The sequence below is a fragment of the Flavobacterium sp. PS2 genome (assembly GCF_046250155.1).
In the GTDB taxonomy this organism is placed as follows: Bacteria; Bacteroidota; Bacteroidia; order Flavobacteriales; family Flavobacteriaceae; genus Flavobacterium.
In genome coordinates this window covers 3,863,990-3,979,332 of record NZ_CP176426.1, presented here as the reverse complement: position 1 = coordinate 3,979,332, position 115,343 = coordinate 3,863,990, and the positions used below count along the sequence as shown (strand labels likewise).

Annotated in this window: 97 protein-coding genes, 2 tRNA genes and 1 other RNA gene (1 of these 100 cut by a window edge); 29 read left to right on the top strand and 71 right to left on the bottom strand. The window is 31.5% G+C overall.

Annotation, left to right across the window (positions count from 1 at the left end; genetic code table 11):
- The first annotated feature begins 890 nt into the window (after window positions 1-890).
- The 3 genes from ACJ6WR_RS17560 (at window position 891) to ACJ6WR_RS17550 (ending at window position 6,091) form a co-directional block, all read left to right on the top strand.
- A complete protein-coding gene (locus ACJ6WR_RS17560) occupies window positions 891-2,261 on the top strand; it encodes a heme-binding protein (RefSeq protein WP_409415974.1) in 1,371 nt (456 codons plus the stop codon).
- A gap of 79 nt (window positions 2,262-2,340) precedes the next feature.
- Complete coding sequence (locus ACJ6WR_RS17555) at window positions 2,341-4,059, top strand: alpha-keto acid decarboxylase family protein (RefSeq protein WP_409415973.1); 1,719 nt, start codon at window positions 2,341-2,343, stop codon at window positions 4,057-4,059.
- A 46-nt stretch (window positions 4,060-4,105) separates the two neighbouring features.
- Window positions 4,106-6,091: an FAD-dependent oxidoreductase gene (locus ACJ6WR_RS17550; protein ID WP_409415972.1), complete on the top strand. Its 1,986-nt coding sequence runs from the start codon at window positions 4,106-4,108 to the stop codon at window positions 6,089-6,091.
- A 384-nt stretch (window positions 6,092-6,475) separates the two neighbouring features.
- Here the strand turns inward: ACJ6WR_RS17550 and ACJ6WR_RS17545 are convergent.
- Window positions 6,476-6,563: transfer RNA gene (locus tag ACJ6WR_RS17545), tRNA-Ser, on the bottom strand.
- A gap of 290 nt (window positions 6,564-6,853) precedes the next feature.
- On the opposite strand from ACJ6WR_RS17545, the gene ACJ6WR_RS17540 reads away from it, so the two are divergent.
- Both ACJ6WR_RS17540 and ACJ6WR_RS17535 read left to right on the top strand, forming a co-directional pair.
- Window positions 6,854-7,132, top strand: coding sequence for a transposase (locus ACJ6WR_RS17540; RefSeq protein WP_409415971.1), 279 nt, complete (start codon window positions 6,854-6,856; stop codon window positions 7,130-7,132).
- A 214-nt stretch (window positions 7,133-7,346) separates the two neighbouring features.
- On the top strand, window positions 7,347-8,177 hold the full coding sequence (locus ACJ6WR_RS17535) for an ISL3 family transposase (RefSeq protein ID WP_409415970.1): 831 nt from the start codon (window positions 7,347-7,349) through the stop codon (window positions 8,175-8,177).
- A 113-nt stretch (window positions 8,178-8,290) separates the two neighbouring features.
- Here the strand turns inward: ACJ6WR_RS17535 and ACJ6WR_RS17530 are convergent.
- The 17 genes from ACJ6WR_RS17530 to ACJ6WR_RS17450 all read right to left on the bottom strand — a co-directional run bounded on the left by ACJ6WR_RS17530 (window position 8,291) and on the right by ACJ6WR_RS17450 (window position 23,932).
- A tRNA-Ser gene (locus ACJ6WR_RS17530) sits at window positions 8,291-8,378 on the bottom strand.
- A gap of 160 nt (window positions 8,379-8,538) precedes the next feature.
- Complete coding sequence (locus ACJ6WR_RS17525; protein WP_039113884.1) at window positions 8,539-8,928, bottom strand: acyl-CoA thioesterase; 390 nt, start codon at window positions 8,926-8,928, stop codon at window positions 8,539-8,541.
- Window positions 8,929-8,933: 5 nt separating this feature from the next.
- Complete coding sequence (gene ribB / locus ACJ6WR_RS17520) at window positions 8,934-10,067, bottom strand: 3,4-dihydroxy-2-butanone-4-phosphate synthase (protein ID WP_035624622.1); 1,134 nt, start codon at window positions 10,065-10,067, stop codon at window positions 8,934-8,936.
- Between the two features lie 2 nt (window positions 10,068-10,069).
- Window positions 10,070-11,521, bottom strand: a complete 1,452-nt coding sequence (locus ACJ6WR_RS17515; RefSeq protein ID WP_039119651.1) for an LptF/LptG family permease — start codon at window positions 11,519-11,521, stop codon at window positions 10,070-10,072.
- Between the two features lie 7 nt (window positions 11,522-11,528).
- Window positions 11,529-12,218, bottom strand: coding sequence for a LolA family protein (locus tag ACJ6WR_RS17510; RefSeq protein ID WP_409415969.1), 690 nt, complete (start codon window positions 12,216-12,218; stop codon window positions 11,529-11,531).
- Window positions 12,219-12,221: 3 nt separating this feature from the next.
- Window positions 12,222-14,672, bottom strand: coding sequence for a DNA translocase FtsK (locus ACJ6WR_RS17505; RefSeq protein ID WP_039113881.1), 2,451 nt, complete (start codon window positions 14,670-14,672; stop codon window positions 12,222-12,224).
- Window positions 14,673-14,694: 22 nt separating this feature from the next.
- Entirely contained in the window at window positions 14,695-15,075 is a 381-nt protein-coding gene (locus ACJ6WR_RS17500; RefSeq protein WP_039113880.1) for a diacylglycerol kinase, read from the bottom strand.
- A 10-nt stretch (window positions 15,076-15,085) separates the two neighbouring features.
- Window positions 15,086-15,583, bottom strand: a complete 498-nt coding sequence (gene tpx / locus ACJ6WR_RS17495; RefSeq protein ID WP_039113879.1) for a thiol peroxidase — start codon at window positions 15,581-15,583, stop codon at window positions 15,086-15,088.
- A 576-nt stretch (window positions 15,584-16,159) separates the two neighbouring features.
- Complete coding sequence (locus tag ACJ6WR_RS17490) at window positions 16,160-16,417, bottom strand: DUF6952 family protein (RefSeq protein ID WP_035621165.1); 258 nt, start codon at window positions 16,415-16,417, stop codon at window positions 16,160-16,162.
- A gap of 121 nt (window positions 16,418-16,538) precedes the next feature.
- The gene (locus ACJ6WR_RS17485; protein WP_086893709.1) at window positions 16,539-16,847 is read right to left on the bottom strand and encodes a co-chaperone YbbN; all 309 of its coding nucleotides are present in this window, start codon (window positions 16,845-16,847) and stop codon (window positions 16,539-16,541) included.
- A gap of 171 nt (window positions 16,848-17,018) precedes the next feature.
- Window positions 17,019-17,657 carry a peroxiredoxin gene (locus tag ACJ6WR_RS17480; RefSeq protein WP_039113877.1) on the bottom strand — a complete coding sequence of 213 codons (639 nt, stop codon included), beginning with the start codon at window positions 17,655-17,657 and terminating at the stop codon, window positions 17,019-17,021.
- 135 nt (window positions 17,658-17,792) lie between these two features.
- Window positions 17,793-19,403: a glycoside hydrolase family 3 protein gene (locus tag ACJ6WR_RS17475; RefSeq protein ID WP_409415968.1), complete on the bottom strand. Its 1,611-nt coding sequence runs from the start codon at window positions 19,401-19,403 to the stop codon at window positions 17,793-17,795.
- Window positions 19,403-19,855 (bottom strand): GNAT family N-acetyltransferase, encoded by a 453-nt coding sequence (locus ACJ6WR_RS17470; RefSeq protein ID WP_039113875.1) that lies wholly within the window; start codon window positions 19,853-19,855, stop codon window positions 19,403-19,405. Before ACJ6WR_RS17470 ends, ACJ6WR_RS17475 begins: the two co-directional genes overlap by 1 nt.
- A 28-nt stretch (window positions 19,856-19,883) precedes the next feature.
- Window positions 19,884-20,225 carry a hypothetical protein gene (locus ACJ6WR_RS17465; RefSeq protein ID WP_409415967.1) on the bottom strand — a complete coding sequence of 114 codons (342 nt, stop codon included), beginning with the start codon at window positions 20,223-20,225 and terminating at the stop codon, window positions 19,884-19,886.
- Between the two features lie 23 nt (window positions 20,226-20,248).
- Window positions 20,249-21,784, bottom strand: coding sequence for an MFS transporter (locus ACJ6WR_RS17460; RefSeq protein ID WP_409415966.1), 1,536 nt, complete (start codon window positions 21,782-21,784; stop codon window positions 20,249-20,251).
- The gene (locus ACJ6WR_RS17455; protein ID WP_409415965.1) at window positions 21,768-23,342 is read right to left on the bottom strand and encodes a glycoside hydrolase family 10 protein; all 1,575 of its coding nucleotides are present in this window, start codon (window positions 23,340-23,342) and stop codon (window positions 21,768-21,770) included. Before ACJ6WR_RS17455 ends, ACJ6WR_RS17460 begins: the two co-directional genes overlap by 17 nt.
- 185 nt (window positions 23,343-23,527) lie before the next feature.
- Window positions 23,528-23,932 (bottom strand): GNAT family N-acetyltransferase, encoded by a 405-nt coding sequence (locus ACJ6WR_RS17450; RefSeq protein ID WP_409415964.1) that lies wholly within the window; start codon window positions 23,930-23,932, stop codon window positions 23,528-23,530.
- 302 nt (window positions 23,933-24,234) lie between these two features.
- Here ACJ6WR_RS17450 and ACJ6WR_RS17445 point away from each other — a divergent pair, with 302 nt between their 5' ends.
- The 4 genes from ACJ6WR_RS17445 (at window position 24,235) to ACJ6WR_RS17430 (ending at window position 26,302) form a co-directional block, all read left to right on the top strand.
- Entirely contained in the window at window positions 24,235-24,795 is a 561-nt protein-coding gene (locus ACJ6WR_RS17445; RefSeq protein WP_409415963.1) for a hypothetical protein, read from the top strand.
- Between the two features lie 174 nt (window positions 24,796-24,969).
- Entirely contained in the window at window positions 24,970-25,302 is a 333-nt protein-coding gene (locus tag ACJ6WR_RS17440; protein WP_086893714.1) for a YegP family protein, read from the top strand.
- Window positions 25,303-25,610: 308 nt separating this feature from the next.
- A complete protein-coding gene (locus tag ACJ6WR_RS17435; RefSeq protein WP_035621148.1) occupies window positions 25,611-25,802 on the top strand; it encodes a cold-shock protein in 192 nt (63 codons plus the stop codon).
- A gap of 299 nt (window positions 25,803-26,101) precedes the next feature.
- A complete protein-coding gene (locus ACJ6WR_RS17430) occupies window positions 26,102-26,302 on the top strand; it encodes a dodecin family protein (RefSeq protein ID WP_039113868.1) in 201 nt (66 codons plus the stop codon).
- A gap of 159 nt (window positions 26,303-26,461) precedes the next feature.
- Here the strand turns inward: ACJ6WR_RS17430 and ACJ6WR_RS17425 are convergent, their stop codons facing one another.
- From ACJ6WR_RS17425 to ACJ6WR_RS17410, 4 genes are all read right to left on the bottom strand, one after another.
- Entirely contained in the window at window positions 26,462-26,614 is a 153-nt protein-coding gene (locus ACJ6WR_RS17425) for a hypothetical protein (protein ID WP_409415962.1), read from the bottom strand.
- A gap of 228 nt (window positions 26,615-26,842) precedes the next feature.
- Complete coding sequence (locus ACJ6WR_RS17420; RefSeq protein WP_409415961.1) at window positions 26,843-28,549, bottom strand: helix-turn-helix domain-containing protein; 1,707 nt, start codon at window positions 28,547-28,549, stop codon at window positions 26,843-26,845.
- Complete coding sequence (locus tag ACJ6WR_RS17415; protein WP_409415960.1) at window positions 28,546-29,412, bottom strand: thiopeptide-type bacteriocin biosynthesis protein; 867 nt, start codon at window positions 29,410-29,412, stop codon at window positions 28,546-28,548. Before ACJ6WR_RS17415 ends, ACJ6WR_RS17420 begins: the two co-directional genes overlap by 4 nt.
- A 6-nt stretch (window positions 29,413-29,418) precedes the next feature.
- On the bottom strand, window positions 29,419-31,647 hold the full coding sequence (locus ACJ6WR_RS17410; RefSeq protein WP_409415959.1) for a lantibiotic dehydratase family protein: 2,229 nt from the start codon (window positions 31,645-31,647) through the stop codon (window positions 29,419-29,421).
- Between the two features lie 286 nt (window positions 31,648-31,933).
- Between ACJ6WR_RS17410 and ACJ6WR_RS17405 the strand changes: the two genes are divergently transcribed.
- From ACJ6WR_RS17405 to ACJ6WR_RS17380, 6 genes are all read left to right on the top strand, one after another.
- Window positions 31,934-34,330, top strand: a complete 2,397-nt coding sequence (locus ACJ6WR_RS17405) for a TonB-dependent receptor domain-containing protein (RefSeq protein ID WP_409415958.1) — start codon at window positions 31,934-31,936, stop codon at window positions 34,328-34,330.
- Window positions 34,331-34,475: 145 nt separating this feature from the next.
- Window positions 34,476-34,655 (top strand): hypothetical protein, encoded by a 180-nt coding sequence (locus ACJ6WR_RS17400; RefSeq protein ID WP_035621134.1) that lies wholly within the window; start codon window positions 34,476-34,478, stop codon window positions 34,653-34,655.
- Between the two features lie 55 nt (window positions 34,656-34,710).
- The gene (locus tag ACJ6WR_RS17395; protein WP_086893720.1) at window positions 34,711-36,063 is read left to right on the top strand and encodes a radical SAM/SPASM domain-containing protein; all 1,353 of its coding nucleotides are present in this window, start codon (window positions 34,711-34,713) and stop codon (window positions 36,061-36,063) included.
- 1 nt (window position 36,064) lies between these two features.
- Complete coding sequence (locus ACJ6WR_RS17390) at window positions 36,065-37,057, top strand: hypothetical protein (RefSeq protein ID WP_409415957.1); 993 nt, start codon at window positions 36,065-36,067, stop codon at window positions 37,055-37,057.
- Entirely contained in the window at window positions 37,054-39,249 is a 2,196-nt protein-coding gene (locus ACJ6WR_RS17385; protein ID WP_409415956.1) for a peptidase domain-containing ABC transporter, read from the top strand. The genes ACJ6WR_RS17390 and ACJ6WR_RS17385 overlap by 4 nt, the downstream gene beginning before the upstream one ends.
- 267 nt (window positions 39,250-39,516) lie before the next feature.
- Window positions 39,517-40,524: a hypothetical protein gene (locus ACJ6WR_RS17380; protein ID WP_409415955.1), complete on the top strand. Its 1,008-nt coding sequence runs from the start codon at window positions 39,517-39,519 to the stop codon at window positions 40,522-40,524.
- Between the two features lie 294 nt (window positions 40,525-40,818).
- Here the strand turns inward: ACJ6WR_RS17380 and ACJ6WR_RS17375 are convergent, their stop codons facing one another.
- The 25 genes from ACJ6WR_RS17375 to ACJ6WR_RS17255 all read right to left on the bottom strand — a co-directional run bounded on the left by ACJ6WR_RS17375 (window position 40,819) and on the right by ACJ6WR_RS17255 (window position 59,294).
- Entirely contained in the window at window positions 40,819-41,226 is a 408-nt protein-coding gene (locus ACJ6WR_RS17375) for a hypothetical protein (RefSeq protein WP_039115934.1), read from the bottom strand.
- A gap of 182 nt (window positions 41,227-41,408) precedes the next feature.
- On the bottom strand, window positions 41,409-41,879 hold the full coding sequence (locus ACJ6WR_RS17370; RefSeq protein WP_039115935.1) for a phage holin family protein: 471 nt from the start codon (window positions 41,877-41,879) through the stop codon (window positions 41,409-41,411).
- Between the two features lie 17 nt (window positions 41,880-41,896).
- Window positions 41,897-42,364, bottom strand: coding sequence for a hypothetical protein (locus tag ACJ6WR_RS17365; protein ID WP_409415954.1), 468 nt, complete (start codon window positions 42,362-42,364; stop codon window positions 41,897-41,899).
- A gap of 104 nt (window positions 42,365-42,468) precedes the next feature.
- Complete coding sequence (locus ACJ6WR_RS17360) at window positions 42,469-44,781, bottom strand: fibronectin type III domain-containing protein (protein ID WP_409415953.1); 2,313 nt, start codon at window positions 44,779-44,781, stop codon at window positions 42,469-42,471.
- 80 nt (window positions 44,782-44,861) lie between these two features.
- The gene (locus ACJ6WR_RS17355; RefSeq protein ID WP_409415952.1) at window positions 44,862-45,488 is read right to left on the bottom strand and encodes a hypothetical protein; all 627 of its coding nucleotides are present in this window, start codon (window positions 45,486-45,488) and stop codon (window positions 44,862-44,864) included.
- A 15-nt stretch (window positions 45,489-45,503) separates the two neighbouring features.
- Window positions 45,504-46,580 carry a hypothetical protein gene (locus ACJ6WR_RS17350; protein WP_409415951.1) on the bottom strand — a complete coding sequence of 359 codons (1,077 nt, stop codon included), beginning with the start codon at window positions 46,578-46,580 and terminating at the stop codon, window positions 45,504-45,506.
- 192 nt (window positions 46,581-46,772) lie between these two features.
- Window positions 46,773-47,075 carry a hypothetical protein gene (locus ACJ6WR_RS17345; protein ID WP_039115939.1) on the bottom strand — a complete coding sequence of 101 codons (303 nt, stop codon included), beginning with the start codon at window positions 47,073-47,075 and terminating at the stop codon, window positions 46,773-46,775.
- Window positions 47,062-47,349, bottom strand: a complete 288-nt coding sequence (locus ACJ6WR_RS17340) for a hypothetical protein (protein WP_039115940.1) — start codon at window positions 47,347-47,349, stop codon at window positions 47,062-47,064. The genes ACJ6WR_RS17345 and ACJ6WR_RS17340 overlap by 14 nt, the downstream gene beginning before the upstream one ends.
- Window positions 47,350-47,583: 234 nt before the next feature.
- Window positions 47,584-47,916, bottom strand: coding sequence for a hypothetical protein (locus tag ACJ6WR_RS17335; protein ID WP_039115942.1), 333 nt, complete (start codon window positions 47,914-47,916; stop codon window positions 47,584-47,586).
- 4 nt (window positions 47,917-47,920) lie between these two features.
- Complete coding sequence (locus tag ACJ6WR_RS17330) at window positions 47,921-48,391, bottom strand: hypothetical protein (RefSeq protein WP_409415950.1); 471 nt, start codon at window positions 48,389-48,391, stop codon at window positions 47,921-47,923.
- Between the two features lie 4 nt (window positions 48,392-48,395).
- Window positions 48,396-48,878 (bottom strand): M15 family metallopeptidase, encoded by a 483-nt coding sequence (locus ACJ6WR_RS17325; RefSeq protein ID WP_039115946.1) that lies wholly within the window; start codon window positions 48,876-48,878, stop codon window positions 48,396-48,398.
- A 388-nt stretch (window positions 48,879-49,266) separates the two neighbouring features.
- Window positions 49,267-49,881: a hypothetical protein gene (locus ACJ6WR_RS17320; RefSeq protein WP_409415949.1), complete on the bottom strand. Its 615-nt coding sequence runs from the start codon at window positions 49,879-49,881 to the stop codon at window positions 49,267-49,269.
- 64 nt (window positions 49,882-49,945) lie between these two features.
- Window positions 49,946-50,560 carry a hypothetical protein gene (locus tag ACJ6WR_RS17315; protein ID WP_409415948.1) on the bottom strand — a complete coding sequence of 205 codons (615 nt, stop codon included), beginning with the start codon at window positions 50,558-50,560 and terminating at the stop codon, window positions 49,946-49,948.
- 16 nt (window positions 50,561-50,576) lie between these two features.
- Window positions 50,577-50,942 carry a hypothetical protein gene (locus ACJ6WR_RS17310; RefSeq protein WP_039117092.1) on the bottom strand — a complete coding sequence of 122 codons (366 nt, stop codon included), beginning with the start codon at window positions 50,940-50,942 and terminating at the stop codon, window positions 50,577-50,579.
- Window positions 50,943-50,988: 46 nt separating this feature from the next.
- A complete protein-coding gene (locus ACJ6WR_RS17305) occupies window positions 50,989-51,510 on the bottom strand; it encodes a hypothetical protein (RefSeq protein ID WP_039117091.1) in 522 nt (173 codons plus the stop codon).
- A gap of 18 nt (window positions 51,511-51,528) precedes the next feature.
- Window positions 51,529-51,999, bottom strand: coding sequence for a hypothetical protein (locus ACJ6WR_RS17300; protein ID WP_039117090.1), 471 nt, complete (start codon window positions 51,997-51,999; stop codon window positions 51,529-51,531).
- A gap of 36 nt (window positions 52,000-52,035) precedes the next feature.
- Window positions 52,036-52,305 (bottom strand): hypothetical protein, encoded by a 270-nt coding sequence (locus ACJ6WR_RS17295; protein ID WP_039117089.1) that lies wholly within the window; start codon window positions 52,303-52,305, stop codon window positions 52,036-52,038.
- 50 nt (window positions 52,306-52,355) lie between these two features.
- Window positions 52,356-52,859 (bottom strand): hypothetical protein, encoded by a 504-nt coding sequence (locus ACJ6WR_RS17290; protein WP_409415947.1) that lies wholly within the window; start codon window positions 52,857-52,859, stop codon window positions 52,356-52,358.
- 33 nt (window positions 52,860-52,892) lie between these two features.
- On the bottom strand, window positions 52,893-53,411 hold the full coding sequence (locus ACJ6WR_RS17285) for a hypothetical protein (RefSeq protein WP_039117087.1): 519 nt from the start codon (window positions 53,409-53,411) through the stop codon (window positions 52,893-52,895).
- 2 nt (window positions 53,412-53,413) lie between these two features.
- Entirely contained in the window at window positions 53,414-55,432 is a 2,019-nt protein-coding gene (locus tag ACJ6WR_RS17280; RefSeq protein ID WP_409415946.1) for a hypothetical protein, read from the bottom strand.
- Between the two features lie 36 nt (window positions 55,433-55,468).
- Window positions 55,469-55,813, bottom strand: a complete 345-nt coding sequence (locus tag ACJ6WR_RS17275) for a hypothetical protein (RefSeq protein WP_409415945.1) — start codon at window positions 55,811-55,813, stop codon at window positions 55,469-55,471.
- A gap of 421 nt (window positions 55,814-56,234) precedes the next feature.
- Window positions 56,235-56,660 (bottom strand): hypothetical protein, encoded by a 426-nt coding sequence (locus ACJ6WR_RS17270; RefSeq protein ID WP_035684757.1) that lies wholly within the window; start codon window positions 56,658-56,660, stop codon window positions 56,235-56,237.
- Window positions 56,661-56,800: 140 nt separating this feature from the next.
- A complete protein-coding gene (locus tag ACJ6WR_RS17265; protein WP_409415944.1) occupies window positions 56,801-58,132 on the bottom strand; it encodes a DUF2586 domain-containing protein in 1,332 nt (443 codons plus the stop codon).
- 294 nt (window positions 58,133-58,426) lie between these two features.
- Window positions 58,427-58,606, bottom strand: a complete 180-nt coding sequence (locus ACJ6WR_RS17260) for a hypothetical protein (protein ID WP_039117084.1) — start codon at window positions 58,604-58,606, stop codon at window positions 58,427-58,429.
- A 112-nt stretch (window positions 58,607-58,718) separates the two neighbouring features.
- Entirely contained in the window at window positions 58,719-59,294 is a 576-nt protein-coding gene (locus ACJ6WR_RS17255) for a hypothetical protein (protein WP_409415943.1), read from the bottom strand.
- A 283-nt stretch (window positions 59,295-59,577) separates the two neighbouring features.
- Here ACJ6WR_RS17255 and ACJ6WR_RS17250 point away from each other — a divergent pair, with 283 nt between their 5' ends.
- Window positions 59,578-60,378 carry a S24 family peptidase gene (locus ACJ6WR_RS17250; RefSeq protein WP_409415942.1) on the top strand — a complete coding sequence of 267 codons (801 nt, stop codon included), beginning with the start codon at window positions 59,578-59,580 and terminating at the stop codon, window positions 60,376-60,378.
- 111 nt (window positions 60,379-60,489) lie between these two features.
- Here the strand turns inward: ACJ6WR_RS17250 and ACJ6WR_RS17245 are convergent, their stop codons facing one another.
- From ACJ6WR_RS17245 to ACJ6WR_RS17195, 11 genes are all read right to left on the bottom strand, one after another.
- Window positions 60,490-60,738: a hypothetical protein gene (locus ACJ6WR_RS17245; RefSeq protein ID WP_039115967.1), complete on the bottom strand. Its 249-nt coding sequence runs from the start codon at window positions 60,736-60,738 to the stop codon at window positions 60,490-60,492.
- Window positions 60,739-60,742: 4 nt separating this feature from the next.
- Window positions 60,743-61,588, bottom strand: a complete 846-nt coding sequence (locus tag ACJ6WR_RS17240) for a hypothetical protein (RefSeq protein WP_409415941.1) — start codon at window positions 61,586-61,588, stop codon at window positions 60,743-60,745.
- Between the two features lie 14 nt (window positions 61,589-61,602).
- Window positions 61,603-62,907 (bottom strand): hypothetical protein, encoded by a 1,305-nt coding sequence (locus ACJ6WR_RS17235; RefSeq protein WP_039117081.1) that lies wholly within the window; start codon window positions 62,905-62,907, stop codon window positions 61,603-61,605.
- Window positions 62,900-63,457, bottom strand: coding sequence for a DUF6046 domain-containing protein (locus tag ACJ6WR_RS17230; RefSeq protein WP_409415940.1), 558 nt, complete (start codon window positions 63,455-63,457; stop codon window positions 62,900-62,902). Before ACJ6WR_RS17230 ends, ACJ6WR_RS17235 begins: the two co-directional genes overlap by 8 nt.
- A 19-nt stretch (window positions 63,458-63,476) precedes the next feature.
- The gene (locus ACJ6WR_RS17225) at window positions 63,477-63,947 is read right to left on the bottom strand and encodes a hypothetical protein (RefSeq protein ID WP_039117080.1); all 471 of its coding nucleotides are present in this window, start codon (window positions 63,945-63,947) and stop codon (window positions 63,477-63,479) included.
- A gap of 64 nt (window positions 63,948-64,011) precedes the next feature.
- Entirely contained in the window at window positions 64,012-64,206 is a 195-nt protein-coding gene (locus tag ACJ6WR_RS17220) for a hypothetical protein (RefSeq protein WP_039115973.1), read from the bottom strand.
- A 414-nt stretch (window positions 64,207-64,620) separates the two neighbouring features.
- On the bottom strand, window positions 64,621-66,312 hold the full coding sequence (locus tag ACJ6WR_RS17215; RefSeq protein ID WP_409415939.1) for a BspA family leucine-rich repeat surface protein: 1,692 nt from the start codon (window positions 66,310-66,312) through the stop codon (window positions 64,621-64,623).
- A gap of 11 nt (window positions 66,313-66,323) precedes the next feature.
- A complete protein-coding gene (locus ACJ6WR_RS17210; RefSeq protein WP_409415938.1) occupies window positions 66,324-67,187 on the bottom strand; it encodes a hypothetical protein in 864 nt (287 codons plus the stop codon).
- A 543-nt stretch (window positions 67,188-67,730) separates the two neighbouring features.
- Window positions 67,731-69,944 (bottom strand): BspA family leucine-rich repeat surface protein, encoded by a 2,214-nt coding sequence (locus tag ACJ6WR_RS17205; RefSeq protein ID WP_409415937.1) that lies wholly within the window; start codon window positions 69,942-69,944, stop codon window positions 67,731-67,733.
- The gene (locus tag ACJ6WR_RS17200) at window positions 69,944-70,912 is read right to left on the bottom strand and encodes a hypothetical protein (protein ID WP_409415936.1); all 969 of its coding nucleotides are present in this window, start codon (window positions 70,910-70,912) and stop codon (window positions 69,944-69,946) included. Before ACJ6WR_RS17200 ends, ACJ6WR_RS17205 begins: the two co-directional genes overlap by 1 nt.
- 708 nt (window positions 70,913-71,620) lie before the next feature.
- Window positions 71,621-73,159, bottom strand: a complete 1,539-nt coding sequence (locus ACJ6WR_RS17195; protein WP_409415935.1) for a hypothetical protein — start codon at window positions 73,157-73,159, stop codon at window positions 71,621-71,623.
- A 461-nt stretch (window positions 73,160-73,620) separates the two neighbouring features.
- Here ACJ6WR_RS17195 and ACJ6WR_RS17190 point away from each other — a divergent pair, with 461 nt between their 5' ends.
- From ACJ6WR_RS17190 to ACJ6WR_RS17165, 6 genes are all read left to right on the top strand, one after another.
- Window positions 73,621-77,790 (top strand): hypothetical protein, encoded by a 4,170-nt coding sequence (locus ACJ6WR_RS17190; RefSeq protein WP_409415934.1) that lies wholly within the window; start codon window positions 73,621-73,623, stop codon window positions 77,788-77,790.
- Window positions 77,771-78,784, top strand: coding sequence for a hypothetical protein (locus ACJ6WR_RS17185; RefSeq protein WP_409415933.1), 1,014 nt, complete (start codon window positions 77,771-77,773; stop codon window positions 78,782-78,784). Before ACJ6WR_RS17190 ends, ACJ6WR_RS17185 begins: the two co-directional genes overlap by 20 nt.
- Window positions 78,785-79,159: 375 nt before the next feature.
- Window positions 79,160-80,773 carry a tetratricopeptide repeat protein gene (locus ACJ6WR_RS17180; protein ID WP_409415932.1) on the top strand — a complete coding sequence of 538 codons (1,614 nt, stop codon included), beginning with the start codon at window positions 79,160-79,162 and terminating at the stop codon, window positions 80,771-80,773.
- Window positions 80,774-81,294: 521 nt separating this feature from the next.
- Window positions 81,295-87,330, top strand: a complete 6,036-nt coding sequence (locus ACJ6WR_RS17175) for a M4 family metallopeptidase (protein WP_409415931.1) — start codon at window positions 81,295-81,297, stop codon at window positions 87,328-87,330.
- Between the two features lie 64 nt (window positions 87,331-87,394).
- Window positions 87,395-88,036 (top strand): porin family protein, encoded by a 642-nt coding sequence (locus ACJ6WR_RS17170; protein ID WP_409415930.1) that lies wholly within the window; start codon window positions 87,395-87,397, stop codon window positions 88,034-88,036.
- A gap of 299 nt (window positions 88,037-88,335) precedes the next feature.
- Entirely contained in the window at window positions 88,336-89,319 is a 984-nt protein-coding gene (locus ACJ6WR_RS17165) for a hypothetical protein (RefSeq protein WP_039115982.1), read from the top strand.
- A 663-nt stretch (window positions 89,320-89,982) separates the two neighbouring features.
- On the opposite strand, the gene ACJ6WR_RS17160 is transcribed toward ACJ6WR_RS17165, so the two are convergent.
- The 7 genes from ACJ6WR_RS17160 to ACJ6WR_RS17130 all read right to left on the bottom strand — a co-directional run bounded on the left by ACJ6WR_RS17160 (window position 89,983) and on the right by ACJ6WR_RS17130 (window position 100,983).
- Window positions 89,983-90,432 (bottom strand): hypothetical protein, encoded by a 450-nt coding sequence (locus ACJ6WR_RS17160; RefSeq protein WP_409415929.1) that lies wholly within the window; start codon window positions 90,430-90,432, stop codon window positions 89,983-89,985.
- Between the two features lie 187 nt (window positions 90,433-90,619).
- Complete coding sequence (locus ACJ6WR_RS17155) at window positions 90,620-92,659, bottom strand: UvrD-helicase domain-containing protein (protein WP_409415928.1); 2,040 nt, start codon at window positions 92,657-92,659, stop codon at window positions 90,620-90,622.
- A gap of 4 nt (window positions 92,660-92,663) precedes the next feature.
- On the bottom strand, window positions 92,664-94,706 hold the full coding sequence (locus ACJ6WR_RS17150) for an ATP-dependent nuclease (RefSeq protein ID WP_409415927.1): 2,043 nt from the start codon (window positions 94,704-94,706) through the stop codon (window positions 92,664-92,666).
- 148 nt (window positions 94,707-94,854) lie between these two features.
- Window positions 94,855-96,486, bottom strand: coding sequence for a carbamoyltransferase C-terminal domain-containing protein (locus ACJ6WR_RS17145; protein ID WP_409415926.1), 1,632 nt, complete (start codon window positions 96,484-96,486; stop codon window positions 94,855-94,857).
- Between the two features lie 39 nt (window positions 96,487-96,525).
- Window positions 96,526-98,712 (bottom strand): family 16 glycosylhydrolase, encoded by a 2,187-nt coding sequence (locus ACJ6WR_RS17140; protein ID WP_409415925.1) that lies wholly within the window; start codon window positions 98,710-98,712, stop codon window positions 96,526-96,528.
- Window positions 98,712-99,572 carry a glycosyltransferase family 32 protein gene (locus tag ACJ6WR_RS17135; protein WP_409415924.1) on the bottom strand — a complete coding sequence of 287 codons (861 nt, stop codon included), beginning with the start codon at window positions 99,570-99,572 and terminating at the stop codon, window positions 98,712-98,714. Before ACJ6WR_RS17135 ends, ACJ6WR_RS17140 begins: the two co-directional genes overlap by 1 nt.
- A 292-nt stretch (window positions 99,573-99,864) precedes the next feature.
- Window positions 99,865-100,983 carry a DUF4238 domain-containing protein gene (locus ACJ6WR_RS17130; protein ID WP_409415923.1) on the bottom strand — a complete coding sequence of 373 codons (1,119 nt, stop codon included), beginning with the start codon at window positions 100,981-100,983 and terminating at the stop codon, window positions 99,865-99,867.
- A gap of 284 nt (window positions 100,984-101,267) precedes the next feature.
- Here ACJ6WR_RS17130 and ACJ6WR_RS17125 point away from each other — a divergent pair, with 284 nt between their 5' ends.
- The 3 genes from ACJ6WR_RS17125 (at window position 101,268) to ACJ6WR_RS17115 (ending at window position 102,908) form a co-directional block, all read left to right on the top strand.
- Complete coding sequence (locus ACJ6WR_RS17125) at window positions 101,268-102,242, top strand: recombinase family protein (protein WP_409415922.1); 975 nt, start codon at window positions 101,268-101,270, stop codon at window positions 102,240-102,242.
- A gap of 70 nt (window positions 102,243-102,312) precedes the next feature.
- Entirely contained in the window at window positions 102,313-102,747 is a 435-nt protein-coding gene (locus ACJ6WR_RS17120) for a hypothetical protein (RefSeq protein ID WP_409415921.1), read from the top strand.
- Window positions 102,744-102,908 (top strand): PTS sugar transporter subunit IIBC, encoded by a 165-nt coding sequence (locus ACJ6WR_RS17115; RefSeq protein WP_409415920.1) that lies wholly within the window; start codon window positions 102,744-102,746, stop codon window positions 102,906-102,908. Before ACJ6WR_RS17120 ends, ACJ6WR_RS17115 begins: the two co-directional genes overlap by 4 nt.
- A gap of 187 nt (window positions 102,909-103,095) precedes the next feature.
- On the opposite strand, the gene ssrA is transcribed toward ACJ6WR_RS17115, so the two are convergent.
- Together ssrA and ACJ6WR_RS17105 are read right to left on the bottom strand one after the other, a co-directional pair.
- Window positions 103,096-103,492: a transfer-messenger RNA gene (gene ssrA, locus ACJ6WR_RS17110) on the bottom strand.
- Between the two features lie 117 nt (window positions 103,493-103,609).
- Window positions 103,610-104,806, bottom strand: a complete 1,197-nt coding sequence (locus ACJ6WR_RS17105; protein ID WP_409415919.1) for a serine hydrolase domain-containing protein — start codon at window positions 104,804-104,806, stop codon at window positions 103,610-103,612.
- Between the two features lie 246 nt (window positions 104,807-105,052).
- On the opposite strand from ACJ6WR_RS17105, the gene ACJ6WR_RS17100 reads away from it, so the two are divergent.
- Window positions 105,053-106,255 (top strand): NAD(P)-dependent oxidoreductase, encoded by a 1,203-nt coding sequence (locus tag ACJ6WR_RS17100; RefSeq protein ID WP_409415918.1) that lies wholly within the window; start codon window positions 105,053-105,055, stop codon window positions 106,253-106,255.
- Window positions 106,256-106,637: 382 nt separating this feature from the next.
- Here ACJ6WR_RS17100 and fumC read toward each other — a convergent pair whose 3' ends face one another.
- Window positions 106,638-108,035: a class II fumarate hydratase gene (gene fumC, locus ACJ6WR_RS17095; protein WP_409415917.1), complete on the bottom strand. Its 1,398-nt coding sequence runs from the start codon at window positions 108,033-108,035 to the stop codon at window positions 106,638-106,640.
- 310 nt (window positions 108,036-108,345) lie between these two features.
- Here fumC and ACJ6WR_RS17090 point away from each other — a divergent pair, with 310 nt between their 5' ends.
- Entirely contained in the window at window positions 108,346-108,510 is a 165-nt protein-coding gene (locus ACJ6WR_RS17090; protein WP_035621077.1) for a hypothetical protein, read from the top strand.
- A 70-nt stretch (window positions 108,511-108,580) separates the two neighbouring features.
- Here the strand turns inward: ACJ6WR_RS17090 and ACJ6WR_RS17085 are convergent, their stop codons facing one another.
- A complete protein-coding gene (locus tag ACJ6WR_RS17085; RefSeq protein ID WP_409415916.1) occupies window positions 108,581-111,031 on the bottom strand; it encodes a TonB-dependent receptor domain-containing protein in 2,451 nt (816 codons plus the stop codon).
- A gap of 87 nt (window positions 111,032-111,118) precedes the next feature.
- Window positions 111,119-111,469, bottom strand: a complete 351-nt coding sequence (arsC, locus tag ACJ6WR_RS17080; protein ID WP_409415915.1) for an arsenate reductase (glutaredoxin) — start codon at window positions 111,467-111,469, stop codon at window positions 111,119-111,121.
- A gap of 110 nt (window positions 111,470-111,579) precedes the next feature.
- Here arsC and ACJ6WR_RS17075 point away from each other — a divergent pair, with 110 nt between their 5' ends.
- Window positions 111,580-112,524, top strand: a complete 945-nt coding sequence (locus ACJ6WR_RS17075) for a CPBP family intramembrane glutamic endopeptidase (RefSeq protein ID WP_409415914.1) — start codon at window positions 111,580-111,582, stop codon at window positions 112,522-112,524.
- Between the two features lie 10 nt (window positions 112,525-112,534).
- Window positions 112,535-113,584: an AMP-binding protein gene (locus ACJ6WR_RS17070; RefSeq protein ID WP_409415913.1), complete on the top strand. Its 1,050-nt coding sequence runs from the start codon at window positions 112,535-112,537 to the stop codon at window positions 113,582-113,584.
- Between the two features lie 154 nt (window positions 113,585-113,738).
- Here ACJ6WR_RS17070 and ACJ6WR_RS17065 read toward each other — a convergent pair whose 3' ends face one another.
- Window positions 113,739-115,343: the 3' portion of a multicopper oxidase domain-containing protein gene (locus ACJ6WR_RS17065; RefSeq protein WP_039115991.1), read on the bottom strand. It continues 648 nt past the right edge of the window; the window shows 1,605 of its 2,253 coding nt (coding positions 649-2,253); its start codon lies beyond the right edge, outside the window; it ends in the stop codon at window positions 113,739-113,741.

Genomic DNA, 115,343 nt, shown 5'->3' with positions numbered 1-115,343 from the left:
TGAATAATATATTTCGTAAAGTTCAACTTTTGCACCTGATCCTTTTTGCTCTTAGTCATAAAAACAAGAAAAACCATAAAAGTTAAACCCCGAAACTTTCGTTTCGGGGTTTAACTTTTATGGAGAAAGACTCTAAAGTCTTTATTCTTAATCCTAGAAAAAATAAGAATTACAAAATATAATTTAGGCGAAGATTACTTCATTTTCAGCTTCATAAATCATCATAGGATAAAAAATTGTTTAGCAATTTCTAATACAAGAATCAACTCACCTATCCAATCACTGCTAAACTTAAAACTACATTTTATTATTTAAAACTTCGAAACTATTCTACTTCACATTGAGGACATATCCTAAATGTACATTTAAGATTTTAATAATAAATTAATACACAACAAACACATTTCAAAAAGAAACAGGTAATTATACTTATTGTAATGTGCAGCATTTCTTCTAATTTCAAACACACTATAAACGACTCAAATACAGTATTTTAAAATTCAAAATCATCTATTTTAAGCAGAGACGGTAAAAATAATTCTAAAGGTAGACTAAGTAAAATTTATGTTCTAAAATTTAAAAAGTAATCTCCTGCTGTTATTTCGGTTTCCCATGGATAAAAATTCGGCATTCATACCATTTTTTTCTTTTAAACTATTGTGTACTAGTAACTTTATTATGAAATAAACCCCAACTGGATTTATTCTCAAAATATGTTTTTTTTTAATTAATACTTCATAAGTATCAGCCTCACTGTTTTCTCGTAGCTATAAAGTTATGCGTGTTATACTATATCAATAAGAAATAAAAAGTGGAATTCAGAAACCACTTTAATAAACGAGGCGTAACCTGAAAAGCCATATGAGTAGGGAACAAAAAAATAAAAAAAAATGGAAAATTCAATCGACTTAGAACAAAAAACATGCCCTTATCAAGCTCAAAATGCTCTACAAGCACAACAAGCAAGTACAGTAGCGTTAATTCCAGACATTACAACGCCACTTGTATCAACAACTAATCAGCCACCAGTTGTGGGGCCTATTAATCTCGGACTTTTAAATAATCTTATTGGTACCTGGAACAGCCCTACCGGAGATGCTGCAACGGGCTATAATGTTATGCCCTTGCCTCAGACAGATGCTCCAAATGGATACATTACTAAAAACTTCCCTTATTTTGAAGAAATTACATTTACGCCTATAGCAGGTGGAGCACCAAATCGCGCGGGAAATTTTACACAAACAAGTGGAGTGTTATTTTATGAACAACGAGTATACATTGCAAACAATGCCCAGCCAACTGGAAGCCAGCCAATTGAAAATACTTTGATTCATGCCGAAAATGGCACTTGGTTATATCATTTTATACAACAACAAATGGAAGGACCTTATGGTCCTGGCAAAGTTCAAAACCCTTCAATTCCTGCACAAGATCCAAAAGTTCAGTATAACAAACAAATTTCGGTACCTCATGGAGTTTCCGTTTTAATGGTAGGAGGTCCAGTTGTTACCGGAACAGGAAATCCGGCTTTCCCAACCGCAAATAGAACTCAATTACCGTTTACAGATCCCAATATTATTGACCCATCAACCTATTTAACGAACCAATTAAAATCATTGAACGACAAAGGCATCACAGTTGTTAGCTATTCTAGCATTAATGTTAGCTCAAATGAAATATTAGGAGGCGGAATAAATAATATCCATTTTGAGGCTTCTTTTGGGAAAGTAGTTTCAATGGATACTACCTGGTATATTGAAACGTTGAGTAACGGAACTGTTCAATTACAATACATTCAAAATATTATTTTACAGTTTGAGATTAATGGTTATCCAAAACAGTTTTCACATATTGATGCTAACACTTTACAACTTGTGGAAACGTATGTACAGGTCGATGCAAAATTACCATGGCAAAATACAGGAATTACTGTACAACCTGGGAAACCAATAAGTATAAATTACGATTCAGGCCTATGGACTGCTGATCCTGCTACAAACAATGGTAATTTATATGACGCAAATGGATACTCAGGTTATAAGATAGATCTTCCATTCTATCCACTTCAAGGTGTAAATATGGGATCGCTTATAGGTCAAGTTGGTACAAATCCTCCATTCTTGATAGGAAACGGCCCTGTTACAACTCCTGCAGGACAAACTGGACTATTAAGTTTATGTATTGACGATGATTTAAATGCTAAAGGTGGGGCTGGATTAGCCGATAACGTTGGTAGTTTACAGGTACGCATAAAAGTTTAAAATACTAAAAAAGGCACTTTAAAATGAAGTATTTATAACCCAAAGATAAATACGTCTCCAAATCTACAATATCAGAAAAATGAAACCTACAAAAGAATTTACAGTGGCAGATTATCTGCTCACGCGTCTCAAGCAATTAAATGTTACCGAAGTTTTCCAAATCCCAGGCGATTATGTAAAACACTTTACGCAGGCCTTAGAAGACTTTGAAGGTATTAAAACCATTGGAGCTTCAAACGAATTAGATGCTTCTTATGCAGCAGATGCTTATGCTCGTACCCGAGGTTTAGCCGCAGTTTCCTTACAATATGGAGTAAGTACTTATAGTGCATTAAACGCTATTGCCGGAGCTTATGTAGAGCGTAGCCCAGTTATTGTAATTAGTGCTACTCCCGGAGCAGATGCCCGGCAAATAGGCAGTATGTACAACGTACTTTATCATCATTCTACAGGTAATCTCAATGCCGATCAGGAAATTTACGAAAGAGTAACTGTTGCAGCCGAGACTCTAAGCAGTTCTGTAAATGCTCCCGAAAGAATCGATAAATTAATCATTGCAGCACTTACACACCAGCGACCAGTGTACATAGCATGTTTTAAAGAAGTTTGGGGCGAACCTTGCCCCAAACCTTCGAATAAAAAACTAACACCGCTGATAATAAAAAGTGAAGTAGCAGCACTTAACAATGCTGTTTCTCAAGCTTGGAGTCAAATTAGTCAAGCAAAATCTCCTCTTATTCTTGCAGGTGTAGAAATCTTACGACACGATTTATCAAATCAATTAGAAGAACTTATTAAAGAAAGTGGCATGTTGTACACTACAACTTCACTAGGAAAAACAGTTCTGGATGAGAAAGGAGATAAATTTATAGGAACATATTCTGATCAAGCTTCAATACCCGAAGTTATCAAACTGGTTGAAGCTTCTGATTGTATTCTATCACTAGGAACTATCATTACCGATGATTATTTATGGTTGGTCGAAAATAAATTTTCGGATATGATTCAGGCAACCACTCAAGAAATGAGAGTTGGTTATTTTACGTATACTAATGTAAGCCTAAAAGACTTTATCGAAGCATTAATAGAACGTTTTAAAAAAGCCGCAACATATCCTTTAAAAACTGTGGCACCAGCTCAACCAAAATTCCCAGAACCCTGGATATCCAATTCAGATCCTAAATACGATAAAACACCCGAAGTAATAACGTTTAACCGTTTTTTTGAACATACGGTATCTTTCTTAAAAAAGAACAAAATGTTAGACGATATTGTTATGACTTTTGGTGTAAGTACCTCTATGTATGTGGCAACTAATATCTACGGATTATCTAAGAATGCATATATTTCTTCGGCTGCTTGGCAATGTATTGGTTTTGAAACCGGTGCTGCATCTGGTGCGCAACTTGGGAGTGGCAAACAAGCCTGGACTGTAGCTGGCGATGGTGGTTTTATGACGGTAGCACAATCACTTTCGACTCTTGTAAAATACAATATCAACTCAATACTCTTTGTAATGAGTAACGGAGTATATGCCATAGAGCAAGTATATGTAAATATAGATGCATTTAAAGCAGGACCATCTCATAAGTTTGATGCATTTGATATTCTTCCAAAATGGGATTATCAGGCACTTGCCAAAGCATTTGGTGCAAACAGCTACCGAGCCGAAACAGTTACTGAACTAAACGAAGTACTACTTAATCTCAAAAAGAAAACTCACCTCCCAACCTTAGTCGAAATTGTAATTCCTCAAAAAGATCTGGCACAGCAAATGGCAAGATTGGGTAATGAATAAAAGCAATCACAAAACAACCGAATAAAAATTTTAAAAACATATAATCATGAGTACAAAAACATATTCAATTTTTGGAGCTGGTGCAGCTGGACTCTATACCGCTTGGAGATTACTTGACGGAACTTCCAAAAACAAAAAAAACGAAAAATTACTTGTCAAAGGGGATATATTAGAACTCTATGACTGGGGGAAATACGATTTTTCTAAAAAAAATCCTGGAACCAGAGAACCAGGTGCACGTGTTTGTACATGGCACTATAAAGACAATAAAGATAATTCGTACTTAGAATTGGGTGGTATGAGATATTTGTATTGGGACGGAACCCCTAAGGGACCAGGACATCGTTTAGTAACTAAAGCCATAGAAAAACTAGATTTAAAGAAAGATTCAATTCCTTTTAATGAATCTGCAGATCCACTAATGTCTTTGCGTTCTAAAAACATGTATATATCAGATGTTACTTCTAACCAGCCAGCTCCTTATGCTGCAAACAATTACGGTGAAGATGCTCCACCAGATGATGGATTTACAGCCATACAATCTGTAGCTATTACTCAAGATTCTGGACCAGTTACCCGAAGAGAGTGGTGCAAATTTTATGAAGATGGAAAAATTAATATTGAAATGCCTGAAAGTTCTATCTTCAAAAAAGGAGATTTGCTAAAAGAAATTGGGTACTGGAATCTCGGTTATGATATGCTTGGACAAGAAGGATTCAGCTATTTATCTGACGGTAATGGCTATAGTTCAAACGTAGTAAACAGCAATAGTGCACAGTCCTTTAATGTCAATGACGAGTTTACTCCAGGAACAGAATACAAAACTTTAATAAAAGGATATTCGAGCTTATTTGATTCCTTATTTGAAGAAGTCGAAAAACTAGCAAAACAAAAAGGGATTACTCTCAATTATTATCCAAATACGCGATTGCGTTCTATTTTACATACCAAGTCAGGAATACATTTTACAACAGCAAAACGTGAATCTCCTGATAAACTTGCAGAAAGTAAAAAATGTGATGCTGCATTTCTTGCAATGCCAAGAGCTGCCATAGAATTAGTAGCTGAAGCAACTAGATATTCCGATGCAGAAGGTTTAGATGTATTAAATCACGAAAAAGTTCAGTTGTATTTAGAATCTGTAATCATGGAACCTTCATACAAAATAGGTATGTTTTTTAAGACTCCGTGGTGGAGAAAAACTACAGACGGAGGTCCTACTTATCCTGCCAAACTAACAAGTTACTTTCTAACACTGGAGGGAATAGCTAAATTAAAAAAAGAGAATTTCCCTGCTGAATATCTAAATAAAATAAATAATCCAGCTATTATAGGTATTCCGTTTAACGATAAAGCCAGTTTTATTGCTGCTGTAGAAAATGCAATCCAAGAGCGCCTAACTTTTAAACAAGAAAGCCAAATTTTAACTGTAGCCGAATTAGATACCATTGGGCCAAGTATTACTGATATGCCTATCCGACAAGTAGTTTATTTTGGTGATAATGCCAGAAATGAAAAAGGAGATAAAGTATATGGTATTCTTGCCAGTTATGATGATATCCAATATTCAACATTCTGGAAAGCTTTAGAACTCGGTCCAAAAGCAACACGTAAAATTCCAGAATCCAGAGATTGCCAACCACTCGAAGGACCGAGAAAGGCCACACCTGTAATGGTAAAAATGCTTCGTTCACAATTGGCGGCATTACATTTTGGACCGCAGACAGATTATTCAGCTGTACCAGAACCTTTAGAAACTAAGTATATGGACTGGTCGCTCCCTCCTTTTAATGCGGGTTACCATGCCTATAAATCACATTATAATTTAGGTGATGTGCAAAGAAAAATTAGAAAACCATCACAACTTGTTCCAAAAACAGATTGCGATATTTTTATAGTTGGTGAAACGTACTCAAATGATCAGGCTTGGGTAGAAGGTGCTTTTTGTACAGCCGAATCTGTTCTTAATGATTTTTTCGGCATTGAACCAATTATAGATGAAAAATACTATCCATTTATTTCTCCAGAATAACACTCTAAAAACTGTAACTATGTACGAAAGCCCAAAAACTTTTTACACTTACAAATGAGCTGACAAAAGAGAACCTCAAAGAGGTAATACAACACCAAATTTAATGGGTTGAAAAAGATAGTTCTTTTTCAACCCATTAAATATAGTTACTATGAATAATTTTTTATAGTTGCAGAAAATGGACAAAAAAGTCAAAATACCATTACAAGATTTCCAACAATGGATGTAACAACTTCTGTCTGATCCATACGAACAAACAGGAATCAAGCCTAGTAGTTTACTTTCTAATGCATCAAATAAATCATGTCTGACAAGACAAAGAGTAGAAATAAGAAAAGTCATAAAAGCAAAAAACCCGAAACTTTCGTTTCGGGTTTTAAATACTGGCGGAGAAAGAGGGATTCGAACCCCCGGACCTGTTACAGTCAACAGTTTTCAAGACTGCCGCATTCGACCGCTCTGCCATTTCTCCAGTATGTCGCTTTCATTTCCTGATTGCGAGTGCAAATATAAGACGCTTTTTTGATTATAACTAATCGAATTTCCAAATACAATAAAATTAAATCGTTTGCTAGAATTTAAGCTACCTAAAAATCATGTGAAGTAGTAAAAGTTTATCAATCTAAAAGCAATAAGTTCAACATCAAATTTATGTTTAAAAGACTAAGAGACTGCTATTTTACTTATCTATTCTGGATCAAGAACAAAACCTGGGGAGGAATGTCAAAATAAAATAAGAACTTTGTAATCTAAGAATTTGAGATGACTCCTATAGACCTTTTAAAATTTATGCTGCCTGATTTTTTAGTAGAACACTTTGAAATAGTTTCTAGCACTAACACAGAAGAAGTACTACACCTTTATTTCGAAGAGAGCGCCAAGCCTCCACAAGAGTTTGATATGTTTGAATTACTATCAAAGGGTTTTCAAGATGAGATTACTATTCAGGATTTTCCATTAAGAGGCAAATATGTGTATTTACATATCAAAAGACGCCGCTGGACCAATAAAACCAATGGAGAAATTATAAAAAGAGATTAGGCATTAGTAGCCAAAGGAACTCGCATGACGCAGGAGTTTGCAGCTTTTTTAAAAGAAATTAATCGATAAAAGTGCTACCGATTGTCATACTATTGGAGGCTTCTTCGGAGTCAATGGAAAAAAACTTCAAAGACAATATAAAAAACATCTAAGCTCTTTTAGTACATGGACTCCGCGCGAACATGCGCACCAGTGGATTGTTTACCCCGAAAATATGGGTACTCATTTATCCATTGATGAAGTAGCTTTGTCTCAGGGTGAACTCTATACTATTGTGACCAACAAGAAATTCAAAGGCAAAAAAGGCTGCTTAGTGGCTATTGTTGCAGGAACCAAAGCTGATCAGGTCATAGAACACCTCTGTAAAATTGATTACAAAAAAAGATCTTGTGTAAAAGAAATAACACTTGATATGGCTAATTCCATGAAGTTAATATCAAAGAGAGCCTTTCCAAAAGCCATACAAGTAACCGATAGGTTCCATGTTCAAAAATTGGCATTGGAAGCATTACAAGAAATCAGAATCAAACATCGATGGGAAGCTATGGATTTTGAAAATCAATTAACATTACAGGCAAAAAAAGAAAATAAAAGATATATCTCACAGCTTTTATCAAACGGAGATTCTGTAAAACAGCTATTAGCCAGAAGCAGATACCTACTTTATAAATCTCGCGAAAAATGGACAAAGAGCCAAAAAGAAAGAGCTCAAATGCTCTTTGATCTATATCCAGATATAAAAACAGCCTATAATCTAAATCAACAACTTCGAGGGATTTACAATAATCACAACGATAAACATATTGCTATGACCAAACTAGCACATTGGTATAGAAATGTAGAGGAGTCAGGTTTTAAAAACTTCAATATTCTGCTCAATACTATAACTTTTAACTACCAATCAATCTTAAACTATTTTGATAATAGAAGTACCAATGCTTCTGCCGAATCTTTTAATGCAAAAATAAAAGCATTTAGAAGCCAATTTAGAGGTGTAAGAAATATTGATTTCTTCTTGTTCAGATTATCTAATCTTTTTGCTTAATCCCCAACTTTTGCATCTGATCCCTTAATCCCTAACTTTTGAACAAGATTCAAGAAAACTAGAAAAGTCATAAAAACAAAAAACCCGAAACTTTCGTTTCGGGTTTTAAATACTGGCGGAGAAAGAGGGATTCGAACCCCCGGACCTGTTACAGTCAACAGTTTTCAAGACTGCCGCATTCGACCGCTCTGCCATTTCTCCAGTATGTCGCTTTCATTTCCTGATTGCGAGTGCAAATATAAGACGCTTTTTCGGTTCTCAAAACTTTTTTAGAGCTTTTTTGACGATTATTTTAAATTAATTTTCAACTACCTAATTATCAGTATTTCTCTTTTAAAATAATTTTGCGCTAATTTGCAAATTAGTCCATAATCGGGATCGGTTTTTTATTTTCATCAACCGCAACAAACGAAAAAGTACCTGAAACTACCGTCTCGCGAAGTTCAGAGTACATTTGTTCCATGAAAATATCTACATGAATTTTACAACTTGTTCTCCCAACACTATCAACTTTTGCAACTAATTCAATTAATGTTCCAGCCGGAATTGCTTTTTTAAAGTCAATTTGTCCAGTTGAAATCGTTACCACTTTCTTTCGGCTGAATCTGGTAGCACAAATAAAAGCAACTTCATCCATAAGATGAAGTGCAGTTCCCCCAAATAAAGTATCATAATGATTCGTTGTACTCGGAAAAACAGCTTTAAATATACGTGTCTCAGATTTTACAATTCTTTCTTCAAATGTGTCCATATACTTTAATAGCTTACGTATTCTGTTATTTCAAGTCCGTAACCTATCATACCAACACGTTTAGTTTGTTCTGTATTTGATACTAATCTAATTTTAGAGATATCAATATCATGTAAGATCTGTGCTCCTATTCCGTAGTCTTTACTATCAATGATTACTTTTGGAGCTTTCATCACTCCTTGAGATTGTAATGTCTTAAGCTCAGCAATACGGTTTAATAAATTTACAGCTTGCATATCCTGATTAATAAACAATACTGCACCTTTACCGTTCTCATTAATAACCTTAAACATATCATCCAATTGTTGTTCTGGATTATTAGTTAAAGTACCTAATAAATCATTATTTACCTGAGATGAATTAATTCTGGTAAGGATAGATTCACCCAAACTCCAAGTTCCTTTTGTTAAAGCAATATGAATTTGTTTATTTGTTGTTTGCTCATAAGCTCTTAAACGGAAAGTTCCGAAACGAGTCTCTATATCAAAATCTTCTTTTTTTACAATCAAACTATCGTGTTGCATTCTATATGCTACCAAATCTTCGATAGAAACCAATTTTAAATTGAATTTTTTAGCAACTTCTACAAGTTGAGGTAAACGAGACATAGTTCCGTCCTCATTTAAAATTTCGCAAATTACACCCGCTGGTTTAAACCCTGCTAGTCTTGCAAAATCGATAGCTGCTTCAGTATGTCCTGTTCTTCTTAATACACCACCTTGTTTAGCTACCAAAGGAAAAATATGTCCTGGTCTTGCCAATTCATATGGTTTTGTATTAGGATCTGTTAATGCAAATACAGTCAGAGATCTATCGGCAGCAGAAATTCCTGTAGTAACTCCATTTCCTTTTAAATCAACCGAAACTGTAAAAGCAGTTTCCATATGATCTGTATTATTGGTAACCATTGGTTTTAAATCCAACTCTTTGCAACGACTTTCTGTTAATGGCGCGCAAATTAATCCACGTCCGTGTGTTGCCATGAAATTAATCATTTCTGGTGTTACCTTTTCGGCTGCAGCAAGAAAATCACCTTCATTTTCGCGATCTTCATCATCTACTACAATGATTACTTCACCTTGACGAATAGCTTCAATAGCTTCTTCAATGGTGTTGAGTTGTATTTTATTTGTTGACATAATTAGGTTTTGTTTTGAGAAGGAATAAACTTCTCAGAGAGTTTTTTAAATAACTTGTTCAATGGAGCCAAAATAGTATCCATATTAATTAAACCAATATCGTTTGTAGCACGATAAGTTAACAAAACGGCTAATGGTGTAAGTATGAAAGTAGACATCCATGCTCCCATAAAAGGAGTTAATCCGTCTTCTTGTGAAATTCTTTTTCCAAAAGTATTGATAAAGTGAAAAGTAATAAATATCAAAACTGCAAAAACTATTGGTAATCCAAGTCCTCCTTTTCGGATAATTGCCCCGAGTGGTGCACCAATAAAAAACATTAAAAAACAAGCAAAAGCAATCACGAATTTCTCGTAAAGCGCCGTAAGATGACGGTTAATATTTCGTTGTTTTTCTTTTAATTCATTTTTTGTAGCGTCAATAGAATACATTGCGCTTGTAAGATTGCTACTTGCCACTTTAAGTATTTCCGACTTTTTATCATTGGCATAGAGTGATAAAATATCGTTTGGCAAAGGTTTTTTCTTTTTATCTAATTTAGCTGTTGGTATACCTTTGGCAATACCCACTTTTTGATTGATGTTTTCTGAGAAAGAAAGTATTTCGGTATCTAAATTTTTACTTAATGAATCCAGCGTATAACGCAATTCACTAGCATTTAGCATTCCGTTTGTATTACCTATTTCCTGACTATCATCTACTTTATTTAATTCGGACAAATCGATGTTGATGATTTGCTTTTTAAATTTCCCTTTTATAAAAGGCATTTTACTTCTGTCTTCGTATTTCTTAGGCGTTACATCTTGGTAATAGTAACCATCATTAAGAACTAACTGAAGAATACTAGATTTATCATTACTTATTAATTCGCCAGTTTTAGATTTAATAACGGTTTTATTTTCACCACTATTATTTGCTTTTTCATGAATGGTTACTCCTGTAAGCTTATTTCCGTTTTCGCCTGATTTTTTATTTACCTTAATATTATAAAAACCAACATCGCTAAATTGTCCTTCGGCTATAGCCATTGCAGGCTTAGCTTGCGCGATGCTTTTTCTAAAATTAATAAATTTATATTCAGCGTAAGGAATTACATTGTTTGCAAAGAAGAAGGCAACAATACTTAAAAAACAGATAAACACTATTAAACCTCTCATAGCTCGCTGTAGCGAAATACCCGAAGCTTTCATTGCTGCAAACTCATAGTTTTCAGCCAGATTTCCGAATGTCATAATCGAAGCTAGTAAAACCGATAATGGCAATACCAACGGGATAATTCGAGGCATCGAAAACAATAAGAATTTAACAACTAAAATTAAATCCAAATCTTTACCCGCCAACTCGGCTATAAATAGCCAAACGGTTTGAAGAATGAATATAAAGAATAGAATTACAAATACAGTAGTAAATGTAAGAAGGAAAGTTTTTAGTAAGTATTTGTCTAGTATTTTCAACCCGTAATTAGTCTAGTTTATTGATGTAGTAATTTGGATATTTACTTTGCGCAAAGGTAAACTGATTTTTTGATAATGGCTGATTGGTTTTAAAAGAATTAACGGTTAAAGTAGTTTTTGTTCCGTTTTTACCCATTTCGATTAAATTATAAATATGCTTTGTTTGCACATCAATCCCCAAAAGAATCTCTTTACGCTGGTCTTTAGCGCTTGTTGGATTTAATTTTATGTATTGAATTTTTCTTCCTTTTACGTTCTGAACAATATCCATTGCATACTTATAACCAGAATTAAAAAAAGTCAACATTTTTGAAGGCGTAATCGCATTATCATCTTTTTCGTTAACTTTAGAAATCGTAATTTCCTCGTCTTCAGGAACAATTGTATATGTTTTTTGTCCGTCGAATATTTTGGTAACACCCATAAAATTCAATACAAACTGATTTCCTTTTATAGTTACATTTCCTTTGCTATCCTGATTAATGTTTTCTTTGGCATTATTCAGAGTATATTTAAAATCGATTACGATATTATCGTAGCTTTTTACTTTTGCAGTTACCTGATCCAATAATTCTTTGGCTTTTTTATCTTGGGCCTGAACAGAAAAAGTGACAAGGAATAAAAAAACAATTTGAAAAACCTTTTTCGCAAGGCCGTTTACATTATTTTTTTTGAAGTTTTGAATCGTTGATTTCATGATTTAATTGTTTTGTTCATTGTTAAAAAATTGATCAAGAGAACTTAAATCTAAAATATTTACACTTCTGGCTTTACTACCTTCAAATGGACCTACAATTCCTGCTGCTTCTAATTGATCTATCAATCGACCTGCACGGTTGTAACCCAGCTTTAATTTTCTTTGTAATAATGAGGCCGAACCTTGTTGGGCATTCACAATTATCTCGGCAGCCTCTCTAAATAAAGTATCTCTTTCAGAAATATCCATATCAAGATTAATGCCAGTTTCTTCTCCTACAAACTCTGGAAGCAAATAAGCAGTAGAATATGCTTTCTGTGAACCAATAAAATCAGTAATTTTTTCAACCTCTGGTGTATCGATAAAGGCGCATTGTACACGAACAACATCGTTTCCGTTGGTATATAATAAATCTCCACGTCCTATTAACTGATCTGCTCCTTGCGTATCTAAAATAGTTCGCGAGTCGATTTTTGAGGTAACTCTAAAGGCTATTCTCGCAGGGAAATTGGCTTTTATCAAACCTGTAATTACGTTAACCGATGGTCTTTGTGTCGCGATTATTAAGTGTATACCAATAGCACGAGCCAATTGCGCTAAACGAGCAATAGGAACCTCAACTTCTTTTCCTGCTGTCATAATTAAATCGGCAAACTCATCAACTACCAAAATAATATAAGGTAAGAATCTATGTCCTGCTTCTGGATTTAATTTTCTAGCTTTAAATTTATCATTGTATTCTTTGATATTTCTAACCATTGCATCTTTTAATAAAGAATAACGGTTATCCATTTCAACACAAAGTGAATTTAATGTATTTACAACTTTTGCATTATCAGTAATAATTGCATCTTCGGTATCTGGAAGTTTAGCCAGATAATGTCTTTCGATTTTATTAAATAATGTTAACTCTACTTTTTTAGGATCCACCAAAACAAATTTCACTTCGGCTGGGTGTTTCTTATATAATAATGAAGTAAGAACTGCATTTAATCCAACCGATTTTCCTTGTCCCGTAGCTCCTGCCATCAATAAGTGAGGCATCTTGGCTAAATCGACAACAAATGTTTCGTTAGAAATTGTTTTACCCAAAGCAATTGGCAATTCCATTTCGGCTTCTTGAAATTTAGCCGAACCAATAACGCTTTTCATCGAAACCATCGTTGGGTTTTTATTAGGAACTTCTATACCAATTGTTCCTTTTCCTGGAATTGGAGCAATAATACGAATTCCTAATGCCGATAATGACAATGCAATATCGTCTTCCAGACTTTTAATTTTCGAAATTCTGATTCCAGCTTCTGGTACAATCTCATACAATGTTACCGATGGACCTACTGTGGCTTTAATCTGTGCAATTTCGATTTTATAGTTTCGAAGTGTATCTACAATTCTATTTTTATTTTCTTCTAATTCTTCCTGATTGATTGTAATTCCTCCAGTAGAATATTCTTTTAATAAATCGATTGTAGGGAATTTATAATTAGATAAATCCAAAGTAGGATCAAACAAACCAAAATCGGCAACTAAACGTGATGCCAAATTTTCTTCGATTATATCTTCTTCCGGAGCTTGTTCTATTACAAAAGATTCATCGTGCGAAGCAACAACCTCAGGTGCTTTAGACGCAACATCCATTTTGATTGGCTTTATAACCGGATCCAAATTTATCTCAGATGAATGAGCAATCGTTGGTTTTAAAGCTTCTTTATTAATTTCGAATTGAGAATCTGGAGTTTTTAAATGGATATTATCTAACTCTTCATTTTCATCAATCGCAAATTCTTCTAAATTATAAGCACCTTTATCTGTATTTAATGAAGATGATGAATTTAAACCTGAACGAAGTTCTTTTTTGGTATTATCAAAAAAGGCTTGAATCTTATCTGGTGATATTTTTATTTTGAAGATTAAATAAATAATCAATCCAAAAAGCAAACTTAACAAAGTTCCTGTTTTACCTATATAATCTTGTAAAAACAAATTAAGCTCATACCCTATCGTTCCGCCTAGCTCTGGTGCCGATGTAGCAAAAAAACCAAACAATACCGATATTATAATAATGACAAATAAATCCCAAAACCAGATGTTTTTAAGTTTTCTTAGCGAAAGCTCCAAAATCAGAAACATTCCTGTTAAGAAAAATAAACGAACAAATATAAAAGAGGCTAATCCGAATCCTTGGTAAACCAATAAATCGGCTAAATAAGCCCCGAATTTTCCGAGCCAGTTTTGCACAGGTTCGCTTCGATCAGTAAGTGCTGTTAATGCGCTCTGATCTGATTGTCCGTAGATATAAAAGGAAATAAAAGCAACTAATAATGCAACGGAAAATAATACCAAAAGGCATCCCAAGACAATTTTTTGTTGCTTGGTCATTTTCTTAGACGTAACTGTCTCAGATTTGGATTTATTTTTATTGTCTACAGTTTCTTTTTTTGTTGTTTTTGCCATTCTTATTTTGGGTGCTAACCGCTTAAATATTTTGTATATATGGTATATATATTGTTAATCCGATTGCTATTGCTGTCATTGCTGCAAAAAACACTGCGCCTGCAGCAATATCTTTAATAAAACCTATTCTTTCGTGATAATTAGGATGAATAAAATCGGCTACTTTTTCTACAGCGGTATTCAATCCTTCCACGCTTAATACTAAACCGATGGCTAATATTTGAAAAAGCCATTCGGTATTTGTAATATGAAAATAAAATCCAGCAATTGTCATTATGATTCCTAATGAAAATTGCACCATTACGCTATGCTCTGTGCTTATAAGCTTTGCAGCTCCTTTATAAGCATAGGTAACGCTTTTTAATCTTCCTTTAAAAAAAGAATTATCTTTTTTAAATTCCATTCTTTGGATTTTATAGTGCAGCTAATGCAGCTTCGTAATTAGGCTCATTTGCAATTTCTGCAACTTGTTCTGTATGTGTAACTTTTCCGTTTTCATCAACAACAATAATCGCTCTTGAGTGTAAACCTGTTAATGGTCCGTCAACGATTTCTAATCCGTTTGCTTTACCAAAAGCTCCTTCTTGAAAATCTGACAAATTAACTACATTCTCTAATCCTTCTGCACCACAAAAACGTTTTTGAGCAAATGGTAAATCTCTAGAAATGCATAAAACTGTAGTGTTCTCAAGATTACTTGCATTCTCATTAAACTTTCTAACTGAAGTTGCACAAGTTCCTGTATCGATACTTGGGAAAATATTTAAAACTAATTTTTTACCAGCAAAATTGCTCAATGAAGCAACCGAAAGGTCATTTTGTACTAATTTAAAATCAGCTAGTTGTGAACCTACTTTTGGTAATTCTCCTGATGTATGAATTGGATTTCCTCCTAATGTTATTGATGCCATGTTGTTTGTTTTTTTATGAGGTTCAAAAGTAAGGATTAAAATTTGAATCTAAAAGAATTTGTTATCGGTTTAGGGATTGTTTCCTAGTGTGCGTTTGTCGTTGTATACATAACCTTTGTCAAAGTTTTTTCACTTTGACAAAGGCTGAATCAAAACTTTGCGTCATTTTGATTGTGGTAGACGCACTGCGGTGCGCCTCTACAGTTGCGATATCATTACTAATTTTATTTAATAGTATATACTCTATTTCTCTTTCTTCTATCTTCTATCTTCTATCCTCTTTCTTCTATTCTCTTTCTTCTATTCTCTTTCTTCTATTCTCTTTCTTCTATTCTCTTTCTTCTATTCTCTTTCTTCTATTCTCTTTTCTCCGCGAGAGGGATGGTCGCTGGCTACCGAAGTAGCGCAAACAGCCCGACAGCATTAAGGAAAGGGGCGTATATAGATTTTGCTTGGTTTGCCCCTTTTTTTAATGGTGGCTCGCCCAAAGCTTGATTATAGGCAATAAAAAAACGCACCCCGTTAAGAATGCGTTTTTAATAATAATTATTTTTTTTAACCTTTTAAGCCTAATAATTATTTATCGATTGATCCTAAAACACGTTTCATAAACGTATTTAATGCTTCTTTTTTATCAGTTCCCTGAACTACCATTTTATGCACTTCTAATGCTCCGTACATATTAGAAATCAATTCGCCGATTACATCTAATTCTTCATCTTTTAATGATGGAATTTCGGTCATTGCCTCCAAAACTTCAATAGTTTCGATGATATAATCCTGATCGTTTTCTTCTATAAACTGCGTTAATTGTTTTATTACTGGTAATTTCATTTTTTTATTGTTTAAAGTTTAAGGTTTTAAAAAGTTTAAGGTTCAAAGTTTGCGAGTAAAAATTGCTCGATGAAGTTTAACTGTTAAGTTCGTCAACTTTAAACATTAAACTAAAAAAACTTTAAAGAATCTCGTTTACTAACTCGATTAATACTTCTTGTTTGTTGGTTTGTGTTTCGTTTACCAATTTACCATTTACGAATGTTGCAAATGTTGGTAAGTTACTCACATTAGCTAATTTTCTTGATTCTGGTGAATTTTCGGCATCTACTAATACAAAAGTTAAGCCTTCGTTTTCTGTAGCTAATTTTTTGAATTTTGGTTTCATTATGCGGCAATTTCCACACCAAGAAGCCGAATATTGCACGACAACTTTCTCATTTTTAGCAACTAAATCTGCTAAAGTATCTTCATTTAATTCGATTAACATTTCTTTTGTTTTTTAAAGGTTCAAAGTCGCAAAGGTTCTAAGGCACTAAGTTTTAGATCTTAGAACCTTGTGACTTTTTATTTTGAGATTGTAATTTATTAAGATTCTATTGTGTTCGAGTTTAAATCTTAGAGACTTTGCAACTCTGAACCTGCAGAACCTTAAAAAAAATTAGTTTGCGCTTAAATACTCAGCTGTACTTAATCTATCTGCGCTCATTGCTTCTTTACCAGCTTCCCAGTTTGCAGGACAAACTTCTCCTTTTTCCTGGATATGTGTGTAAGCATCTACCATACGTAAGTACTCGTTTACGTTACGACCTAATGGCATATCGTTAACACTTTCGTGGAAAATTTTTCCTGTTTCATCAATTAGGTAAGTAGCTCTGTAAGTTACGTTTGAACCTTCGATGATAACTGAATCTGTTTCTTCGCTGTATTCTGTAGAATCAATATCTAAAATTCCTAAAATGTTAGATAAGTTACGGTTTGTATCAGCTAAGATTGGGTAAGTTACCCCTTCAATTCCACCATTATTTTTTGGAGTGTTTAACCAAGCAAAGTGTACTTCGTTTGTATCACATGAAGCTCCGATTACGATTGTATTTCTTTTTTCAAATTCTGGTAATGCAGCTTGAAAAGCGTGTAATTCTGTTGGACATACAAAAGTAAAATCTTTTGGGTACCAAAACAAAAGTACTTTTTTGTTCTTGTTTACTGCTTCTTCAAAAATATTGATTTTTAAATTATCTCCCATTTCTGAGATGGCATCAATTGCAATACTTGGGAATTTTTTTCCTACTAAAGACATATCTTTCGTTTTTAAGTTAATTATTTATTTGATGCAAAAGTAATGTATAAACCCATCCGGAAGCAATAGGATGTGATTATAAAAATTTATCCATTAATAAACTTTAGCTATGATAGAAAAATGTGTTTTTATAATTTATTGAAGTTCAATATTTACCGGTAATTTCCCTATACAATTAGAATTTTCTAAAAGTTGAATTCCTGCATTTTTTTGAAACGTAATAAAATCCTGATATACTTCGATAAGTCCTAAAGCTTGTTTTGCATTAGGAATTAATGATAAAACATACGGATTTCCGAAAACGTAAAGTATACATTTTTTAGTTTTTAATAATTTCCCTAAAAGTTCTAAAACCGATTCTTCGATATCGAAATTGTTAAGTGGTTTTGCTTTTGGTACAAATAACGAAATGATAATTGTATCGAATGGTCCTAAATCCTGTTCTACTGAAGAAATTGTAGTATTACCTACTTCGATTGCAAATTCAGGACTCGCTAATTGTGTATTTAATGTTTTAAAGAAATCATTGTCTACGCTTTTGTATAAGCTTAATTTGGCAAGTGTATTATTTGCATGTGCTTTAAAAACAGTTTCGGTAGTAGAATTATCTATAATTTTTGTGATACTGTTTTGTGCTATTTTTTCGTTTAATAAAGCTGTTTTTTCAAAATCTAAAATTCCTGAACCTGCTTCTGCCTCATTAAGGATTCCTGCTTTTTCTTTGCATTTCCAGATTCTATTAAAACTTTCTTCGATACGTTCTGGCGAAGCATTTTCTAGAATTGCCTGAATTCCTTCGGGTACATTTTCGGCAAAACACAACACATCGTTTCCTGCATTAAATGCCTCCCACTCTAGTTGTCCTTTTACATCATATAATTTTGATACGCTGTGCATATTTAATGCATCCGAAATCACTAATCCGTCATAACCTAATTGTTCTCGTAATAAGGTTTCGATAATAGGTTTTGATAATGTTGCTGAGGTATCTTTTCCTGAGTTTAAAGCTGGAACTGCAAGATGTCCTATCATAATAGAATCGACATTATGCTCGATTCCTTTTATAAATGGATATAATTCGTTTTCTAGTAATTCGTCTAATGTTTCTTTTAGAACTGGCAATCCTAAGTGAGAATCTACATTGGTGTTTCCGTGTCCGGGGAAATGTTTTAAACAACCTAAAACTCCAACATCTGACATTCCTCTTAGATATTCTAAAGCAAAATGGGAAACTTTTTCTTTGTTCTCTCCAAATGAACGATACCCTATAACTGGATTATCTGGATTATTATTTATATCTGCCAATGGTGATAAATTATACTGAATCCCTACCGATTTAAGGTCTTGCCCTATTTGTTTTCCTACTTCGTAAACCAAATCTGATTTGCTCTCTGGCAAAGCTCCAAGGGTAATTGCATAAGGATATTGTGGTGTTTTTTCTACACGCATTGCTAATCCCCACTCGGCATCGATACTTATTAAAAGTGGTGTTGGAGCACATTTCTGGAAACGCTCTATTCTCTCTTTTAACTGTTTGTAACTATCATCGTTAAAAACGATTTTTTTATTGCCTTCGTAATTTGTTGCAGCACTGGCTCGACTATGAAAAAAAGTCAATCCGCCGATATTATATTCTTGTATTAATCGTTCAGTTTCCTGAATATTTTCTTCGGTATCATTTATAAAAACTGCAGGAAAGAAAAACTGTCCTACTTTTTGTTGCAATGTTTGTGGTATTTTGCTCATTAGTTAATTGTTTTTTTCATGCATACACTATTATCCATAACATCATATGGAGGATAATTTGGTATTATTGAATATTCTGCTTTTTTGTATAGCGATATCGCCTCTGGTTGGTTTATGCCAGTTTCTAATATGGTTTGTTTGTATTCTATTTCGGAAGCCCAAAGTTCTAATTCGGCTAGAATTCTATATGCGATTCCTTTTTTGCGATAATCAGGATGCACAAACATTCTCTTAATCTCGACAGTTTGATCGTCATATCTCCTAAAAGCGCCACAACCTGCGGCCACTCCATCTTCATAATACACAACTACATGTTTTATTTTATCTGTTTTATTAAACTGATTATAAAAATCGTGGTCATCTCCATCCCTAATTTTTAAATCCTGATCTAGTAAATAAACCAGATTTGTAAAATCGATATTGTCTGATGTTGTTCTTTTTAATGTAATCATGATGATAAAAAACTATAAAATTCCTGTTTTATTTAAGCTTCTTTTTCTTCTGTTTTTCAAGTAGTGCTTTGGTTTGCAATGCTTTTTCTAGTCTATTTTTAAACCTAAAAAGTTTTGGCATTCCTTCAATTCTATCTTCGAGCGTAATTTCTTCGTAAATTAGAATGGCTTTTTCTAACACTCGAATTTCATTATCTACATCATTCTGATTTTTATAAATAGTTGCCAATCTATCATAAGAGTGATTTCCTCTAAAACCTTCATTACTATTTTCTTCGTATAACGCAATTGCTTTTTCAATCTCTCCTGCTTTTTCAAATTCAATTGCTTTCAGGTTACGTTCAACCTGTATGTTTTCATTGATTTCCATGGGCGTTATATTCTAATTAAATCTTATTCTATCTTCTTACCAAAGTCTTTTGGAAAGAATAAAAATCGGGAAAGTATTACTCCCGGAATTGTTGCCAAAAATACCCATATAAAGAAATTTCCGTATCCTAAATATTCCTGAATATATCCGCTTACCATTCCTGGTAACATCATTCCTAGTGCCATAAATCCTGTTGCAATAGCATAATGTGACGTTTTTGATTCTCCTTCGGCAACATAAATTAAATACATCATAAAGGCTGCAAATCCGAAACCGTAACCAAACTGTTCTACAATTACAACAGCATAGATATAATAAATAGAGGATGGATGAAAATAAGCCAATAATATAAAACCAATAATAGGTAAATGCATTGTTAGGATCATAGGAAGCATCCATTTAGTAAGTCCATGCCTTGAGATAGCAATTCCGCCTAAAACCCCACCAAGCATTAATGCAATTAATCCGAAGGTTCCGTAGATTAAACCAATATCTTCGGTATCTAATCCCATTCCGCCTTTTTCAATTGTTTTATTGCTTCCTTTGCTAGCTACTAATTGATTTACAAAATCTATCCTGGGCTTATTTAAGCTTTTATATTCTTTAGCATCTTTATTTTCTACTTCTTGTAATAGATTTTTCGAATTTCTTTTCTCAACCTGAATTGGTAATTTCGAATACACTAATTTTAATTCATCATCAGATAATTTTTCTCCTGTCTTAATTTTTGAATTATAAATTGCTAAAGCTTTACCCTGACTTTCATCTGAACTTGTTTCGACTAATTCATATTTTATTGGATCTACTAAAAATGGCGTTAGCATTTTCATTAATTGAGATTCTCCTAATCTAAACAATAGGATAAAAGCTAATGCTAGTACAATTTGTTTTTTTCTGAAGAAACTTGCAAAAACGGAAGCAAAACTTTGATCTGCAATTTCTTTAGCAGTTCCTGCTGCATTAGTTTCTGTTCTTGGTGTCGAGAAATAATTGTATGTCGTTATAAATGTCATTAATAAACCAACAAAAATCATTGTATATGACCATGCTTTGCGATTATCTCCGTATTTGTGCTCCAAATAACCAGCTAAAAGCACAATTAATCCGTTTCCTGCCAACATCGAAAGTCTGTAGAATGTGCTTCGGATTCCGAGAAAAAAAGATTGTTGCTCTTTGGGTAAAACCAATAAATAAAACCCATCGCTCGCAATATCATTAGATGCCGAGGCAAAAGCCGCAACCCAAAATATGGCTAAGGTTAATATGAAGAAATTATTTAGCGGAATGGTGAATCCGACAATTAAAAACGCAATCGATATAATTAATTGCATCGATAAAAACCACTTTCTTTTGGTTCCGTTCAACTCTATAAACGGGCTCCATAATGGCTTAATTACCCAAGGCAGGTATAATAAACTGGTATAAACACCAATATCTTCATTTGTAATCCCTAAGTTTTTGTACATAAGTACCGAAACCGAAATAATTACCGCATAAGGCAATCCAGATGCAAAATTCAAGAATGGAATCCAAAACCAAGGTTTATTTTCTGTTTTCATCTGTTATTTCAGCTACGTTTATTTTAAATCCTTTTTTTAAATCTATAATAGTTGGAGTACTTTCGTTTGCATAATAATCGATAAATGTGATTGCGCAAGCTTTGTACTTTTTCATTGTTCGCTCTGAAAGAACAAAATAAATAGCTCCATCAATTTCATGAACTGTCAATTTATCTATAATTTGTGTAGCGTCATTTATATCAAGTTTTGCTTCACTCTCGGCACCATAAACTACCATGTAACGTACTTTGGTATTCTGCGGATAGGTAACTTTAAATGAGTAATTAACACTATCTTTTGTAAACTCGCTTACTGTAGGAACATCAGCTACTACCTTTCTAAGATTAGGAACTGCAAGCGGAATCGCAGGATATTTATATTGATTCTCTGCCAAAAGGCGTACTACATCCTGGTTTTTATTTATAAGCAGTTTAGCACTAAAATAAGCACTTCCGGTTACGTTACTAAAACTTCTGGCATAATCAACCTGATTAGGAATTTCTGTTGCAAGATTCCAACTTTTATCACTATCGGCTCTAATTTTATACGGACTATGCCCGATATAAATAGCAACATTATTAGAGTTTTCTGACCACCACTTTACTAGTTTAGAATAATTAGCTCTCGGATTATTCATACTCCAATACAGTTGAGGTATTATGTAATCAATCCATTTGTTATCCATCCATAAAACAGGATCTGCATATAAATCATCATAATTAGATGTCGATTGTGTATCTGAACCTTTTGGATCTTTAGATTTATTACGCCAAACCCCAAAAGGGCTAATCCCAAATTGTACCCAAGGTTTGCAAGTTTTTATCGTAGTCGAAATAGTATGAACAAAGCTGCTCACATTAGCTCTACGCCAATCGGCTAGACTAACACCATTCCCATATTTTTTATAAGAAGCTGTATCATTAAATTGTTTTCCAGGAACTGCATAAGGATAGAAATAATCATCAAAATGTATTGCATCAATATCATAATTCTCTACAACTTCTTCTACAATCGTAGTTAAATGCTTCTGAACTTCGGGCAAGGCAGGATCATAATATATTCTTCCTCCATATTCTATCATCCATTCTGGATGCTTGATTATATCATGATTTGGGCTTAAGCTATCTTTTTTTAAGTCGAATGCAGCTCTGTATGGGTTCATCCAAGCATGAAACTCAAATCCTCTTGCATGTGCTTGTTCAATCATCCAAGCCAAAACATCATAATTTGGTTTTGGTTCCTGTCCTTCTTTTCCTGTCAAGTAACGCGACCAAGGTGCTAACTCTGAAGGATAAAAAGCATCTCCAACACTTCGTATCTGTACAATTACAGCATTAAAATTTAATTTTTTATAAGTATCCAGAATTTCGAGATAATCAGCTTTTTGTTTTTCTCCACCATCTATTTTACTTTTAGGCCAGTCAATATTAACAACAGTTGCAATCCAGACTCCTCTAAATTCGTTTTTAGGATGCTGTTCTTTTTTCTGAGCGGTTACACTCCACCCTGAAAATATAAAAAATAAAAAAAATAATATTACGTGCTGATTTTTATGCATTTCAATCTTAATTTATACAGAAACCAAAAATAGTTTTTTTAGTGAAGTTTACAGGATAATTTATTAATAAAAATTTATAACTTACAGAAATGTAAGCATTAATAAACCTAAACAGAATCTACATTTAATTAAACAACTATATATGAACCAAATATAATTGTTTTAGTTAAGAGTTAAATCTGATTTTATAGTCGTACTTCCATTATGGTAAACTCCTGCCCTGACTTAAAAAAGGTTATCTGAGTATCTATTAATCCAAATTTCTCGTAAAAAGACTTTTTGTTTACTCTCGCATTACACCAAACCCGTTTTATATCATTAGTTTTAGCACGTTGCAAAATATATTCCAAAAGCTTTGTTGCATAACCTTGCCCTTGTTCTTCTGTTAATGTTGCTAGTTTCCTAAATTGCATTTCCTCATTATCCTCAAAACAAGAAACGATAGCAACGAGTTCAGATTCATTATATAACCCAAAATGTACGCCTAAATCGTCTTCCTTTAATTGTACAAATTCAAAAGGCATATCGGGCCACATCACTTTATGCCTGATTCCCCAAGTTTCTGAAGCCTGAATTTCCTTGATTATCATAATTACTTTTCTTTAACTTGGACAAGAACCCAAATTTAGAATTTATTATTACAAGTGAATCTGGTTTGACTCACAAAGCTTTTATAATTTTTTACAGAATTCACCTATATTAAACTTCTAACATATATGCACTTTTACTTCATAAATCATATTAATAAAAAACACATCCTACTATATTTCAAACAAATACAAAACACTTTCTTAAAAAAATCATAAAAAATAAATAAGATATATCTTTCGATTTCAGTTTATAATATTTAATTTTAATGTCTAAATAATAATTACACTAACAATTCACACGTATGAAAAAGTTCTTTTTAATCACGCTATTATGTATCAGTGCAAACAGTTTTGCCCAATTAATACAATTTGGCCCTATAGTTTCTTCTAACATAACTTCTATCCTAACAGATGATTATAGCTCCGATAGTTCAGGAACTTCGGTAGGTTTTGGAGGATTTGCCAGAGTAAATGTATTAATGCTTTATGGACAAGCTGAATTTGGATATGCACAATCAAAATTTACTGTTTCTGAAACAGGAATTGCCGATACCGATTATAAACTATCAGGAACCGAAGCTACTCTTATTGTAGGTTTTAAAATTGTTCCTCTAGGAAAACTAGGAAACGTAAGGATTTTTGGTGGTTACAACTGGAAAAATTATTCTAATATAGATATGAGTAATGATCTAAACTATATCGACATTGTTAAGAACAACAATAGTTTCCTTGGCGGAGTTGGTATCGATTTATGGAAATTCACGCTAGATTACAGATATTTAGCAGGAGTTACAGATATTGATGCATCTGGTTTAAAAGCAAAAACAGCTGTTTCAAATATCAGCTTGGGATTCAAATTCTAAAAAAAATAACCTTATCATATAAACGAGAACTTAACTTTAAAATTAGGTTCTCGTTTTTTTTTACCCTTTCACAAAAAAATTAAATCTTTTACTGTTTCCCATAATCTCTGGAATAATTTTCTTTTGTATTTTTATAAAATAAAACAACTATTTTTAACCTTAAACCATACTATAATGGGAAAATTTGTAATCACGAAAAGAACTAACGGAGAGTTCCAATTTAATTTAAAAGCTGGTAACGGACAAACAATTCTTGCAAGCGAAGGATATTCGGCAAAAGCAGGCTGTTTAAATGGCATCGAATCAGTAAAAACCAATTCACAAGACGATTCAAAATTTGCCAGAGAAACAGCTAAAAATGGTAAACCTTATTTCAACCTAAAGGCAACCAATGGTCAAATCATTGGAACAAGCGAAATGTACGAAAGCGTGGCTGCAAGAGATAACGGAATCGAATCGGTAAAAACCAATGCACCATCTGCAACTACAGATGATCAAACTAGTTAAAAATAGTTTAAACATATCTTTTAAAATATTAAAACCACTCTTACCGGGTGGTTTTATTTTTAGAACCTCCCGAAGTGTTGGGACTACCTCTACGCTATATCTTTCTGTTTTGGCAAGAAAAAGGATGCGACTATGATCTAGGCTAGAGCTTTCGCTTCTGTTAAAAAAATAGTCCAAAAAACTCAATATCAGTCTTAATCCTTAACTAAACGTTAAAATATATAAAATTCTTTTTTAAAATAAAAACTAACTATCAGTTAGTTAAATAATTTTTTAGAGTACATTTACTAATAAAATTAATATAAATTATGAAAACAGGAGTAGTAAAATTTTACAATGAAGCAAAAGGATTTGGATTCATTACAGAAGAAGGTACAGGACAAGACATTTTTGTACATGCATCAGGCTTAAAAGAACAAATTAGAGAAAGTGACTCTGTTCAATTCGAAGTAGTTGACGGAAAAAAAGGTAAAAACGCAGTTGAGGTTACAGTAGCTTAATACTCACATCAATTACGATTACCTATTGGTTTAAATATGAAGATAAAAGAATAATATTCGATATACTCTCAATAATAAAACCCGACACATTACTCACAACAGTTTAAGAAACAAAAAAATCCTGTAAACATAGTTTACAGGATTTTTTTTGTGGAATTAATTTCATCATTCTAACACTCAACAAAAATAACGATCATAACCAATTGAAAATCTTTACTTTAAATACAAATAAAATATTTTTAGAACTAAATTTCAAAAGAAAAGAGGTAAATTTATTCTCCTTAAAAAAAATAGAAATTATGAAAGTATTAAAAGTAATCGAAGTTCTTTCTAGTTCAGACACTAGTTGGGAAGATGCAACTCAGAAAGCAGTTAGCAAAGCATCCAAATCTTTAAAAAACATTCGTTCTGCATATGTTCAAGAACAGAGCGTAACAGTATCAGATGGAAAAGTCACTGAGTTTAGAGTAAATCTAAAAATAACATTCGAACTCGAATAGTGCAAATGAATTATTAACACAAAACAATTGAATTAAAGTGCCAACTAAAAACAAAAAAATCCTGTAAATTGTGTTTACAGGATTTTTTATTGGAATTAACAATCAGGCTTCTATAATAATTTCATTTTTAATATTTAGGCATATTATTATTTAACGATATTATCCATGTTGGCCTGAATTCGTTGGAGGCGTAATTTTTATTTTTTCCTCGTCGGTATCACCTCCAATAATTGCTTTCATATTCTTAAATTCTGCTACTTTAAATTTATCCAAGGATAATTTCTTAACCGTTTTAACTTCTTGCTTTTTCATAGTTTTTAGTATAAGTTTTTTTATTTTAAGTGAATATACTATCTCCTGTAATCAGTTAAAAACTCTTGTAGTCTGAATTTATAAATTTCGCCCATAAATTTCAACAATCTACATACTACAATATATAAGATATTTACCCAAAAGCGCATTATTTATAGTAGTTTGAGAAATCTATAAGATTAAAATAGTTTGTCAACACTTTTAAATATATAAAAGCAATTTTACTAATTATTGCTCTCCATTTTTTATAAAATAAGATGGCTGATATCCTGTTTTCTTAAAAAAGGCTTTTGAAAAAGATTCTGAATTACTAAAACCTACCTCCTCTGCGATAGCTTTTATCGAATAATTTCTAAACTTTTTATCCTCTCTTAATCTTGTAATAGTATCTTCTATTCTTAAATCATTAATGTATTGACTGAAGTTTTTATTTTTGTATTGATTAATTGTTTTGGATAAGTAAGTACTATTGGTTTCTAGTCTTTTTGCAAAATCTGCCAGATTTATGTTTGGTTCTAAATAACCTTTATTTTTTTCGAATTCTGCGATTTTTTCCAAAATTTCATCTGCTTTCTCTTTTGGCAAAACAATTGTTTTTTGGGCATTCTCATTTGGCTCAATAACGATATCTGAAACAGGCTTTTCTATTTCGTTACTTTTATTTTCTGTATTATGTATATCGAGTAATTCATTTACTCTTTTTTCATAAAGTTGTTTTTCTTTTTTTGTTTTTAATAAATAAAAAAGAGAAAATCCAAGTCCTATAAGAACGATGAAACCAATACCAATGTAAATTCTTTTTTCCTGATTTATTTTTAAAATTACTTTTTCCTTTTGTAATAATAAATGAGGCGTATCATAATTTTTGTTTATCTGCTCTCCTAAAATAATATCATTTTTGCTTATATAAGAATCTATCTCTAGCAAACGGTTTAAATAATATAACTGCTTTTCATTATTTTGTAATTTCTTATATATTTCAATTAATTGGATACAATTATTGCGTAGATCTGCTGTGTTTAAACCACTCTTAACTAATATGGAATCTGCTGTTTCGAAATCATTTATAGCTTTATCTATGTCTTTTTCATTTTCCAAATTGTTTTTACCTCTGTAATAATAACTAATTGCTAAATTCAATTTATCACTGGTTGGAGTTAGCATTATAATAGCTTTGTCTAATAAAATAGTACTCTCCTGAAATTGCTTTTTGTAACTATAACAAATTCCTTCATACATTATCAAATATTTATAAAATCGATTATCCGACTTTATTTGTTTCTGCAAATCTTTAATGTAATATAGTGCGGTATCTATTTTTTTTAAACGAATATAAATATCTGCTAAAACCCAGGTTGTATATACATAATCGATAGAATGTATGTTCTTAGATTTAAAATGATTATAATTTCTTATTATAAGTGGTAAGGCTTCTTCTGATTTTCCAAGTTCAATTTTAATTAATGCGATTTGCTGATTAACCAATAAATTTTGTTCAATATTTCCTTTCTGTAAAGAATATTTTTCTGCTTCCAGGATATTAGCCAATGAAGACTTTAAATCCATTTTTTTCATCAAAAAATTACTCTTCAATATATATCCTTTAGCAGGATAATTAAAATCATTACTGTTCTTAGTTAATGCAATGATAGTATCAGCGTATTGTAATGCAGCTGTATCATTAGCAGTAGTCATTGCTGCCATATACAATCCATTAGCCCGGATTATTTTATCTCTTTGTAGTTTAGATTTTTTATAATACACATTAGCGTAAAGGGCTTTCGTATTTTTATCTATAAAATAATTCTCAAAACGTTCATCCAATTCTTTAAAAGATATATTCTTGAGTGAATCTGGAATAACAAAAGTTTCTTCCTTTTGAGAGAAAAGCGCAGTTGTAAATAATAGTAAAATAATTAATATAGAATTCTTCATATTCTGGCTGCTATATTTTTATAATATCTGTTCATAAAATCATAACACAGCATTTCATAATGTCTTTGTTTTGATCTAAAAATACGATTGATATTCATATGGATAAGTGATGAAATAAAATCTTCTAAACTAGTTGACGATTTCATACTTATTATTTCTTTTATTACCTCGATTTCTTTTTGGGTTATTTTCACTAAGTCAATTAGTCCTTCTAAGTAAACGGGCTCTTGTTTTTCTTGTAAATATAATATGATTTCATTTCTGTAAGTTCGATACAAAAAATCTAACTTCTTATTATTTTCTTTCTCAATGTGTTGTTCGCTCTTATAATCTTCTTGCATAGTCTTCACAAAACTAATTCGATTATTTATTGGAATATTAAAACATTCTAATAAATCATTAATCATTTGTAATGAAGCAAATATCCTAGCGATTTCATCTTCCTGAGGTGTGGTATTAGTGATTAAATTTACTGTTTTTTCGCTGTGATAATAAAATAATTTTTCAACAAGTTCTATAGTTGATTCACCGTAACGCTCAATCTCTCTTTTATAAGTTGCCGTTACAATATCGCTCACTAAATCTTTTTTGATTAATTCACTAAAATGCGTCTGCATTAACTTTATTATTACTTGAATATTATCTAGGTTCCCTATTTGAAAACGCAATCTTAAATGATTATTAGGATCATTATATCGTATAAAAAACCACTGAACGATAAGTCCTTTTTGAACCAATTCATCAACAATTGGCAAGATACTTTCAGCTAAAATAAGGTCTGCCGAATAATGTCCACAATAAATTTTATAGTATAGCCATTCTTCTCCCAGAATAAAACTTCTCTTTACTTTTTGCGTATGCATCGTTACTTAGGTTTTATTTTTTATACCAACAATAAATTGATTTGCATAGCTGCCCATTTCCCCCTTAACTACTTTGCCAGAAGGGAATAAAAATTCTTCTAAAATAAATTGCGTTTTATTTTTAACTGTTTCAACTAACATTTCAATACAAGTATCATTTTCAAGATTGATTACTAATGTATTGTCTCCATCGATTAATGACAGATATTGAAACCCTTTTATATTCATAGAAAGAATAGCTGAACGAACTAAATCTGGAGTGGAATTTGTTTTATCATTCACTATTTTAAAAAAATCCGGACATCTGTTTTTATTAAAGATCCATTTAGCTTTAGAGATAATACAATTCCCAACCGTTACTCTTGGCAAGTAATCAAAAAACTTCTCGAATTTATTATTAAATCCTATTACTGATTTACAATTTTCAAATTGCATGTCGCATAAAAATTGATAGATGGGTAATGCCTTATACGAATAATTATGGGCATTGGTTAGTCTTGTAATCACTTCTTTGTTATGTTTTTCACTCCACAAAATCAATCTGCCTTTTTTTACAAATACCATTAAATCCTCAATATTTATTTGATTTGAGAGTTGTACGTTTGATTGACCTAAATACGGTATTTCGTAGGTTCTAAAACTTGGTCTTCTTAATATATTTCCAGTTCTTGATTCTGGCAAATGAATTATTTCTGCGATGATTTTATTAGCAAAACTTTCAGATTCAAATTGTGTGATTTCATTTGCCAAACTATTTACGCCTTCATTTCCATAACAAAATCGGGCTAATAAATTTGCTGCACTAGAACCGCCTATACTCTGGATTACAATCCACTCTTTACCTGCCTCTTCAACGATTTCAAAAACAGATGAAAATGTATTTGGCATGTTTTCAGTCGAGAAATCTTCATTTTTAAAATCAGAATACTCTAAAGCAATACTAGTTTTACCGTTCTGTAAGGCATTTTGCAATTTATTGTAGATGATTTTGTCTACTTTATTCAAACTTATTTGATGATTCTCGCTATTTGTTTTTTGTTTTATTTCTATACAATCTAATAGTGGAGTCGAATCAGAATTATTATTTTGTAAATATCCTATTCCCGTTTCTATGTCTAATGCCTTAACCAACGGAATCATTTCATATTCATACCTTTCGATAAAAGCTTTTTTAAAATTTTCTAATGGTGTGTTTTTGGGTCTTTCTGAAATTTTATTCAAAAATTTTATAGCATTATATAATTCAGATGTATATTTTTTTTCTAGTTCAAATCCTTTAGACTCGAGAAATAAATCGGCTTGAAATAAATACTTTTTATCAAAAGAGATTTTTGTTTTGGATAGGCTTTCTTCTATGTCTGTATAATAAGATATATCGTTTCCTAATTTTGTGTCAATATCCTGTAATTGCTTCTCTACTTCATTAATCAAAGTTTCAAATTTAATTGCAGCTTCACTTTCTTTTTTGGCTCCGCTTATTAAATCATTAACAGAAGTGTTTCCTGTAAGTTTAGGTTCTAATTCTGAAACCAAAATCTGATTAGAAATTAATTCTTCAATAAATTCTAAAGCTTCATTTTTGGTGATATCTTCAATCATTAAGTAGTCAGCCAACTCCTCTTTAGATATTCCGTTACTGGCTTTTTGTACAATTAAATCCAGATAATCCGTTCGCTTTAATGCTTCAAGAGAATACTTGCGGTTATTATTTTCTAATGTATATTCTACATATCTGTAAAAATCCCCTAATTGATAAAGCGTGCTATTTGGATAAAAAAGCAATTGATCCTGAATAGTCAAATCTGCGGCTAATTTGCTATATAAATTAGCAACAAATTGCATATCTAAACGTGTCTTTCGATAAAAACAATTTTCCTTATCTACAGAATTACTATCGACACTTATTTTTGTTACGTCGCCAATATTCCCAGAACCACATGCAGCAAAAAGCCCAAATGGTGTACATCGAGTAGACATTCGAATAAGATATTTTAGTACAGAAAGTTTAATTTTTTCACTTTTATAAATAGCATAATCTTCTTGCTTGCACCATTTTTGGATTTCCGAATATAATTCGGGCGATGCGAAATATAGTGCTTCGTTTATCTGAGAATCTTTTACTAATTCTTTTATAACATCAGGTTCAATTGAAAGTTCTTTTGTAAGATTTTTATAAAAATCAATTGAATAAGCTGGCGTACGTATTATTAAAGAAGAAAAAAAGGAAAAATTCATCTGCAATTTTGATATATCAACAATAAAGTAAGAATATTAATAATTAAAATACCGAAATTAAGCATTTATTTTAGACCATCCTCTCATTTTATATTAAAACCTGATTAATATACGCAATAAAACACTTTTAAAACACCCTTTAAAATCAAGCAATTACATTTTTTTATTCCAAAAATTTATAAATCCAGACACGATATTTATAAATGTCGACTACCATAGTTTGCATCTAATAAGTTGTTCATCTAGTTTTGATTACAGAAAATCACAAAAAACAGGATCTAACTTTATGTTTAGAATTACAAGAATACTAATTGCCGCAATCCTGTTTTATAGTCCTTCTTTGTTAGCACAAGTAAAAATAAAGGGGAAAGTGGTAGATATTAAAAATAATCCCATTGAGTTTGCTGAAGTTTTATTGATAGATAATGATTCAACCGCAATAAAAAGCGAAATGACCAATAGTAATGGTGATTTTATACTACTTACAGAAGTTGGTAATTATTTATTACAAATAAAACAAATGGGTACCGTTTTATGGAAAAAGAAGGTAAACATTATAGACAATATCGATTTTAAATCTATTCAGGTAATTGAGAAAGAAGAGAAACTTAGTGAAGTAGTCGTAAAGACCCAAAAAAAGATTATGGTTCGAAAAGTAGACAGATTAGTTTTCAATGTCGAAAATTCTATCTCGGCGATAGGAGGCGATGCTATTGATGCCTTAAAAGTTACTCCTGGAATAAGAGTACAAAACAACTCTATTGCAATGATTGGCAAAAGTGGTATGGCTGTAATGATTGATGATAGGTTAATACAACTTTCTGGAGAGGATTTGATTAATTTTTTAAAATCGATTCCTTCAGATAATATAAAAAGCATTGAGGTTATTTCTACACCACCAGCAAAATATGATGCTCAAGGAAATAGTGGGATTTTAAATATTAAGTTAAAAAAAGTATTAAAAGACAGTTGGAACACAACATTGCGCAGTACATATCTACAACAAACGTATCCGACGGGTAGCCTTGGCGGAAATTTTTCATACAAAAAAAACAAACTGAATTTGTTATTTGATATTAATTATAGAAAAGGAAGTGCATTAGACAAAGAGGATTTAACCTTTTTTTACCCAACAGAGACCTGGAATTCTATAAATAAAAACAAACCTTCTTTTACTTTTTTTAATGCTTCGTTGAATTTAAATTATAAACTCACAAAGAAAACAGATATAGGAGTACAATATTTAGGTGGCCTTGGAAAATTAAAAAAACAGAACTCTAATATTACAACTATCAATGAATCTGTTTCTAATAACTATCTCTATGATATTAATACTATAGGAGATGATACTAAGAAAAACAATAATAGCTCAATAAATATTTACTCAACAACTCTTATTGACACTTTAGGAAAAAAATTCTCGATAGATCTGGATTACTTTAATTTTAAAGAAGATAAAGATAAAAACTTTAATTCGTACAATAATAATCCTTCGCAAAGCTCTTCTCTTATTGGTAATAACCTAAGCAATCAAGATATTAGTAATTATTCGGCTAAAATTGATTTTGATATGCCTTATGGATTTGCTGATTTATCTTTTGGTGGTAAAGTTAGTTTTACGAATAATAATAGTGATGCCTCCTTTTTTAATTTAACCTCTGGTGATGCAATTTTAGATCCATCCCAAAATAACATATTTAATTATAAAGAGAATACTCAGGCTTTATACGCTTTAGCAAGTAAGAAACTAGGCAAAAAATGGGAATCTAAATTTGGTCTACGAATGGAAGCGACCCAAACTATTGGTACTTCTGAAATACTAAACCAGACTAATAAAAACAACTATATCAAATTTTTCCCGAGTGCTTACCTCTCCTATCAACTTAATGAAAAAAACACTTTTAATTTAAGCTATAGCAGAAGAGTTGGAAGACCATCTTATTGGGAAATGAATCCTTTTAGATGGTATGACAATTCAAACCTATTTTCAGAAGGAAATCCATTTCTTCAGCCTTCTTTTACAAATAATTTTCAGATATCACATTCCTATAATAATATCTTAAATAGTACTATTTACGTATCAAAAGTAGAAAATGGTTTCGGACAACTATCTACTTTTGAAGTAATAGATGGGCAGAAAATTCAAAAATTCTTAAGACTTAATTATTACGATCAGACCGATTTAGGACTTGATATATCACTAACATATAATTTTACTAGCTGGTGGAACTATTTCGCCGATTTAACGGTGTACTACAGCGAAACCAATACTAAGTCTATTTACGTTCAGCCTAAATTTTCTGGCTGGGGTGCCAACTTTACAAACACCAATACATTCACTTTAAATAAAAATAAAACTTTTTTTGCAGAGATAAGCTACTTCTATTTCTACCCTACTCTCTCCGGAATATACACCATTAGTGATTATTCTTCTTTTGATTTTGGGATTAAAATATTGTCGCTTAATAAAAAATTGCAAATTTCAGCCAATGTCTATGATGTATTTAGCAGCAATAGACCTCAATATACATATGTGACAAATGGAATCAAACAAATTTCTAAGAACTATTATGATGAAAGATATCTTAGAATATCGTTAAAATACAGTTTTGGGAATAGTGATATCTCTGTTAAAAGTCGTGATTTAGGAAATCAGGATGAAAAAAGCAGAGCAGGAAAATAATAATTGATTTAATTCTCCTAGTATTTTTTCAATGGCCAATGAAAAGAGAAAGGAAGCTTAAATATCCCCGCTTGCAAGCAAATTAATTAACCATTTAAGAGAATCGTTCTCTTGAATTATTTAACAATTGAAAAACATTAATAAAATGAAAAATTCAAATTTAAAAAATAAGCTTTCAGGTTTAACTACAACTAAATCTTTTGAAATCATCGAATTAAACGATTCTTTAAGAAAAATTATTGGTGGTGCAGTTCCAGCAAACAATGGGTCAGGATGCAACGGATCAGGATGCAATCCAAAAGTAGAAATACTAGTCCGTAAATAATTTCTTAATTAGGGGATAGGCACTGCTTATCCCCTAAAATTAAATTCAACTTATCATGAAATATAAATTATCCTATTATACTATCATTACGGATCCAATTCCTAATACAGATGTTTGTGTTGTTTTCGGAACAAAAACTGCAAAAGCTTATAATCTTGACCAAAAAATTATTGCCCTTTTAAAAGAAGAGGACTTTGATCAGATTCCTTTAGATATAATTAATAATTTAATTATCGCTGAGATCATAGTCCCAAAAGATTTAAATGAGTTAAGCGAATTTTGTGAGAAAGCTAAATTAGATGCTACAGCAGAAGATGGTTATCTACATGTTACCGTAATGAGTTCTGGAAATTGCCAGTTAGGCTGTTCTTATTGTGGACAAGTCCATTCTAAGAAAAAATTGGAAGACGATACTGTCGAGTTGATAGAAAAGAGATTAACACATTTATTTAGCAGTAAACCCTTTTCTGAATTCCGCATAAGTTGGTTCGGAGGAGAGCCACTAATGGCGTTAAATAAAATGAGACTGGTTAATACTTTTGCCAAAAAGATTTCAAAGAGCAATGATGCTATTTATAGATCTCATATTGTTACTAATGGACTCTCTCTTAAAAGTAATATCTATGAAGAATTAGCTCATGAATTTAATTGTACATCTATAGAAATCACATTAGATGGTGTAAAAGAGTTTCATGATACCAGAAGAGATACAAAAGCAAAAGAACCTACGTTTGACCTCATATTCAATAACATTTTATCCATTACAAGTTTAAAGGACTACCCTATTAATGGATGTTATATAAAAATAAGATGCAACGTAGACGACACTAATAAAGAAGGTGTAATTCCTTTAATAGAATTATTAGCAGAAAATAATCTACAAGACAAAGTTATTTTCTATACAGCTCCTGTATATAGCTGGGGTAATGATGCGCATTTAACAAATACTAAAGAAGAATATGCGATTAATGAAATCGATTATTTGTTAAAACTTCATGAAGTAGGATTTGAAATTAACTCCATTCCACAAACAAAAGATGTAGTATGTTCGGCAGTTACACCTAATTATGAATTAATAGATCCTAACGGAAAAATCTTCAATTGTACCGAAATTCCGTTGGTACCTATGTACGGAGATGAATACTTAATCGGAGATTTAAAAACCAGTTTTACCGAGGTTAAAGAATACGCCGAAAGACCTTATACAAAATGGTATGATGAAATTCAGGATAAAAGCAATGGCTATTGGTGTACATCATGCAAAATTTTGCCTTTATGTGGAGGACGATGCCCAAAATCATGGAAAGATGGAATTCCTCCATGCCCAAGTATGAAATTAAACATTGAAGACAGACTAATGCTGGCAAACTATTTAATTCAAGAAGATAATATTACTCAAATAGCATAAAATGAGAAAAGATGACATCTCCTTATCATTATCAGACATTGTAAATTCTGATTTTGTAAATGATAATCAATCAGAAGCCATAAGTTTTGATGATTTATTTACCTCTTTTGTTTTTAATCAGTTTGAGTTAACTGAAAGAATGGACATTCAATTAATATGGAGTTATTATTCTAAAGCATTAAATGAGTGTAAGCAAAACAGGTTAACAAAAGCAGATTATTTCTATACAAAAGGTTTAGAAGCATTAAATAATTCTGATTTAAATGAAAGAGCAAAACTATATTTAAATGTATATATATACCCTAATCTGGCATTTAGAGTATATAAAGACAAAAACTATGAAAAAGCTTTAGAGTTATTGCTTTTGGCAATTCAGAACATCGAAATTATTGAAAAAGAATATCCAGATATTTATGCTGCCAAAATTCAGCAAATCCATAATGTTATTAGGTTATTTTTAAGAGCGAATAAAAGCAGCGATTATATCGATTTAAACATTGCTATAATAGAACATATTCTTCTGGAAGTAGAACCAATAAAGAATAAATATAACTTAAAAAATTCGATATTAAATCAGACAAAACTTCAATATAAAGAAGAAATGTTAATGCAGATTTTTACTGAATTTTTGGTGACACAAATGACTACAGATACGCAATCATTTGATTTTGAATTTTTCTGTAAATCATTAAATGAAAAAAAACATAATACAGAAAATAAATATCTAAACGATTGGCTCGCTTTAGTATGCCTAATTAACGATAATTCTCAAGACATTGCTTTGCTACTAAAAGATGTTTTAAAGAAAGACTATAAATATGCTTTTTTTAAAATATATGTTTTAAATGCGCTTCAAAATAAAAGTTTCTTGTACTTACAATCTGAAGATTCAATACAGAATGTAAAAGTATTGACAGCTATTTTTACAAACCAAATTCATGATAAAAATATTCTAGAAAAAATTCAAAAAGCATCCAAAATAAACATTAAATGATTTTTATACCCCAACAAGATCAAATGGATTGTGGCCCCGCTTGTTTATGTATGGTCGCAAGTGCTTATAAAAAAAAATATTCTTTACGATACCTAAGAGAACATTCTTTTATCACACGTGAAGGAATTTCTTTATTGGGGGTCAAAGAAGCTGCAACCAAAATAGGTTTTGAGACTCTTACGGCTAAACTAACCATTGAAAAGCTTAATGGAATGCCTATGCCTTGCATTCTTCATTGGAATAAAAATCACTTTGTGGTTCTTAATAAAATAAAAACGAATCTATTTACAAAAAAAAAGTCTTACAAAATTGCTGATCCAGGTCATGGTTTTGTTGCACTAAACGAAGAAAAGTTTAAAAAATCATGGTTATCTGATGGCGATTGTGGAATTGGAGTATTCCTAGAACCTACTGAATCTTTCTATAAATTAACTCCTCCAAAAGAAGAAAAGTTAAATATTAAATACATTTATAACTACTTAAAACCATACAAAAAACAATTAGCTTTTCTTTTTGTTATGTTACTAATAGGCAGTGCCCTAACTTTAGTTTTTCCGTTTTTAACACAAAGTCTAATTGATAATGGAGTAAGTAAGAAAAACTTAAACATAATAAGTCTTATTCTTTTAGCGCAACTCGGCTTATTTTTTGGATCTATAACTATAGAAATAATTCGTAATTGGTTGATGCTTTTTATAGGAACAAAAATAAGTATTCGCATTATATCTGATTTTTTAAAAAAATTATTACAGTTACCTATTAAGTTCTTTGACACTAAAATGACTGGAGATTTTAATCAACGAATACAGGATAATGAACGTATAGAAAACTTTTTGACTTCTCAAAGTCTAGTTACTTTTTTTTCGATGATTACCTTTTCCGTGTTTTTTGGAGTACTTTGGTATTATGATGTTACCATCTTAGTGGTTTATCTTATTTTGACTGTAGTATCTATTAGTTGGTCATTCTATTGGCTCAAAAAACGAAAAATATTAGACTATTTTCATTTCCAGCAACGAAGCCAAAACCAGGAATCTATTCTGGAAATCATCAATGGAGTAACTGAAATGAAATTAAACCAGTTTGAAGATTTCAAACGCAACGAATGGGAAGAAATTCAAAAGAAATTATTTAAAATTAATACCCGAATATTAAAATTAGATCAAATTCAGTTATCTGGTTTTGAATTTCTAAATCAATTCAAAAATATTTTAGTCACTTTTTTAGCTGCATCATTTGTAGTTAAAGGACAAATGACATTAGGACAACTTTTGAGTGTATCCTATATCGTAGGGCAAATGAATAGTCCGATAAACCAGCTTGTTAGTTTTTTCCGTTCTTTTCAGGATGCACGATTAAGTTTAGAACGACTAAACGAGGTACAAAACCATCCAACAGAAGAAGGAGAAAATAATAATTTTTTAAAAATAAGAGATATTAGTAATTGTTTTCCTTTAGGGATCAAAGGTCAAAATTTAAGTTTTCAATATGAAGGCCCCAAATCTCCATATGTACTAAAAAATATTGATTTTAGTATCCCCGAAGGAAAAATTACTGCCATTGTTGGTGCAAGTGGTAGTGGAAAAACCACTTTATTAAAATTATTATTAAAATTCTACGAACCTACACATGGTGAATTATTGTTTAATGCTAAAAATATTATCGATATTTCTTCCCGAAGTTTACGTGAAAATTGTGGCGTAGTCATGCAAGACGGTTTTATTTTCTCAGATACTATCGAAAGAAACATAGCCACTGGAGATGAAAATATTGATAAACAAAAATTAAAAAGAGCAGCTAAAATTGCAAATATTGAAAGTTTTATCGAGACATTACCTCTTGGATATAATACAAAAATTGGAGCATCAGGAAATGGGCTTTCAGGTGGCCAGAAACAGCGTTTATTAATTGCACGGGCAATTTATAAAAATCCGCATTATATCTTTTTTGATGAAGCAACATCTGCACTTGATGCTGAAAATGAAAAAATTATTCATGATAATCTACAAGAATTTTTTAAAGGAAAAACAGTCGTCATTATCGCGCATCGCTTGAGCACGGTAAAAAATGCTGACAATATCATAGTACTTAAAAATGGTGAAATTGTAGAACAAGGAAATCATTCTGAATTGGTTTACAACAAAGCTGACTATTTTAAATTAGTTAAAAACCAATTGGAATTAGGAAATTAAACGTTTTAGTAATGAATTGACGAACAAGAAATTTTACCTATTTATTTTTTGATTAAAATACTTTTAAATGCTTACTTTTAGAAAATATAATAAAAAATCCTGTAAATAATCTTTACAGGATTTTTTTTAGAGTCTGGTTAATTACAATTGTACTGCTTATTTCCCTATTAATGTTCTCTCTCAGGCACAATAAATTATTAAATAACACATTTAATGTCAATATTATCTAATCATTTAAAAAGGAGGATAAAATTATATTTAATTATTATGAATAGTATTATTTATAGACTTACGATTTTTAGTTTATTTATTTTTTTTGGATGTAAAAACGATTCAAAGATAAAAGAGAATAGTAATGATTTCAATATTAAAAGTATAAAATTGATTACTGTTAAAGATACTTTATTTCTCAAAGATGATAATGAGCAGTTTGGAGAAGAATGGAGAGATTATGTAAAGGATAAAGAAAAATATAATCAAATATTCGTAAATAACAAGAAATTTGATAAAGAGACTGAACAACGATTTAAGAAATCTCATTTCCTAACTAAAGAATCGATTGAGTACTTAATTATTAAGCGAAGAATCAATTTGCATTCAGATTTCAATACATTAATTGTTACTACCCCAGAAACTTTTATATTATTAAATTATAATTCAAAAGACGAACTAATAGACTTTCTAGATTTATCAAAATTCAATCAACAAATCTGTCAATGTACATCCAAAGTGTATATAGACAAAAAGGGAGTTATTCACTGCCAAATAGAGTCAGGAAAACCTTTTCATCCTTATGTTAATTATAAGGTTAATGATAAAGGGAAATTTGAAATTGTCGATCAGTTTACCCCTCCTAATGAAGAAAAAATGTCATCTACAGATAGACTCGAATATATTATTAAAAAAACAACTCCAGTCAGTGGCAATGTAAATTTAAAATCATACTTAGAATCAGATGAGTTTACTTCTTCAAACACTACATTTATTGATGAAAAGGATGTGGAAAATATCTTATTTTCTAAAAGCCATTCAAGCAATGTGTACAAATTGTTTCATGACTCAATTGGAGAATATACTGATGATGATAAAGGCATAAATGTTTTAGGAAAAATAGTCAATACTGATAAAACATTGCTTATTTGTAATATAAGTGGAGCAGACCAAATTGGTATTATATTTATACTAAACAAAAATCACGAAATTACAGATTATAAAATTTTTAGTAGTGATCATCCGTCTGCTGATGAAAGTATATCTGGTTTGGTAAAAGAATAAAACACTACTTGATTATTTTTAAAGAAAAACATAGTTCAAAAATGTTACCACCAAATATTATGTTTCCAAGAAATTCTGAAAAGATCACATTTAAATATTATAACTTTAGAAAAACTAAAAAATCCTGTAAATAATCTTTACAGGATTTTTTTGTGGAATTCACTTGCAATCAAAACTCTTTTTTACTTTCAGAGAAATTTCATTAAAGTATTACAACTATTTCAATTCTATAAAACACCAATTTGTTAAACATTTTCTTAAGGCTGAATGCAATTTTTATTCATGATTTCTTTATCAATTTGTTTTTCTAAAAATTACCAAACCTTTATCTACCTCATCGGATTCTACAAACGAACTGTTTTCCTGATCAAATTGGATGGCAAAATCTGTTTGATAATCCAGAATTTCAAATTGCGATCCATCTCCAGAAAGAATTATACCCAAATACTCTTCTAAGATATTTACCTCTTTATCACAAATCAATTCATTACTAGTCAAGAACAGATCGTAACTTTTTAGTTCCCCATTCCTTTCTGCACTGAACGTCACTCTATAAATTTCTGCATCAAATAATCCCGAAGAAACTTCTTTATTTACAATATAAAAAGAATTACTTAAATCTATTATATTCTTTATTTTTTTTATCCTAAATACCCGTCTTAATGAATAAGGCTCCTCTTTAATTACTGTTTTTAATTTCATTGGTCATGTTATTCTTTGAAATTTTGAAAATATACAAACAGCATAATCTGCATCATTGATTGTAAATAATATGCGAAAATTTAATCTTTCTTTCTCCTTTATAAATCAAATTAATAAGAGATAGTATAGAAGTTGTTTAGTTATCTATACTATCTCTTTTATTTAATTGGATATTAATCGATTTATTTTTCTATATGATATTTTGGATCGATTGTAATCAAAACTCTTTTAAAGAGTTCTATCAAACGATTTCTTATTGACTTCAGAATCAAAGTCATTGCGTCAAAGTTTTCTACTTCTTTTTTTGTCTTTATAGCAATAATATTGCTAATTATCGAAATCCCATCACTAACAATCAGTAAATCCATTACTATGGTTACAAACCATTTAAAGTTGTAATTAAGTCCTTTACTCATTAATGCTAAAGCTGTTGGTATTAACAATACGGCTAACTTGGAAACAAATCCTAAAGCTAATTTTTTAAAACTAAACGGGTTATTTAATACTATGGTTTTGATAATGCCTAAAAAAGTATCCATTACCATTAAGTAAAACAACACTTTAACAATTTCTATATCCATTTCTAGGTAAATAAAAATCCCATAAAGTAATAGTTTTATTTCGTTTGAATATTCTGAAATTTTATGCATCATCGGTTTTTCTATTTTTTTTAATCTTCTACTATAGATTTTTGAGCATGATTAAAATCAATTACTCCTAATAAGTTGGTAAACCTTTTTCCGAAAATTGATAATGTATTATCTCTTTCATTTTCTCCTAAATTATCGCTTATGGTTTCCTGAACGATACCAAATTTATTTGTAGAGGAAGCGATAATAAAGTTATCGTTTAATAATGCCCCAGCTACCATATTTCCGCTAATGTCGATACTCAAACTAAGTCTTCTTAAATAGCTTAAAAAACCATTCCATTTTATAACGGCATACATAAAACATATAGGATAAACACCTAAAGAACAAATCAATGCAAATAAAAAAAGGATCCATTCAGTATAATGTTTTTTTGAGATAAGTAAGGTTGGTAGTAATAAGGTTGCTATTGGCATCATTGTTAGTATTGTAATTAAAAGCCACAGCAATGCTGAAGCTGTAAAAATAAATTTCACAATTTTATTCATGTATAATCTTTTTTAGTTTAATTATTCTTTTAACAAATAATCTTTTGGGGCATAAAGTATGAAGCCCCAAAAAATTATTACATATTGTTATTTTTTATTCTCCTTTAATTCCCTGGAGCATTTGGATCCTTTGGATCTATTGGTTTACTGTTGTGAACAACAATTCCCGAAATAACATAATTATCCACATTCTCAACATCTAATAATGCAACTTCTAGAGGTTCTTCTTTAAATAAGATTGATTCGATAGCTTTTGTCTTTCCAGTTTTATCAACCAATAGCATACTTTGAATTACATTTTTCGCACATACATATTGAACATTTTCTCCATCTTGAGAAACTAATAATGGATGTTGCCCAGTAACTTTAATCACTGTATCTGCTGTTATGATTTCGTAGTAATTTGGCTGTACACTTGTTTGTTTACTTACTACTGTTACTTCTGCTTTGGCAGCTTCATTTAATTTACCATTCCATAGCATGTAATCTCCTTCAGACTCATCAATTTCGTTCGGGAAAGAAAATCCTTGAAGTTTGTCTCCAACTACAATATTCTTTAATTTCTTTGCTTGTCCAGATGCCATTGTTACCAAAGATTCTACATCAAAACATGAATATTCTCCTTCTGTGGTTACTGAAACTTCAGGAGTAAAGTCAGATTTTTTTCCTGCAGTATCTATAGCTCTTACTTTAAAAAAATATGTTGTTTTTGCTCTACCAAGAACACTACGAGTGGTAGTGTCACCAGCATTTGTATGTGACGCAGTTTGTCCATAAGTTTCACCAGATTCTCTTTTAAATATCTCGTAGTAACTAACATTACCTGTTGAACTATTCCAACTAAGATTCATTAGATGCAAGTCTGTAACGTAGCAACTTAAGCCTGTTGGCGGAGCTATAACGATTACAGTTGTAGTTGTGGTTGCACTTACAGTTTTACTGACACCCAATTGTTTTCCAGCTGCATCTTGTGCTACAACATAAAAACTGTAAAATGTTCCTGCAGCCAATCCGGTAACATCATAGGAAAGAACATTCCCTACTGAGAATGGTAAAGCACCATTTATAGACACCAGATAATTAGCTACAGCTACGCTATCCGTAGATGCTGTCCAACTTAAAGTTACAGTTGTATTACCGATGTTCGATACCTCTAAATTTGTTGGGTTTGTTACTGCAGTTGTTCCTGTATATTCTATGAAATGAACTACTCTGTAGGGATTAAGAATATTTATAGCTTTAATAACATTACCTTTATTTACCACATCTAAATATTTTTTATCAAACTCGTAATCTACATTAGTAGCATTAACATATGAAGCATCACCCCCGCTGTTATCATCTGAAGAAGTTGGTAACGTTACATCAAGTGCAGGAATATTTTCTTTCTGCAATATTTTTTCTTTGTCACCACCAATTCCTAACAGTGTATTAAATGCTTGATCATTTATATCCAAACCTACTGGCATTCTTCCTCTTAACGGCACATATTCTTCCCATCCTTTCGGAAATGGTGCAGTTTTCCCCCAAATAGCAATCATTCCGATAGGTACTGTTGTTGCAGGTTGTTCTTCTAACTTTACGATACGATCAACAAGTGACTTGATTAATGTATTGTTCTTAATAACCTGATTTGAATCATCTAATACCAACAAAGAACTAGTAGAATCTGATGTATTTAAATTCTCTAAATATACTTTCCCTCCTATATTTGTATTCTGCCAATCTGAACCATAATTTAAAGAAAGATTAGTATTACTATTCACTATTGCTCTACCTAAAGTTGATCCCAATCTAAAATCTGCAACCCTTACATTGGCTGTAGCGCTTTCTTTTATGTCTAATTTTGATAATTTGTAAGAGCCCAAATCAAGGTCCCCTTTCATTGCCTTTGATCCATCAAGCGGAAGATAGGTTTGGTTGATTAAATCAATATCAGTTTCTATTGCCTGAAGATCTTTTACGGTTTTGAAATCTTTTAATTCATAATAATATACTGCTAATGCATCAGTGATTGGAGAAGGTACAGGACGATTTGCATAATCTTCCGGACTAATGTATTGGGCTTTATAATCAAAATAGGCATTTTGTACTACCCCTGTTCCGTATGTTAAACTTGTACCTGTTCTGGTAGTTTTTAAAAATCCAGTTGGAGTACCTTTTCCAATAGGATATAAAATTCCTTCCAGTATTTTCGCACCTGTTTCATCTTTAGGATCTTTTTCTTCTTGATGAATAATAGCCCAACCTTTCTTGTCGATCGTTGCAGGGGCTACGATATAGTTTTTATTGGTCTTGATGCTTAAATGTCCTTTTAAGGCTTCGAATAACTCATGTCTGTAAGCGGTTTGAAGTCTTTCTAAAGTTTCTTGCTCCAGAGGAAATCCTCCTGAATGACTAAAATTTACTTGTTTCATTTTTATGTTTTTAAATGTCTATTATTTTTACTATTTTTTTTGAGATAAGAATACCTCTATTTTATATTTCAACTTTTAGTTTAATCTTTTACTGAATAAGAATAGGTCCCGTAACTTTTACCCGCCAGTTTATAAAAATTGAGTAGATTGTGGTATTCCATATTGGCTACGTTAATAGCATCCGTTTGTACAGATTGATCTTTGGCTGGCTGAACTGTTATAGTATTATTTGCTATTAAACTTTCGGGTATAAACACTCTAAAATTGGCGTAATTTATTTGGGTATAATCCTTACGATGAGCGAGGTAAACAGGTTTATTGTTTCTTTTTTTATATTCATCATGTGTATATACTTTTAATTGCGGAATCATTAAAGTACCATCCGGTTCGTAGTATTCTTTGTGAAGATATACATACTGTATAGTGGGCTTAACCGATTCGTCTATATAAATTAATTCTTCTAATCGTTTTTCTTCTATGCTTAAATTAGGATTGTAATTTTTAGTTGGATTATAAGTTTCATTCAGTACTTTTTCCAGATAAATGACCTGTCCTGTATGCTGCATTTTATACAGCGTTTCTTCATAAATGGTATGAAGAGGCGTCAACAAAACATTAAGCCAATCAACATGAGTTTTTTTCCTAAGAATTGGAGGAATAAGCCATAACAGCAACTTTTCCCATTTTAAAACGGTGTATTTATTCATTGTATATATATTAGACTATTGTTTATCTCGGTAAAATGTGTAAGGGATGTAGTTTACCTCAACCTGAAGTGTATCCATGTCAAAATAACCTGCGTTTGGAATAAAATATTCAATCTTGGTTGCATCCTTAAAAATAGGATCTACTTTATCGTTAGGATTTTTTGCCCAAGCAGTTTCAACTTTACTTAGTATTGGAATTTTAACTCCTTGTGCTTTCTGAATAGCATCTACCAGGTATGTTTTTACAAAAGCTCCATTAAACTCAATATTTTTTAAATGATTTTTAATGGCATCTAAAACTGGAAACACCGTATTATTATTTAAGATTAATGATCCGTTTCTTGAATCGAATTTATAATTATCCAATTCGTATTGTTCTTCTGGTGTTAAAGGTTTGTTTGAAATTTTTGATTGGTAATATTCAATATCTTTTGGGTTGATAAAAATGCTCAAAGGATCGATGTAAACATTCAAACTTAATTTCAGGTTATCTCCTTGGTCAGAAGTGATATGCACTTGATTTCCTGCATCTTTAATTTTTGCGATGTATTCTTTAAAAGCAAAAAGTTCATTAGGAACGTCGATTCTCGAGATTTTATCCTCTTTTACAGTGGCAACTTTTATAAAAACAACTCCAACTTTATTGTGGAAATAATCAGAGAAAATTTCTTCTATTTCTTCTATTTCTTCTATTTTTTTATTTCGTTTAAGGACAGTTTCTAGATCAATTTCGCTTACTGCACAATGCTTTATAATTTTTGAATCTTCAATTTGTTTTTCATCTAGATTTGTGGTGTCAAATTGATAAGAGCCATCTTTCCAGATCAGCGACATTTCGTTACTCGAATCTGGATCTAATGGTGCGCCATAATGAAAATTCAAAGCCTGTTCTCGATACCAGTTTAACGTATGAGGCCTCGATATAAGGGCATTTTTTTCGACTATTTTTTCGTGTATCCAGATAGCTGTAGCCACTATATTGATCCAAAGTTTCCAAATCGCAGCTTTTGATTCTGTTAAGCCGTTTAGGGAGGCTTGTTTCTTTTTCTCCTCCAGAATTTCGTTCTGAATTTCAGCAATTGTACGTGCCATATTTTAATTTTTAGTATAGATTAGCCTGTAAGACATGTGTATATGCTTATAGAAAATTGTTTATGTTTTTTTGTAAATACTACAGAGAAGTAGTTTTCTTTTAGAGATTTCTAAAAGGAGAAATTGAAATGTATCATTATTCTAGCATCCTGAGATTTTTAGATAATAATAATAATAGCTTAGTACTATTTATTAATAAATGATAAAATCATCTTCAATTATCATATAATCAATTCCGGAGAAGTCATCCAGTAAATACTGTTCTTCATCTGAAATAGAAGTTGCAGGCTTTAAGTTTCTGGAATTGTAGTATTCAACAATATCCTTTTTAAAGGCTTCACGGCCTATTTTTAAATCTTCGTAAACAGAAATATCATCTGTAATATTAAATTTTTCATTGTCTTCTAAAATATCAAATACTTTTTCTATACTTCCATATTCTTGCAAAGAGATGTCAAAAATGTTTTGGTTTTCTTGTGGTTTAATAGTTCCCATCGATTTTAATGTTTTGTAAATCGTTAACATCTAATGTTTTTACATTAAAGTTGTCATACGATAATTGTTTATCTATTTCGTTTTCTAATCTTAGTCTGGATGTTGCATCTGGACTATTCATGTATTTTTTTATTCCTACTCCAAGAATAGGAAACTCTTTATAACTTCCTTTCTGGCTTAATAATAGATGCTCTATATTTTGCTGATCTGCATCTTTAATAGCAAAATCTCCATTTGTAATTAACAAGTCTTCATCTATGATAAAATCTTTCATATGTTGTTATTATTTGTTCTTTTATTAATTAATTTCTTCTTTTGAATTTGCGCGCCATACTCAAAAGATGATGTCTTATTTGATACTGTAAAAATACGCTATGCTTTGCCTTTAACCAAGATTTTAAAGGTTGGGAATCAGTAGTTTCAGTAAGTTAAAATTCAATAACAAAAACCTAATTATCAATAACTTAAACCCATTACATAATTATTTTACAAGTTAAAAATAACCTTTTTATGCGCCTGGAATAATCATATCGATAATCACTTTAAAAATTACTTTTATAATATTATTTTTAAGAGTATTCAGTTTTATTTTTGATATTCCAGTAGTTTGAAGCGCCTGTAATGTCATTAAATCCAGTTGACTTTTTAGCAGCCATTCTAATTCTTCTTCGGTTAAATCTCCAGTAGAGAAAAGAATCATCCAACGTTCTAGTTTTTCCTTTGATATTACTAAAAATGCGTTTAAATCTTTCTCTAATTCCGATTTGTAGTCTTTGTAACTTTTTGTTATAATAGTTTTTAGTTTGCTTTTTAACTCTTCTATTAATTGATCGTTATTCATAACTTTAGGTATTACTGTTAATTAAATATAAAAGTGCATCCTTTGATTCTTTGTCTTTTTTAATTTCATATTGAATGAGTAAATCCAAAGCATCTAAAACCTGTTTTCTAGACTCCTGTATAAAAACTGGAGATAAAATCCCTTTCGTTTCCCAACGTTTGAAGAATCCTGCCAAAAGATTTTTTTCTTTATCATTTAAAGCCTTCCACATCGCAAATGTGATTTCGTTATTGGGCTTGATTTTTTCATATTCAGTCAATTTTTCGATGTTCAGGAATAAAGCTTCAACTTCTAATTTCTGATTAGTATAAGGAGAAATCGCTTTATCCATTAATCTGGAAGTTTCATCTTTTATCTCAATCGCTTTTCGATAAGAATAAGGGTCGAATTGGGCCGTTTTAGTTGATGTGCATGAGATAATTGCAAAAGAAATAGCAATTAGAAAAATTAGATGTTTTAATTTCAAATGTTTCATCTGTTTATTTGTATAAGATTACATAGTTTTTTCTGTCACGTTTTAGTTTACTGAGTACTTTCCAGTCGCTATATCCTTTTTTATCAAAGTGCGGAAGATCTTTAAAGGTTTTCCAATCTCCCCCCCAGTTCCAATTGTATTTCTTGAAAATTTTCACACATTCCTGCCAGTCCGAGATTCGGTCATCATCCCAGTCTTTTGCAGTATCCCACGAAGCCGTTTTACCGTCTATAATGAGGCAAATGTCTACCGCAAAGCCATAATTGTGAATAGATTGACCTCCTTTGGCATTTGTTACTTTTTTTCCAGGTTTCGTTCTGCCAAAAGCATAAAGATCTTCTTGTTCCTGAAAAGTTCTGAGACTTTGTGTAACGCGCACTTTAGCTCGTTTGGTTAATGCCATATCACATTCCTCAATGATTTTAGTAACTTCTTCCCTAACCGAAGGATGCAGTAAATCAATGTGTTTTTTTGTTGTTTGATCCATATTTGTATTTATTAAAGATTTCAAATTTTAAGCATAAAAAGCCTTTCTAATTGTTTGAAGACAATCAGAGTTTGTAGTATTTGATAAGATTATTGGTGTTGTAAATTTATTTAAGACTAAAACAATTGCTTAAGTAAATCCTGAAAATGTTGTTTTTTTGTGATTGCAATCTTGATGGAATAAGTGCTTTTAATTATACTGTAAAAATACGCCTAAATAGCGTGTTATAAAAATAATATCAAATTGTAAATCAGTAGTTTCAGTATAGAATATTATACTTTTAATGGTTTTATTTTTATAGACAAAAATTAAAATTAAAGAAAAAAATCCCGTTTTTCTAATTAAGAAAAACGGGATTGCAATGAAAAGAAAATATTTTAAGAATCAATTACCAAATCATAACATACAATATCACTTTGTCTTCATTTATATTCAATTTTATGCTGTTTTTAGTAATTTCTAACGAAGCTATTGTACTGTCTTTTACTTCATAAAGTAATACCTCATCTTTTTCAGTTTTGGTATATTCTTTGCCTTCTAAAGCTTTGTCGATGACGTGAATTGGAACCTCTTGATTAAACTCCAGGAAAAGATTTTGCATATAATATTCACTCTTCCAATATTTCTCAATAATTTCCTCATCCGAATATTGTTCACTATGATATTGGGAAATCATACCAATAACTTCTGTTCTGGAAAAATTATAAGAGTCATATTTTGTTTCTGTAATAATTCTTCCTTTTTTATTAGTGTAAGATTGTAAAACCTGATCTTTTGAATCTAAGGAAATAATAGATTCAAATTTATCTCTAGCATATTTATCTTTATATATATATATCATTAGATATACCAATTCTTCAAGAGAGCAGGTTTTAGCATAATCTTCAAAATGTCTTTCATCCCAATCAACCTTATCGTAATATAGTTCTTTTCTATTCAGATAATTTTCTTCTGTATGTTCTAGATTAAAATATAAAAAATCTAGTTTTGGTAAGTTGGTCATAGTTCTTTTAGATGATGTAAAGGGAATTAGAAATCTGATTAAGTGCAACAAACTTTAAAACCAACTACCAAATTGCTACATATAAGATCACTTTGTCTTCATTTATATTTAGTTTGATACTGGTTTTAGCAACTTCTAGCGAAGCAATAGGGCTATCTTTTACTTCGTAAAGCAATACATTATCTTTTTCTACTTTTGTATATTCTTTTCCTTCTAAAGCTTTGTCGATGATATGAATTGGAACTTCTTCGTTGAATTCTAAAAAAAGATTTTGCATATATGATTCACCTCGCCAATATTTTTCTATACTTTCTTCATCTGAATATTCTTCTTCGTGATGTTCAGTACTCATTGCGATGACGTCTTCTCTTAAGAATTTATAATGGGAAAATTTATTTTCACTTATTGTTCTTTTATTTTTACTGATAAAAGAAAGTAAATTTTCTTGCTTAGAGTCTAATGAAATCGCAAAATGAAATACACTTCTTGGATATTTATCTTTATAGATATAAATCATTAAATAAACCAATTCTTCTAAAGAACATCTCCTGATATAATCATCAAAATGATTTTCATCCCAATCAAATTTGTCATAATATAGCTGCGTATTTGTTAGATAATTTTCTTCTGTACGATCAAGATTAAAATATAAAAAATCTAATTTTGGTAAATTGTTCATTGTTGTTTTGTATTCATTAGTCTGCTGGGCGGTTTTTAGAAATAAAATCTTTGAATGCTTCCATAAAATCAATGAATTCTTCAAAAGTCCAGCTAAAGTTTTCTTCTTCCTGTGAGGTTCTCCAATCAAAAAAATAAACATATTCTTTATCGATAGAAATAGTTAATTCATTTCCAGGCACGACATAGTCATATATCTCTTTCCCTGTTAAGCTTTTAGATGCATCAATAATCATTTGAGCCTCTTCTATTGTCCAACCTTCCCAATTTATATATGAAAGTGCAAAAATATCGTTATCTAATGATTCTCCATCAACTCCCAATTCATAATATATCTCTCCATTTTCTAAAAGGAAATCATTTTTTTTAAAATTATATTTCATAATTATCGTTTTAATGGATAAGCGTTGGTAATGTTTCCAAATTTATTTATACAACTCCCAATTCCATTTCTCCAATAGAGCTATACCAAAAATCTGTATTAACGTCATCTTTATCTATAGCCATTAATCTGTTTTTTAATTCCAGAGCATATTTTTCATGATGTAAATGGTATGCTCCTAATTTTCGAGGTATTTTTACTTCCTTTCTAAAGCGTGTGTAAGTGTAAATATATTCAAGATATGTTTTTAAATTTTTATTAATAGTATAAGTTCTTATCCCTTCTCGATAATGTGTCCTTCCTATTATTTTTTGAGTTTTAATGTCAATGCATAAGCCAAAAAGTTCATTTATAAAAGTGTTTTTAGTACCAATTTTTAAATACCTTTCATCTAATAATTCAACATTTCCAAAAAACTCATAATCTCCACCGAAAGTATTATGATTAGGCAATCCAATCTTGTATAAAATATCTGCAGTTTCTTTTGATAAAGATTGGTTAATGATATCATTGTTTGCGAATAGTACTAAGCTATTTGAAAAATATTCTTGAATTTCTGTTAAGTTCATTATTTGTATGGAAAAGTTTTAATATTTGAACTCTACTTTATAATCCCCATCATTCCATTCTTTTTCCAGCATTTTTATCATGATATCAACAACATGAATCATATCATCTGTGTATAGAGAACCCGTCCATTCTACCTGTGTTTGTGGCCAGTCTTTTATTTCTTGCATCTTATTGAGCTTTTCAGGAAATAATTTTTCGCCTTCTTCCTGGATTAACTTTTTTGCTAATTCAAAAACTTCAATTATTTTAGATTCTCTTTCAGGTATAAAAGCTAAATAATCATCAAATAGCACAAACATAACTCTTTGTTGATGTCCTTTCATGATTTCGTCAAAATCCTCATAAATACCTAAATACCACTCAGGTTTATTTTGTAACCCAATTTGTTCAAATGCCTTTACATTAAATGCACTGATGATTTCAAACTCATATTCTCCAATCTGGAATCCTTTCTTTTTTTCGTAACTTATATAGGTTGTACTTGGCATATTATTATAATTGATTAAAAAATGATTTCAAATCTATCAATAAGAACCGTCAACCTCTATATATCCTGATTTTTTGTGTATGTAAAGTAATTCCAATGTTTCGGCGTCAAAATATGCAAAACAGTACATTCCTTCGAATAGTGAAATAATTTCACCATTTTTATCATATTCTATTTTGTCTTCAGTTTTAAATGAGACTCCATAAACTTCTTTATTAGTTTTGTCTCTTAGAGTAACTACTTCTTTATCATCACAATCCAAACCAATATCTTTATCGTACGAGATAACATTTGTTTTTTTATCCAATTTTTTAAGTTCTCAATTACTTATTCTTTTGTATTCATACTTCTATTTTTTTATAGATTTAACAAAAGCTTTTTTTCAATTGTATCACCCTTTTTATTTTTTGTGTAGATATAAGAATCTTTTCTTTTAAAGAATTCAATATCGAATTTATTTTTTATTTCTTTTAAAACTAAAGTGTCATGATTCTTTTTTGATAAAATAATTTCGCCTTTGACTTTTGAAATTGGATTATAATATAAATTATTTATAAGAATAGAATCCCCTTTTATTTTCCATAGAAGTGGTTTAAAAAAACCTGTATTTTCACAAATTCTCGTTTCTTCTTTTGTGTTTTTTTGATATTCAAACTGATAAAAATCTCCGTTATTTCTAAAAACATATGTATGTCTTGTTGTTGGAGGAAGATCAGTCTTTTTATAAACATTATAACATAAATAAGTATTATTTTCCCGAAAAGATAAAATAGTATTTTTATTATTTTGACAAGATATTAATAAAAGCAAAAAAAACGTTGTCCATTTAATCTTCGAGTTTTTTATCTTTAATTTTATCATAATATTTTGTCTATTTTTGAGATAAGATCATAATTAATCTAATAAGATTTTTTCTCTAAGATAAATCGGAGTTTGAACTAAAACTTCATTTAAACTTTGTGCAGAAATTTTAAAGTTTAATATTTCTTTAGGATTGATTGTTTCCCAAACTTTCCAGTACCATACATCATCTTTTACATACCCTATAAAAACCCATAAATTAAAAAACCTGCTATCAAAAGGAATCATAACATCATTAAATTTTTTATCTAATAATTCAATTTTCGGATCTTCCATTTCCTCAATTGTTTTACTATTGAAGTATTTATTCCATTTTTTAATTATTTCACTGTCAGTAAATTGCCAAAAATAGTCGTCTTTATATACTTCCTGGTCATTATCAATTGCTATTTTAAAACATTCAAAATCTACACATAAAAAGCTTAGATTTTCTTCTTCATTATATTCAAAATCATAATCGTTTATAATGAATGATATTTTTGAAAACCATCTATCGGAAACGTTACTGTCTATCGATATAAAAATTTCTTTTTTAGTTCCTATTTCTTTCATGTTTATTTTTTCTTAATAAAATCTTTATAAAATTCATCTAATCTTTTCCTAGTTGCATTATCTACAGTAACTCCCCTAGAACCATTTTCACTACCAGCCCAATGTGTATATCCATTATTGTCAACTTGAAATTGATGAATTTTTCCTTTTTCATCTATACTATACCATTTCTTTGGTATTCCTTGCTGACTTTCCTTGTTTGTTAGGCCTGGAATTGCTCTTTTGTATAAAGCTTCAGCATTTTCAGGAATTATTTCAGTTTTTGAGCCTCCGCCTCTAAAATTGGGAGATTTTAAATCATGATGACCAGGATTTTCATACTTAGGTTTTGGCCCATTATAATATCCCTTATTATGTTTTAAATCATTTTCAAAAGTACTTGTTTTATCTTCATCTTTTTTACCTTCACTCGAAAAATGACTATCTACTGTTTTAGTTGGACTAGCGGTAAGTGTAATCGCATATATATTATCTCTCTTGTGTATACTATCCCACTTAATTTTTAATTTTGGGTACAGTTTACCGGATAATTTTAGTGTAGTCATTAATTGACCTATGCTATATCCTTTTACATCCATGATTTCAGCAGTGGCTCTTGCCTGGACAAGCAAAGCTGATCGCATCCAGTTTTTACTATCATCTAGATCATGTATATAATCTCCTTTTTCAAAAAGTTTTTTTGGTAATTTGGATAGTAATTTCTCTTTTATCTCATGGGTGAATTTTTCTATTTTCATTAAAATTTTACCTAGCTTTCCTAATTTTGAAGCTAATTTTGCAAACGTTGCACCGCCACCAGTAAATATTCCTATTATAACTTCTAGTAAAATAGTTCCCAATAAAAGCCCTATTACTCTGCCTTTTTCATAAGGAGATGAAGAAAACCAATTGTCGATTACTTTTTTTACACTATCTCCTATACTGCCCAAAAAGGAGTATAAAATGTTTTTTAGCTCTGACCAACTAGAATTAGCTAATTTGATGATGGCTTGATACATTTCTTTCAATTTATCAAGAAATTTGCCTGATAATAAATCTCTAATTGTATCTATTATACTTTCAATATATTCTATAATTCCTACCAAAGTATCATATATACCTCTCAGAATACCTTCTATTACCCCTACAATTAATCCACCAACTCCTGCCAATATTTCTGCAATAATATCACCAGTTTTTATAGCGGTATTCATAAATTCGGAGCGAGAACTTAAAGTACCTATTTGACGTTGTAATTGTATATATTGTTCATTAGGAATACGCACAATGCGATTAGCTGATAATTGCAATTGGCTGTAGGTTAGCCTTGCTTTATGAAAATCAGGATCATGAGTTCCTTTAATTGCTAATTCAAATGAATTACCCGTTTTAAGGGCTTCATTCTTTAGAATAATACCATGGGCATGATTACTTTTGGTGTTAAGCAAATAAAAAGCTTCTGCCAAAGTTCTTCGGTCATTTCCTGTTTCTATCTTATAATTTTTATAAAAAACATTGGCAATATTAGTTTCAAAATTATAATCTGACTTTACGTAAAGAAAAGCACGGGTATATTTGTCTAAATAATTGTTATGTGGAATTAAAACAATGTTATGTGTTTCAATATAGCCATATTTTTGATCAGCAGTTTTGATTTTATACCATCCTTTGTTAGTTAAATCTTGATGTATTACTACGACCTCACTTACTACTTTGTAAACTTTACCAAATATGCCTTTTTTGCTTAAATACGATGCGTCATATGGAGAGGGTGTTGCATGTAAACGAATACCATTTTCTGCGATTACAAATCCTCTTTTGTTAATTTGTTTTGCAATTGTTTTAGGTTTTGTTGTTTTTTTGAAAGAAGTTTTTTGCTCGTTTGTACTTTCATATTGTGAAACAATGAATTTCTCCATTCCATCACCATTCTTATCATCTTCAATTTGCTGACGCCAAATACCAAGCATGATTTGCCTGAACCTTGCCATTTCAGATGCACTGGTATCTTTAAGTTCTATAGTATGGTTTTTAGTAATCATTAGGGTAGTTTTTAGAGAAGAGCAAAAAAGATTTGGTTATAGTATTTCTACTTTAACAGGTTTTGGCTGAATATGATCTGAAAATGCTGTGGTGATATTAAGACGTAAATCGTCTTCTTGTTCTATTTTTCCGTCGCCACCCAGATAGCAGTTTTTGAACAACACTTCTAGCGCTTTAAATTCGTCCATTTTTGAGGCTTGCAACACAGCAGAACGTATGCTGATATCTGGTTTTTTGAAGTAAGCAAACAACGTAGTTTCGTCATCATCAGCAATGGTGAGTTTAACTACTTTTTTATGCTTGTATTTCCATTGGTTTAATTGTGCCTGAGTAATGTTTCCATCAAGAATATCGGCCGTTTTTGAATTTGTTATTTCCATTTTGAAATGTTTTTATGATAGGGTAAATTGATGTCTTATTTGGCGGTGTCTTTTGCTGTTATTCAACTGTATTCGCAATACATAATACTCCCGGACACAGGTATAAATGTCATTTTTAGTTATACTAACTGATTGACTTTTTTCTATCGTTTATAGAAATTGAATTATCTAAGTGCATTTAAAAGAAGAGACTGCCTGAGTTATTTTTTTGAAGTTAAATAAGACTCTAGGCAGCCTCCTGAAGTAGATTTCCTGCTTAAAACGGACTAACAAAGAGCAAATAGAAATAATATGCAGACAAAAATTATGTTCGTTGAACTTCTTTTTTGTGTAACGCAATAAATAATGGTTATCTCTTTTTAGTCGGTTTTATAGACAGAAAATAGGGTATTATGGTTTTAGTAGTAGTAATTTATGTAGATTAATTCCACTCAACGTGAGAACAGATCAAGTCAAAAGAAACCGCGATTTTGGTATCTCCTTGGCTAATTCCTCTACTGTTTGAGTTAAATTCGCAGTTTCTTACCGTGTGTGTAATTACTTCATTACTGTCGTCCAGGTAACTAACAATGATGCTAAAAGGATTGATATCCTGCAATCTTTGTCCTTTTGGCAAAGCGGCTAAAATAGCTTCTACCTCGTAGTTGTATAAAGTGATCGAAGCTTTTGCCTCATACTTCCCTCTACCCCTGTGCACTGGCATATCTCCAGCTCCGTAATGGTTTTCTTTAGATACTGAGTCGCTATAGTTTACAGCTGTAATTCCGGTAACGATGTTACCTGCAATACTTACTTCAATTGATGACCAGCTGTGTTGTTGTCCGTTAATTAATGGTAATTTATTCATATGTAGCTTTGTTTATTTTTTAATGATCTTTTTAACGATCTGGAACTATCACCTTATTCATTTGCATTTACAGTAAATGAATAAGTGCGATATAATTGGTGAATTTTTATGTTTTTTTGAATTATATTAAATTCAGTAAATTATGCTTTGTCGATTCCAAAAGGATTTTTAAATCCTAAATCGACCATAATTTTGCGGGCAGTTCCAATTGGAGTAATTTCAGCTTTTACTTTTAATTCTGAAGTTGCCAAAATATTTTGTTTTGGATCTACATAAACATCAAAAGCTGATACTTCTTGGTTAGCAACCATTCCTTCTAAAGCACTTCTGCACAAACCTTCAAAGTTTTTAGAAACTGATTGAGGCAATTTACCATCAATATCTACTAAAACCGGAGAAGCTAATTTTGGCAATAAAGCAGTACGCAATAAACGAGTTGCTTTGTTAATAGTACGGTTGTTCTCAACATAAGCAAAATCTGAAGTCCCTTTAGTACAAGTATGACTATCGTTAAAATAAACACCTGGCAAACCAGTATGTGTTTTTACAAAAATGTATCTTTTTTCGTTTAAGTCTCTTAAATCTCCCAAAGTCTTGATTTCTTGCCCCCCAACAAAGCCTGCTTTTGCAAAACCTTCGCCAGTAAGATTGAATTTTTCAATCCAAGCAATATTTTCAGATACTTTTGCTTTAGAAATTGCGCCTAATGCTAAACCAACTGCGGCGGTATTTTTGTACGAATATTTGAAAATGAATTCAAGAATAACTCCATTTTCTTTTTTCAAGCCCTCATCGTTTTTGACGTTATAAACATCTGGGAAGCCCTCTGCTGGGACTAATTTTTCTTTAGAAGCTAAAGTATAAAGTACATCATCTGCCAGTGTAGTGCTTTTTTGATATAACTTTTGTTCAAACGCTTTTTCAGCGTCCATAGCTACAACTACTGATACGTTTTCTGCGTTTAATTCAATTAAAGAAGTAGCTAATTTAGCCTCAAAACCTTTTCCTTCCAGAATAACTTCAAAAGGCATAAAATTTGTATAAGCAAGTTCTGTTTCTGTTTTTGCTTTTAAAACAGCAGCTTGTGTTTGTGCGAATGATGTAGATCCCGAATAAATAATCGCCATTTGACGAATGTTTCCGTTTGCTTTTTCCTGCATCCCCATTGCTTTTCCTGCAATAACCTCATAAGAAGCGGCATCAGTTTTCATAATGTACAAGTCCCCAGAAGGATTCATTCTGAAAAATTGTTGGATTTGATAATAAGCTGATTGTCCATTTACATCATAATCAGCTGTAATTCCTAATGCTTCAGCATCTTCTAATGAAGCCAGACGCTCTATTTTGTCTAATGCTAATTTTGCAGTTGAAGCTCCATCAAAAAGTAATCCTGAAACCATATCTTGTTCTGGATTTCTTCTTCCTAATCCGCCAGATAGTTTGTTAATCACTACATCGTTTAATGTACTCATAATATAAAATGTTAATTGTTTAAAAAATTGTTTTTGTTCAAAAAAAGGCAAAAGAATGGCTGACACAAGTTGTTAAACCTGTAATTATCAACGATTTATTTTAAAATGGTATTTGTAATTTAGAATCCAAAAAATAAGATTGCTCTTTTTTGGACAGTTTGTAAAAACTGGTCTTTTAATTGGATTTTACTCTTGGCCAAGAGATAAATTTACTTTTGCTAGCGAGTACAAATTTAAGGCTCAAGGTTGTTTTTTCCAATTTTTAAGATCATCAAAACCAGTAGTTTCAGTGGTTTAAGCTCTGGCCTCTGTCGCGAGTCCTTCATTTATAATAGTATAAATGGTACGTTCTGTCAGGAACAAAGTATCAGAAAGTTCAGATACAACAACTTTCATTTGTTTAGCTTGATTTCTATTTAGGTAGTTGATTACAAAATCTCTCCTTTTATCTAATAGTGTTCTGCTTCTCTTCATATTTTAGGTTTAAATAGTATGGGTTAATTATTATTTAGATTTGTATCCTATTGTAATTTTATCTCATATAATTATTTGTGAATATCACCTGTTAAATTATAGACCGTTCAAATTAAGAGCTGGTTTTTAAATCAATATCTCCCTTAACCTGATTTGGGTTTATCCCTATTATTCCAGTAGTTAAGTTATACCCCAGCTCTTCTAATTCTTCATTACTTAATCCATTATTGAAAAGAATATATTTCTTCTTTAAAATATTTTCTATTAATGTAGTTTTATAGGTTAGCTCCCAAATGAAATAATCGTTCTTATCCCAATAAACTTCTTGATTATTACATTGCTTTTCTTTTATCTTAAAGGTTGAATTGGTATCTATAAAGGCATTGTTATTACTTGTAGATAATATAGCCTTGTCTATGCGATGTGCAATTTCGAATGCTTCTTCATAGCTTGTAGAAGAAATAGTTCCAACTGGCAGTACGACGTAAAGGCAAAATGATACATCTGCTTTGTAATTTTTTTCAGAGGATGTCTCCCAAGAAATAGTATCGTATTTAAACATTACTATCGGTGCTGTAATCGTAGTTTTAAAAACAGCATCACTGTAAAGATGTACTGCTGGCGCATTAGAAATGAACTCTTTTTCGATAGCGCTTTTTTTCTCGTTATAAAATTCTTTTAAAATCATATGGTGGATTGTTTGTTTGACAAATATACAACATATGTTTTAAAATATCCAACATATTGCCATAAAAAAAGCAGTGATTTCAGTAATATGATTTATTTTTTTTTCTATACATTAGAGTATTACAAGAATAAAAACACCATAATCACCTTTAAAATTAGAAGTTACACAAAAAATTTATATCAGAATGCTATTATTTATTATATATTTTTTAGCTTTGCAACATATAGTGGAATACCTTGCAAACAGCAAAACATATTACACAAACAATAAATGCAATTACAACATGGAAATACATACTAAAATAAAACGTATTATAGATGAGATGAAGTTAAACAATAACTCATTTGCTAAATTAATAGGTGTAACCAGCACAACAATAGATAGTATCACTATTGGAAGATTGCAATCTGATGGACAGAGAAAAAGAACAAAGCCAGGTTTTGATTTACTACAAAGTATAATTACACATTGCAATGTGAATCCGGAATATTTCTTTGGAGATAGTGATGCCATTTTTGTTAATAAAACGAACAATGAAGTTGGTTTAAATTTACCAAAGATTATAACAGTAAACGAAGATGGAGAAGAAAACATCAATTTTGTGGGAGTAAAAGCACGTGCAGGTTATTTAGATGGCTATTCTGATCCGGAATACATGGAAAGCCTTCCTTCATTTAGTATGCCAATGCTAAAAAACGGAACTTATAGATGTTTTGAAATAAAAGGAAATTCGATGTCAACAACCATACATGACGGAGATTATCTCTTTGGCAAATATGTCGATAATTTTGATGATATTCTTGATGGAAGAATTTATGTTATTATCAGTAAGAATGATGGAGTGGTTGTAAAAAGGGTTTTAAACCGAATTAGAGAAAGCGGAAAATTAATCCTGAAGTCTGACAACAGAGATGGAAATTATCCAATGTATTCTATTTATGCCGAGGATATTCTCGAGGTTTGGTACGCGAGTATGTATGCTTCTAAGCAAATGCCCGATCCAATTAATATTTATGAAAAGATTCATGATCTTGAAAGTAAATTCTACGAAATGGAAGAGGCTTTGAGAAAGAAACTGAATTAGATATTTTTGTGATTTTTTAGAATTTCAATTGAAACTAAGTTGTACTTTTCAAATATTAAACTGCCTCTTGCGATATTTCGCAAGAGGCAGTTTAAATTTAGTTTGAATTTGTTATGAAATCTTTCCAGTCCCGGTTCCGGTTTGCGCTGATGCAGAGCCAGTCGTAGTTACTGTGGTGTTTACAGTTCCTGATTTGACAAATGTGTCAATTGCAGTTGCTAATTTTTCTGCTGTTTTTTCTCTCGCAATTTTTGATTGATTTGCATTATCATCTCCGTTGCTTACATCGACCGATATTTGTGTGCTTTTGTCTAATGCTTCTAAGATTGCTGCTTGTAATGCTGATATTTGTAATGCCATTTTTTTAAATTTTTAGTAAATTTTGTAAATTAGATTTTATTGTAAGTAGACTCCCTACATTCGGACCAACTCCTTGTACAACTACAATTTTTGAGACTTCTGTAATGAGGCTTTCTAATTCGGTTAATAAATTTTTTGTCCCGGCATCAATTTTAAATTTATCATCCATTTCAAAAATCAAATCACCTTTTTTAAATGAAGTTTTTACATCAGAAATTATTGCTTCAAACCCGTTTTTGATGGTTACTTTGACTTCTTTATCTTTTAAATTGAAAATTGTATTTCCTTCATTAATGCTGATATTTTGTTCTTTAATATTAAAGCTGTTTTTCGAAATTTCTGTACCATTTTCATCGTAAAAAGTGGTACTAATGTTCGAGCCTTCTTTACCGTTAAATTCTAGTTGAGCGATATTTTTATATGTAGGTACTGAAGTTGTCGAAGAATCATTACCTTCTTTTTCTTTAAATAAAACCTGGAATTTATCTACATCAATATCAATTTCCAAATAATGATTCTCGTCATTTTTAAAGCGAATAAAAGTACGTTCGACCTCCGAAAACTGCGAAATAAACGCGCGAGTTTCTACTCCGCCAATAATGGTAGCCAAAACCCAGCTGTCTTTTTTAGGAATCGTAATAATTCCTTGTTCTACATCCAGGATTGAAGCTTTCAAGCGTACATTTTTAAGAATCGCGCCATCGGCCCTCATTATGTTTACGGTATAAGCATCTTCCGGATTATGAAGCGATTCTGTTTCTTTGTTTATTTCGATGACTTTTGCCGCAAAAGTTTCAATAATTTGATTTTTATTGGCAACATCTTTTATTAGATCTGTTATGTTTCCCATTTTAGTTTTTTTTTTTAGATTGCTTCTACTCTACGTCCTATATAAATCCTTTGTCTGTAACCGTTTTCGCCAAAACTTCGCTCTACTTTCTCGACTTGAAAAGTTCCATTTTTTTCTTTGTCTTTTGCGTTTTCAAGAATTACTTTATCTGTAGGTCGTACAAACGGCTCACCAAAAGTGAGAAAAGAACCTTCAAATCCGCTTGGTTTAGATTCCATTGCTCTTAAAGCAGCATATTGATACAACTCTGAAGCTATTTGTGTCGTTGCTTTTTTAAAAGCTGTTGGATCTTTTGGTAAATCATCGGAATCACTATGCAGAACATGGTTTTTTATTAATTGCCCATTTGGATCGCCCAATTCAATATAAATTGGCGTGTTTGAGTTCTTAAAGTATTTTTCTACTCGAGTTCGCGTGTTTTTTGTAGATTCATTAACTACAACCAATTTATCTTCAATAATATTATACCGAAATCTAAAACGTGCTTTTCCTGAAAAACTTCCGGAAATTGATTTCCCTACTTTGTCCAACTGAGAACTTAAAAGGCTAAGTCCCTCATTGATTAACTTTTTCACAAGTGTGCCTGCTAATGGACTTTTAATGAAATTACGAGTGATAAAACCACCCAATTCAGTAGCAGTATGTTGCTGCGGATTATTGGTAATTGTAAGTACAGGACCCGTTTCTTCGGTTTTAAAATAAGTATAAATCCCTTTGTCTTTTAACATATCAAAAACCTGCGCCAGACTTTGGTTTCTGTTAACCATTATATTTCCTAATTCTTCGTCAAGAGCATTTACTTTAAAAGGCAATTTTAGTTCTTTGATTCTTTTTTCGAAAAAAGTTTTAGGATTAAATTTTTCAACATTTGTAGTTGGATTTGTAGCAACAATATTTAACGTATCATTCTTACTTTGAACATCGTCGTCTTTTACCGCTTTTACTTTTTTAAAAGCATACATCGTGTCTTCACAAGATATAGTAGCAGTTGTTATATCCGATTGAACTCCTGTGATATAACCTCTAAAAGCTGGTTTATAATTGCCATCATATCCTAATAATATTTCGATATAATTTTCAAGTTTAAAAAAGTCGTGAATTGTTTTTTCTTCACCATTGGCATTTGCAAATAAGTTTTGGTCGAAACCTTTAGTATCTGTATATACTTTTTTTGGCATTACAAGGGTTGCCGTATCTGTTAGGGATTTGTATGAACTGTTTATATCGACATTTTTGACATAAGTAAATTCATAATATTTAGGAGTTGGAATAAGTCTTATTGTTTCGTAAACTTTAATTCTCGCATTTAGTTTAAGCATTGTCTCTAATTATTAGTTCTACGGTTTCATCTGACGTGGCGCTGGCAGTAAATTTTTGAATATTTTTTGTTCCAGAAATAGAAGGAATTGAATACGAATCTATCACAAGTTCATAAATACCAAATCGGTTTAAAATTGCATGTGTTACTCTTAAAGAATAAGGCGCATTTAGAAATTGCTTCAATAAAAAAAGCTTTTCTTTTGGATATTCATCTCCCGTTTCATTAGCGATTAATCCTTCAATAGAAATACTAAAATCACCATTTGTAATATGTTCTTTGATAGTTGAATCTCTTCCTTCGATTCCTTCTTTCTTGATAACTTTTGAACGATTTAGATTTACAGTAACAGCATCTATTCGCAAACTTGGTAAATTAAGATCACTTTTTACCAAGGGTTCAAAAACTAAAGGAGCAAAAACTCTTAGATTAAATTCTCCCCCTGTTTTATCTATAATAAAATCTTTCGATTCTGATTCGTTATAGTTAATGCCAGCGTATTCAATATCCTTGGTATCTAAAATTTCGTTTATATTAAAATTGAATTTCATAATGATTTATTTTTTGTTTTTAATTTGAAAATGTTTTAGCAAAAGCTGTTATAAGTGTATTTTCCTGTCTTGTTTCGTTATGTTTTTGCAACCAAAGAGCTTCTTCTAGTAATTTGTAAAACTCATCTATTGGTAATTGATATGGATCTATCTGAAAAGCATATCGAATAAGTGCAGCCGATTTCTTGAATTCATCCTTTTGCGGTGTTCCATCTATAGTAAATTCACTATCTTTTTTTATTATTGTTACAATAGAATTTCCTGCAGAGAGCATGAATTCGTCATCATAATTCTCTTTATCCAGGACACACTCTTTAAATAAAAACAGAATTGCTTCGTGGGGATTACCCTTATATTTATTTTGATAGTTTAAAAAAGTAGTAAATGATGGTTTTTTGCAATAGGTCGTTGTTAATTGATCATCTGAGGTAAGCTTTAACACTGTACCGTATTTTTCTTTTAGTCTTTGAATGGAAGTTTCGTCTTGCATTTTATGGTTTTAGAGATTTTGTTTTTTTGTGATGTAGGAGTAGCTTAAAAAAGTATTATGACTTTTAAATATTACTGTCTCTACTTTCTTTTTTTAAGGCCTCAGTCAGACTTTCATTTTTTTCAGATACTGATGAGGGCATAATATTAAAACTCTCTATAAAAATATTTCCCTCTTTTGCTTGTCCCAAAGGATTTTTAAAATTACTCATGTCTGGTGTTTTAGGAATTTCTCCTAAGTCTTTTGGTATATAATCCATGATTAGTCTATTGTTTAATTGTTAATGTAATTGTTGAAAGTATGGTGTGCAGTTGAGGTCTCTATTCAGTAAAAAAACCTAAAAATAAAGGGAATTGTTTTGCCTGTTAGGCATTCTAATATTCGTTATTAGAGCATGTAAAAATACAGTAGAAGAGGGTGAAAAACGAATAATTGAAAGGGTAGTTTCTGTAGTTTCAGTAGAATGTAAGTAGAGTTAATTGGTTGTTTTATATAACGAAACATTTTTTTTATTCATGGTTTGCTATAAGGTAAAAAACACCCAAAATCATTATGAAATTTGTGTTTTCCTAATGCTTTTGAGTGTTTTTACAATCTATATGAAAATTTAGTTTTGAATTACGGAGGTTTTTTTATTTCCGATTCTTGAAATCTATTTTAACTTTTGATTATTCTAAATACCACCATCTGCTATTATCCAATTATTGGGAGCGTTTTGTAAAATTGTTTTTCCCGCTGTTCCTGCTGCTGTATGTTTTATAGTTCCAAAAGTTATACTAATATTAGGCTTAACGGGTCTTGAACTCCAGCCATTATAAATTGAATCTAAATTAGTAGCAGAGTAATTTTCTGCTGTTTTTGCTTGCATGAAACTAGAAAAATTCAAAACTTTAGAAATGTTCCACGCTCCAATATCTTGATTAAAAACTAATGCATCTTGAAACATTTGTTGCATTACAGTTACATTTGATGTATTCCAGCCATTTAAAGGCTGGTTAAATGCTAGTGTAAATCTAAACATACTTTGCATGTCCGTAACATTGGAAACGTTCCAGCTACCAATTGGTTGATTAAATGCCCTTGCATTAAAGAACATAAGCGCCATACTAACAGCACTTGAAGTAACCCAGTTGTTAATATCGGGACTTCCTCCATTGTTGAAAACCAAAGAATTTACAAACATTTGAGTAAAGTTTGAAACTTTGGAAACATTCCAACCGCCAATATTTTGATTAAAGTTATTTGTGTCTGCAAACGTAAAAGCCATTGACGTTACATTCAAAGTATTCCAGTTGTTTAAAGGCTGATTGAATGCCGTTGCTTTACTAAACATCTGTTGCATATTCGTAACTTTGGAAACATTCCACGAATTAATGTTTTGATTAAATACAGTTGCACCAGAAAACATTTGTTGCATGTTTTCACAACTTGAAGGATGCCAGTTATTTATATCTGAGCTTCCACCGTTATTGAAAGCGACTGCATTATTAAACATTTGTTGCATTGTTGTAATATTTTTAGTATCCCATGCTCCAATGTTTTGATTAAAAGCCGTACTATTAAAAAACATATTTTGCGTATTTCTTAAATTTGATGTGTTCCAATTTCCTATTGGTTGATTGAAAGAGATATTGAAAGAAAACATACTATTCATGTCGGTTACCTTCGAAACATTCCAAGAAGAAATATTTTGATTAAATGGACATCCTGAGAGCATAGAGACCATAGTTACAGCAAGTGAAGTATTCCAACTTCCAATTGGTTGGTTAAAAGAAGATGTGTTAAACATATAAGAAAAATCCGTAACTTTTGACACATCCCATGCTCCTATATTTGAATTAAAAGCAGTTTCCCTAAAAATTGCACTCATGTTTGTAATGCTTGATGTGATCCACTCATTTACTTTACCTATACTTGATAAACTAGAGCATCCTCTAAATGCTTGACTCATAAAAAAAGTCCCTGTTAAATTTAGAGCATCTGAAACGTTAGTTAATGTTAAATTAGCACATCCAAAGAAATAATTTCCCTGATTTGTACCTAACTTTAAATCACCCCATGAAGCTATAGAGAGAATTTTTAATCTATCTCCAGCATTATTGAACTGCCACCCTTCACACTTACCCTTAATTTTAATAGTGTAGTTTCCGAATGTAGTATAATTGTGCAAAACCTGTGATTGATTCCATTGAGTAATTATATTACTTGAACCATCTCCCCAATCAACATTAAAATCATATACTCCCGAAGCTATTAGGGGGAGCTTTATTTGATTAGCTGAACTTGAACCGGTAGAAATATTATCAGTTTTCCAAGTAGAAATAAATGGTTTAAATTTATCTCTTCCAAATACTGTATGTTGCAAAAGACTTCCCATTATACACCTAATAATAAAATACTGTTAGTACTACCTCTTTTTGTGAGTGTGAAAATCTGTTTTTCAGTTGTTGCCGATGGAGTGCCAAAAAGCCATATATTAGGTGTCGTAATTACCCAATTAATAGTTACGCCTGGTAAAGTTATACCGTTAAAAATATAACTATCAATCAATGATGCAGGAATAGTAATAGTGCAACTAGCCGTAAATATCACAGTTTTTCCTTGCCATGATGCTTGCGCAGGTTGGCTGGTTCCTACTTCAATTTGGTTAACAATATCCTGCTTACCTGAAATATCTACAGTAGGAATAGATTGCCAAGTTTTATTATAATCATAATATTGTCCAGTCTCCCCCCCTGTTATTAACGGTTCTTTTCCCGAAATAATAGTTGTTAAAGAGTCTATCAAAACCTTCAACGTTTTACCCATTTCGGCAGTTAAGGCTTTCGTAGTTCCTCCTGTTATTAAATCATTTACTAAAATAGTACTCAATGAAACCTGCACAGCTTTAATAGCATCAGCAATTTTTTGGAGAGTATCCAAATTAATGTTGTCTGAAGCCAATAATATATTTATACTTTTTATTTGGTTTTGCAAAACCACGCCCTGTTCTGCACTTAAAAGCGAAGTGGAACCTCCAGAAACCAAATCATTTACGATATCTAAATACTGACTGGCTAATTTTGCAAAAGAATCCAATGGAGCATATCCATCAGCAAAACCTTTTTGGGCTTTATCTTCTTTAGCTTCAAACAAAGTAGTATGTGCGCTCTTATCCGTTTTATGCGCTTCAAATTGGTCAGTTTCAACTTTAGCATCCAATGTACTTACCAGGTTAGTTATACTACTCTGTGGTATCATTTTCGTCCTTATGCCAAAAGCTTTGCCACGAGGCCCAAAATTGAGTTTGTGTTGGTTTTTTGCCAGTTTTAAACCAGCCTAAAATGGTATTTATATTTGTTGTCATATTATATTGGGGTTAATTATGTTTTTTTAATTGAAGTTTTGATAATCTCAACCTTTCATAAAGTTGATTCTATAGCGAATACTATCGGTTACTTTTCATACCTGATTCCTATTTATTAATTGTATTATAAGATTAGTATAGTATTAATTTAAAGGAAGAATGTTTTGTATGAATATTCCGGAAGCTTATAAACTGACATGCATACACAAGCAATACTATTCGTCTTTTGAAAGTGGAAAAGTATTCTGAAAGCAGAAAAATATAATCTGTAGCTTCTATAGTTTCATTAGAAATAAACGAGGTTTAAATCCAATAAGTGAACGAGATTTATTCACTAATATTCATGACTGGAACATCTAAGACTATCAAAGAATTTATGTTCTCATAATCTTGACACCTTTGAATTTATAACTCCAGAAATTAAGTTTTCTTTTTATTTACAAAATTCCTCCATCGCTAATTATCCAGTTGTTCGGTGCTCCAAGTAAAATATTTTTTCCTGTAGTTCCTACAGCTGTATGCTTGAGTTTATCAAATCCTATAATTTTATTTGGAAGTACAGGTCTTGAACTCCAACCATTATATAATGCATCAAGATACTCAGGATTATATGAACCTACCTGTTTTCCTGCCATAAAATTCGTGAAATCAGTTACATTTGAAACATTCCAATTACCAATGTTTTGATTAAAAACAACTGCACCAAATAATATATGCAGCATACTGGTAACATTAGAAGTGTCCCAGTTTCCAATTGGTTGATTAAAAGCTCTTGCAGTTTGAAACATTCCAGTTAAACTTACACCTGTACTTGCTCCAATAGTTCCCCAATTATTAATGTCAGGGCTTCCGCCGTTGTTAAATGCAATTGCATTAATAAACATTCTAAAGAAAGATGTTCCTTTGGAAACATCCCAATTGCCGATATTTTGATTAAAAACAGATGCTTCTCCAAACACTTGCATAAAGTTAGTTACACTTGATGTATCCCAACTATTTAAGGGTTGATTGAATGACTTTGCATTATAAAGAAATAATTCTAAATTAGTTACACTTGAAACGTTCCATTTTTCAATTGGTTGATTAAATGCAATTGCACCGTTAAATGTGCCAGACAATGTTGTGACTCCTGAAACATTCCAATTATTAATATCGGGACTTCCTCCATTGTTAAAAACAGGATTACCTGCAAATGTTGATTGTAGGCTAACTAAGTTTGATAAATTCCAATTTCCTAAATTCTGATTAAAAGCAAGTGTTCCTTGAAAAGTTTGCTGTAAAGACCTTACTTTCTCAGTATTCCAATTCCCGATTGGCTGATTAAAAGACCTTGCATTTTGAAACATAACTGCAAATAAAACATTTTGGCTTGTATTAAGAGCCCACTTATTTATATCAGGACTGCCGCCATTGTTAAAAGCAAATGCACTACTAAACATATGCTCAAAGTTAGTTACATTCGATACATTCCAAGAACCAATGTTTTGATTAAATTCTCTTGCGTTTTGAAACATTATCCCCATGTTTATTGCACTTGATGTATTCCAATCATTTAATGGTTGATTAAATACCCATGTACTCTGTAACATATTTTGAAAATTAGCAACCCTTGAAACATCCCATTTTCCAATTGGTTGATTAAAGGCGTTTGCACCATTAAACATTGAATACATACTAGTTGCGTTTGATGTATTCCAGTTATTAATACTAGAACTTCCTCCATTATTAAATTTGTTTGCAACTGTAAACATATATTGAAAATTGGTAACCTTTGACATATCCCAATTTCCAATATCTTGGTCAAATTCTCTCGCATTATTAAACATTTGAGAAACTACAGTTACCTTTGAAGTATTCCATTTTCCAATCGGTTGGTTAAATGCAGGGGCATAATAAAACATCTCACCTATAGTTGTTGCACTCGATGTATCCCAATTATTAATATCAGGACTTCCTCCGTTGTTAAAAAAAGAGTTATTTGCAAACATAAGTCCAAAATCTTTAACCTTAGATACATTCCAAGAACCAATGTTTTGATTAAATTTAGAATATCTAAACATAGCCCCCATAGTTGTAACATTTGAAGTATTCCAATTTCCAATCGGTTGGTTAAATGCAACTGTATTATTAAACATTGCATTAAGGAAAATTGCACTTGACATATCCCAATCATTAATTTTATTAATCGTTGTTAAAGAAAGACAACTATTAAAACAACTATAAAAAGAAGTGGTAATTAATAAATTTGGTATATCAATAACCTCTGATAAATCAAGTTTTTCGCATCCATAAAAATAAAATCCCTGAGTTGTTCCAAAAATTAAAGTTCCCCATGATTTTATAGAAAGTATTTTTAATCTATCCCCTAAATTATTAAACTGCCATCCTTGACATTTTCCAGTTATTGTAACTGTATAAGTTCCTGATGTGGCGTAACTATGTGTAACTTGTATTTGATTCCAAGAGGTTATTGTATTACTAGTACCATCTCCCCAATCAACATTAAAATTATATACTCCCGAAGCTATTAGGGGGAGCTTTATTTGATTAGCTGAACTTGAGCCAGTAGAAATATTATCCGTTTTCCAAGTAGAAATAAATGGTTTAAATTTATTTCTTCCAAATACTGTATGTTGTAAAAGACTTCCCATTATACACCTAATAATAAAATACTGTTAGTACTACCTCTTTTTGTGAGTGTGAAAATCTGTTTTTCAGTTGTTGCCGATGGAGTGCCAAAAAGCCATATATTAGGTGTAGTAATTACCCAATTAATAGTTACGCCTGGTAAAGTTATACCGTTAAAAATATAACTATCAATCAATGATACAGGAATAGTAATAGTGCAACTAGCCGTAAATATCACAGTTTTTCCCTGCCATGATACTTGCGCAGGTTGGCTGGTTCCTACTTCAATTTGGTTAACAATATCCTGCTTACCTGAAATATCTACAGTAGGAATAGATTGCCAAGTTTTATTATAATCATAATATTGTCCAGTCTCCCCCCCTGTTATTAACGGTTCTTTTTCCGAAATAATAGTTGTTAAAGAGTCTATCAAAACCTTCAACGTTTTACCCATTTCGGCAGTTAAGGCTTTCGTAGTTCCACCTGTGGTCAAATCATTCACCAAAATAGTACTCAATAAAACCTGCACAGCTTCAATAGCATTAACAATTTTCTGGAGCGTGTCCAAATTAATGTTGTCTGAAGCTAGTAATATATTTATGCTTTTTATTTGGTTTTGTAAAACCACGCCCTGTTCTGCACTTAAAAGAGAAGTAGAACCGCCAGAAACCAAATCATTTACGATATCTAAATACTGACTGGCTAATTTTCCAAAAGAATCCAATGGAGCATATCCATCAGCAAAACCTTTTTGGGCTTTATCTTCTTTAGCTTCAAACAAAGCAGTATGTGCGCTCTTATCCGTTTTATGCGCTTCAAATTGGTCAGTTTCAACTTTAGCATTTAGAACGTTTGTAAGGTTGTTTATGCTACTTTGCGGTATCATTTCATCTTTGTGCCAAAATGATTGCCATGAAGCCCAAAATTGTGCTTGAGTTGGTTTTTTGCCAGTTTTAAACCAGCCTAGAATGGTATTGATATTTGTTGTCATATTATATTGGGGTTAATTATGTTTTTTTAATTGAAGTTTTGATAATCTCAACCTTTCATAAAGTTGATTCTATAGTGAATACTATCGGTTACTTTTCATACCTAATTCATATTTATTTATTACTATTAATTGTTTAATAAGATTAGTATAGTATTAATTTTAAGCAAGAATATATTATATGAATATTCTGGGAGTTTGTGAATTGATGCACATACAATACTATTCGACTTTTGAAAGTGGAAAAGCAGCTTGGAAAGATGCAAAAAACTCCTGTTTTCGGTAGCTAAAGCTCAATATCATTAAGTTAAGAAAAACATCTTTAATACTGCACCGAATAAATCTCTCACAAAACAGCAAAAGTTTCCAAGTTTACACATGCTTTCTTTACAACTTCACGGCTTTATATAAAAATTCTTAATCATGATTAACTAAAAAAAAGCTTCTTAATAATATTGAGATTTGACTGACAACAATTAATTATAAAATATCGATGTTTTGACATTTTAAAAACTAGATTTAGTATCCATAATAGATTACTAATTCTAGTTTTTCTTACTGATAAAAGTTCCCCAAGACCATCAAAGAAATTATATTCTTCTTCAATCTTTGATATCTCTACTCAAAATGGATTTGAGAGATTTTTTTTTAATATTATCGGGTAAAGAATATGGTAACATCAAAGTCTTAAATTTTAGTTGCAATTTATAATTAATTATACACCCTAAATTCAATTAAATTTTCACTTAATAATTGATCTTCGGAATCCATTCCTAATGTAAATGTCCTTACTTGAATTTGATTGTCATTTAATTTCGAAACACTTACTGCACCGTAAGAATCACAACAACTTTGAAACATGAGTGTTCCATTTTGAGGAGAGAGAAAATTACCAGTAAATGCTCCCTCTAATGTAAACCAATATATACCTAAACCTTCTCTAGATACTGCAACAGTTCCTTCAAAATCATTTTGTAACACTGAGTTTATCACAGGAATGTCTGTGGAAGATTGACTTATTACAGCTGTCCATACCTTGTATGACTTCAAATTTTGGGATAAATTATTTACAGCCGTGTTTACAAAAGCCGTAGATGCGACTTGTGTAGTATTCGTATCTAATGATGCTGTTGGCACAGTTGGAACTCCTGTGAATGTTGGAGAATAAATTGTTGCTTTAGTATCAACTTGAGAATCTACATATCTTTTAGTAGTTAAATCATCTATGTCTAATGGATCACCCGCTTTTATAGCACAAAAAGAAGATTCTCCATTTTTATTTTTTTTAAATGAAATCTCAGGAGAATATCCCCTACCTCCACCATATATTTCCATACTTGCTTCTCCTGTAGAATCAGTATCAACCTGTCTTAGACTTAAATTCCCTGGATTTAACTCCAAAGTACTTGTAATTTTACCTGAATAATGGTTTTCCAGTTTTGTATTTCCAGTTAAAGCAGAAAGATTTAAGCCTTGATAATATGATGAACTCTGATAGTAATCAGCAAGAATTATAGAAGAATTAGCATAATTTTTTGCAGTCAATATGGCATCTAAACCAACAGCATCTACTTTTAAACCGATATCACCACTCCCTATAAGAGATTCTCCATTAATAGTTTTAAAATCACTTGTCGTTGCTAACTTATAAGCTCCAGACGGTTTATTGTTTTGAAGTTCGAAAGTTAAAACCCCCGTTGCTACAGGTGGGTCTGATCTTAAAACGGTACGCTTAGTAGAAATCCCTGTAGTTAACGCAAATGCTGCAGGCGTGGCTCCTATTCCTGACGCTGGACTTTCCCATACAAAAGCATCTTTTGCCCCCAATGCTTCGTCATCAATAGTAAGAAAAGTATCTAGTTCTGAAGTTTTAGTCCAGGTCCTGCCTACATCTAATGTCTTATGTAAATCCTGCAGGGAGCTATCTATAGAAATATCCCCTGTCCCTACAATTTCTTCGCCATTAATGGTTTTAAATCCAGGTTTGTTAAGCAATTGACTAAAACCAGAATCACTATTCCAATCCGTATTTACTTGTGGAGCATGCGCATTTTTATCAGCCAGGTGATTATTTAAAACTACTTTGTCTGCCTTAGTTAAAAGCAATTCGTCAAGCCCTTCAACATCTTTTACAGGGACTTTTTCATATTTATGTCGAAAAGAATCCCATGTATCCCAGAATTGATTTTGAGTTGGTTTAAAACCTGTTCTAAACCAGTTTTTTATGGTATTTAATGTTTGTAAAGCCATGTTTTTTTATTTTAAATTATATAATTAGAAATTTTATTTTAAGCATTGTAAGATCAATAGATATCCTTGTATTTTTTCATAATTGTTAGTTTAGAGTAGGGTTAAATTCCTTACTTGGGATCCTTCAATAATTGTTTAATTAGAAAAAAATGGAAATTACTCTTGTCAGGTATTTTAGGCATTCTCTTCATGCCTTTCGATAATAAATAATCCATAATGGCTATTGTTTTAGTGAGGTTACTATATAGTGTGATGATTCTTTCTTTAAATAGCAGGAGAATTTGCAAATCATTATGATAAATAATGCAACCTGCTAGTTGTTTTTTGAGAGTGTAAAAGTAGAATGCAAGAATAAAAAAAGGGCTAAAAAAAGCTTTGTAGTTTCAGTAGTTTCAGCAGAAACAAAACTTACTGAAACTACTGAATACAAAAGGCTTAAAACTTTAAAATCACAAGTCACAATGCTACTTTTACACCCAGAAAAACACCTAGCGATGAGTAAAAATGCAATTCACAATTTCAATCTTTCAATAAAAAATAGTGCTGATATAAAAAGTTCCGAACATTTAACTAACATCATTATAAAAGAGCTAGCTAAAGTTTCAAAAGAGATGAGCCAGCAAAAGGATATAGTACAAATATGGCAAGAGCAAAAACATCAAAATGTTATTCCCATTACAAACAATCTTAATTCCTTAACCGAAGGAGGCGCTATCGACCCCACTGCTGAAACCAATAAAGATACAGCAACATCGTTTAGCACTACTCCTTCAGTTTCAAGGGAAACAATACCAAGCTATAATATCACAACTGGTATTACGCCTTCAAGTGCTCTAATCGGAGGAGGCGTTGCTGATAACACTGGTAGAACAACTATGAGTTCTCCCACATCAGCAAACATTACTCCTTCGACTTTAAGAGTAGAAAATAATACTCTAAACTTTAGTAAAGGCATAGCAACTCAGCAAACCTTGACGGTACCGAAAATGCTTCAACCAAATAGTAGTGAACCAACTATAGAAATAATAAAAGCTGAAATCAAAAAGAATTTAGATGCAGCCATTTTAGCAAATGATACCTCAACAATAGCATATTGGACAGGTATTTCAAAAGCTTTTGAAGAAGGAGCTACAGCTCAGGATTTTGATGGTAAACCAAATGATATATTATTTACTCAAATGTATACCATCCTGAAACAGGCAAATTCAGGCCTTATAGAAAGTCAATTTTTTAATTGGGACACTATTCGTAAAAAAATGATCGAGTCTATTGACGCCAACATACTCAATGGAAACATTTCTAAAGCAAGTAATGAACGTTGGACGAAAATTAGAAAAGAATTAAATAATGATAAAACTAACATCGCTAATCTTTTCGAGCAATACGACGAATTATTCTTATTACTGAGAGAAGTAGAAGGACTAGAGAGATTACCAAATACGATCACTATAACAACCAAAACTAAGATATATCCTAATTTAAGTGCAGACAAACTATACGCTCCTATCGGGAAAGAAGATGTGTATGTATTCCTGAAGGAAGTAAACAATGAAAATACTCGTGGAAGTGCAGTAAATAAAAGCGCGATTAAAATAAAAAATACTCAAAAAACTTCGTTTATAGTAGGAGAAAGTCTTGAATTTTTCCTTGATGAGTTTTTTATTGTTCAAAACTTATTTAAAAAAGAAAACATTGATTGGATTGTTTATGATATTAATAGTAAAAAAGATAAAGGAATTGTTTTTGAAAACGAAGGAACCTCTTTCAATTATAATTTTGATAAGCCCGGTATTTATAAAATTGATGCTTATGGACATAGTGCTACAATTCATCATAAAAAAAGCGCAAAAACGGCAACATATATACAACTTGAAATAATAGCTCAGGAAATTCTAATTACATCTCCAACTATTCCTAAAAGCGGAATAACAAGAGCTTCTACGCAAGAACAATTGTTTAAAGTGAGCCTAAAAAATAAGGAAGTAAAAACATTAAATCCATTAAAGCTTTATTATCAACTAGAAATTTCAGATAACAATAAATCAATCAAAATTTCAGATGAGCAGGAATTAGATTCGACTGGTATTATTAAACTTGCTATGCCTGATCTAGGCGAATACAAAATTAAAATAACTAGTAAAGATCAATATTCCTTACTTAAAGAATTTAAAACCTCAGTAATTAAAAATGAAGTTACCAGTATTGGTCTAGCCGAAAAAACATCGAACAATAATGTGTTTTTATTAGGTAAACCAAACAGCACTATAACTTTAGAAGCGAAAACTTTTAAAATAAACCCTCCTACAGACAACGAAAAAGAAGATGTAAAATGGATGGTTTATGATTCTAATAATAAACCATATCTACGATCCGATGATGTTTTATTCACCGAAAAAAATAATCCTCAAAAGAAGTACATTCATAAATGGAGTTCTTTTAAAATGCATATTCCTCAAAAAGAAGGAAATTATACGGTAGAAGCTTATAGTGATAGTAAAAAAAGTACTAACTCGGGATGTATTTATAAAATTGAAATTAAGCAGCCAGAAATAACCGAAGCACATTGGGCATGGAGCGGAGGAAGCAAAAAAGTAACTTCTGGTTTTTCTGGAGAAAGTAATTACATACAGGCACAAATACCTTACTATGAAAACCAAACTGTAAGAGTTTATTTTTATTTAAACAATGCAAAAACGAACCATTACATTGATGTAAGAACTAATGGAAAAGGTGAAATTTTTGAAAAAATAAAATTTGATGCTAATTTTCAAAAAGAAATTGGATTCAAGAGTGGGAAAAATGCCAAAATTGGATTTAAATTAATAGGAATCCAAAATAGTAAACCATATTTATTTAAGGTGCCAGCTAATTACGAATCTGATACTGTTTTGTCTGTTACAACAGATAAAAAAATACTTGATGTTTATTTTACATATGATGGAAGTAGAGTAAGACCAGAGGACGAAGTTCCATTTGGTAAAAAAGGAGCAATTGTAACTTTAGTAGCTAAAACTCAAAATATGGTAGGAGAAGAAATTGAGTTGACTGCCCATAAAATAGGAGAAGAACCATCATTTAAGAACAAAGTAAAAGTAAGTTCAGAAGGAGTTGCAATGATCAGTTTTACTTTAATAAACCTTAATAAAAAACTAAAAGTAGGTTCAAAAATAAAGTATTACGCAGGTGTTAAAGACTATTCTACAAGACACTTAAATGATAAATTACTGACTATGATCATAGGTGAAGGGAATGTAAATAAAAATAAGAGAGAAATTATTGATGAAGATGATCCGCAATTAATTTGGGGAAACAAGGTGAGTAAGGAATTTAGACTACGAATTGTTCAGATATGCAAAAATATAGAAAAGCAGAAGGGCATTATATTCACTCCAAACGTATTAATGAATATTATAGCTTTTGAAACTAATTTATCTTTTTCTCCAAAAGCAGGTACTTTTGAAAAAATTATGGACGATGATGAAAAAGCTGGATTCGTAGGATTAATACAATTTGGCAAAGATGCTGCAAAAGATTTAAAAGTAAAACGTTCTGCATTATTTAATATGACTGCTTTAGAACAGCTTGATTATGTTGAAAAATGGTTTTTATTAAAAACTAAAAATCAATTAAAAACTGCAACGGATATTTATTTGTCTGTTAATTTCCCGACTAAATCTGGAATAGGACATCTGAATGATGAAGTTGTATATGGCGACCCGAAAGCTGCCTATCGAGCTAACAAACCTTTCTTAAGAGAAGCTGATGAAATTGATAAAAAGGGGAAAAAAGTAGGTAAAGATGGTGGAAAGACATATGTGTGGGAAGTTAGAGAAGCGTTGGAAGAAAATGAAAGAGAAGGACAATATTCAAAAAACATTATCTTAATGAATAAATCCTATAATTTAATAATAGCTAATCCAAAAGAAATTTTTAATTTGGACACCTCATTAACCTTTTGTTATTTTAGTGCTACACAGATAAAAGAAATTAGAAAGGCAATTGATAAGTTCCAAACTAATGAAGAAAAAATAAAAGCTTATCGTATTTTGCAATATTTTGCAGAGTATAATAGCCAAAGAGATGCTAAATATAAGCAACTTGCTGATACAATGTGTAATGTAACGAGTGAATCGATTGCATTACAATATTTAGGTCAAATGAATCCTGCTCCAGATCCTAACATGAAGATGGAAGATTTTATGATGGTTATGATTAGGGAAAATCTCAAAAAAGGTGATGACAGTCGATTTGAAGCTAATACAAGAATAAAAATAGCAAATGAACTTGGAATTAAAGGTGGTTTTATAGGTGTTGGGAAGATTTATAATAAAAGCACTCATAAAAAGATATTGGAAGATAAATTAAATAAAGGTTATGGTGTTTGCATGTCTTTATTGGGGCATATTGTTAGAGTAGTAGATGTTAATGAAATTGGAATAATCGTTGACGATCCATATGGAAGAATACAGAGTTTTAAGAAAAGAAAAGAAAAAGGAAATAAAGGAGGATATAATGATGGTAAGAATTATCCAGATAATTCTATATTAAAAGGCGAGTCCAATATTTGGACATGGGAACAACTTAAAAAGGATAAAATTATATTTAATTATTATGAATGGTATTATTTATAGAATAACAATTATTTGCACATTATTTGTTGCGTTCGGATGTAAAAATGAATCTACAAAAGAAGCATTTAAAAACAATGCTTTGAGTATAGGGAATATAGAATTAGTGGAGATTAAAGATACATTAAGACTTGACTATAATGGAGATGACTTAGGTGAAGATATTGATTTTGGTAAAAATGAATCTCAATATAAATCATTATTGTTTAAGAAAATTTCCTTAAACAGTGAGAGTTCTGGTGATTTTAAAAACCTAGGATATAATGATAAAAAGGAATTTGAATGGATAAAAATAAAAAAAAGAATCAATTTGAATTCAAATTATAATACAGTAATACTTTCAACTCTAGAGTCAGTTTACACATTATTAAATTATAATTCAAAAGACGAACTAATAGACTTTCTAGATTTATCAAAATTCAATCAACAAATCTGTCAATGCACATCCAAAGTATATATAGACAAAAAGGGTGTTATTCATTGTCAAATAGAATCAGGCAAGCCTTTTCATCCTTATGTTAATTATAAGGTTAATGATAAAGGGAAATTTGAAATTGTCGATCAGTTTACCCCACCTAATGAAGAAAAAATGTCAGCTACAGATAGGCTCGAATATATTATAAAAAAAACAACTCCAGTCAGTGACAATGTAAATTTAAAATCATACTTAGAATCAGATGAGTTTACTACTTCAAACACTACATTTATTGATGAAAAGGATGTGGAAAATATCTTATTTTCTAAAAGCCATTCAAGCGATGTGTACAAATTGTTTCATGACTCAATTGGAGAATATACTGATGATGATAAAGGCATAAATGTTTTAGGTAAAGTTTCAAATGGAAGTAGTTTACTACTAATTTGTAATTTAAGTAGGGCTGACCAAATTGGTATTATATTTATACTAAACAAAAATCACGAAATTACAGATTATAAAATTTTTAGTAGTGATCATCCGTCTGCTGATGAAAGTATATCAGGTTTGGTAAAAGAATAAAACACTACTTGATTATTTTTAAAGAAAAACATAGTTCAAAAATGTTACCACGAAATATTATGTTTCTAAGAAATTCTGAAAAGATCACATTTAAATATTATAACTCTAGAAAAACTAAAAAATCCTGTAAACACTATTTACAGGATTTTTTAGTTTTGGATTGAATGAGTTACAAGCAAATACCGTATTTTTCGGATTCGATTTTCAGGTTTACCAATAAACATTTGAAAAAAATAGAGATCTACAATTGATTCTTTTCCTTCAAATGGTAAATCACGATTAATAATTAGATACTTTAACAAGATTTACATCTTATTGTCATACTAATCCTATTTTTTATTTAAATTTGAAATTCATCTTTAGCATTTTTATATTATGATGGCACGACTCTTTCCCTTGTTTTTTCTTTTTCTTTCTATTAATATTCATTCTCAGTCTTCAACACAAGAACTGATTGATAATTTAAATAGCATTAACGATAATCAGAAAAAAGTAGAGTTGTGCCGCAAAATAGCACTAAACCTTCAAAATTCTGATTGGGACAGAGCTATTAAGTATATCGAATTAGCCGAAGCAGAGGCAAAAAAAGCTAAAGAATCAGAACTCACTTTGGCTTCTGTTTATACTACAGCAGGCAAAATGTATTCTTCTAAAGAGGTCTTAGATATTGCTTTACAATACTACTTAAAAGCGTATGAGATTTATAAAAATAACGGTAATCATGAGGAAGTATCTAAAGTAGAAAACAATCTTGCGATTATTTATGCGCAAGGAAAAAACAAAGAAAAAGCATTAAAATACTTTTTAAATGTATATCGCTATCAAAAGACTAAGAACGATCCTGTTAAGCTTGTAAAAATTTTAAATAATATAGGTACTACTTACTTAAGTAAAAATTTAGACTCTTCTTTGTATTACTATCACAAAGCCGATTTAATAAATGCGACCATAAAAGATAATGTTTTAAAAGTCTATGTCAACACCAATTTAGCCCGAACTTATGTTTTAAAAAATGATAAAACACATGCTGACTATTATTTTGATCGCGCTTTTTCTCTATTAAAAGAGCCTGTTGATAATTTAATACAAGCTTTTGTCTATGAATCTTATTCTGATTATAAGTTAAAAGAAAAAAATTATGATGCTGCAATTGTAAATGCAAAAAAGGCATTAGAATTATGTAGTGAAAATGAATATACTTTTTCGGTTTTAAACCTCAACAAAATGCTTTATCAAGTATATGTAAGTAAACAGGATTATAAAAATGCTGTCCATTATTTTGAAAAATACAATGCAATAAATGATAGCATACATGTAGAAGAAAAGGCAGTAAACCTAGAAAAAATAAAGCTAGAACAGGACTACAAAGTACGCGCCCAAATAAAAACACTTATTGAAGAAAAGAAATTATTTAAGTACTCTGTAGTTGGATTGATATTAGTTGTCGGTATATTAATTTTAATTATTTTTTTGATAAAATACAGAAACAAGAATATCAAAAATCAACTCGAAAAAGAGAAATTAAAAACAAAAATGCAAACCTTAAAGCAAAACCTGGATGCTAAAAATAAGGTTCTCATAGGAAAAGCAATGGCAGAAATACATCGTACAGATAGCATTAACGAAATTCTGACCGATCTTAAACAGATTAAACTCAAAACTATTAATAAAGAAATGCAGCAAGCTATCGATATAGTTTTAAAGCGTTTGGAAAAGAATTTGAATACTGATATCTGGAAAGAATTTGAAATAAGTTTTGAACAGGTTCACCAATCCTTTTTTGACAAATTAACAGTCGATTATCCCACACTTACTCCAAAAGACCGCAGATTGTGTGCCCTTTTATATCTGGATTTAAGCACAAAAGAAATTTCTCAAATAACGGGGCAATCTTTCAAATCTATCGAAAATGCCCGTACAAGACTCCGCAAAAAGTTTGATTTAACCAATGAAAAAGTAAATCTTTCTACTTATCTAAACACATTTTAATCTGATTTAACGAAACATTAAACCAAGCCTAACCAGTTGATTTATTTGTACTTATAAATTTATGAGTGTTTTTTTAGTGACCGTTTTTTACCTCAGAGTGTTTTTGTAATAGTCCTTTTTTATCAAAAACACCTACCTCCGTTCTACATTTACGAAAGCGATGTAAATAAATCTAGTAATGAATCGGAAGAAGAAAAATGTCCCTCCTAAAAGTTTAGAAGAGCTTTTAGAAGAAACAAAAGCAAAAAAGAAAATCCTCTTAAAGATTCTGAAGAAAATAACGAATGAAGATTCTGAAAATCAACCCCAAAATTGATGCTTCAGAAAATGCTTTTTATGGTTTGCTATTAACCATAGAAGCATAATGACTATTAACCAAACAAACTCTAAGTATTAATTTTAAATTTAAAAGAATGAATCAAATTTACTTCAAAACCAGGTATTTGTTTATTTTGTTAAGTTTCTTGGCCTGTCCCGTCGGAATGGCCCAGTCACCTCTTCAAAATATCAAAAATGATGGCGTGAAAACCGCCTTGGGAGCACCTGACGAAACAAAGGAACAAGTTTCTAAAAAAACTAGCGATCCTAATTCTAATCAGGATAAAGATGCCAATAATCTCTTCATGCCAAAAGAAGAAATTATAAATGGCAAAGAACTTTCTGCTACAGAAAGTGAAGCTGTGACAAAACAAGTACAACAGAGCCAAAAGTTATTTGTGGAAAAACTAACTAATGCTACTGAGAAAACAAATCCGCAAGACACAGTTCGCACAAAAGTTAAGTCTTTTGCAAAATCTTCAAATTTAACTGTGAAAAATTTATTTGAAGTTAAAAAAGGAGATTTCGATTTATCAACTTCTGATAAAATGCAATTAAAATCAATTTCTGATAATCATGGAAGAACTCTCGCCACTTATCAGCAATTGCATAACTCTGTTCCTGTTGAAGGTGCAATTTATAAGGTTAGAGAAAATAAAACTAAGATTGATGCATTTGGTTATACAGCTAAAAAATTGTCTGCAAACAGTAATTATAAAATAAATGCTGCAACAGGTTTAGAAAATGCGCTTAGAACCGTAAATGCGAAACAATATATTTGGGAAAGTAAAAAATTAGGTGCTTTACTTGACAAAAAGATAAGCGCTAAACCACAAGGGGAATTAGTTTATGTTGGACCTAACTTTTCTTCTGAACTAAAGGAATATTACCTAGCGTGGAAATACGATATTTTTGCTACCAATCCGCAATCTAGCCAGACAATTTATGTTGATGCAAATACTGGAAAAATAATCCTTACTATAGATTTAAGTCGAGATGCTAACATTACAAATCAAAGCCAAACCCAAAGCTTGGGTAAAGGCAAATCACGATATGCTGGTGAAGTAAGTTTTAATACCAAGCAATATGCTGATGGATACAGATTAGAAGGGTTGCAAGGGAAATACAATGTTCCGATGTATACTATGAACATGAATCATGCAAATCAGGCTTCAGATGAAGTGATTACTGATTTTATTGACGAAGATAACATTTGGAATGAACTGCATAATAAAGATAATGATGAGGTTGCATTAGATATTCATTGGGGTATGCAAAAAACCATAGAATATTATGGTGACAGATTTAACCGAAATAGTATCGATGACAAAGGAATGACAATTATTGGTCTTGCACATTTAGGTACTAATGTAGAGAATGCATCCTGGACTGGTGGTTGGGCACAATTTGGAGATGGTTATAACACACCTTATGTTGGTTTAGGGATTACTGCACACGAATTAACTCATGGAGTAACACGTTTCACGGCTGGATTAATCTACCAAGGTGAATCAGGTGCTATGAATGAATCTTTCAGTGATATCTTCGGTGTAGCTGTTGAATTTTATGTTGGAAAAGACAAAAAAGAAGATATTTGGATGTTGGGTAATGAACTTTACACACATGGCAGTATGAGAAGCATGTCTAACCCTAAAGCTCAAGGGCAACCTGACACTTACGGAGGGGTAAATTGGGCAAATCCATTAGCAGTTAATTACGATAATGGAGGTGTACATATTAATAGCGGAATTACTAATTACTGGTTTTACCTTTTAAGTGAAGGTGGCCAAGGCGTAAATGACCTTAATAACAGTTACGATGTTAAAGCAATTGGTCTTGCCAAAGCAGAAAAAATTGCATACATAACTCTTACGGAGTATTTATCTCCTTCTTCAAACTTTAACGATATGCGCCAAGCAACTTTAATGGTAGTAGAAGATTTATACGGATTAGGTTCTGAAGAATACAAGCAAGTTACTAATGCCTGGTACGCTATTGGTATTGGAGCAGCATATGCAGATACACAAATAGCTCTTGTAGCGGTTGAAAAACCTTCTGTTGCTTGTGGTTCCTTAAAAGGTGATGAGCCATTTTATATTAAAATAAAAAATACAGGGACTACTGTAATTAAAGCAAAAGACGCCTTAAATTACAAATTGAGATTAATGACTACAGGTTTTGGTGGAAGGTTTAATACTATTTACACCAACAATAATGCTATTAATCTTGATAAAGATCTGGGAATTGGTGAAGAAACAACTATAAAAATTCAAGATAAACTTCCTTACATAATAAGTGCGACTACCGTAAATTATGTAGAAATTAAACTAGATTTTAAACCTATTACAGAGTTTGGCACAAAAGACGGCATTTCTTTTATTGCAAGTTTAGTCGTTCCTCCAGCGCAAAAAGATTTCGACATTAAACTTGTAGGATTAAATCTTCCAGCGTATTCAGGCGAAGCATTATCAGCAAGTCATCCATTAGCTATTACTATTTACAATTTAGGCTGCCTAGATATACCTTCTGGGGCACAACTAAAAGTAGGATATCTTAATACAATTCCAGGAAATCAAACTATCTGGAAAGATATTACACTAGCTACTGCTTTTAAAGGAAACTCAGAAATGACAATTTCTTTTGATGGTACTATCGATTTATCTGCAGCTGGATTGCATACGTATGAAGCTTTTGTGACCTATAGTCAAGATCCAGTAACAACTAATAACAGTACGACAAATGCAGTTTACAATGGACTTGTAACTCAATTACCATATTATCAGGATTTCGAAAAAACACCAGGAGGTTGGTTTTCAAAATCAATACTTACAAATCAAAAATTTGTATGGCAACAGACGTCTGTTATTTCATTTAGAGATACAAAATCGAAATATTTGTGGGGTACTGTAACTTATGGTACATCTGAAAGAATACCTACAAATGCTGATTTTACTTTAGAATCTCCAATATTTGATTTTACAAACATTATCTCTCCGTATGTTGAGTTTGATATGATCCATTTGTTTTCTAAAGGATATGACGGACTAATTGTGGAGTATTCTGAAGATAAAGGTCAAAACTGGAAAAAAGTGACAGGTATTGATTATCCAGAAAATTTACACTACAATGATTTAGTAACAGGACCATGGTTTAGCGGAATTAATAATGCTACTGATAAAAAACCATATGCTATTCGTTTAAATGAACTTGCTGGTAAAAAAGCTGCAATCCGTTTTAGAGTAGTTACAGATAAATATAATAGCAATTATTTAGGTGCTTTTATAGACAATATTCGTGTGAGTAATGCCCCTTATGATTTAGAAGTTATAACTGCACAATTAGATTCTGGCACCTGTACAGTTAACAACGATAATATTACAATGAAGACTGAGATTATTAATAATTTCAGAACTACTAATGAGCAAGTTAATGTTACAGTAAAAATTCTTGATAATGCAAAAAATGAAGTTTTTTCAAAAACCGAAAAAACAACATTAGCATTTACTAAATATAGAGATACACTAACCTATTCTATTTCAAATATTAATTTAAAAAGCATAGGCCAAAATACTGTTACAGTTTCAGTTTTTCCTGAAGATATGACTCTGGATGATAAACCTGAAAATAATTCTATCACATTTGGCTACGACAATTGGAACAATGAAGATATGAAAGTAGCAGTACTTCCATATACAATGGATTTTGAAGATGCAACCAAATATAAAGGATGGAGAACTTCTGAAAATAAAAATGCTACTGGCTGGCAACATGGATTAGGTAAAGATTTACGTTCTCCAGCGTGGCAAGTAGCAGACCATACAAATTTTATGGCGAGTAATGATGATAAATGCAATTGTGACTCTTCAAATGATATGTTGATCTCACCTGTGTTCGATTTGAGTAATTACAAAGAAGCACATTTAATATTTGATGGCTTTGGAGATGGGCTAAGAGATTCTGACGGATATGTAAAAGTAAGTACAGATGGAGGTGGAACCTGGGAAACAATATTTAAAATGCCTTATGTTGCTAATTGGATAGAATATCATGTGAATTTAAGCCCTTATGCAGGAAATCCTTGTGTTCTTGTAGCATTTGTACATGATGATAACGGATTATTTGCTAATGGTTTTGCAGTAGATAATATTAAAATCAAAGAAACAGCAGATTATTTAGAGCTATCTAATTTAAGTGTAGCCGAAAATGTTTACGAAGATGCACCTTCACATGAATTTTATATAAGTGCAAGAAATTCATCATACGCTAATATTGGCAACGTTTCTATCGAATATCAAATTACCAAAGACGGTGCTGCTGTGGGTGAACCAATTCTGTTGGAAAAAAATAGCCCGCTATTGCAATATCAAACTCTTGTTTATAAAATAAATGGTATTCCGCAGCTTGCAGCTGGAAATTATGAAATTAACGTAAAAGTATTTACAGACGGACAACCAAAGGCTCTGATAGAAAGTCTTACAAAAGCTTTTGAAGTTATTACAAAGGCTCCAGACTTAAACATTGAAACTTTCTCAACTATGCCTGAAGGAGTGTTATTTGGAACAAAAGGATTTGTTTCAAGTCAAAGTGATAGAACTTTTCCATGGGGAGTAGTCGTTAAACCTGATAATAAATACTTAGGTATTCCTGTTAAAGATCATACAGGAGATGCTGCTGCAAAAATGCTTTACCACCCGTTAGAAAATGGATCTAACTATGGAGATTTAATCCTCCCTATGTATAAGTTACCTGAAAGTGCAACTGCTATGGAGTTTTATTACGCAATCGAAAGTAATGCCAACAATACCTTTATTGTAGATGTTAAAACTGTAGGAGGCGAATGGAATGAAGCATGGAAAACCACTAAAGAAGTAATGAATTCAGATAAAGAATGGCAAAAAGGAGTCGTGAATTTAGATAAATATAAAGGAAAATCCATCATGCTACGATTTAGACATTCATTGACAAGCGGTTATTCTTATATGGTGCTTGATGATTTAAAAGTAATCACTAACCCTATTCTAGATGTATCAGTACAAATATTGTCTCCAAAAGATGTATGCGGAGGATCTGAAGTTAAACTGAAGTTAACCAATGAAGGGCAAACTCCAATTAATGGAAATGCAATTCAACTAAATTTAGAATATATCAATACGCTTGAAAGTATTTCAGAATTTGTTGAAGCAGGAATCCCTGTTGGCGAAAGCATCGAATATATTTTCAAAAAACAGCCTAAACTTGATACAAGCGGTGACTCTCATGTATTCAATATTAATGCTAAATTAGATAATGATGCTATTCCAAATAACAACGAAATAAAAAATTATATATATCAGGAGGTATCATCAGATTTCAAAATATTTGACACCTCAACAATACATGGATATGCTGGTAAAAAACTGTACATCGATGCTCAAACTAATTTTAATGCCAATAAACTAAATGTTACTTCCTACAAATGGAACACAGGGGATGTTACTAATGGTATTGAGATAAATAAAGCAGGTGATTATACCGTAACAGCAGTAATGAAAAATGGATGTACACTTACAGAAACTATAACTGTAACATTTGATACTTTCGAATCTGATTTAGCAAGTGGAAATGTTTGTGGTCCTGAAGTTGTATTATCTCCGGGAGATTACAAATCGTACGAATGGTTTGATGGTTCAACAGAACCAACTTACACTACAACTAAAAGTGGAGAATATTATGTAACTGTTTATAATGAAAATGGCATTGGTAAAACTTTTAGTACTACCATTTCAATTCTTGAGAACATTGCACCAGAAATTCAGGTAGTTGCTGATAAAAAGTTAACCGCTTCAGCCGATGCTGTTTCGTACCAATGGTTCTTAAACGGAAGACCTATACCAAATGCAACTGAAAAATCTATAGTTACAATTTGGGAAGGGGATTATAGCCTACAAGTGACCAATAATAATGGATGTAATAGTATTTCAGCTCCGTTTGATTCAAAAGGTATGCTTGTTGGAAAAATAACAAATGCTTTTAGGGTATTCCCTAACCCAGCAATTGATATTGTAAATATCTTCTTGGCAGATAAAGTTGAAGGAGAAGCACAAATCAATATTTATGCAATCGATGGTAAAACTGTGTGGAGTAAAACATATACAAGTATTCCGTCTAATATAAATGTAAGCGGATTAGCTCCTGGAGTTTATGTTTTAGACTGCAATGTACAAGGCAAGAAATATACCGCAAAGATTGTTAAGAACTAACAAATTTACAGATAAAACTATGGTAACTCTCCCTTTGAGAGTTACCATTCTTAAAACAACAAATATGAAAAAATATATGTTAATTATATGTACACTTTTTTTAGGTGTACCTATTATGGCTCAAAACCAAAAAGTTAAATTAGGCGTAAAAGCGGGTTTAAATATCGCTAGTCTTAATTTTGATGAAAGCGAATTGAACTCATCTAGTAAAACAGGATTTACAGGCGGAATTATGGTTGAAGTTCCTATAGCGAAAAACTTTGCGCTACAGCCAGAATTATTGTACAGTCAGCAAGGAACAAAGGTTTCTTTTTCTGATAGCGATGTAACAAATTCTAACTATAAAAGCACTATTAAATTGAACTATTTAAATATTCCGCTTATCCTAAAATATTATGTCCTAGAAGGATTAAGCATACAAGCCGGACCTCAGGTAGGAATACTCCTAAAAGCAAATAATAAATACCAAGATAATTTTTTAGGCTATGAGAACCATGACAATTTTAACTTAAAAGGATATTCAAGTGGTGTAGATACTTCTTTAAATTTTGGTTTGGGTTATCAATTTAAAGATAAATTCTATGCCGATGCGAGATATAATATTTCTTATTCTAATGTCTTTAAAGAAAGTGATGTAAATTATTTCATTAACAATGACATGAAAAATAGAGTTTTTCAAATATCGATTGGTTATTTTTTTAAATAGAATTAGTATTCTTTATGCCTTTCTAAAAGCCACTCCCGCAAAGAGTGGCTTTTTATATAACTATATGTAAATATTTTGAGACCAAGATAGATTCTATCTAAAAAACAAAAAAAATCCTGTAAACAATGTTTACAGGATTTTTTGAGTCGATAGAACTAAAATCGAACACCTCATCCCCTTTCAACTTTTTTTTGATAGCTTCAAATATTGCATTAAAAAATAAAACGGGTAATTCTACGTGGATGTAAGATTATATTTTGGGCTAGATTTATTACTTAAACCAAAAAAGTCTTCAAATCATGCAAAACAATGAAAATTCACCCATTCCAATCGGATGGGTTGGCGGATTTCCACCAGCGGGTTCACCTATGTTATATCCAACCCGAGATCTTTCCTCTTTACCAATGTTAGGTAATATGGATAATATTAATTTTTTACAACGTCAGCTCGGTGTAAAATGGCCAGAGTTTAGTTGGGAAACACAAAAAGGCAGTCCTAATCCGAAAAGATGTTATCAGCAATTTGCGCCATATATTTCCAGAGCCGGTTATACTGATGAAGGAAGAGTATATTCTGTTATCTGTCCTCAGCAAGGAGTCTGGCTTAAAGATGAAATTTGTATAAATGTAGAGGTTACTGTTACCGGACAAAGAGGTTGGGTTAACGAAGTGACAAAAGAAATTGCAATAGACATGACAGTTGAAGGCAAAATTTGGTTAACACCAAATGAAAAACAAGGCGATAAGATAAAAGACGTTTGGCCTCTGCTGGAGTATAGTTTTCCGAAATTTCCATTGAATAAAGAAAATGCAATAAGAGTTACTACGCACAAACAGAATGATCCTAATCAACCTATTTTTGAAGTGATACACGGATTAAATCCTGAATTCTCTAATCCGACGTTTGCATTACATAATGATGAAGCATTTGCTACAGCTTACCTTGCAGTTGAAATTGGAGATATTAAGCTAACAAAAGATAAAATAGTTGATGATTTTAATCAATTAATAATGAAAGCATTTAATCTTGGTTCAGGAAATATGCTTCAGGCGGGAAATACTTTGTCATGGAATCTTTGGTTCACAGAACCGGCTTTGGTAAATAAGGAAGAGTGGAAAAATCACGCTGAATTTTGGAGAAAATCTATCGATGTACATCATCGTTCTCCTACCGGAAATGGTGGTGATGCCAAATATTTTGACGGAACTTTATTTAACCCTGAAGCAAATGCAGTAGATGAAATAATTATAGATATTATCAACTATATTGAAAAAAATCTTTAGGCCGTTATAATTTGTTTAATAGTCTCTGTTATTATACCTAAATCAAACACTTTACAAAAAAAGGAATTTATAAATATGGTATTCAATAGCAATTTGTACAATCAAAACAACATCTGTCGAACACCTACAATGAGAAGCGTTCTTAATCATTACTCATTGATAATAAAAAATACCTGGTATAAAAAAAGGGAAGATATTAAAATATCTTCCTTTTTTGTGGAGTCGCCGGGATCACAGTCGAACACCTTATTCCTATACTAATGTTCTTTGATAGTTTAAAAGAATAGCCTCCCAATCCTTGTAAATAAAGGTTTTTTTTAGATTTTATGTAAATTTTAAAATCTTTACAAGAGACATAATTTTAAGTCAGATCTTATTGTTTTTGAATAAAAAATGATTTTTTAAATACTAAAATTTATCTCAAAAAAGTACTCAAGGTGTTCGACTGTTGAACACCTTGAAGAGTAATGAAAATAAGCTTTGTATTGCCTCTATTCTTTCTTTTCAAATCTGTTTACAATAATGTACTTGAACATTGGAGATAAAGATAAGAGCGAATTTTGCATCCTTGAATATTTTTTAGAAAATCTCTTTTTTTAAAGGTGTGGATGACCTTTACATTTCGCCATAACTTTTTATCGCGGAAAAGTATGAAGTCCATTATTATCCTGCTGTATAAATATCGCCAGTATTTATTTCATCTTCTGTAAAATCATGGATTTTTAAAACTTTTAATTTTGAATTAATTCGTGGACCATTAGTTCTTAGTGTTTCAATTATATACTTTAAATCTTCTTCACTATACCTTACATTGACAACAAGTGTTTTACCATACTTTTCATAACTTTCTGTACCTGGATAAAATTCCAAAGTAAATGTTGGATTCCAACCTTTGAATTGAAATAGGCTAGGGAGTGACCATGCAAAACCTTCGGATCTTTTATTAGCACTATATATTTCAATTGTATGCATTGCAGCTCTTGCGCTATCTAGTTGAAGAATTTCTTCATCATTTAATTGCGGTTTTGATTCTAAAGCTTTTGCGGTTGTGTAATGTAGATAATACATTGTGTAAATTGTTTTTTCAGGGAAATCAGATAAATTTATTGGCATATTTTATATTTTTGGTTTTATTAAATATATGAAAATTCTTAAATTATCATTTGAATCTCTATTATTACTTCTCACTTTAAATATTATTTTGCTGAGAAAAAGATGTTTTTAAATTTCTGTTTCCACTAAGTGCAAAGTAGATTGTATTTTTTCAGGCTTTCCATCTTTTATGGTTTTAACTTAGAATTCAATATGGCTTTACATCAAAAAAAATCTTTGACAATGCAGCTTTAAAATCGGTAACATCATCAAGATATAATATTCTCAGATTTTTAATAGCTCTGGAACATGCTACATATAAAAGGTTTTTTGTCTGCTCAAATTCTTCATTATCTTCCTCTGCGCCATTTTGTACAGCCATAAAAAAATTTTTGAAATACATTTTATTTTTTCCAAAAGCATTACCCATTAGTATTAAAACATTATCGAATTCAAGCCCTTTTGTCCCATGATAAGTGTGATAGACTATTTCAGTTTCGTTTTCCCTTAGGATATATTTATACCATAATTCAAATTCATTAAGATTAATGTTTAAGAAATCTTCAATAGCTTTTGCGGTCTCAGCAATATCTTCTTCTTTTAAATTGGGATAAAGTATTTCGGACAGGTAGCTTTCTATGGATTTATGTGGGAAGCCTTCAAAATCAAATAATTGATTTATTAATTCTTTATATTTTTTGTTTTCAATAGAGGTGTAGATACTAGTAATTGATTCTAATAATTCATGTAAGGTATTACCCTTAATTTTTTTTAATGAAGCAATAAAAACCCTTAAAAGTCCTATATCCATATCAGAGTAAATGTATTTATTTAATACATCTTGAACAGGTGTGTTTTTTAGGCTTAATTTTGATTTAAATTCAAGAATGCGATATATAAAAGACGGAATTTCTCCTAATCTGACTTGGTTGTCACTAAGTAGTTCTGTATTTAATTGCTGGAAACCAACCTTATACTTTTTTGTATTTGCAAAGAAGGTATAGATATTGCTAAAACCGCTATAGTCAGCAACACTTTTGTTGGTCAATACAAGACAGTGCAGTTTATTTTGTAAAGAAATACTCCATTTAGATTTATATTCCTCTATAAATGCATCAATTTTATCATTTTGCCCAGCATAAAATTTTACACTACCACCTTTAGAATCATCATAGATTGATGATTGCTTTATTTCATCATTTCGTATTGCATTAATAATATTAACTACTTCTTCTGTAGATCGACGATTAAAAGGTTTGATAATTGTTTTAAGATTCGGATGCACTTTATTAATATTTTTTCCAATTCCCCCATCATATATATTTTGAGCAGGATCTCCGAAGTAGCCAACAAAAAAAGGATGATTAATCTCTTTAGACCGCTGTGTCAAAATTGACATGATTTCAATAACTGTTTTTTCAGTGTCCTGATATTCATCAATCAAAAAATAGGGATGCTGATCAATTATTATCTGCTGCAGCACATTATGACTTTTTATAATTTTAATTCCGTATTCTAAAAGAGTATCGTGGCTGATTCTCATCCAGTGTAAACGATCTGAATTGTATGAGGCATTGTATTTTACTTTTAAATATCCTTCCTTTTTTGCATCTATATGCTGTAAACAAGATGCATAATTGTTTATTTTGTAAATAATTTTAATGAGCTCTTTAAAATCGGAATAGTTTTTTAGAATGTTTGGAAAATCTTTGAGCTGAGCCCCAAATATGTCTCTGAATTTAGCCGCATTTTCATCTTGACTCTTGTAAAAAAGTTCTGTTTGAGAAATCATTAAATCTGCTAAACTTGATTTTTGCTCGTTACTTAAATTTCTAAATGCAGTAAATTTACTATCTGCATTTAGCTTATTATTTAAGATGCTGATTTCTTCATTCAATTTAAATTGATGAATTTTTACAAGCTCTTTTTGATAATCTTTAATAAGTTCCCATATTCTTTCATGAATTGTAGACACTAATACCAGCTCGCTGTTTCCAAGACGGTTTTTTACTTCTTCAACGGCAACATTTGTATAAGTGATGCAAATAATTTTTTGATTATGCACTTTTAGCCTTGAGCCGTGTTTATTAATTATATGTTTTAAACTTTCCACAAGCGAGTATGTTTTACCGGAACCCGCACCAGAGCTAAATATAATATTTTCATTTTGGTCAATTGAATTAAAAATTTCCTGCTGAATATCTATCTCTTGTTCTCTTTTCTCTGATGATATAATTGATAAACTCATATTTTTAGACAATATTTAATTTAGTAGAAAGCCAATTAAATCCTTCAGTAACATATTGGGGTAACTTGGGAAGTTCAGCATTTCCATCTGAAGTAATATATTTATATAGTAATTTATTTGCAAAATCACTTTTACATCCAGATAATTTCTGTTGCAGTTTGTAGGAATTATTTTTTATTTCTTCCATATCAATTTTAGTACCTACAATGCTGCTGTAAATGTCAGGTTTTAATTCCTTGATGGTATCATTTAAAATCTGATTTTTGAAATTGGTTAGAATAAAGGCTTCTTCGAAACTGGTGGCATAAAATCCGTTAATTTGACCCTGAAATGCTATTTTTAAATTTTCCTTTATTAATGTTGAAGGTAATTTGGTTAATAATTCTTTTTCTTTGTTATATTGTTTTATCGTTGCATTTGTTGTTGTCTTTTTATCTAAACTACTAATCTGTGTAAAAGTATCTTTTTCAGAATCAGTTCTTTTGATATCCAAATCAGTAATTACTAAAGCTGGTACTTTTAATAATTTTATTAATTCATGATAGACAAGACCGTGGGCTCCATCTATATTAAAAATAGAGATATAAAATTTATTAAGCTGAGTTTCATTATCAAGGTAATATCTTAGAAGTGTTTCTTCAGTGATACCCTCCACAAAGATAATTGCATCGGAAAAAAACAGTTCTGAAACTTTATATTTTATATGTTTTTTTAAAAACTTTAAATTATTTTCATTATTGCTATCACCCAATTGTGGTGTAATTTTTTTGTCATTAAGTGAAACTACATTAGAGTTTTGTTCTATAGTTGTGACATAATTAATATTGTTGAAAGAATTACCACTGTGGATTTTACTGTTCAGGATATGCGATGAGTGAGTGGTAATAATCAGCTGACTGTTTATATTTTTTTTGTTGCTTTTCAACAACGATGAAATTGCTTCATTTATATTTTTAATAAATAATTCTTGCATTTGAGGATGCATAAACGTTTCCGGTTCTTCGATTGATATTAGATTTACTTTGCTGTTGAAAGAATCCTCTGGATATTTTTCCATATATTCAATTAAATCAGCAATGATCATCATCAAGTTTGTGTATCCTAAACCAAATTGAGTTTCTGGTATATTATCACCATACTCAATATATTCATATTTTATTAGATCATTCATTAATTTCTTAAATGAAATATCAGAACTTAAGATCATTTCTAACTTATCTGAAGATTCAATTGCGTTTAATGAGGTATTAATTCTGTTGGTGTGCTTGTCTGTGATGTTTAAACTTAGTGCCCCGTTAATTTCTGTTATTATCTGCTCAAGTTCCTTTTTGTCTCTCTTACCTTGAGTGGATCTATATCGATATTCTACAATTTTGCTAAACGCTCTTGATAAGCATTTTTCATTTTCTACATTATTGGCTTTTATAGCTTTTATTTCTATAAGGTCTTTTATTCTAAATGGTACTTCAATGCCATTACTGTTGTAGTACTTTATTTTAAAATCTATAGAATCACTTAGCAGCTCCACAAACTTTTTGAATCGTAACATTTTATCAACAATGCCCTCATCCAATAAATCTTTGATAGCTTTGTGGAAATTTTCGTTTTCCACTAATTCATATTTTATAAGAATATCTAATTCGGAATTAGCTACATTTTCCAAAGTCATAAACGGGACTAAATTGGTGACAAGATCACTACTGTTCTGTTCAATTCCAACCGTTAGGGTAAATTCGAGAAATGGAGGTTCTACAGATAAAAATTGATTATCATAATCATTCTGATATTCTCCTAATTTTATATGTAAATATTTAAAATTAAAATCATTTGCTTCGAATTTATTGTCAATAATAAGCTTTTCCAAGGCTTTAGTTATTGTCGTTTTACCAGAATTGTTCTTTCCGACAATAAGTGTTGTTATAGGGGCTATATTAATTATGGCATCACCTTTTTGTTTAAGGTAATTTTCGGCGTCTACAAATTCAACGACATTGTTATCAACACGAAATTTTCTAAAGTTATTTATTTTAATTTTTTTTAGGTACATAAAAATGGTTAAGGTTAAAATCTATTTTATTTTTAAATGGTAATAGATTTGAGTTTAGATTGTTTTCGACCAAAGGTTAAATCATTCTTGGTTTATTATGTTAGAGCAATTGATGTTAAAATATCCCAAATATAAAACGAACTCTGCATTAAGTCAATTGTCCATAGTCTTTAGAGTTTTGCATTCTTTTAAATTTTTGATAGTATTTTGATGATTTTAATAAATGACATCGTCCACCAGCAACAAACCCATCCAATTTGTGATTTATAGTATAAGCAGAGAGGTCTGAAATGTTGTTTATAAATCCTTTACCATTAAAATTCAAAGAAGTATTACATAAAACGCCGAAGTCTGTTCGCTTTTTAAACGAAACTAATAACTCGTAAAGATTATTGTTGCTTTCACGTGTAACCGTCTGAATTCTAGATGTTCCATTAACATGTGTGACGGCAGATAAAGCGTCTGTTGAAACAAGCTGAGTATAAAGCATAAATGGACTAGGTCTGTTACAGTTAAACCATTTCTCGGCATCTTCCTCCAAACAGATAGGTGCAATTGGACGAAATTGTTCACGCTGTTTAATCTCATTCAATCTTATGCGCGTACTTTCCGTAAACGGTGCAGCAAGAATCGACCGATTTCCCAAAGCACGGGGACCAATTTCATATTTTCCGTTTACCCATCCCAAGATTAAATCGTTAGCCAACATTTCAGATACAAGTTCATGGTTTGTTTCATATACATCAAATAACTCAATATCGACCGTATCATCAAAGATAAAATCACGGCCTGAGTATACGTTCCATTCAATTTTTGGATTACCAGTAAAATGGAATTGTGCATCAATGGCAGTCCCAATGGCCGATCCAGAATCGTTAGCAACAGGTGGTACAAATACCTCAGAAAAATAATTAACTTCTCGCCATTTCGTGTTCCAATCACAATTTAATCCACATCCTCCAACAATTAACAATGGCATGTTTCTCTCCAAATTCAATTTCGCATACTCATAAAAGCGATCAAATATGCGATCACTAAAGATTCCAGCAAAATTTCGAAATTCTGGATCTTGTAATCCCACATTGTAATGTTTAAAATCCCTGAAGGCTTCACACTCCTTTGGTTTGAGATGTGGGCAATCTTGCATTAAAAAAGATATTAATTTCTCCTCTTCATTCGTAGGTTTACTTCGATTTGAGAAAGAAGCTAGAGCCATAAGCTTTCCCGCATCAGAAAACCGTGAAAACTCTGCACTTTTTTTATCAAAAGTAGGATCACCAATACCGTAGAGCAATGCATAACGATGTCCTGGTTCAGGCATTACATCTGCAAGTTTTATTATGTTTAGTTTACTATCTATTTTGTAATATGCTCCTATCACTCCTTCCCATAATAATACATAACATGGAGTACCTTTTGGCAGATTCGACATTCCAAATGCACAAAGAATATGTGACCGTTCGTGCGAAGATGAGAAATAGTTAATCTCTTTTCCGAATAAATGTTGCTTTTTTGTTATAATACTAGAATTACTAATACCGTGGTAACCTGAAATAGTATTCCGCTCTATTGCATTGTTGTCACCAGGCCACCATCCGCCTCTGCAAAGTACATCTGGGATTTCATTTATATCATTAAAAATGCTAAAAACATCTGGGATTGTGAGTGGTGAATGTCGATAATGAGAATCTTTCTCCGCTTCAACAGAGGTAATTAATCTGCCGTCTTCAAGATAAGCAAACGTGCCATCATGGGCAGGGTTGAATGATAGAATTTTCATAGTACGAATTTAATTTTTTTAGTTTCTATTTAATTGTTGCTAAATATTGACTTTAGACAGAGATATAACTTTATTTGCGTTGATAACTATCTTGTTAAAAACAGAAGAAGTCGGAAGTTTTTTATTTTTAAATCTACCTGCAAGTTTAGAAGAGCGTGTTATCCAATTATTGGCATGTAGTGTCATTGGAAGATGAGGAATAGGAGAAGGATTCCAGACAACTCGCTTATGAACAATTTTATCGTCAACAAGCCATTGTATTTCATTTGGTCCCCATTGGATCGCATATCGATGACTTTCTTTCGATGCATCAAACCCAAGGTCAATATAACTTGGTGAGCCTCTATAGCCATAGTCAAATTTTGCGCCTTCATCACCTGGATTATAAAAAACATTAATTAAAAGGCGATTCGGTTGATTACCAACTATTTCAATATCTATTTCTTGTCTTGGTGAATTTCGATAGAGAAAGAAACCTGTAATTACACCTGGTACATTAGATGCCTGGATGGTAGCTTCAAACTTTCCATATAAGTATTGATCTGTACTACAAATGGATGCTGCTGAGTAATTTCTAACACCAAGGGATTCTTTCTTAATAGAAAGTACCGCTCCTAATCCTGAAACGCACTTTACGTTGGCTGGACGGAATAGTGCTAAGTTATCTGTAAAAGTGTCACTTCTTGTTACCCAGTACCTTGTATCTAGGGATTCAAATGAATCGTTAATTTTAACCGTGTTTTCATTTTTATCAGACTTTAATTCTGTCGTGAGGGAATTTATTCCCTGCCACCACTTTTTAGATTCGACAAGCCAAGGTGAATTATCATGTCTCGTTTTTTTGAATTTAACTTTTTGATTAAATCCATTTTTTTCTTCGAGAATCGGTCTTTGTCCAATATCTTTTAGTTCGGGATAGCAGCTTCTTGGGGGGGCACACCTTAAATGTTTACATATGGTCTGCCATTTATTTGGGTCATCAGCAAAAAGTATTGTAAAGTCAGTTCCTTTTAAGTTTTGATTTAATTCAAGAAAAGCAGAATCCATTTTCGCTTGCTTTTTTGAAGTAAGAATAAATTTTCCTTTTGGATAACGAATTATAAGCTCTGTAAGGATAGTATTTAATGAGCCGATATTTACATATGCATCGAAAATCCGATCATCTCTTCCATCAAGAAGTCGAGTCATTTCAGAAATTGGTAGATCTTTCAAATCACTGCAGCATCTATATCCTAACATAGATAAAGCCATCGCTACTGAGGTATTTCCTGAGCCTTCAGTACCTAAAACGAACACAGGTTTTTCTATAGGGCGTATATTAAATAAGGAAGCTCCCTCACTTGTAATTGCTCCTATTTTTGTAAGGGTTGGCAGTATAGAATAAGAATTGGAAGATGTAATATCCATACGCTGTCCAATAAGAGATTGTCTTGACACAATGACATTTAAACTTTCAAATTGATGATTAATCCAAAGATCAATTGGACCTCGACTTGGAAGTAAACTAATAAGTTTTTTTGCACCTTCACGAGAAATCACATATCCAGATAAGTGCCAAAGACCACGTTCTGGACGAAACAAATGCTTAGACAGAAAAGTTTTAGGCGCGCCATGTCTTACTTCATGATAAGACAAGTAAAGTACATCAAAACTTCCTTTTATATCATCATTTAAAATCACATCGTTCCATACTTTGTTAAGATTTGATGCAAAATTTGAATGGAACCAAATATCATCTTCTAGTATTAGTGAATACTCATACTTACTAGCGACAACCTGTTCCCAAATCTTTATGTGTGATCTAGAAACAGCAGATTCAGCTCTGCTCATTCGGATAGGAAGGTTTAATTCTACTTGAGTAGGAAGTGTAGAGGGCTGAGGTTCAACAAAAAGCTGATCACCAAGTGTGTAAAACGGATCAACTTCATGGTCTTTCTCTGGTTCTTCTGTAAATGCGTTAGCGTCTACTGCTGCAATTCGTTCGGTAATTTTTGTAAGATTTGTTCCTTGAACGTCTAAAATTTGTCTTAGCTCTTTCTTTATTTTAGTCCAGCGACCTGGTTCACGATCAAGGTTAATAACATAAACTTTTTCTATAAGTGGATAATCTTTTTCTGTTTTTGAACCGAATGCTATGCACTTGTTTTTAGGAATTATTCTTCGTGTTGTTAGCCAAAATGTAAAAATATGTTTGACAATTTTGGTACGTTGTGATGATAGATTCATTATTCATCGGTTGATTTTGAGGTTTTATAGATCTGCTGATTCGAAAGTCTCCAGTTTCTTTTATCGTTTCGATAGCTGAGATGCCACTTACTGGTGGAGATATTCTCCCAATCATGCAGTACTAGCATCGTTCTTTCTGGATGTTTTTCCTCAGAAATTATTTCTTGTATTGATGTAGTTAAAATGCCAGGCCCTGTGGTTGCTTGAACCTCTGGTAATTCCTTTTGATCTTGTTCAAGGGCAAGCGTAGCATTAAGTAAAACTCGCTCTACAATAGGGTGATTTCGAGCAGCGATTAATGGTGTAGTATTGAAATAGAAAATCCACCCCCATTTATTTGCTCCAGATTTAACAAAATTAGAAGAAGAAATCATTTGCGCTGTTTCAATATCGTAGCAGAAAGGTTGTAGTTTTAATCTACCATCCTTAAAGAGGTAATCTATTGATTTACCATGATATACGTCGTCGCTGTCTATGTAAAATCCTCCTTTTACAAATATGTAACTATATCGAAAATAATCAGATTTCATTGACGGGTGATAGCAGTTATTGAAAGCTTGAACAAATCTAGGACCTAAATGTGTGTTTATAAATTCTCGAGCTGAATTCTCATCAAAAATTTGAAGGCTGAATCCCGATTTTTCAAGTATTCTCCAAGACTCCATGCACTCTTTGACGTCTGGTGGCAATTGAGTTAAATCATCCCAAAAATGTACTATCTGTTTAGGTATTTCAGTGTCATAAATTTTGATTATTTGATTCGGCTCTTTGTAACCTTGAACAAATTCTTTAATGAAATTGGAGCGATCACGCTCACTCTTAGATAAGGGATCTTCTTTGCTGTTTTGTTCAAAATTCATACGTTAATTTAATTAATTTATCATTTAAAGTGGTAATCTTTGGTCTGGGATTTGAAACTTATTATAATACCACAGAATCACAAGCTTTAAAAGCAAATGTCAGAATTTTAAATTTAAGTTTTTTACGGAAAACCGTAACTGTGATTTCTTTTTCTCTTAAAATCATTGTGATACAGATATTTTTAAATCAAAAATACAATTTAAAGTAAATCCCCTATGCGTATAAATACCTGTTATGAGATATTGTATTTTCCGTATTAAAACAATTTTTATGCAAGGTGATTATTTTTTTTTAATTTTCTTCAATAGTTGTAATGGTATAGACTTTGTAAGTCTGTCCTTTGAATTTAACATTTTCTCTATATTGATCTGAAATCTTATGCAGTTTAACAGCGTAAGATTTTGAGATAAAATTTAATTTCTGAAGAGTAAGTCTAATATTCAAGTCTGATACTCCCATTTCAATCATTTGTGCTGTAAGGTTATCATTACCTTTCGGAACTTTTATTTCATGCACACTAATAAACTCATCATTGGCTTTTTTATACTTCATAGATTTTTCTTGCAGAGTCATGATATAATGCTCGGTAACTTTGTGATTGAAATTAACAGTGTTTTCAGAATTGAGAAATTGCAGGAGGTTAAGCTGGTCAATACTCTTTTTATCATCTATCGATACTATATGCTCTTTTTTGTTTCCGAGTTTATAGATATTGGAATCATATACAGCTAACATATACGAATCATTTAGCGGCAGGAACAGCTGCAGTCCTTTTAGTCCAAAATCTCTCTGGCTGCCAAATTTCCAGTTTCTTTTTTCTAAAAACTGATTGTACATGATAAGCGGATTATCCGAAATAATAAAAGGACTTGAGGTTTTATTTTTAATGAGCTTATATTTCAGGTTTAAAAGATCAGGCACCAGCAATTCGGCAGACTTTAATGAACTTAGTTTTCCCTTATCGGATTGTTGTTCCTGTAATCCAGGTATCATATCGTTAGAGAGATTTCCTTCACTTATTTTGGACTTAGTGTATGGAAGTTTTTGTTCAAAATTTTTTAGAATTTTAAAATGGATGGGATTTCGAATATCCAAAACAATAAGAAAGTGCAGCATTTTAAAATGATTGGTACTTCGTGGAATAGGCAGTTTTTCTTTTTCCCACATTTCTTTAAAGATTGGTGCAGAATCTGATTCGAGCTTTGCAAGCCACTCTTCAAGCTCCCCATCACGTCCATAAAAGTATTTTTTGCCTAGATGCGAGGATATTTTTACATGACTTTTAAAAACATTTCTATTGGTCTCAAACATGCCAATAGTTTTCCCATTATTATCAAAAGAGAAGAAACGCTGGAAAAATTGTGGAACGAAATGCTGGATTTTTGGAATCTGTTTTCTTTTCTGTGCCATTTTATATTCTATGTCAAAGCATTTTTTATTGTTTAATTTAATACGTAATATTTACTCTAATCTTCATGGATGTTTAAATTGATGTAGTTATGCTGTTTAAATATATCAATTAAAATGTTTCAATACTATATTGTAAGAAAATATATTGTTGATTTTTAATTAATTAAATATGTTTTTGTTGTTTATGGCGTTTTACTTAAAAGTGTATGGAATGATTTCTTGTAATCAATCATTTGATGTGTTTAAAAATGTTCAATAGTAAATGAAATTAAAGTATTAGTTATATGAAGTCAGCCTATTTATACGTTCGTGTAAGTACGGACGAACAAAAAAGAAAAGGTTACTCCTTACCAGAGCAGGAGGACAGGCTATTAAAGTATTGTAAATATTATGATATCGAAGTCAAAGGAATATACCGCGAAGATTTCTCTGCGAAGAATTTTAATAGACCAGAATGGAACCGATTATTTTCAGAAATTAAAAAGAAATCATCAGGAGAAGATAAAAATATTCTATTTATCAAATGGGATCGATTCAGTCGTAATATTGAATATGCTTACGAAATGATTGGAAAGCTTCGGAAATATAAAACGACAGCAAAAGCTATTGACCAGCCAATTGATTTCTCTGTGCCGGAAAGCACAGTTATGCTGGCTGTATATTTAGCTGTTCCCGAAGCAGAAAATGCCAGGAGAGCGCAAAATACTTCGAACGGTATTCGTCGAGCAAAACTGATGGGGAGATATCCTAGTAAGGCACCATTAGGATTTATCAATTTGACATTATTAGATGGCAAAAAAGGTATCGTTCTTAAAGAGCCTGAAGCAGGAATTATAAAATGGGCTTTTTATCAGGTTGCCAAAAACAATCATAAAATATCCCAAATCATGAAAATTGCTAATGATAAAGGATTACTATGTTCAAAATCACACTTTTTCAGGATTTTGCACAATCCAGTTTATAGTGGACTTATACCAGTTAAACTTGACTCTGGTGAAGAGCAATTGGTAAAAGGTTTACACGAACCATTGATATCAGAAGCTTTGTTTAATCAGGTTCAATCGGTTATTAATACCAAAAGAAAAACTACTTCTAAAAATTATGATTTGCAATCAATGTTTTTTCTTAAGGAGTTTATAATCTGTCCAGTTTGTGATCGAAAACTTCTCGGAAGTTTTTCAAAAGGTAGATTAAAAAAATATCCATACTACCATTGCCGTGATGGCTGCAGAACAAGAATAGCGTGCTGTATTTCTTAATGATTGTTATCAAAATAAACTTCAACAATTGATACTCTCAAATAATACAATTGAATTATTCAGAAACATATTGGAAGACCAGAATATAAAGACACAGAAAGCAAGTTATTTATATGCTCAGAAAGTATTAGAGAGAAAAATAAAAGACGAGGAGCTAACACTTTCTCGAGGTAGAAAATTATTTATTGCCGGAATATTAAAACTTGATGACTACAAGGAATTAAAAAAAGAGAATCAAGTCAGCACAAAAAACCTTAAAAAGGAAGCACGTGATATTTTTATTAAATTAAGAGCTATTGATAAAAAAAATCAAGTAGAAGAGAAAGCATTAGTCGAAATCTTTCAAAGATTTTCTGAATTTGACTCCTCAGACAAAAGACATCTTGTAAATCTTATTCCACCGACTGATGTTGATTTTAAAACTGGAGATCTATCTTTAGGTTTAAATCAAGCATTTTTAAAAATACTATCAAAAAAAGATAACCGAAAAACTGAAAAAAGATGAACTTTATTGATAAGAATGTTTCAATAGAAAAAGCAATTGCCATTCTTTCTAAGAGCAGCATTCAGATAAACGAAGATGAAGCCAAAATTATATTGGAATTGTTATATTTAGTATCAAAAAATTACGATAAACCCAGAGAGAAAAAAATACTATATCCTTAACGGGACTTCGAATCATTATTCAGACCCGATTATATCTCTAATTGAACTGCTTTGAGACTGTTTATTTTAAACAGACTAAGGATTCCTCGTGAAAAAATCGAACCATAAAATATCAGGCTGTAAAAGGTTGATAAATGGATATTTATGGGTATAAAAAAAGAGACAACTATTAACTAGTTGTCTCCTTAAGTGGAGTCGCCGAGAATCGAACTCGGGTCCAAACAAGCAACTAAAGAGCTTTCTACACGTTTATTTCCTGATTGGATTTTCGTTGTTAAGCTAGGTCAGGAACAACCACTCAACACTTATCTTCTTAATTTCGAAATCCACCCGAAGCTCATGGAAATCTAGGTTTATTTTTACGGTTCCCCTGTACTGACCGCCACAAACCAAGGCTTTCAAGGAGAATCCAGCTTTCCTATCTGATAGGAACGTGGCTTAATCTTACTATAATTCGGATTATGCAGCTAAAGCGTAGTTATTTTCGCCGTGTAAAATTGTAAGATCTTATATTTACGAGCAAGGTCTCAATGCTCGACGTGCTTACTGTTCAATTCGACTTGCTGTCAAAACCAGTCGACCCCATTTCTTTTTCAATAAAAAATTGAGATTGCAAAATTACGCTTTTTGAACCATCATTTGACATTAATTATCAAAAATATTTATTTCAATTTTTATGCCAAATTTAGAACTACAATTTATTATTCGATGTCTTTAAAAACAAAAGGATAATCTCCAAAAATTGGTGCCAGTTTACGAACCGCATATGTTTTACGAGTAAACTTATTAGATAAAGCTATAATCGTAACATTCTCTTTTTGCAATGTTATATATGATGAGGTATTACCATGCCACCACCCATTATGAAAATAAAAGTGTTGTCCTGAGTACCAATTAATCATTCTGATACCAAGCCCATAGTTTTTCTCGCCTTTACGTTCATTACTATATCCTTCGTAAACTTCCTTAAGTAATGCTGGTTTTAAGAAACCTGGAGCATTTCTGGCTCTGTCAAATTTTAATAAATCACGAGGCGTAGAATAAACATTTTTATCTCCGTAAACGGCATCCAGATAATCGATTCCTATTTCGACATTATTTCCTTTATAAGACGGAACGGCAGTTTTTCTGTCTTTGTCAATATCAAAAACATAACTATGTGTCATACCCAATGGCTTAAAAATCATCTGAGACATTGCATCTTTATACTTAAGCCCAGTAATTTTTTCGATAATTAGTGCCAACATAGCATAATTGGTATTACAGTATGTAAAACGCGTATCGGTTTTATACTCTAAACCAATATCTTTTGTTGCCATGATATTTAGGATGTCCTGATTGGTTAACTGGTTGTGTCTGTCCCAAATCGATTTATCTCTATCTGTAAAATAAGCATAATTACGCATTCCACTTCTATGGTTTAACAGCATTCTTACTGTTACATCTGGATAAGGAAATGTTTTTAAGATTGTATTTACTTTCTGATCCAAGTCAATTTTTCCAGCGTTAACCAATTTTAAAACTGCAGTTGCTGTAAGTACTTTACTTACCGAAGCAATATGCAACGGCGTATCTTTATTTATTTCTGTCTTTTCGTTTTTATTTGCGTAACCCTCGTATTTTTCATAAATAATCTCACCATTTCTTGCTACCAAAAAACTTCCGTTCATGGTATTGTTTGGCCAGTTTCTATTATAAAAATAATCGACTCTGTTTTTTATAGCTGTTACATAATTTGCAGGCAGTTTTTTTTCCTGAAGCATTGGCTTCATTTTAGGGAGTGTATCTTCTACTATATCGGCTGTGGTTGCATTTGTATTTTTATCTTTTCCGCAAGAGCTTAAAACTAAAATAAGGAAAAGGATTTGTGGTATATTTGCTTTTTTAATGAAATTCATGTGTGGGATTCTAGGAAAACAAATATATAGAATTGAATACTTTTGTTTATTTGTGTTTTTGAAGCAAATTTCCAGATTTTAACACAGTTTTAAGCTTGATTTTCGTCAGGCTATTGAACATCAGGTTTTAATAAATTTGATTTCATTTTTTTTCAAAAAAAACAACAAAATTTTAACTATATTTGTTATATTTAAAACAAATTTAGGTAAAAAAGTTATATTAATACAATATTTAAACAGTAATAAATGAAGTTTGGAATTATAAAAGAAAGAAAAAACCCACCAGACAGGAGAGTTGTATTTACTCCAAGTGAGCTGGTTCGACTTAAACAACTTTATCCTGAAGCTACTGTAGCAGTAGAAAGTTCAGATATTAGAATTTTTACAGACGTTCAATACCAAAGTTTAGGTATAACAGTTACCGATGATGTTTCGGACTGTGATGTACTATTTGGAGTAAAAGAGGTTCCTATTGAGAGTTTAATTCCAAATAAAGCTTATTTTTTCTTTTCGCATACTATAAAAAAGTCACCTGGCAATCGAAAATTATTGCAAGCTGTTTTAGAAAAAAATATCGAATTATATGACCATGAAACAATAGTAAATTCTCAGAACAACAGACTTATTGGGTTTGGAAGATATGCAGGAATCGTGGGTGTATATAATGGTATTCGTGCATTTGGGATTAAATTTGAATTGTTTAAATTACCAAAAGCGGAAACTTTATCTGGAAAAGAAGCACTAATTGCTCATTTAAAACGCATTACTTTACCACCTTTAAAATTTGTAATTACCGGATCTGGAAAAGTAGGTAATGGTGCTAAAGAAATTCTTGATGCCATTAAAATAAAAGAGGTAACTATAGATAATTACTTAACCAAAAATTATACTCAGGCTGTTTATGTACAACTTAACGTATTGGATTACAACAAGCGTAAAGATGGACAAGTTTTAGATTATACCGATTTTTACGAACACCCTGAAGAATACATTTCTGATTTTGAAAAATACACCAAAGTAACTGATGTTTATTTCACAGGACATTTTCATTCGCCTGCCGCTCCAATAATATTAACTAGAGAAATGCTTCAATCTAAAGATTGCAAGATAAAAGTGGTTGCCGATATTTCATGTGATGTAAATGGACCTATTGCCTGTACGCTTCGTGCATCGACAATTGCGGAACCTATATATGGTTATTTCCCTGGAGAGGACAAAGAAGTTGATGTTTTTCATCCTGCTGCAATTGTAGTAATGGCCGTAGATAATTTACCTTCTGAAATTCCTAAAGATGCTAGTGAAGGCTTTGGTGAACAATTTATGGAACACGTTATCCCTGCCTTTTTTAACGGCGATAAAGATGGTATCCTACAAAGAGCTAAAATGACCGAAAACGGAAAGCTTACGCCACGTTTTAGTTATTTACAGGATTATGTGGACGGAAAATAATTGTGAATTATAAATTGTGAATTGTTAATTATCCTTTGTTTGTCTAGAGAATAACCCAATATTGTCACCCTGACGAAGGAAGGGTCTCCGTAAGTAGCTCCACAATTAAAACCCACTGTTCAAGATGCATTATAGAGAGATCCCATTCTTCGGAGTGTCAATTTTAAAAGAAATACTGTATCTAAATAAACATAAGTTGCCCTTCGACTCCGCTCAGGGTGACAGAAAAACAAAACCCCTGCAATCAGATTGCAGGGGTTTATTTTTACATAAAAGTTGTAGAGTTACTTGAGGAGACCCTTCCTTCGTCAGGGAGACAACATTGCAGTTATCATCCTTGGCAGAGTAGAGACCTAATTAACAATTCATAATTAATTATTAATTATTTAAGGCTTCCAACCATATCTTCTGGTTTTACCCAAGCATCAAAATCTTCTGGTGTTACATAACCTAAACGAACAGCTTCTTCTTTAAGTGTTGTTCCGTTTTTGTGTGCTGTTTGAGCAATTTCTGCCGATTTGTAGTATCCGATTTTAGTATTTAAAGCTGTAACTAGCATTAATGAATTGTCTACTAATTCTTTGATACGTTTGTAATTTGGTTCGATTCCTTGTGCACAATGTTCATCGAATGAGATACAAGCATCTCCTAATAAACGAGCCGATTGCAAGAAGTTTGCAGCCATTACTGGTTTAAAAACATTCAGTTCATAGTGTCCTTGCATTCCTCCTACCGAGATTGCAACATCGTTCCCCATAACCTGAGCACAAACCATTGTTAATGCTTCGCATTGTGTTGGGTTTACTTTTCCTGGCATGATAGATGAACCTGGTTCGTTTTCTGGAATGATGATTTCTCCAATTCCTGAACGTGGCCCTGAAGCTAGCATACGTACATCATTTGCAATTTTATTTAATGAAACTGCTAATTGTTTTAATGCTCCATGAGATTCTACAATTGCATCGTGTGCTGCAAGTGCTTCAAATTTATTCTCAGCTGTTACAAATGGATGTCCTGTAAACTCTGCAATATATGCTGCTACTTTTACATCGTATCCTGCTGGTGTATTTAATCCTGTTCCTACTGCTGTTCCTCCTAAAGCAACTTCTGATAAGTGTGCTAATGTGTTTTTAACGGCTTTTATACCATAAGTTAACTGTGCAGCATATCCTGAAAGTTCTTGCCCTAATGTAAGTGGTGTTGCATCCATAAGGTGCGTACGGCCAATTTTCACAACACTTTTATATTCTACCGCTTTTGCGTGAAGTGTATCTCTTAATTTTTCTACTCCTGGAATAGTAATTTCAACTACTGCTTTGTAAGCTGCAATGTGCATTCCTGTTGGGAAAGTATCGTTTGATGATTGTGATTTGTTTACATCATCATTAGCTTTGATGAATTGCTCTCCTTCGCCGATTTCAAATCCTTTTAAAACTTGTGCACGGTTTGCAATTACTTCGTTTACGTTCATGTTACTTTGTGTACCTGAACCTGTTTGCCAGATTACCAATGGAAATTGGTCGTCTAGTTTACCTGCTAAGATTTCGTCGCAAACTGCAGCGATTGCATCTCTTTTTTCGATTGGTAAAACACCTAAATCATGGTTTGCATAAGCAGCTGCTTTTTTTAAGTAAGCAAATCCTTCTACGATTTCTTTTGGCATCGATGCTGATGCGCCAATTTTAAAATTGTTTCTAGAACGTTCTGTTTGTGCTCCCCAATATTTTTCTGCAGGAACTTGCACCTCTCCCATGGTGTCTTTTTCTATTCTGAATTTCATTTTAATGTATTTATGTGTGTTATTATATAAAAATTCGTGTAAACTGTAAAACTATCACTTAAAACTATCATCGCAAACTAGATTTCTAGCCCAGATGGAAGCGGCATCCTTTTTTGGGTCTTTTTTCGGACCAAAAAAGATATAGCGGACAGCTGGAAATAGCTCCTAAACCAAATTATGAGCTTATCTTTTTAAAACTGACCTCAAAAATACGGATAATTACTTTTTTATAAAAATTGATTTAGTTTTTTATTGGTAAGAAAAAATATTAGACCTACATTTGTGGCTACATTCAAAAATTCCGGAAAACATGTTTGAATTTTCACAGTATTTAGGCTTTTTACTTTTCTTAACCATTCTAACTATAGGGTTTTGGTTAATGTTCTTCTTGGTAGGTTTCGTTCAATATTGGATTGGTGGAGCGCTATGGGAAATGTACAAAGAAAGAAAAGCAAAGAAAGAGCAATCAATTTAAAATTAATTTGATTACTACATAAAAAAAGGACCCGTTTACACGAGTCCTTTTTTTTATTTCCTATGTTTCCTTATCCAGGAAACTCTCCTCCTCCATCATTACCTTCATTTTTAGGCCCTTGTTTTTCTCTTTCGTTTTTAGGCTTATTGAATCTATATGTAAATGAAAGATTGAACTGTCGCTTACGAAATTGCATTTCGCTATATGAATTTACATTCTCTAGATATGTTTCTGTTTTCATAATTCTTGAATTGAATACATCACTTACATTAAAAGCAATTGTTCCTTTATCTTTCAAGACATCTTTACTAAAAGCCAAATTTAATCCAAACTGCCCTAAGTTTTTACCTTGTGCTGTTTTTTGAGCTCCATTATACATAGCCGTAGTTTGCCAGTCGATTTTGTATGGTAAAGTTATTCTTGAACTTATACGGGCAAACCATGATGTTGCCTGGTTATCAAAATTTTCTGTGATGGCTAAATTGTTGACATCTGTATAAGTATAATCTCCTGTTGTATTAAGATTATAAAGATTAAAATTGGTATTTAATTTCCACCATTTAAAAGGGGTATAGTTTACCGTGAATTCATAACCAATCTTTTGCTGTTTTCCTAAGTTAATCGGAGTACTTAAAATAACTGGAATTCCATCAACATTATCTCCTGTTTGTAATCTTACGAATGTAAATACATCGGTTGTGTTTTCATAATACAAGGAAGTATTAAAAGTTACTTTATCCCAACGTTTTATATAACCTACATCATATTTATCGGTTAGCGAAGGATCTAAATCTGGATTTCCTCTAAAGATATTGATATTACTGGCATAATTTGTAGCTGGATTCATGAAACGTCCTCTTGGTCTGGAAATACGCTTACTGTAACTTACAGAAAGGCTACTGTTATCTGATATTTCATAATTAAGAAATGCACTTGGAAAAAGATTATTATATTTCTTATTATTAAAATTATTGGTGTCCAATAAATTTACATCAATATTACTGTCTTCCCAACGTAATCCTAAAAGGTAGGAGAATTTAGTCTCTTTAATTTTAGACCCAAATTGTGTATAAAGCGCATTTATTTTCTCTTTATAAACTAATGTATTCGACAAGAAACCTTGGATTGGATTTCCTTGATCGTCAGTATTTACATTGTATACGTTATCTAAATCATTGAAATTTCCTTTATAACCAGCCTCAAACTGACTTCCTTCTCCAAATGGCAATACATAATCTGCCTGGATCTGAAATTGTTTCTGAACCTGATTGTTTAATGTTGTATTAAAATTTGGCGAACCTGTGATTGTACCATTGCTATCATCATTATTTTTAGAAATAGATATATCTGCAGTCAATTTATGTCCTTTATCATTAAAGTTTTTAATCAAGTTTGATGTAAACTCGACATTATCACTAGCTATATTAGTATTACTTAATCTATAAGATGATCCTGTATAATCATGATTTACATCAAAATTATTGTAGTCAATCAGGTCTTTATCTTCTCCGCTATTTTTTTGATAATTAACAGCGTTTGTCCAAAATATTGTTGGAGTAATTTCCCACTCTGCCCCCACTCTGGCATTAAAGCCTTTTCTTAATCTTTTGGTATCTCTTAGTTCATCAAGATAACTTTTAATAGATCCGTCTGGATTTAGATACTCAGAATTTGTTGAACCACCACCTTCAGTTGTTCTGTAACTGTATCCCGCAGTTGTAAAATAGTTTATTTTTTTAGTTTTATAATTTGCATTTGCACTTACTCCGTAGGTTTCTGGAATTCCTGTTGAAGCTATAAAAGTTCCGTTAAACCCTTGATTTTTCCCTTTTTTAAGAATAATATTTATTAATCCTGAACCTCCTTCGGCATCATATCGTGCTGATGGGTTTGTGATTACCTCAACTTTATCGATTGCATCGGCTGGGATTTGACGCAAAGCTTCGGCTACATTTATAGCATTTGAAGGTCTTCCGTCTATTAAGATTCTAATATTATCACTTCCTCTTAAACTTACATTTCCTTCGGTATCTACAGAAACTGATGGTACATTATCCAGAACATCACTTACTGTTCCTCCTTTTACAATCATGTCCTGACCTACATTATAAACTTTTTTGTCAAGTTTAATTTCTACTGTAGATTTTTCGGCACGAACCACAACTTCATTAAGTTGGTTGGCATCTTCGGATAAAGCAAATTGTCCTAAATTGGTATTCTCAGCAATATTTTTCTGTTTGATTTCTATTACCTTAAATGAAATAAACTCAATTTTAATATCATAAACCCCAGGAACAGCATCTACGCTAAATTCTCCTTTGTTATTGGTGATTCCTCCTGCAAGTGCTTTTGGATTTTTGGTATTTACCAAAGTAATTGTAGCATATTCTAGCGGTTGGTTTGTCGTTTTCTCGACAACTTTACCAGTTACTTTTGCTCTTTGCCCTTCTGGTTGTTGGGCAAAACTGAGCATGCTTGTAAAAAGACATACAAGCATGATGATTAATTGATTTTTTTTCATTTTTGGTAGTTTCTATTTGGCTTTTAGACTGCAAATGTAACTGTAGGTTTAAAATGAAAAATCATAAAAATATGTTAACAACCCTCTTTATAATGTTTCTAAAAAAGGTTTTAGCAATTCTAAATCTCTACCGATAATAGCTTTCCCGTCTTTAACAACAATTGGTCTTTCGATTAAGATAGGATTATCGACCATAGCTTGTATAACTTCGGTATCGGTCATTGTTTTATTCTTGAAGTTCTCTATCCAGATTTTTTCTTTAGTTCGAACCAACTCTTTCGGTTTTAAATCTAGTTTATGAAGCAATTCTTTTAATGCATCAAACGAAGGTGTTTCGGTAAGATATGGGATTATCTCAAAGTCTTGTTTTGTATTCTCGATAAAAGCCAGACAATTTCTTGATTTCCCGCAACGTGGGTTGTGATATATTTGTATCATTTTTATTTTTTTAAAGAAGTAAACGTATTTGAAATAAAAAAAAGTAAATTAGTGCTAGCAAAAATAAGATTTATGCAATAAATCGAAGTACTATTTTAAATTAAAAATACATGTTTCTAGAACAAGGAGTTAAAGAAGAAAACAAATTTTGGAAATATTTATTAGGTTCCGTCTTTATAATAACCGCATCATTTGTTGGTCAAATTCCGCTTACACTCGCCATACTATACCAAACTCTTATAAACAAAATACCTTATCCTACGAGTGAAGCTGGTATTATGAAGATTTTTGAATCGAATATTACCTTGTTTCTTATATTGATTTCGTTTGCATTTGCCTTAGCAGGAATTTACTTTGTGGTACGATATATACATCATCAAACTTTTTTATCGGTAACTACATCCAGACCTAAAGTAGACTGGAATCGTATCTTATTTTCATTCCTTTTATGGGGAACTATTACTGCTGTACTAACTGTTTTATTTTATTATCTAAGTCCTGAAGATTTTGTAATTAATTTTAAACCTATTCCGTTTGTAATTTTATTTATAATAGGAACTCTTTTAATTCCTATTCAAACCAGTACCGAAGAATATGTTTTTCGTGGATATTTAATGCAGGGATTTGCAAATCTAGCCCGAAACAAATGGTTCCCGTTACTAATGACTTCGACCATATTTGGGGTAATGCATATTTTTAATCCCGAAGTGTCTAAAATGGGCTATATCGTTATGGTATATTACATTGGGACAGGATTATTTTTAGGAATTATTACTTTAATGGATGAAGGTATAGAACTGGCATTAGGTTTTCATGCTGCCAATAATCTAGTAGGTGCACTATTGGTTACCTCGGATTGGTCGGTATTCCAAACTCATTCGGTTTTTAAAGATATCTCAGAACCATCTGCTGGCGCAGATATTATCTTGCCAGTAATTGTTATTTATCCTATCATGCTATATATTTTTAGCAAAAAATACAACTGGACGAATTGGAAAGAAAAATTAACGGGTGAAATCGTTACTGAAAATAAGTCTGAAACTATTAAACTATAACCAAACTCAAATGTCAAAAATAACATATAAAAACGTCCACAATTTCTTCAAATTAAATGGAGACCATTTTAATGGAGAAGACTTATCTCAAATAGCCTATAGTTTCGTTAAAGAAGGCGAAGCTTATGAAAGAGCTATTGGTGAGTTTATCTTAGATTGGTTTGATGAGAAATCTTATATCGAGATAACTACTTCGGGAACAACTGGAGCTCCAAAAGTGATTCAGTTAGAGAAACAAGCCATGATTGAATCGGCACTTGCAACGGGTGATTTCTTTGATTTACATCCCGGAGATAAAGCATTACATTGCTTGCCTACTCAATATATCGCTGGAAAAATGATGATTGTAAGGAGTTTAATTCTTGGACTAGATGTCGATTTTGTTGCTCCTAGCCTGCATCCTCTTACAAACAACAATACCAAATACGATTTTGTAGCAATGGTTCCTTTACAGGTTCAAAATTCATTGCCTGCGCTTAAAAATGTAAAAAAACTTATTGTAGGTGGCGCTGCAATGGATGCTACGCTTATAAAAAGTGTATCTAAGCTAAAAACTAAGGTGTACGAAACTTACGGCATGACCGAAACGATTACTCATATTGCTGCCAAACAAGTTGGAGAAAAGGCTTTTACCGTTTTACCTCATGTACAAATATCGCAAGATGATAGAAATTGTCTTGTTATAAATGCACCTACAATTTCCAGTGAAACAATTATAACCAATGATATAGTCGAGCTAATAAACGACCATCAGTTTGTCTTTTTAGGAAGAATTGATAACGTTATCAATAGTGGTGGAATAAAATTAATTCCTGAGCAAATAGAAGAAAAACTTTCGGGTAAAATAGATACCCGATATTTTGTAATTGGTGTTCCTGATACGGCTTTGGGCGAAAAATTAGTTTTGGTTATTGAAGGCGAAAAACATACTATCGACAATGCAATCTTTGACAGTCTGGATAAATATCAAAAACCAAAAGAAATCATTTTTGTTCCTAAATTTAAAGAGACTGAAAACGGTAAAATAATCAGGAAGAAAAGTTATCTGTATAATATGTAACCCAAGAATCGATTAATAAAATTTTAGTTTAACCATATAAGCTATGTAAGTCCATTTAAGTTTTTAAAACTTATATTTTCTTATATAACTTATATGGTTTTCTTTTAAAATACAGTTTAGCTTTTCACTTCTCCCATTTCACATTCAACACAATTCAATAATTAAGCATTAAACCAAATCCCCAACCCATATCACTATCATAATGTGTAGAGATTCCTGCGTTTTTGGTCAGAATATATTTTAAACCTCCCATATATTCTTTATCTGTATTTACCATAAAAGCCATTCGTATTCTTGGCGAAATCGGAATATCTTCTCGGGATAATTGGAATCTAACATTTCCATCTGTAAAAACTTCGGCTTGAGCGATAACTAGCCAAGGCAAGGTATAATCAGCACCAATACTTAATACGGAACGATTGTCTTTGGTATTTTTTTGTCCGAAGATATTTTTCTCAACCTCATCATGTCCAAATTTTCTATAACGCCAATCGAATCCTATAAATGGCATAAACCACTGATTTTTTCCAATATAACGCCCGATATGAGTTTCGGTTTCATAACCATGCCTATCATTATATCCTAATCTCCACTCGGTACCAAAACTCCAACGTGCATTTTGTATCATTGCACGACCATCATTTCCATTAGTAGCAAAATCATTCTCTGCCATAATATGACTCATATTACTTTCTTTTTGCAATTCTCTGTATGCCCATTCTTTATCTGGTAATAACGGATTTGGTGGGGAGTTCTCATAACTAAAAACGCGGTTCATTCCTGCCATCATATGATATAAAATATGACAATGAAAAAACCAATCTCCATCGGCATTGGCACTAAACTCAATCGTATCGGTTTCCATTGGCATAATATCCAATACGTTTTTTAATGGAGAATATTCGCCTTGTCCATTTAATACTCTAAAATCATGACCATGCAAATGCATTGGGTGTCGCATCATCGAATTATTGTACAATACGATTCGTAATGTTTCTCCTTTTTTAATTAAAATCTTATCAGATTCTGATAATACTTTATTATCCATACTCCATAAATAGCGATTCATATTCCCTGTTAACTCGAAACGTAATTCTCTAACGGGAGCATCTTTGGGCAATGTGGTTACCGTAGGCGATTTAAGCATGCTGTAATTTAATGTTACAATGTCTTTAACGCTATCCATTTGATGGGCAGAATGATCCATTTTTTCTCCGTCGGCCATTTTCATCGGTTCTTCGGGAGTATGTTTCATTTCTTTAGATGCACTTCCTGTAATTTCGGGATACATTACAGCATTCATATCCATCTTTTGCAAGCTCATTCCCATTCCCATCTCGTTCATGGTTCCGTCCATATTCATCATGCCGTTCATCATTTTCATTCCCTCAAAATAATCGAGCTTTGGCAATGGGCTTGTTAATTGTTTTATGCCAGTTCCTAAATAAATCGACGTTGATTTTGTTCGGTCTTCAGGCGTAGCCAAAAATTCAAAAGCAGTATCATCGGCGGGAATTGTTACAACAACATCATACGTTTCGGATACGCCAATTATCAATCTGTCAACCTCAACAGGAACTACGTCGTTTCCATCATTGGCTACGACCGAAATTTTTCCTCCGGCGTATGTAAGCCAAAAATAAGACGAAGCACCTCCATTTGAAATCCTCAATCTAACTTTATCTCCCGCTTTAAATGGACCGGGAAATTCATTTTCTTTTTTACCGTTAATTAAAAATGCATCATAATACACATCGCT

Bases quoted from the DNA above. Each gene is read 5' to 3' on its own strand.
- ACJ6WR_RS17265 (WP_409415944.1), bottom strand. From the start codon at position 58,132: ATGAGTACATTAAACGATGTAGTGATTAACAAACTATCTGGCGGATTA.
- ACJ6WR_RS17330 (WP_409415950.1), bottom strand. From the start codon at position 48,391: ATGAAACATTTGAAATTAAAACATCTAATTTTTCTAATTGCTATTTCT.
- ACJ6WR_RS17225 (WP_039117080.1), bottom strand. From the start codon at position 63,947: ATGCAAGACGAAACTTCCATTCAAAGACTAAAAGAAAAATACGGTACA.
- arsC (WP_409415915.1), bottom strand. From the start codon at position 111,469: ATGATACAAATATATCACAACCCACGTTGCGGGAAATCAAGAAATTGT.
- ACJ6WR_RS17290 (WP_409415947.1), bottom strand. From the start codon at position 52,859: ATGATAAAATTAAAGATAAAAAACTCGAAGATTAAATGGACAACGTTT.
- ACJ6WR_RS17260 (WP_039117084.1), bottom strand. From the start codon at position 58,606: ATGAAGAGAAGCAGAACACTATTAGATAAAAGGAGAGATTTTGTAATC.
- ACJ6WR_RS17360 (WP_409415953.1), bottom strand. From the start codon at position 44,781: ATGAAACAAGTAAATTTTAGTCATTCAGGAGGATTTCCTCTGGAGCAA.
- fumC (WP_409415917.1), bottom strand. From the start codon at position 108,035: ATGAAATTCAGAATAGAAAAAGACACCATGGGAGAGGTGCAAGTTCCT.
- ACJ6WR_RS17085 (WP_409415916.1), bottom strand. From the start codon at position 111,031: ATGAAAAAAAATCAATTAATCATCATGCTTGTATGTCTTTTTACAAGC.
- ACJ6WR_RS17075 (WP_409415914.1), top strand. From the start codon at position 111,580: ATGTTTCTAGAACAAGGAGTTAAAGAAGAAAACAAATTTTGGAAATAT.
- ACJ6WR_RS17500 (WP_039113880.1), bottom strand. From the start codon at position 15,075: ATGGAATTTAAAAAAGATAATTCTTTTTTTAAAGGAAGATTAAAAAGC.
- ACJ6WR_RS17250 (WP_409415942.1), top strand. From the start codon at position 59,578: ATGGAAATACATACTAAAATAAAACGTATTATAGATGAGATGAAGTTA.
- ACJ6WR_RS17145 (WP_409415926.1), bottom strand. From the start codon at position 96,486: ATGAAAATTCTATCATTCAACCCTGCCCATGATGGCACGTTTGCTTAT.
- ACJ6WR_RS17420 (WP_409415961.1), bottom strand. From the start codon at position 28,549: ATGAAGAATTCTATATTAATTATTTTACTATTATTTACAACTGCGCTT.
- ACJ6WR_RS17550 (WP_409415972.1), top strand. From the start codon at position 4,106: ATGAGTACAAAAACATATTCAATTTTTGGAGCTGGTGCAGCTGGACTC.
- ACJ6WR_RS17355 (WP_409415952.1), bottom strand. From the start codon at position 45,488: ATGAATAAATACACCGTTTTAAAATGGGAAAAGTTGCTGTTATGGCTT.
- ACJ6WR_RS17455 (WP_409415965.1), bottom strand. From the start codon at position 23,342: ATGCATAAAAATCAGCACGTAATATTATTTTTTTTATTTTTTATATTT.
- ACJ6WR_RS17240 (WP_409415941.1), bottom strand. From the start codon at position 61,588: ATGGGAAACATAACAGATCTAATAAAAGATGTTGCCAATAAAAATCAA.
- ACJ6WR_RS17475 (WP_409415968.1), bottom strand. From the start codon at position 19,403: ATGAGCAAAATACCACAAACATTGCAACAAAAAGTAGGACAGTTTTTC.
- ACJ6WR_RS17310 (WP_039117092.1), bottom strand. From the start codon at position 50,942: ATGAAATATAATTTTAAAAAAAATGATTTCCTTTTAGAAAATGGAGAG.
- ACJ6WR_RS17210 (WP_409415938.1), bottom strand. From the start codon at position 67,187: ATGATACCACAGAGTAGTATAACTAACCTGGTAAGTACATTGGATGCT.
- ACJ6WR_RS17490 (WP_035621165.1), bottom strand. From the start codon at position 16,417: ATGAAATTACCAGTAATAAAACAATTAACGCAGTTTATAGAAGAAAAC.
- ACJ6WR_RS17255 (WP_409415943.1), bottom strand. From the start codon at position 59,294: ATGATTTTAAAAGAATTTTATAACGAGAAAAAAAGCGCTATCGAAAAA.
- ACJ6WR_RS17380 (WP_409415955.1), top strand. From the start codon at position 39,517: ATGAATAGTATTATTTATAGACTTACGATTTTTAGTTTATTTATTTTT.
- ACJ6WR_RS17370 (WP_039115935.1), bottom strand. From the start codon at position 41,879: ATGATGCATAAAATTTCAGAATATTCAAACGAAATAAAACTATTACTT.
- ACJ6WR_RS17400 (WP_035621134.1), top strand. From the start codon at position 34,476: ATGAAAAATTCAAATTTAAAAAATAAGCTTTCAGGTTTAACTACAACT.
- ACJ6WR_RS17480 (WP_039113877.1), bottom strand. From the start codon at position 17,657: ATGTCTTTAGTAGGAAAAAAATTCCCAAGTATTGCAATTGATGCCATC.
- ACJ6WR_RS17365 (WP_409415954.1), bottom strand. From the start codon at position 42,364: ATGAATAAAATTGTGAAATTTATTTTTACAGCTTCAGCATTGCTGTGG.
- ACJ6WR_RS17155 (WP_409415928.1), bottom strand. From the start codon at position 92,659: ATGAGTTTATCAATTATATCATCAGAGAAAAGAGAACAAGAGATAGAT.
- ACJ6WR_RS17335 (WP_039115942.1), bottom strand. From the start codon at position 47,916: ATGAATAACGATCAATTAATAGAAGAGTTAAAAAGCAAACTAAAAACT.
- ACJ6WR_RS17135 (WP_409415924.1), bottom strand. From the start codon at position 99,572: ATGAATTTTGAACAAAACAGCAAAGAAGATCCCTTATCTAAGAGTGAG.
- ACJ6WR_RS17170 (WP_409415930.1), top strand. From the start codon at position 87,395: ATGAAAAAATATATGTTAATTATATGTACACTTTTTTTAGGTGTACCT.
- ACJ6WR_RS17275 (WP_409415945.1), bottom strand. From the start codon at position 55,813: ATGGAAATAACAAATTCAAAAACGGCCGATATTCTTGATGGAAACATT.
- ACJ6WR_RS17235 (WP_039117081.1), bottom strand. From the start codon at position 62,907: ATGCTTAAACTAAATGCGAGAATTAAAGTTTACGAAACAATAAGACTT.
- ACJ6WR_RS17465 (WP_409415967.1), bottom strand. From the start codon at position 20,225: ATGGAAATCAATGAAAACATACAGGTTGAACGTAACCTGAAAGCAATT.
- ACJ6WR_RS17070 (WP_409415913.1), top strand. From the start codon at position 112,535: ATGTCAAAAATAACATATAAAAACGTCCACAATTTCTTCAAATTAAAT.
- ACJ6WR_RS17105 (WP_409415919.1), bottom strand. From the start codon at position 104,806: ATGAATTTCATTAAAAAAGCAAATATACCACAAATCCTTTTCCTTATT.
- ACJ6WR_RS17130 (WP_409415923.1), bottom strand. From the start codon at position 100,983: ATGGCACAGAAAAGAAAACAGATTCCAAAAATCCAGCATTTCGTTCCA.
- ACJ6WR_RS17200 (WP_409415936.1), bottom strand. From the start codon at position 70,912: ATGACAACAAATATCAATACCATTCTAGGCTGGTTTAAAACTGGCAAA.
- ACJ6WR_RS17220 (WP_039115973.1), bottom strand. From the start codon at position 64,206: ATGGATTATATACCAAAAGACTTAGGAGAAATTCCTAAAACACCAGAC.
- ACJ6WR_RS17375 (WP_039115934.1), bottom strand. From the start codon at position 41,226: ATGAAATTAAAAACAGTAATTAAAGAGGAGCCTTATTCATTAAGACGG.
- ACJ6WR_RS17415 (WP_409415960.1), bottom strand. From the start codon at position 29,412: ATGCATACGCAAAAAGTAAAGAGAAGTTTTATTCTGGGAGAAGAATGG.
- ACJ6WR_RS17180 (WP_409415932.1), top strand. From the start codon at position 79,160: ATGATGGCACGACTCTTTCCCTTGTTTTTTCTTTTTCTTTCTATTAAT.
- ACJ6WR_RS17140 (WP_409415925.1), bottom strand. From the start codon at position 98,712: ATGAATCTATCATCACAACGTACCAAAATTGTCAAACATATTTTTACA.
- ACJ6WR_RS17150 (WP_409415927.1), bottom strand. From the start codon at position 94,706: ATGTACCTAAAAAAAATTAAAATAAATAACTTTAGAAAATTTCGTGTT.
- ACJ6WR_RS17205 (WP_409415937.1), bottom strand. From the start codon at position 69,944: ATGGGAAGTCTTTTACAACATACAGTATTTGGAAGAAATAAATTTAAA.
- ACJ6WR_RS17185 (WP_409415933.1), top strand. From the start codon at position 77,771: ATGAATGGTATTATTTATAGAATAACAATTATTTGCACATTATTTGTT.
- ACJ6WR_RS17525 (WP_039113884.1), bottom strand. From the start codon at position 8,928: ATGGACACATTTGAAGAAAGAATTGTAAAATCTGAGACACGTATATTT.
- ACJ6WR_RS17435 (WP_035621148.1), top strand. From the start codon at position 25,611: ATGAAAACAGGAGTAGTAAAATTTTACAATGAAGCAAAAGGATTTGGA.
- ACJ6WR_RS17470 (WP_039113875.1), bottom strand. From the start codon at position 19,855: ATGATTACATTAAAAAGAACAACATCAGACAATATCGATTTTACAAAT.
- ACJ6WR_RS17325 (WP_039115946.1), bottom strand. From the start codon at position 48,878: ATGGATCAAACAACAAAAAAACACATTGATTTACTGCATCCTTCGGTT.
- ACJ6WR_RS17195 (WP_409415935.1), bottom strand. From the start codon at position 73,159: ATGGCTTTACAAACATTAAATACCATAAAAAACTGGTTTAGAACAGGT.
- ACJ6WR_RS17460 (WP_409415966.1), bottom strand. From the start codon at position 21,784: ATGAAAACAGAAAATAAACCTTGGTTTTGGATTCCATTCTTGAATTTT.
- ACJ6WR_RS17280 (WP_409415946.1), bottom strand. From the start codon at position 55,432: ATGATTACTAAAAACCATACTATAGAACTTAAAGATACCAGTGCATCT.
- ACJ6WR_RS17430 (WP_039113868.1), top strand. From the start codon at position 26,102: ATGAAAGTATTAAAAGTAATCGAAGTTCTTTCTAGTTCAGACACTAGT.
- ACJ6WR_RS17285 (WP_039117087.1), bottom strand. From the start codon at position 53,411: ATGAAAGAAATAGGAACTAAAAAAGAAATTTTTATATCGATAGACAGT.
- ACJ6WR_RS17395 (WP_086893720.1), top strand. From the start codon at position 34,711: ATGAAATATAAATTATCCTATTATACTATCATTACGGATCCAATTCCT.
- ACJ6WR_RS17485 (WP_086893709.1), bottom strand. From the start codon at position 16,847: ATGTTAATCGAATTAAATGAAGATACTTTAGCAGATTTAGTTGCTAAA.
- ACJ6WR_RS17540 (WP_409415971.1), top strand. From the start codon at position 6,854: ATGACTCCTATAGACCTTTTAAAATTTATGCTGCCTGATTTTTTAGTA.
- ACJ6WR_RS17410 (WP_409415959.1), bottom strand. From the start codon at position 31,647: ATGAATTTTTCCTTTTTTTCTTCTTTAATAATACGTACGCCAGCTTAT.
- ACJ6WR_RS17510 (WP_409415969.1), bottom strand. From the start codon at position 12,218: ATGAAATCAACGATTCAAAACTTCAAAAAAAATAATGTAAACGGCCTT.
- ACJ6WR_RS17165 (WP_039115982.1), top strand. From the start codon at position 88,336: ATGCAAAACAATGAAAATTCACCCATTCCAATCGGATGGGTTGGCGGA.
- ACJ6WR_RS17115 (WP_409415920.1), top strand. From the start codon at position 102,744: ATGAACTTTATTGATAAGAATGTTTCAATAGAAAAAGCAATTGCCATT.
- ACJ6WR_RS17300 (WP_039117090.1), bottom strand. From the start codon at position 51,999: ATGCCAAGTACAACCTATATAAGTTACGAAAAAAAGAAAGGATTCCAG.
- ACJ6WR_RS17125 (WP_409415922.1), top strand. From the start codon at position 101,268: ATGAAGTCAGCCTATTTATACGTTCGTGTAAGTACGGACGAACAAAAA.
- ACJ6WR_RS17315 (WP_409415948.1), bottom strand. From the start codon at position 50,560: ATGAACAATTTACCAAAATTAGATTTTTTATATTTTAATCTTGATCGT.
- ACJ6WR_RS17190 (WP_409415934.1), top strand. From the start codon at position 73,621: ATGCTACTTTTACACCCAGAAAAACACCTAGCGATGAGTAAAAATGCA.
- ACJ6WR_RS17450 (WP_409415964.1), bottom strand. From the start codon at position 23,932: ATGATAATCAAGGAAATTCAGGCTTCAGAAACTTGGGGAATCAGGCAT.
- ACJ6WR_RS17270 (WP_035684757.1), bottom strand. From the start codon at position 56,660: ATGAATAAATTACCATTAATTAACGGACAACAACACAGCTGGTCATCA.
- ACJ6WR_RS17440 (WP_086893714.1), top strand. From the start codon at position 24,970: ATGGGAAAATTTGTAATCACGAAAAGAACTAACGGAGAGTTCCAATTT.
- ACJ6WR_RS17230 (WP_409415940.1), bottom strand. From the start codon at position 63,457: ATGAAATTCAATTTTAATATAAACGAAATTTTAGATACCAAGGATATT.
- ACJ6WR_RS17405 (WP_409415958.1), top strand. From the start codon at position 31,934: ATGTTTAGAATTACAAGAATACTAATTGCCGCAATCCTGTTTTATAGT.
- ACJ6WR_RS17100 (WP_409415918.1), top strand. From the start codon at position 105,053: ATGAAGTTTGGAATTATAAAAGAAAGAAAAAACCCACCAGACAGGAGA.
- ACJ6WR_RS17425 (WP_409415962.1), bottom strand. From the start codon at position 26,614: ATGAAAAAGCAAGAAGTTAAAACGGTTAAGAAATTATCCTTGGATAAA.
- ACJ6WR_RS17505 (WP_039113881.1), bottom strand. From the start codon at position 14,672: ATGGCAAAAACAACAAAAAAAGAAACTGTAGACAATAAAAATAAATCC.
- ACJ6WR_RS17385 (WP_409415956.1), top strand. From the start codon at position 37,054: ATGATTTTTATACCCCAACAAGATCAAATGGATTGTGGCCCCGCTTGT.
- ACJ6WR_RS17350 (WP_409415951.1), bottom strand. From the start codon at position 46,580: ATGGCACGTACAATTGCTGAAATTCAGAACGAAATTCTGGAGGAGAAA.
- tpx (WP_039113879.1), bottom strand. From the start codon at position 15,583: ATGGCATCAATAACATTAGGAGGAAATCCAATTCATACATCAGGAGAA.
- ACJ6WR_RS17160 (WP_409415929.1), bottom strand. From the start codon at position 90,432: ATGCCAATAAATTTATCTGATTTCCCTGAAAAAACAATTTACACAATG.
- ACJ6WR_RS17345 (WP_039115939.1), bottom strand. From the start codon at position 47,075: ATGGGAACTATTAAACCACAAGAAAACCAAAACATTTTTGACATCTCT.
- ACJ6WR_RS17535 (WP_409415970.1), top strand. From the start codon at position 7,347: ATGGGTACTCATTTATCCATTGATGAAGTAGCTTTGTCTCAGGGTGAA.
- ACJ6WR_RS17245 (WP_039115967.1), bottom strand. From the start codon at position 60,738: ATGGCATTACAAATATCAGCATTACAAGCAGCAATCTTAGAAGCATTA.
- ACJ6WR_RS17090 (WP_035621077.1), top strand. From the start codon at position 108,346: ATGTTTGAATTTTCACAGTATTTAGGCTTTTTACTTTTCTTAACCATT.
- ACJ6WR_RS17390 (WP_409415957.1), top strand. From the start codon at position 36,065: ATGAGAAAAGATGACATCTCCTTATCATTATCAGACATTGTAAATTCT.
- ACJ6WR_RS17320 (WP_409415949.1), bottom strand. From the start codon at position 49,881: ATGACCAACTTACCAAAACTAGATTTTTTATATTTTAATCTAGAACAT.
- ACJ6WR_RS17445 (WP_409415963.1), top strand. From the start codon at position 24,235: ATGAAAAAGTTCTTTTTAATCACGCTATTATGTATCAGTGCAAACAGT.
- ACJ6WR_RS17340 (WP_039115940.1), bottom strand. From the start codon at position 47,349: ATGAAAGATTTTATCATAGATGAAGACTTGTTAATTACAAATGGAGAT.
- ribB (WP_035624622.1), bottom strand. From the start codon at position 10,067: ATGTCAACAAATAAAATACAACTCAACACCATTGAAGAAGCTATTGAA.
- ACJ6WR_RS17305 (WP_039117091.1), bottom strand. From the start codon at position 51,510: ATGAACTTAACAGAAATTCAAGAATATTTTTCAAATAGCTTAGTACTA.
- ACJ6WR_RS17555 (WP_409415973.1), top strand. From the start codon at position 2,341: ATGAAACCTACAAAAGAATTTACAGTGGCAGATTATCTGCTCACGCGT.
- ACJ6WR_RS17560 (WP_409415974.1), top strand. From the start codon at position 891: ATGGAAAATTCAATCGACTTAGAACAAAAAACATGCCCTTATCAAGCT.